General features: G+C 73.8%; 101 protein-coding genes, 1 pseudogene and 1 riboswitch (2 of these 103 cut by a window edge). Of the genes and pseudogenes, 42 read left to right on the top strand and 60 right to left on the bottom strand.

Annotated features, from left to right (window positions below; all coding sequences use genetic code 11):
* The 9 genes from miaB to ATL31_RS14920 all read right to left on the bottom strand — a co-directional run.
* On the bottom strand, positions 1–1,305 hold the 5' portion of the coding sequence (gene miaB / locus ATL31_RS14960; protein WP_101396645.1) for a tRNA (N6-isopentenyl adenosine(37)-C2)-methylthiotransferase MiaB. It extends 213 nt beyond the left edge of the window; the window shows 1,305 of its 1,518 coding nt (coding positions 1–1,305); the start codon lies at positions 1,303–1,305; the stop codon falls past the left edge of the window.
* A gap of 80 nt (positions 1,306–1,385) precedes the next feature.
* Complete coding sequence (locus tag ATL31_RS14955) at positions 1,386–2,195, bottom strand: ABC transporter permease (protein ID WP_101396643.1); 810 nt, start codon at positions 2,193–2,195, stop codon at positions 1,386–1,388.
* Positions 2,192–3,244 carry an ATP-binding cassette domain-containing protein gene (locus tag ATL31_RS14950; protein ID WP_101396641.1) on the bottom strand — a complete coding sequence of 351 codons (1,053 nt, stop codon included), beginning with the start codon at positions 3,242–3,244 and terminating at the stop codon, positions 2,192–2,194. The genes ATL31_RS14955 and ATL31_RS14950 overlap by 4 nt, the downstream gene beginning before the upstream one ends.
* 130 nt (positions 3,245–3,374) lie before the next feature.
* Positions 3,375–3,968: a regulatory protein RecX gene (locus ATL31_RS14945; RefSeq protein WP_101396639.1), complete on the bottom strand. Its 594-nt coding sequence runs from the start codon at positions 3,966–3,968 to the stop codon at positions 3,375–3,377.
* Positions 3,969–3,978: 10 nt separating this feature from the next.
* Entirely contained in the window at positions 3,979–4,980 is a 1,002-nt protein-coding gene (gene recA / locus ATL31_RS14940) for a recombinase RecA (RefSeq protein WP_245862783.1), read from the bottom strand.
* A gap of 345 nt (positions 4,981–5,325) precedes the next feature.
* Positions 5,326–6,144 (bottom strand): ABC transporter permease, encoded by an 819-nt coding sequence (locus ATL31_RS14935; protein WP_101396635.1) that lies wholly within the window; start codon positions 6,142–6,144, stop codon positions 5,326–5,328.
* The gene (locus tag ATL31_RS14930; RefSeq protein WP_101396633.1) at positions 6,141–6,992 is read right to left on the bottom strand and encodes an ABC transporter permease; all 852 of its coding nucleotides are present in this window, start codon (positions 6,990–6,992) and stop codon (positions 6,141–6,143) included. Before ATL31_RS14930 ends, ATL31_RS14935 begins: the two co-directional genes overlap by 4 nt.
* The gene (locus ATL31_RS14925) at positions 6,992–7,918 is read right to left on the bottom strand and encodes an ABC transporter ATP-binding protein (protein ID WP_101396631.1); all 927 of its coding nucleotides are present in this window, start codon (positions 7,916–7,918) and stop codon (positions 6,992–6,994) included. Before ATL31_RS14925 ends, ATL31_RS14930 begins: the two co-directional genes overlap by 1 nt.
* A gap of 85 nt (positions 7,919–8,003) precedes the next feature.
* Positions 8,004–8,228, bottom strand: coding sequence for a DUF3046 domain-containing protein (locus ATL31_RS14920; protein WP_101396629.1), 225 nt, complete (start codon positions 8,226–8,228; stop codon positions 8,004–8,006).
* A gap of 60 nt (positions 8,229–8,288) precedes the next feature.
* Here ATL31_RS14920 and ATL31_RS14915 point away from each other — a divergent pair, with 60 nt between their 5' ends.
* Positions 8,289–9,257 (top strand): nitrilase-related carbon-nitrogen hydrolase, encoded by a 969-nt coding sequence (locus tag ATL31_RS14915; protein ID WP_101396627.1) that lies wholly within the window; start codon positions 8,289–8,291, stop codon positions 9,255–9,257.
* 26 nt (positions 9,258–9,283) lie between these two features.
* Entirely contained in the window at positions 9,284–10,309 is a 1,026-nt protein-coding gene (locus tag ATL31_RS14910; protein ID WP_101396625.1) for an agmatine deiminase family protein, read from the top strand.
* Between the two features lie 21 nt (positions 10,310–10,330).
* Here the strand turns inward: ATL31_RS14910 and ATL31_RS14905 are convergent, their stop codons facing one another.
* On the bottom strand, positions 10,331–11,872 hold the full coding sequence (locus tag ATL31_RS14905) for an AMP-binding protein (RefSeq protein ID WP_101397717.1): 1,542 nt from the start codon (positions 11,870–11,872) through the stop codon (positions 10,331–10,333).
* An 86-nt stretch (positions 11,873–11,958) separates the two neighbouring features.
* On the opposite strand from ATL31_RS14905, the gene ATL31_RS14900 reads away from it, so the two are divergent.
* A complete protein-coding gene (locus ATL31_RS14900; protein ID WP_101396623.1) occupies positions 11,959–12,393 on the top strand; it encodes a PNPOx family protein in 435 nt (144 codons plus the stop codon).
* Here ATL31_RS14900 and ATL31_RS14895 read toward each other — a convergent pair.
* The gene (locus tag ATL31_RS14895; protein WP_101396621.1) at positions 12,390–13,319 is read right to left on the bottom strand and encodes a TIGR03619 family F420-dependent LLM class oxidoreductase; all 930 of its coding nucleotides are present in this window, start codon (positions 13,317–13,319) and stop codon (positions 12,390–12,392) included. The genes ATL31_RS14900 and ATL31_RS14895 overlap by 4 nt on opposite strands.
* A gap of 56 nt (positions 13,320–13,375) precedes the next feature.
* Between ATL31_RS14895 and ATL31_RS14890 the strand changes: the two genes are divergently transcribed.
* A complete protein-coding gene (locus tag ATL31_RS14890) occupies positions 13,376–18,010 on the top strand; it encodes an ATP-dependent helicase (RefSeq protein WP_101396619.1) in 4,635 nt (1,544 codons plus the stop codon).
* 3 nt (positions 18,011–18,013) lie between these two features.
* Positions 18,014–18,889, top strand: a complete 876-nt coding sequence (locus tag ATL31_RS14885) for a DNA-formamidopyrimidine glycosylase family protein (protein WP_101396617.1) — start codon at positions 18,014–18,016, stop codon at positions 18,887–18,889.
* Between the two features lie 112 nt (positions 18,890–19,001).
* Here the strand turns inward: ATL31_RS14885 and ATL31_RS14880 are convergent, their stop codons facing one another.
* The 4 genes from ATL31_RS14880 to rimO are packed head-to-tail and all read right to left on the bottom strand — an operon-like array spanning position 19,002 to position 22,025.
* Positions 19,002–19,310 (bottom strand): helix-turn-helix domain-containing protein, encoded by a 309-nt coding sequence (locus ATL31_RS14880; RefSeq protein ID WP_101396615.1) that lies wholly within the window; start codon positions 19,308–19,310, stop codon positions 19,002–19,004.
* Positions 19,307–19,846 (bottom strand): CinA family protein, encoded by a 540-nt coding sequence (locus ATL31_RS14875; RefSeq protein ID WP_101396613.1) that lies wholly within the window; start codon positions 19,844–19,846, stop codon positions 19,307–19,309. Before ATL31_RS14875 ends, ATL31_RS14880 begins: the two co-directional genes overlap by 4 nt.
* The gene (gene pgsA / locus ATL31_RS14870; RefSeq protein WP_101396611.1) at positions 19,843–20,613 is read right to left on the bottom strand and encodes a CDP-diacylglycerol--glycerol-3-phosphate 3-phosphatidyltransferase; all 771 of its coding nucleotides are present in this window, start codon (positions 20,611–20,613) and stop codon (positions 19,843–19,845) included. The genes ATL31_RS14875 and pgsA overlap by 4 nt, the downstream gene beginning before the upstream one ends.
* Complete coding sequence (gene rimO, locus ATL31_RS14865) at positions 20,610–22,025, bottom strand: 30S ribosomal protein S12 methylthiotransferase RimO (RefSeq protein ID WP_101396609.1); 1,416 nt, start codon at positions 22,023–22,025, stop codon at positions 20,610–20,612. The genes pgsA and rimO overlap by 4 nt, the downstream gene beginning before the upstream one ends.
* A gap of 57 nt (positions 22,026–22,082) precedes the next feature.
* Here rimO and ATL31_RS14860 point away from each other — a divergent pair, with 57 nt between their 5' ends.
* Complete coding sequence (locus tag ATL31_RS14860) at positions 22,083–23,276, top strand: dipeptidase (RefSeq protein WP_101396607.1); 1,194 nt, start codon at positions 22,083–22,085, stop codon at positions 23,274–23,276.
* A 4-nt stretch (positions 23,277–23,280) separates the two neighbouring features.
* Here ATL31_RS14860 and ATL31_RS14855 read toward each other — a convergent pair whose 3' ends face one another.
* Positions 23,281–23,985 carry a potassium channel family protein gene (locus ATL31_RS14855; RefSeq protein WP_101396605.1) on the bottom strand — a complete coding sequence of 235 codons (705 nt, stop codon included), beginning with the start codon at positions 23,983–23,985 and terminating at the stop codon, positions 23,281–23,283.
* A gap of 37 nt (positions 23,986–24,022) precedes the next feature.
* Between ATL31_RS14855 and ATL31_RS14850 the strand changes: the two genes are divergently transcribed.
* Positions 24,023–25,036: a MauE/DoxX family redox-associated membrane protein gene (locus ATL31_RS14850; RefSeq protein WP_101396603.1), complete on the top strand. Its 1,014-nt coding sequence runs from the start codon at positions 24,023–24,025 to the stop codon at positions 25,034–25,036.
* On the opposite strand, the gene ATL31_RS14845 is transcribed toward ATL31_RS14850, so the two are convergent.
* From ATL31_RS14845 to dapA, 3 genes are all read right to left on the bottom strand, one after another.
* Complete coding sequence (locus ATL31_RS14845; RefSeq protein WP_101396601.1) at positions 25,020–27,782, bottom strand: FtsK/SpoIIIE family DNA translocase; 2,763 nt, start codon at positions 27,780–27,782, stop codon at positions 25,020–25,022. The genes ATL31_RS14850 and ATL31_RS14845 overlap by 17 nt on opposite strands.
* Before the next feature lie 807 nt (positions 27,783–28,589).
* Positions 28,590–30,275, bottom strand: a complete 1,686-nt coding sequence (locus tag ATL31_RS14840; protein ID WP_101396599.1) for a ribonuclease J — start codon at positions 30,273–30,275, stop codon at positions 28,590–28,592.
* Positions 30,272–31,171, bottom strand: a complete 900-nt coding sequence (gene dapA / locus ATL31_RS14835; protein WP_101396597.1) for a 4-hydroxy-tetrahydrodipicolinate synthase — start codon at positions 31,169–31,171, stop codon at positions 30,272–30,274. The genes ATL31_RS14840 and dapA overlap by 4 nt, the downstream gene beginning before the upstream one ends.
* 108 nt (positions 31,172–31,279) lie before the next feature.
* On the opposite strand from dapA, the gene ATL31_RS14830 reads away from it, so the two are divergent.
* From ATL31_RS14830 to ATL31_RS14805, 6 genes are read left to right on the top strand one after another with little or no spacing between them, the layout of a single operon-like run.
* A complete protein-coding gene (locus tag ATL31_RS14830) occupies positions 31,280–32,089 on the top strand; it encodes a thymidylate synthase (RefSeq protein WP_101396595.1) in 810 nt (269 codons plus the stop codon).
* Positions 32,086–32,553, top strand: coding sequence for a dihydrofolate reductase (locus ATL31_RS14825; RefSeq protein ID WP_101396593.1), 468 nt, complete (start codon positions 32,086–32,088; stop codon positions 32,551–32,553). The genes ATL31_RS14830 and ATL31_RS14825 overlap by 4 nt, the downstream gene beginning before the upstream one ends.
* Positions 32,554–32,586: 33 nt before the next feature.
* Complete coding sequence (locus ATL31_RS14820; protein WP_101396591.1) at positions 32,587–33,318, top strand: enoyl-CoA hydratase; 732 nt, start codon at positions 32,587–32,589, stop codon at positions 33,316–33,318.
* Entirely contained in the window at positions 33,318–33,914 is a 597-nt protein-coding gene (locus ATL31_RS14815; RefSeq protein WP_101396589.1) for a GNAT family N-acetyltransferase, read from the top strand. The genes ATL31_RS14820 and ATL31_RS14815 overlap by 1 nt, the downstream gene beginning before the upstream one ends.
* A complete protein-coding gene (locus ATL31_RS14810) occupies positions 33,911–34,612 on the top strand; it encodes an AzlC family ABC transporter permease (protein WP_101396587.1) in 702 nt (233 codons plus the stop codon). Before ATL31_RS14815 ends, ATL31_RS14810 begins: the two co-directional genes overlap by 4 nt.
* Complete coding sequence (locus ATL31_RS14805) at positions 34,609–34,923, top strand: AzlD domain-containing protein (protein ID WP_101396585.1); 315 nt, start codon at positions 34,609–34,611, stop codon at positions 34,921–34,923. The genes ATL31_RS14810 and ATL31_RS14805 overlap by 4 nt, the downstream gene beginning before the upstream one ends.
* A 114-nt stretch (positions 34,924–35,037) precedes the next feature.
* On the opposite strand, the gene ATL31_RS14800 is transcribed toward ATL31_RS14805, so the two are convergent.
* Genes ATL31_RS14800 through dapB form a run of 3 tightly spaced genes read right to left on the bottom strand, consistent with a single transcriptional unit; the run spans position 35,038 to position 37,737 of the window.
* Positions 35,038–35,745 (bottom strand): sirohydrochlorin chelatase, encoded by a 708-nt coding sequence (locus ATL31_RS14800; RefSeq protein WP_101396583.1) that lies wholly within the window; start codon positions 35,743–35,745, stop codon positions 35,038–35,040.
* Positions 35,738–36,991, bottom strand: coding sequence for a uroporphyrinogen-III C-methyltransferase (cobA, locus tag ATL31_RS14795; protein WP_101396581.1), 1,254 nt, complete (start codon positions 36,989–36,991; stop codon positions 35,738–35,740). The genes ATL31_RS14800 and cobA overlap by 8 nt, the downstream gene beginning before the upstream one ends.
* Positions 36,988–37,737, bottom strand: coding sequence for a 4-hydroxy-tetrahydrodipicolinate reductase (gene dapB / locus ATL31_RS14790; RefSeq protein ID WP_101396579.1), 750 nt, complete (start codon positions 37,735–37,737; stop codon positions 36,988–36,990). Before dapB ends, cobA begins: the two co-directional genes overlap by 4 nt.
* A gap of 142 nt (positions 37,738–37,879) precedes the next feature.
* Between dapB and ATL31_RS16580 the strand changes: the two genes are divergently transcribed.
* Positions 37,880–38,017 carry a hypothetical protein gene (locus tag ATL31_RS16580; RefSeq protein ID WP_170062509.1) on the top strand — a complete coding sequence of 46 codons (138 nt, stop codon included), beginning with the start codon at positions 37,880–37,882 and terminating at the stop codon, positions 38,015–38,017.
* Between the two features lie 61 nt (positions 38,018–38,078).
* Here ATL31_RS16580 and ATL31_RS14785 read toward each other — a convergent pair whose 3' ends face one another.
* The 6 genes from ATL31_RS14785 to rpsO form a co-directional block, all read right to left on the bottom strand.
* Positions 38,079–38,516, bottom strand: a complete 438-nt coding sequence (locus tag ATL31_RS14785) for a hypothetical protein (protein WP_101396577.1) — start codon at positions 38,514–38,516, stop codon at positions 38,079–38,081.
* Positions 38,513–39,226: a hypothetical protein gene (locus ATL31_RS14780; protein ID WP_101396575.1), complete on the bottom strand. Its 714-nt coding sequence runs from the start codon at positions 39,224–39,226 to the stop codon at positions 38,513–38,515. Before ATL31_RS14780 ends, ATL31_RS14785 begins: the two co-directional genes overlap by 4 nt.
* A gap of 11 nt (positions 39,227–39,237) precedes the next feature.
* Entirely contained in the window at positions 39,238–39,552 is a 315-nt protein-coding gene (locus ATL31_RS14775; RefSeq protein ID WP_101396573.1) for a hypothetical protein, read from the bottom strand.
* A gap of 12 nt (positions 39,553–39,564) precedes the next feature.
* Positions 39,565–40,314 (bottom strand): hypothetical protein, encoded by a 750-nt coding sequence (locus ATL31_RS14770; RefSeq protein WP_101396571.1) that lies wholly within the window; start codon positions 40,312–40,314, stop codon positions 39,565–39,567.
* Between the two features lie 167 nt (positions 40,315–40,481).
* Positions 40,482–42,926, bottom strand: a complete 2,445-nt coding sequence (locus ATL31_RS14765; RefSeq protein WP_101396569.1) for a polyribonucleotide nucleotidyltransferase — start codon at positions 42,924–42,926, stop codon at positions 40,482–40,484.
* A 195-nt stretch (positions 42,927–43,121) separates the two neighbouring features.
* Positions 43,122–43,391: a 30S ribosomal protein S15 gene (gene rpsO, locus ATL31_RS14760; RefSeq protein WP_055811608.1), complete on the bottom strand. Its 270-nt coding sequence runs from the start codon at positions 43,389–43,391 to the stop codon at positions 43,122–43,124.
* A gap of 1,364 nt (positions 43,392–44,755) precedes the next feature.
* Here rpsO and asnB point away from each other — a divergent pair.
* On the top strand, positions 44,756–46,648 hold the full coding sequence (gene asnB, locus ATL31_RS14750) for an asparagine synthase (glutamine-hydrolyzing) (protein WP_101396565.1): 1,893 nt from the start codon (positions 44,756–44,758) through the stop codon (positions 46,646–46,648).
* 40 nt (positions 46,649–46,688) lie between these two features.
* Here asnB and ATL31_RS14745 read toward each other — a convergent pair whose 3' ends face one another.
* Positions 46,689–47,330 (bottom strand): TetR/AcrR family transcriptional regulator, encoded by a 642-nt coding sequence (locus ATL31_RS14745; RefSeq protein WP_101396562.1) that lies wholly within the window; start codon positions 47,328–47,330, stop codon positions 46,689–46,691.
* Between the two features lie 62 nt (positions 47,331–47,392).
* On the opposite strand from ATL31_RS14745, the gene ATL31_RS14740 reads away from it, so the two are divergent.
* Positions 47,393–47,890 carry a cupin domain-containing protein gene (locus tag ATL31_RS14740; protein ID WP_101396560.1) on the top strand — a complete coding sequence of 166 codons (498 nt, stop codon included), beginning with the start codon at positions 47,393–47,395 and terminating at the stop codon, positions 47,888–47,890.
* A gap of 24 nt (positions 47,891–47,914) precedes the next feature.
* On the opposite strand, the gene ATL31_RS14735 is transcribed toward ATL31_RS14740, so the two are convergent.
* Entirely contained in the window at positions 47,915–49,048 is a 1,134-nt protein-coding gene (locus ATL31_RS14735) for a substrate-binding domain-containing protein (RefSeq protein WP_101396558.1), read from the bottom strand.
* Between the two features lie 15 nt (positions 49,049–49,063).
* On the opposite strand from ATL31_RS14735, the gene ATL31_RS14730 reads away from it, so the two are divergent.
* From ATL31_RS14730 to ATL31_RS14690, 9 genes are all read left to right on the top strand, one after another.
* The gene (locus ATL31_RS14730; protein ID WP_245862521.1) at positions 49,064–49,456 is read left to right on the top strand and encodes a MarR family winged helix-turn-helix transcriptional regulator; all 393 of its coding nucleotides are present in this window, start codon (positions 49,064–49,066) and stop codon (positions 49,454–49,456) included.
* Between the two features lie 98 nt (positions 49,457–49,554).
* Positions 49,555–49,842 carry an FmdB family zinc ribbon protein gene (locus ATL31_RS14725; RefSeq protein WP_101396556.1) on the top strand — a complete coding sequence of 96 codons (288 nt, stop codon included), beginning with the start codon at positions 49,555–49,557 and terminating at the stop codon, positions 49,840–49,842.
* Positions 49,843–49,883: 41 nt separating this feature from the next.
* Complete coding sequence (locus ATL31_RS14720) at positions 49,884–50,504, top strand: AmiS/UreI family transporter (RefSeq protein ID WP_101396554.1); 621 nt, start codon at positions 49,884–49,886, stop codon at positions 50,502–50,504.
* A 49-nt stretch (positions 50,505–50,553) separates the two neighbouring features.
* The gene (gene fmdA / locus ATL31_RS14715; RefSeq protein ID WP_101396552.1) at positions 50,554–51,807 is read left to right on the top strand and encodes a formamidase; all 1,254 of its coding nucleotides are present in this window, start codon (positions 50,554–50,556) and stop codon (positions 51,805–51,807) included.
* Positions 51,808–51,934: 127 nt separating this feature from the next.
* Entirely contained in the window at positions 51,935–52,420 is a 486-nt protein-coding gene (locus ATL31_RS14710; protein ID WP_245862518.1) for an NAD(P)H-dependent oxidoreductase subunit E, read from the top strand.
* A complete protein-coding gene (locus ATL31_RS14705) occupies positions 52,417–53,994 on the top strand; it encodes an NADH-ubiquinone oxidoreductase-F iron-sulfur binding region domain-containing protein (RefSeq protein ID WP_101396550.1) in 1,578 nt (525 codons plus the stop codon). Before ATL31_RS14710 ends, ATL31_RS14705 begins: the two co-directional genes overlap by 4 nt.
* On the top strand, positions 53,991–56,867 hold the full coding sequence (gene fdhF / locus ATL31_RS14700) for a formate dehydrogenase subunit alpha (RefSeq protein WP_101396548.1): 2,877 nt from the start codon (positions 53,991–53,993) through the stop codon (positions 56,865–56,867). The genes ATL31_RS14705 and fdhF overlap by 4 nt, the downstream gene beginning before the upstream one ends.
* Positions 56,864–57,121: a formate dehydrogenase subunit delta gene (locus tag ATL31_RS14695; protein WP_101396546.1), complete on the top strand. Its 258-nt coding sequence runs from the start codon at positions 56,864–56,866 to the stop codon at positions 57,119–57,121. The genes fdhF and ATL31_RS14695 overlap by 4 nt, the downstream gene beginning before the upstream one ends.
* 265 nt (positions 57,122–57,386) lie before the next feature.
* Positions 57,387–58,643, top strand: coding sequence for a serine hydrolase domain-containing protein (locus ATL31_RS14690; RefSeq protein ID WP_101396544.1), 1,257 nt, complete (start codon positions 57,387–57,389; stop codon positions 58,641–58,643).
* Positions 58,644–59,117: 474 nt separating this feature from the next.
* Here the strand turns inward: ATL31_RS14690 and ATL31_RS14685 are convergent, their stop codons facing one another.
* Positions 59,118–60,365, bottom strand: a complete 1,248-nt coding sequence (locus ATL31_RS14685) for an IS256 family transposase (RefSeq protein ID WP_101396331.1) — start codon at positions 60,363–60,365, stop codon at positions 59,118–59,120.
* A 358-nt stretch (positions 60,366–60,723) separates the two neighbouring features.
* On the opposite strand from ATL31_RS14685, the gene ATL31_RS14680 reads away from it, so the two are divergent.
* The 3 genes from ATL31_RS14680 (at position 60,724) to ATL31_RS14670 (ending at position 61,684) form a co-directional block, all read left to right on the top strand.
* Positions 60,724–61,023 (top strand): DUF1905 domain-containing protein, encoded by a 300-nt coding sequence (locus ATL31_RS14680; protein ID WP_211284042.1) that lies wholly within the window; start codon positions 60,724–60,726, stop codon positions 61,021–61,023.
* Between the two features lie 154 nt (positions 61,024–61,177).
* Entirely contained in the window at positions 61,178–61,408 is a 231-nt protein-coding gene (locus ATL31_RS14675) for a hypothetical protein (protein WP_245862516.1), read from the top strand.
* A gap of 6 nt (positions 61,409–61,414) precedes the next feature.
* A complete protein-coding gene (locus tag ATL31_RS14670; RefSeq protein WP_101396540.1) occupies positions 61,415–61,684 on the top strand; it encodes a hypothetical protein in 270 nt (89 codons plus the stop codon).
* A 219-nt stretch (positions 61,685–61,903) separates the two neighbouring features.
* Here the strand turns inward: ATL31_RS14670 and ATL31_RS14665 are convergent.
* From ATL31_RS14665 to ATL31_RS14630, 8 genes and pseudogenes are all read right to left on the bottom strand, one after another.
* Positions 61,904–62,395, bottom strand: a pseudogene (locus ATL31_RS14665) (MraY family glycosyltransferase); the annotation flags it as partial.
* A 193-nt stretch (positions 62,396–62,588) separates the two neighbouring features.
* Positions 62,589–64,091 (bottom strand): CoA-acylating methylmalonate-semialdehyde dehydrogenase, encoded by a 1,503-nt coding sequence (locus ATL31_RS14660; RefSeq protein ID WP_101396537.1) that lies wholly within the window; start codon positions 64,089–64,091, stop codon positions 62,589–62,591.
* A 66-nt stretch (positions 64,092–64,157) separates the two neighbouring features.
* Entirely contained in the window at positions 64,158–65,534 is a 1,377-nt protein-coding gene (locus ATL31_RS14655) for an aspartate aminotransferase family protein (RefSeq protein WP_101396535.1), read from the bottom strand.
* A 47-nt stretch (positions 65,535–65,581) separates the two neighbouring features.
* Positions 65,582–66,469, bottom strand: a complete 888-nt coding sequence (locus tag ATL31_RS14650) for a polysaccharide deacetylase family protein (RefSeq protein WP_170062508.1) — start codon at positions 66,467–66,469, stop codon at positions 65,582–65,584.
* Positions 66,466–67,431, bottom strand: a complete 966-nt coding sequence (gene speB, locus ATL31_RS14645) for an agmatinase (RefSeq protein ID WP_101396533.1) — start codon at positions 67,429–67,431, stop codon at positions 66,466–66,468. The genes ATL31_RS14650 and speB overlap by 4 nt, the downstream gene beginning before the upstream one ends.
* 16 nt (positions 67,432–67,447) lie before the next feature.
* Positions 67,448–68,212 (bottom strand): SDR family NAD(P)-dependent oxidoreductase, encoded by a 765-nt coding sequence (locus tag ATL31_RS14640; RefSeq protein ID WP_101396531.1) that lies wholly within the window; start codon positions 68,210–68,212, stop codon positions 67,448–67,450.
* Position 68,213: 1 nt separating this feature from the next.
* Positions 68,214–68,936 carry an SDR family NAD(P)-dependent oxidoreductase gene (locus ATL31_RS14635; protein ID WP_101396529.1) on the bottom strand — a complete coding sequence of 241 codons (723 nt, stop codon included), beginning with the start codon at positions 68,934–68,936 and terminating at the stop codon, positions 68,214–68,216.
* 10 nt (positions 68,937–68,946) lie between these two features.
* Positions 68,947–70,410, bottom strand: coding sequence for an APC family permease (locus ATL31_RS14630; protein WP_101396527.1), 1,464 nt, complete (start codon positions 70,408–70,410; stop codon positions 68,947–68,949).
* Positions 70,411–70,576: 166 nt separating this feature from the next.
* Between ATL31_RS14630 and ATL31_RS14625 the strand changes: the two genes are divergently transcribed.
* Entirely contained in the window at positions 70,577–71,650 is a 1,074-nt protein-coding gene (locus tag ATL31_RS14625) for a PucR family transcriptional regulator (protein ID WP_101396525.1), read from the top strand.
* Between the two features lie 35 nt (positions 71,651–71,685).
* On the opposite strand, the gene mraY is transcribed toward ATL31_RS14625, so the two are convergent.
* Both mraY and ATL31_RS17130 read right to left on the bottom strand, forming a co-directional pair.
* Positions 71,686–72,798, bottom strand: a complete 1,113-nt coding sequence (gene mraY, locus ATL31_RS14620; RefSeq protein WP_101396523.1) for a phospho-N-acetylmuramoyl-pentapeptide-transferase — start codon at positions 72,796–72,798, stop codon at positions 71,686–71,688.
* A gap of 224 nt (positions 72,799–73,022) precedes the next feature.
* On the bottom strand, positions 73,023–73,148 hold the full coding sequence (locus tag ATL31_RS17130; protein ID WP_281256272.1) for a hypothetical protein: 126 nt from the start codon (positions 73,146–73,148) through the stop codon (positions 73,023–73,025).
* A 143-nt stretch (positions 73,149–73,291) separates the two neighbouring features.
* Between ATL31_RS17130 and ATL31_RS14615 the strand changes: the two genes are divergently transcribed.
* Entirely contained in the window at positions 73,292–73,636 is a 345-nt protein-coding gene (locus ATL31_RS14615; RefSeq protein ID WP_101396521.1) for a YciI family protein, read from the top strand.
* A gap of 52 nt (positions 73,637–73,688) precedes the next feature.
* Here the strand turns inward: ATL31_RS14615 and ATL31_RS14610 are convergent, their stop codons facing one another.
* Positions 73,689–75,305, bottom strand: a complete 1,617-nt coding sequence (locus ATL31_RS14610) for an HNH endonuclease signature motif containing protein (RefSeq protein WP_101396519.1) — start codon at positions 75,303–75,305, stop codon at positions 73,689–73,691.
* Positions 75,306–75,538: 233 nt separating this feature from the next.
* Between ATL31_RS14610 and ATL31_RS14605 the strand changes: the two genes are divergently transcribed.
* From ATL31_RS14605 to ATL31_RS14590, 4 genes are all read left to right on the top strand, one after another.
* A complete protein-coding gene (locus ATL31_RS14605; RefSeq protein ID WP_425440341.1) occupies positions 75,539–75,967 on the top strand; it encodes an ArsR/SmtB family transcription factor in 429 nt (142 codons plus the stop codon).
* A gap of 2 nt (positions 75,968–75,969) precedes the next feature.
* Complete coding sequence (locus ATL31_RS14600) at positions 75,970–76,458, top strand: SRPBCC family protein (protein WP_101396514.1); 489 nt, start codon at positions 75,970–75,972, stop codon at positions 76,456–76,458.
* A gap of 93 nt (positions 76,459–76,551) precedes the next feature.
* Entirely contained in the window at positions 76,552–77,118 is a 567-nt protein-coding gene (locus ATL31_RS14595) for a 1-acyl-sn-glycerol-3-phosphate acyltransferase (RefSeq protein WP_101396513.1), read from the top strand.
* A gap of 50 nt (positions 77,119–77,168) precedes the next feature.
* Positions 77,169–78,998: a GAF domain-containing SpoIIE family protein phosphatase gene (locus ATL31_RS14590; RefSeq protein WP_101396512.1), complete on the top strand. Its 1,830-nt coding sequence runs from the start codon at positions 77,169–77,171 to the stop codon at positions 78,996–78,998.
* 16 nt (positions 78,999–79,014) lie between these two features.
* On the opposite strand, the gene ATL31_RS14585 is transcribed toward ATL31_RS14590, so the two are convergent.
* Positions 79,015–79,458 (bottom strand): VOC family protein, encoded by a 444-nt coding sequence (locus ATL31_RS14585; RefSeq protein WP_101396511.1) that lies wholly within the window; start codon positions 79,456–79,458, stop codon positions 79,015–79,017.
* Between the two features lie 154 nt (positions 79,459–79,612).
* Between ATL31_RS14585 and ATL31_RS14580 the strand changes: the two genes are divergently transcribed.
* A complete protein-coding gene (locus ATL31_RS14580; RefSeq protein WP_101396509.1) occupies positions 79,613–81,718 on the top strand; it encodes a HelD family protein in 2,106 nt (701 codons plus the stop codon).
* Between the two features lie 13 nt (positions 81,719–81,731).
* Here the strand turns inward: ATL31_RS14580 and ATL31_RS14575 are convergent, their stop codons facing one another.
* From ATL31_RS14575 to ATL31_RS14520, 11 genes are all read right to left on the bottom strand, one after another.
* Positions 81,732–83,168: a hypothetical protein gene (locus tag ATL31_RS14575; protein ID WP_143598405.1), complete on the bottom strand. Its 1,437-nt coding sequence runs from the start codon at positions 83,166–83,168 to the stop codon at positions 81,732–81,734.
* A gap of 211 nt (positions 83,169–83,379) precedes the next feature.
* A complete protein-coding gene (locus ATL31_RS14565) occupies positions 83,380–83,610 on the bottom strand; it encodes an ABC transporter permease (protein ID WP_101396503.1) in 231 nt (76 codons plus the stop codon).
* A gap of 86 nt (positions 83,611–83,696) precedes the next feature.
* Entirely contained in the window at positions 83,697–85,118 is a 1,422-nt protein-coding gene (locus tag ATL31_RS14560; protein WP_101396501.1) for a pyridoxal phosphate-dependent decarboxylase family protein, read from the bottom strand.
* A 31-nt stretch (positions 85,119–85,149) separates the two neighbouring features.
* A complete protein-coding gene (gene lpdA, locus ATL31_RS14555) occupies positions 85,150–86,547 on the bottom strand; it encodes a dihydrolipoyl dehydrogenase (RefSeq protein ID WP_101396499.1) in 1,398 nt (465 codons plus the stop codon).
* A gap of 38 nt (positions 86,548–86,585) precedes the next feature.
* A complete protein-coding gene (locus tag ATL31_RS14550) occupies positions 86,586–88,586 on the bottom strand; it encodes a penicillin-binding transpeptidase domain-containing protein (RefSeq protein WP_101396497.1) in 2,001 nt (666 codons plus the stop codon).
* The gene (gene mreD / locus ATL31_RS14545; RefSeq protein ID WP_101396495.1) at positions 88,583–89,071 is read right to left on the bottom strand and encodes a rod shape-determining protein MreD; all 489 of its coding nucleotides are present in this window, start codon (positions 89,069–89,071) and stop codon (positions 88,583–88,585) included. Before mreD ends, ATL31_RS14550 begins: the two co-directional genes overlap by 4 nt.
* A complete protein-coding gene (gene mreC, locus ATL31_RS14540) occupies positions 89,071–89,871 on the bottom strand; it encodes a rod shape-determining protein MreC (RefSeq protein WP_101396493.1) in 801 nt (266 codons plus the stop codon). The genes mreD and mreC overlap by 1 nt, the downstream gene beginning before the upstream one ends.
* Entirely contained in the window at positions 89,868–90,902 is a 1,035-nt protein-coding gene (gene mreB / locus ATL31_RS14535; RefSeq protein ID WP_101396491.1) for a rod shape-determining protein, read from the bottom strand. Before mreB ends, mreC begins: the two co-directional genes overlap by 4 nt.
* A 124-nt stretch (positions 90,903–91,026) precedes the next feature.
* On the bottom strand, positions 91,027–91,449 hold the full coding sequence (gene ndk / locus ATL31_RS14530; protein ID WP_101396489.1) for a nucleoside-diphosphate kinase: 423 nt from the start codon (positions 91,447–91,449) through the stop codon (positions 91,027–91,029).
* Positions 91,450–91,458: 9 nt separating this feature from the next.
* Positions 91,459–91,854: a DUF4233 domain-containing protein gene (locus ATL31_RS14525; protein WP_101396487.1), complete on the bottom strand. Its 396-nt coding sequence runs from the start codon at positions 91,852–91,854 to the stop codon at positions 91,459–91,461.
* Positions 91,851–92,141 (bottom strand): ribosomal L7/L12 family protein, encoded by a 291-nt coding sequence (locus ATL31_RS14520; RefSeq protein ID WP_101396485.1) that lies wholly within the window; start codon positions 92,139–92,141, stop codon positions 91,851–91,853. Before ATL31_RS14520 ends, ATL31_RS14525 begins: the two co-directional genes overlap by 4 nt.
* 38 nt (positions 92,142–92,179) lie before the next feature.
* Between ATL31_RS14520 and ATL31_RS14515 the strand changes: the two genes are divergently transcribed.
* Positions 92,180–92,806, top strand: a complete 627-nt coding sequence (locus ATL31_RS14515; protein WP_101396483.1) for a cation efflux transmembrane domain-containing protein — start codon at positions 92,180–92,182, stop codon at positions 92,804–92,806.
* Positions 92,807–92,848: 42 nt separating this feature from the next.
* On the opposite strand, the gene ATL31_RS14510 is transcribed toward ATL31_RS14515, so the two are convergent.
* The gene (locus tag ATL31_RS14510) at positions 92,849–94,258 is read right to left on the bottom strand and encodes a bifunctional folylpolyglutamate synthase/dihydrofolate synthase (protein WP_101396481.1); all 1,410 of its coding nucleotides are present in this window, start codon (positions 94,256–94,258) and stop codon (positions 92,849–92,851) included.
* Between the two features lie 251 nt (positions 94,259–94,509).
* On the bottom strand, positions 94,510–97,845 hold the full coding sequence (gene ileS / locus ATL31_RS14505) for an isoleucine--tRNA ligase (RefSeq protein WP_101396479.1): 3,336 nt from the start codon (positions 97,843–97,845) through the stop codon (positions 94,510–94,512).
* Between the two features lie 301 nt (positions 97,846–98,146).
* Positions 98,147–98,261, top strand: a riboswitch (cobalamin riboswitch).
* A gap of 90 nt (positions 98,262–98,351) precedes the next feature.
* On the opposite strand from ileS, the gene ATL31_RS14500 reads away from it, so the two are divergent.
* Genes ATL31_RS14500 through ATL31_RS14480 form a run of 5 tightly spaced genes read left to right on the top strand, consistent with a single transcriptional unit; the run spans position 98,352 to position 104,722 of the window.
* Positions 98,352–100,520 carry a prenyltransferase/squalene oxidase repeat-containing protein gene (locus tag ATL31_RS14500; protein WP_101396476.1) on the top strand — a complete coding sequence of 723 codons (2,169 nt, stop codon included), beginning with the start codon at positions 98,352–98,354 and terminating at the stop codon, positions 100,518–100,520.
* 12 nt (positions 100,521–100,532) lie between these two features.
* Complete coding sequence (locus tag ATL31_RS14495; RefSeq protein WP_101396474.1) at positions 100,533–101,657, top strand: energy-coupling factor transporter transmembrane component T; 1,125 nt, start codon at positions 100,533–100,535, stop codon at positions 101,655–101,657.
* Positions 101,650–103,296: an ABC transporter ATP-binding protein gene (locus ATL31_RS14490; RefSeq protein ID WP_245862513.1), complete on the top strand. Its 1,647-nt coding sequence runs from the start codon at positions 101,650–101,652 to the stop codon at positions 103,294–103,296. Before ATL31_RS14495 ends, ATL31_RS14490 begins: the two co-directional genes overlap by 8 nt.
* The gene (locus tag ATL31_RS14485; RefSeq protein WP_101396472.1) at positions 103,293–104,186 is read left to right on the top strand and encodes an ECF transporter S component; all 894 of its coding nucleotides are present in this window, start codon (positions 103,293–103,295) and stop codon (positions 104,184–104,186) included. Before ATL31_RS14490 ends, ATL31_RS14485 begins: the two co-directional genes overlap by 4 nt.
* Positions 104,183–104,722: an NUDIX hydrolase family protein gene (locus ATL31_RS14480; protein WP_101396471.1), complete on the top strand. Its 540-nt coding sequence runs from the start codon at positions 104,183–104,185 to the stop codon at positions 104,720–104,722. The genes ATL31_RS14485 and ATL31_RS14480 overlap by 4 nt, the downstream gene beginning before the upstream one ends.
* A gap of 61 nt (positions 104,723–104,783) precedes the next feature.
* Here ATL31_RS14480 and ATL31_RS14475 read toward each other — a convergent pair whose 3' ends face one another.
* The 3 genes from ATL31_RS14475 to eccCa are packed head-to-tail and all read right to left on the bottom strand — an operon-like array spanning position 104,784 to position 110,256.
* Positions 104,784–105,461 carry an O-methyltransferase gene (locus ATL31_RS14475; RefSeq protein ID WP_101396470.1) on the bottom strand — a complete coding sequence of 226 codons (678 nt, stop codon included), beginning with the start codon at positions 105,459–105,461 and terminating at the stop codon, positions 104,784–104,786.
* 40 nt (positions 105,462–105,501) lie between these two features.
* Positions 105,502–106,254, bottom strand: coding sequence for a lysophospholipid acyltransferase family protein (locus tag ATL31_RS14470; RefSeq protein WP_101396467.1), 753 nt, complete (start codon positions 106,252–106,254; stop codon positions 105,502–105,504).
* A 15-nt stretch (positions 106,255–106,269) separates the two neighbouring features.
* Entirely contained in the window at positions 106,270–110,256 is a 3,987-nt protein-coding gene (gene eccCa, locus ATL31_RS14465; RefSeq protein WP_101396465.1) for a type VII secretion protein EccCa, read from the bottom strand.
* Positions 110,257–110,386: 130 nt separating this feature from the next.
* On the opposite strand from eccCa, the gene ATL31_RS14460 reads away from it, so the two are divergent.
* Entirely contained in the window at positions 110,387–111,970 is a 1,584-nt protein-coding gene (locus ATL31_RS14460) for a hypothetical protein (RefSeq protein ID WP_143598404.1), read from the top strand.
* A gap of 27 nt (positions 111,971–111,997) precedes the next feature.
* Here ATL31_RS14460 and ATL31_RS14455 read toward each other — a convergent pair whose 3' ends face one another.
* Positions 111,998–112,448, bottom strand: the final stretch of a protein-coding gene (locus ATL31_RS14455) for a WXG100 family type VII secretion target (protein ID WP_101396461.1). Its footprint extends 911 nt past the window's final position; 451 of the gene's 1,362 nt are visible here — the last part of the coding sequence; its start codon lies off the right edge, out of view — the gene reads right to left on this strand; its stop codon occupies positions 111,998–112,000.

Genomic DNA, 112,448 nt, shown 5'->3' with positions numbered 1-112,448 from the left:
CACGACGTCGCCCGGGCGTGGACGCTCGGCCCCGTCGGGCACGGCGAAGTGCACCAGCCGGTTGTCGCGGGCGCGCCCGCTCATCCGCGACGTCTCGCCGTCCTTGCGCCCCTCGCCGGGTGCGACCAGGACCTCGACCTCGCGACCCTCGACCTCGCGGTTCGCCGCCCACGACACCCGCTCCTGGAGCGCGATGAGGCGGTCGAAGCGCTCCTGCACCACGGCCTTGGGTACCTGGTGCGGCATCGTCGCAGCGGGCGTGCCGGCGCGGATGGAGTACTGGAAGGTGAAGGCGCTGGAGAACCGGGACGCCTCGACCACGCGCAGCGTCTCGGCGAAGTCTTCCTCGGTCTCGCCGGGGAACCCGACGATGAGGTCGGTGGTGATGGCGGCATCGGGGATGGCCGCGCGGACCTTGTCGATGATCCCGAGGAACTTCTCGCCGCGGTAGGAGCGCCGCATCGCCTTGAGCACGCGGTCGGAGCCGGACTGCAGCGGCATGTGCAGGCTGGGCATGACGTTCGGCGTCTCGGCCATGGCAGCGATGACGTCGTCGGTGAACGCGGCCGGGTGGGGGCTGGTGAAACGGACCCGCTCGAGCTCCTGGATGTCGCCGCAGGCCCGCAGCAGCTTGCCGAAGGCCAGCCGGTCGCCGAACTCGACGCCGTAGGCGTTGACGTTCTGCCCCAGCAGGGTGACCTCGACGACGCCCTGCGCCACGAGGGCCTCGACCTCGGCCAGGATCTCGCCGGGGCGGCGGTCCTGCTCCTTGCCGCGCAGGCTCGGCACGATGCAGAAGGTGCAGGTGTTGTTGCAGCCCACCGAGATCGACACCCAGCCCGAGAACGCGGAGTCGCGCCGCGTCGGCAGGGTCGAGGGGAAGGTCTCGAGCGGCTCGAGGATCTCGACCTCGGCGCGCTTGTTGTGGCGGGCGCGGTCGAGCAGGGCCGGGAGGCTGCCGATGTTGTGGGTGCCGAAGACGACGTCGACCCAGGGGGCCCGCTGCACGATGGTCTCGCGGTCCTTCTGGGCCATGCAGCCCCCGACGGCGATCTGCAGGTCGGGGTTGGCGGTCTTGGCCGGGCGCAGCTGCCCGAGGTTGCCGTAGAGCTTGTTGTCGGCGTTCTCGCGCACCGCGCAGGTGTTGAACACCACGACGTCGGCGACGTCGGGGCGCTCACCGGCCGGGATGCTGGCGAGGTCGACGTAGCCGGCGGTCTCGAGGAGTCCCGCCAGGCGCTCGGAGTCGTGGACGTTCATCTGGCACCCGTGGGTGCGCACGTCGTAGGTCTTGGCTGCAGTCATGGCCGCTCCAGGGTAGGCGGGCCCGGCGGCGCGGCGAAACGCACCCGCCGCCGCGGGCGCCGCCGCGACCCTCGCCAGGCTCAGCGCGAGGTGGTGCGCTGGTACTGCCGGATCGACAGGGGCACGAAGACCACGAGCACGGCCACCGACCACAGGAGCGAGTAGAGCACCGGGTGCTGCAGCGGCCACACCTGCGGCGGTGGGAAGGCCGGGTTGGTGTTGCCGAACAGCTCGCGCGCCGACTGGGTGACGCTCGAGACCGGGTTCCAGTAGGCAAAGACGCGCAGCACGGTGGGCAGCGACTCGGGGCTGACGAAGGTGTTGGCGATGAAGGTCAGCGGGAAGATCACGATGAAGCTCGCGTTGTTGACGACCTCCGGGGTGCGGACGATGAGCCCGACGTAGGCCATGATCCAGGAGATCGCGTAGGCGAAGAACAGCAGCACCAGGGCCCCGGCCAGGGCGTCGAGCGGGTTGCTGCGGATGCGCCAGCCGACCAGGAGGCCGGTCAGGCCCATGACGACGAGGCTGATGACGTTGTTGACGACGTCGGACAGGGTGCGCCCGAAGAGCATCGCCGACGGCGCCATGGGCAGGGTGCGGAAGCGGTCGATGACGCCCTTCTGCAGGTCCTCGGCCAGGCTGAAGCCGGTGAAGGTGCTGCCGAACACGACGGTCTGGGCGAAGATCCCCGCGATGAGGAACTCCTTGTAGTCGACACCGGTGTTCTGCGACCCGATGGCGCCGCCGAAGACGTAGGCGAACAGCAGGACGAACATGATCGGCGACAGCGTCGTGAAGACCAGGAGGTCGGGGACCCGCTTGATCTTGATGAGGTTGCGCCGGGTGACGGTGACGGCGTCGCCGACGGTGTGCCCGAGGGTGCTCATCGCTTGCCCCTTCCGGAGGGGGTGGGTTCGGGGTCTGCGCGGTGCCCGGCCCCGCCGCCCGGGTCGCCGGCGTCGTCGGGGTCCGCGTCGTCGGGGCTCGCGGAGGCGTGCCCGGTGAGGCTGAGGAACACGTCGTCGAGCGTCGGCCGGCGCAGCGCCAGGTCGGAGACCGGCACCGAGGCGTCGTCGAGGCGGCGGACGACCTCGACCAGCACCCCGGCTCCCCCGCTGACCGGCACCGTGATGCGCCGCCCGCGCCGCTCGAGGACGGGCGCACCGATGCCGACACCCGAGAGCACCTCCCGGGCCCGCTCGCGGTCGGCCTCGTGAGCCACCACGACCTCGACCCGCTCACCGCCCACCTGCTCCTTGAGCTCGTCGGCGGTGCCCTCGGCGATGACGCGGCCGTGGTCGATCACGGCGATGCGGTCGGCCAGCTGGTCGGCCTCCTCGAGGTACTGCGTCGTGAGCAGCAGCGTGGTGCCGCCGCGCACGAGGTCGCCGATGACCGCCCACATCCCGAGCCGTGAGCGCGGGTCGAGGCCCGTGGTGGGCTCGTCGAGGAAGAGGATCGGCGGGTGGGCCACCAGGGCGCCCGCGAGGTCGAGGCGGCGACGCATCCCCCCGGAGTACCCCTTGACCTGACGGTCGGCGGCGTCGGCGAGGTCGAACTGCTCGAGCAGCTCACGCGCCCGCACCCGCGACGCCTTCGCACCCAGGTGGTAGAGCCGCCCGACCATGTCGAGGTTCTCGAAGCCGGTGAGGTACTCGTCGACCGCGGCGTACTGGCCGCTGACGCCGATGGTGGAGCGGACCGTCGCCGGGTCGGCCAGGACGTCGGTGCCCAGCACGCGCGCCCGGCCCCCGTCGGGGACCAGCAAGGTGGTGAGGACCTTGATGGTGGTCGTCTTGCCCGCCCCGTTGGGCCCCAGCAGGCCGACCACCGTGCCCTCGGCGACGGTGAGGTCGAGCCCGTCCAGGGCGCGCACCTGCCCCTCGCCCTTGCCGTAGACCTTCGTGAGCCCTTCGGCCACGACCGCGTCGGACACGGTGCACCCCTCCCTGTGACGGCGCCGGTGGCTCGACGCCTGAGGGAACTCTAAGAGAGACCGCTGACAGGGGCCACGCCTTTGCGGGGCCGCTCCGCGACCACCGACCCGCGACCACCGACCTGGGCCGTCAGTCGCGCCGGTGCTCGGGCGCGTCGCGCACGGCGTCGCGGACCACCCGCATCGCCAGCTCGCCGTCGTAGCCCTTGCGCGCCAGCAGGCCGGCGAGGCGCCGGGTCTGCACCACCGGCTCGAGGCCGTGCAGGGTGCGCAGCTTCTTGGCCACGAGCTCGCGGGCGCGCTCCTCCTCGGCGTGCGGGTCGAGCGCGTCGAGGGCCGCTTGGGCCGTCTCGTCGTCGACCCCCTTCTTGCGCAGCTCCTGGCGCAGCGCCCGGCGGGCCAGGCCGCGGCCGGCCTGCTGGCTGCGCACGAGCATCCCGGCGTAGGCCTCGTCGTCGACCAGGCCGACCTCCTCCATCCGGTCGAGCACCGCGGTCGCGACGTCATCGGGGCACTGCTTGCGGCGGAGGGCCTGCTCGAGCTGGGCCCGGCTGCGTGGTGCGGCCGTCAGCTGGCGCAGGACGATCTGGCGGGCCCAGTCGTGCGGGTCGACGGCCTCACCGCGGGTGCGGGGGTCGCTCTCGGGGTCGGGCCCGGGTGCAGGGGACGGGGTCGGCCCCGCCGCCCAGGAGGGCGGCGGGGCCGTGCCGTCGGCGAACGCCACGCTGCTCGGCTCAGAAGTCGACGGCGACGTCCGCCGCGACCGGCTCCTCGGGGCGCGGGACCCCGATGCCGAGCTTCTCCTTGATCTTCTTCTCGAGCTCGACGCCGAGCTCGGGGTTGTCCTTGAGGAACTGGCGGGCGTTCTCCTTGCCCTGGCCCAGCTGGTCGCCCTCGTAGGTGTACCAGGCGCCGGCCTTGCGCACGAAGCCGTGGTCGACGCCCATGTCGATGAGGCCGCCCTCGCGGGAGATGCCCTGCCCGTAGAGGATGTCGAACTCGGCCTGCTTGAACGGCGGGGCCACCTTGTTCTTGACGACCTTGCAGCGGGTGCGGTTGCCGACCGCGTCGGTGCCGTCCTTGAGGGTCTCGATACGGCGGACGTCGAGGCGGACCGAGGCGTAGAACTTCAGCGCCTTGCCACCCGTGGTGGTCTCGGGCGAGCCGAACATCACGCCGATCTTCTCGCGCAGCTGGTTGATGAAGATCGCGGTGGTGCCGGTGGTGTTGAGGGCACCGGTGATCTTGCGCAGCGCCTGCGACATCAGGCGGGCCTGTAGGCCGACGTGGCTGTCGCCCATCTCGCCCTCGATCTCGGCCCGGGGCACCAGGGCCGCGACGGAGTCGATGACGATGATGTCGAGGGCGCCGGAGCGGATCAGCATGTCGGCGATCTCGAGCGCCTGCTCCCCCGTGTCGGGCTGGGAGACCAGCAGGGCGTCGGTGTCGACGCCGAGGGCCTTGGCGTACTCGGGGTCGAGCGCGTGCTCGGCGTCGATGAAGGCCGCGATGCCGCCGGCCCGCTGGGCGTTGGCCACCGCGTGCAGCGCGACGGTCGTCTTACCGGAGGACTCCGGGCCGTAGATCTCGACGACGCGGCCGCGAGGCAGGCCACCGATGCCGAGCGCGACGTCGAGGGCGATGGAGCCCGTGGGGATGACGGCGATGGGGGGGCGGACGTCGTCGCCGAGGCGCATGACCGCGCCCTTGCCGTGCTGCTTCTCGATCTGCGCCATCACCGAGGCGATGGCCTTGTCGCGCTCACCGCCACCGTTGCCCTTGGTGTTCACCGCGGGGGCGGTGAGGACGGCGCCGCGAGATCCGTTGGGTCCAGCCATGTCACACCTGTTCCTTCGTGTCGTCATCGATCGCGTCCACCGGCGACCAGCTCCCGCTGTCGGTCTCGTCGCGAGGTCTGGTCAGACGCTAGGTGGAGGCACCGACAGCCGTCACGGGCCGCCGTGAGGCCTGTGGACGGGTGCGGCCGGAACCGCCACCTGTGGACGAGCGTAGACGAACACGTGTTCGACGCGGCGGCGGCGCGCCGCGACACGCCGACGTCCTCCGCCGTGCCCGGTCGCTCAGGTGAGCAGCAGCGTGGCGATGCGCCGCGAGGTGCCGACGACCCCCACCACGCCCAGCACCAGCAGGTATGCGACGTGCCACAGCAGCCCCCAGCCGACCTCGCCGAGCATGAGCCCACGCTCGAGCGCGACCCCGTGGTAGAGCGGGGTCAGTCGGACCAGCCACTGCAGCGCGTCCGGGTAGGTGCTCAGCGGGAAGAAGGTGGCGGAGAACAGGAACATCGGCTGGATCGCCAGGGTCACGTAGTCGAAGTCCTGCCACGAGCGCAGGTAGGTGGTCGTGAACATCCCGACCGCCCCGAACGCCAGCCCGATGAGCACCCCGGCCGGCAGCGCGAGCAGCGCCCACCACGACCGGACGAGCCCGGCGACCAGCGCCACGACGAGGAACATCCCCGAGTAGAGGGAACCCCGCAGCAGCGACCACGTGATCTCGCCGACCGCGATGTCGCGCGGCCCGATCGGTGTCGCGAGCATGGCGTCGTACAGGTGCTGGTAGCGGAGCTTGAAGAAGACGTTGAAGGTGGCGTCGAAGATCGCCCCGTTCATCGCCGACGCGGCCAGCAGGCCCGGGGCGACGAAGGCCGCGTACTCGACGACCGAGCCGCCGTCGGTGGTGACCCGGCCGATCAGCGCGCCGAGCCCGACGCCCAGCGAGAACAGGTAGAACACGGGCTCGACGAAGCCGCTGAGCAGCAGCACCCAGGCCCGCCGGAAGGCGGTGGCGTTGCGGGCGACGACGAAGCGGGCCAGCCCTGCCGCCGCCGGGAACGGCAGGACGCGCGGGCCCCGGCGCGGGGGCGCGGAGGTGCTCACGACAGCAGCCGCCGGCTGAACGCACGGTGGGCCACGACCCAGCCGACGCCGATGAAGAGGGCGATGACCCCGAGGTGCACCAGCCCCATGGCCCCGGGCCACTCCCCCGCGGCGGCCGCCCGCGCCAGGACGACCCCGTGCCACAGCGGGGTGACCCACGCGACGGGCTGTAGCCACCCGGCCAGCTGCTCGAGCGGGAAGAAGGTGCCCGAGAAGAGCAGGACCGGCGTGAGCACGAAGCGGTAGAGGACGCCGAAGACGTTGTCGGTGAGGATGGTGGCGCTGACCGCGAACGTGGGCACGGCGAAGGCGAGGCCGGTGAGCATCCCCACGGGCACCGCCAGCAGCACCCACCAGGAGGCGAAGGCCCCGAAGAGCGCGGCGACCGCGACGAAGACGGCGGTCGCGACGGCCAGGTTCGCGGCGAGGACGGTGAGGTGGCCGACCAGGACGTCCGTGACCCCCAGCGGCGTCGCCAGGGTGGCCGAGTACATCCGGTTCCACTTGATGTAGCCGAGCACCGGGTAGGTGGCGTCGCCGAACCCGAGCAGCGCACCCTGGTAGGCGATGATCCCCGGCACGACGAACTGCAGGTAGGACTGCCCGACCCCGCCGCCGGCGTCGACCAGGGAGCCCAGGCCCAGGCCCATGGCGGCCAGGAAGAACAGCGGCGACAGGAACCGGCTGATGACCGATCCGCGCCAGGTGCGCCGGTAGACCAGGACGTGGTGCGCCATCGCCGCCGTGACCCGCTCGCCGCGCCCGAGGGGACGCCGCGGCCCGGCCGCCAGACGTCCGCTGCCCCCCGCGTCGGCGGCCGGGGCGGTCGGAGGCAGGACGAGCGACATCAGTCGACCAGGGTCCGGCCGGTGAGGTGGAGGAAGACGTCCTCGAGGGTCGACCGGCGCACGAGCGCCGACAGCGGCTGGATGCCGCGCCCGTGCAGGGCGGCCAGCGCGTCGTCGCCGTCGGCGGTGTAGACGAGCAGCCGGTCGGGCAGCACCTCGACCCGGTCGGCCACGGTGCGCACGGGCTCGACGTGGCGCTCCTGCTCGTCGACCGGGAAGCGCAGCTCGACCACCTCACGGGTGGAGTGCCGGTCGATGAGCTCGCGCGGGCTCCCCTCGGCGACGATGCGGCCGTGGTCCATGACGACGAGCCGGTCGCAGAGCTGCTCGGCCTCGTCCATGTAGTGGGTGGTGATGATGAGGGTGACGCCGTCGCGCTTGAGGCGGTAGAGCCGGTCCCAGAGGACGTGGCGCGCCTGCGGGTCGAGGCCGGTGGTCGGCTCGTCGAGGAGCAGGACCTCGGGGTTGTTGACCAGTGCCCGGGCGATGGTGAGCCGGCGCTTCATCCCGCCCGAGAGCGGCTCGACCCGGTCGTGGCGGCGCTCGGTGAGCTGCGCGAACTCGAGCAGCTCGTCGGCCCGGGCCCGCACCTCCCGCTTCGAGAGGCCGAAGAAGCGGCCGTAGACCCAGAGGTTCTCCTCGACCGACAGGTCCTCGTCGAGCATGTCCTGCTGCGGGCACACGCCCAGCCGGGCCCGGATGGCGGGGCCGTCGGTGGCCGGGTCGAGGCCGAGGATGCTGAGCTCGCCGCCGGAGACCGGGGAGACGCAGCCGACCATCTTCATCGTCGAGGACTTGCCGGCGCCGTTGGGGCCGAGGAACCCGAAGGCCTCGCCCCGGCGGACCTCGACGTCGATGCCGTCGACGGCGACGAAGTCACCGAAGGTCTTGCGCAGCCCCCGGGCGCGCAGCAGCACGTCATCCACGAGCAGGAACCTAGACCAGCGCGCCGACACCGGCCACGGGATTATCGGCCGCGCCCCCGACCGGCGCGCCCCCGACCGCCGCGCGTCAGGGCCGGCGCGGGGCCGGGTCGAGGCCGTGCCGCCGGCTCTCGGGGACGTCCTGGTCCTCGCACAGGGCGTCCCACACCTCGCGCGGGGACATGCCGGACCGCAGCGCCTCGTCGGGGGTGCGGCCGCCGAGGGCGGAGAGCACGTGCGAGCGCGCCAGGGTGGGCGCGTAGGCGGCGCCGAACTCGCCGGCCATGAGCTCCCAGAACCTCGAATGTCGCACGGGCCGATGGTAGACGTCGCCCCTGACGCCGCGACCCGGGCGGACGGCATACTGGCCCGCATGCGCCTCATCACCGCCGACGGGGTCCCGCCGTCGCTCGCCCGTGTCCACGAGCCCGAGGACGCGCCGGTGCGCGTCGGGCTGGTCCAGCACGCATGGGACGCAGACCCCGACCGGCTGCGCGCGAGGCTGCTCGACGGCATCCGCACCGCCGCCGACGCCGGCGCCCGGGTCGTGTTCCTGCCCGAGCTCACCCTGTCGCGCTACCCCGCCGACACCCTGCCGAGCGGCCGCCCGGACGTCACCGCCGAGTCGCTCGAGGACGGGCCCACCGTGGCGCTCGCCCGCGAGGCCGCCGCGGCCACCGGCGCCTACGTGCACGCCAGCCTCTACGAGAAGGCCGATGCCGCCGACGGCACCGACGACGGCCTGGGCTTCAACTCGGCCGTGCTGGTCGCGCCCGACGGCACGCTGGTCGGGCGCACCCGCAAGACGCACATCCCGGTGACGGCCGGCTACTACGAGGACCGCTACTTCCGCCCCGGTCCGGCCGACGACGCCTTCCCGGTGTACGCCCTCGACGACCTCGGGATGCGGCTGGGGCTGCCCACCTGCTGGGACGAGTGGTTCCCCGAGGTGGCCCGCGCCTACAGCCTCGGCGGGGCCCAGGTGCTCGCCTACCCGACGGCCATCGGCTCCGAGCCCGACCACCCCGACTTCGACACCCGCCCGCTGTGGGAGCACACCATCGTCGGGCACGCCATCGCCAGCGGCGTCTTCGTGGTCGTGCCCAACCGCTACGGCACCGAGGGCCTCATCACGTTCTACGGCTCCTCGTTCATCGCCGACCCCTACGGCCGCGTCCTGGTGCGGGCCCCACGCGACGAGAGCGCGGTGCTCGTCGCCGACCTCGACCTGGCCCAGCGCGACGACTGGCTCACCCTCTTCCCGTTCCTGGCCACCCGCCGGCCCGACGCGTACGGCGTCCTGGCCGAGCCGGTGCGGGCCGAGCACCGGCGCGGGGAGTAGCCGTGGCCGGCGCAGGGGACCGGCGGATGCCGCCCGAGTGGGCACCGCACGAACGCACCTGGATGGCATGGCCGACCGCGGGCTACGCCCTCGGCGAGACCCAGGAGGAGGCCGACGACGCGCACCGCACGTGGTCGTCGGTGGCCCGGGCGGTCGCGGGCTTCGAGGCCGTCACCGTGGTGGCCGACCCCGCCGACAGCGAGGTCGCCCGCCGGTGGCTCGACGGCGACGGCGCCCGGCCGTACGGCATCGACGTCGTCGAGGCGCCGCTCGACGACGCCTGGATGCGCGACATCGGCCCCACCTTCGTGGTCGACGCCGACGGCTCGCCGGCCGCGGTCGACTGGGTCTTCAACGGCTGGGGCGGGCAGGAGTGGGCCGTCTGGGAGCACGACTCCCGCGTCGGCGCCTTCGTCGCGGACCGGGCCGGGGTGACGCGCATCGGCTCCGAGATGGTCAACGAGGGTGGCGGCCTGCACGTCGACGGCCTCGGCACCGTGCTGCTCACCGAGACGGTGCAGCTCGACCCGGGCCGCAACCCGGGGATGGCGAAGGCCGACGTCGAGGCCGAGCTGGCCCGCACCATCGGGGCCCGCACCTGTATCTGGCTGCCGCGGGGGCTGGCCCGCGACTACGACGAGTTCGGGACGCGTGGGCACGTCGACATCGTCGCGACCTTCGCCGACCCCGGCCTGGTCCTGCTGCACTGGCAGGCCGACCCGGCCCACCCCGACCACGAGGTCAGCGTCGAGCTCGAGCAGGTCCTCCAGGCCGCCCGCGACGCGCGCGGCCGCGAGCTGGAGGTGGTCCGTGTGCCGGCGCCCACGACCCTGGAGGACGGGGACGACTGGGTCGACTGGTCCTACATCAACCACTACGTCTGCAACGGCGGCGTGGTCGCGTGCGCGTTCGAGGACCCGCAGGACGGCGCCTCCCTCTCGATCCTGGCCGCGGCGTACTCGGGGCGGCAGGTCGTCGGGGTCGACGCCCGCCCCCTGTTCGAGCGCGGCGGCGGCATCCACTGCATCACCCAGCAGCAGCCGCGGGTCTGAGGTGGCCGGCGGCCCGGGGCGCTAGGCGCTCCCGGCGTCGGCCGCCAGCTGCTGACGCAGCTCGCGCTTGAGGACCTTGCCGTAGTTGTTCGTGGGCAGGGCCGGCACGACGCGGTAGTCCTTGGGCCGCTTGTACCGGGCGATGCGCTCGAGGCAGGTGCGGTCGAGGTCCTCCGGCGTCGGGGCCGCGGCCTCGTCGTCGGGCACCACGAACGCCACCACGGTCTCGCCCCACTGCGGGTCGGGGCGGCCCACGACCGCCACCGCGCGCACGCCGGGATGGTGCAGCAGCGCCTCCTCGACCTCGCGGGGGTAGATGTTCATGCCGCCGCTGATGATGAGGTCCTTCGAGCGGTCCTTCAGGGTCAGGAAGCCGTCGTCGTCGAAGGCCCCCAGGTCGCCGGTGTGCAGCCAGCCGCCGCGCAACGTCTCGGCGGTGGCGTCGGGCTGGTCCCAGTAGCCGGCCATCACGACGTCACCGCGCACGAGCACCTCGCCGGTCTCGCCGACGGGCACCGGGCGGTCGTCGGCGTCGACCACGGCCACCTCGACGTCGGTGCGCGGGAAGCCCACGCTCTGCACGCGCTCGTGCCAGCGCGGGTGGTCGCGCTCGGCGTGGTCGGCCTTGGAGAGCCCGGTGATCGTCATCGGCGTCTCGCCCTGGCCGTAGATCTGCGCCAGCCGCGGGCCGAACACGGCGAGCGCCTCCTCGAGGTCGGCCAGGTACATCGGCGCCCCGCCGTAGACGATGGTCTTGAGATGCTCGGCGGCACCGACCACCGCGGGGTCGGCCGTGAGCCGCTTGACCATGGTGGGCGCCGCGAACATGCTCGTGCCGGGCCACCGCCGCAGGAGGGTCGCGATCTCGGCGCCGTCGACCCCGCCCGACTCGGGCAGCACGCTGACGGCTCCCTTGGCCACGTGCGGCAGCCCGTAGAGGCCCGAGCCGTGCGAGAGCGGCGCGGCGTGCAGCATCGCGTCGGTGGCGGCCACCGGGTCGATGTCGGCGAAGTAGCTGAGCGAGGCGGTGAGCAGGTTGCGGGCGGTCAGGGTGGCGCCCTTCGGCCGGCCGGTGGTGCCCGAGGTGTAGAAGAGCCACGCCGGGTCGGACGGTGCGAGGTCGGCGACCGGCACCGGCTCGGCGCCGCCCAGGCGCTGCCACCGCTCCCCCGGCGCCACCACGACGGCCTCCAGCGAGGCGACCCGTCCCAGCAGCGACTCGACGTCGTCGGCGTGGTCGTCGTCGGTGACGGCGACCCGGGTGCCGCTGTGCTCGAGGACGTAGGCGATCTCGTCGCGGTGCAGCCGGGCGTTGACCGGCACCGCCACGAGCCCCGCGTGCCAGGCGGCGTACAGCGCCTCGAGGTACTGCGGGCGGTTGCGCATCACGATGGCGAGCCGGTCGCCCGGCTTCAGGCCCAGCTCCTCGCGCAGACCCCCGGCGAGGCGGGCGGTGCGCTCGGCCCACTGCGCCCAGGTGGCGTACACCCCCTCGCCCTCGGCCAGCGCGGCATCCCCGGGTCGACGGCGCCCATGGCGCTCCACCCACACGGCCGGGTTCATCGGGCCTCCCACACGTCGACGGTGACGACGGGGCGCGCGGCCCCTCAGGACGGTGTCATCGTACGGCCGCGCCCTACGATCACGGCATGAGGCTCACTCCCGAGGACGCCCGCGCCCGGCTCGACGGCGCCGACCACGGCATCCTGTCCACCCTGCACCCCGAGCGCGGGGTCGACTCCGTGCCCTGCGCCTTCGCCCTCGACGGCGACCTGGTGGGCTTCGGCGTCGACCGGGTCAAGCCCAAGGACTCGCCGCGGCTCAACCGCAGCCGCAACCTCGACCGCGACCCGCGCGCCGCCCTCCTCGCCGAGTGCTGGGACCGCGACGACTGGTCGCGGCTGTGGTGGGTGCGCGCCACCCTGCGCCACGAGCCCGAGCCGCCCGAGGGCAGCGCCGCCCGGCTGTCGGCACTGCTGGCGCGCAAGTACCCGCAGTACGCCCACGAGCCGTTCGACGAGATCGTCGTGCTGCGCGTCGTGGGCCTCACCGGCTGGGCGGCCTCCGAGGACCAGGTCGTCTAGGGCCGGGGAGCCAGCGCCTCGAGCACCGCGACGGCCCGCTCGAGCGCGACGTCCTCCGGCACGTCGAGCGTCCCGACCTCGGCCGAGAGGTTCAGGTCGAGCAGGACGTCGGTGGCGCCCTGCTCCCCCAGGGCCGCCACGTCGGCGAGCAGCTGCTCGCGGGTCCCGCGGAACGGCCGCCGCCCCGACCCCGGGTCGCGGGCCAGCAGCTCGGGGACCACGCGCACCAGCACGGTGAGGGCGTCGGGGTCGCGCCCCGCCTCGTGGGCGCCGGCGCGGACGGTCCGGATGTCGGCCGCCAGGCGGTGGGGGTCGTGGCTGCTGCTCGCGACCCAGCCCTGGGCCAGTCGGCCGGCCCGCCGCAGCGCGGGCTCGGCAGTGCCGCCCACCAGGAGCGGCGGGTGCGGCCGCTGCACCGGCGCCGGGCCCACGTGCGAGCACGGCACCGTGTAGAACTCACCGGCGAACTCGACCGGGTCCTGGGTCCAGAGCGCGACCAGGCAGTGCAGGTACTCCTCGAACCGGGCTCCGCGGCGCTGCATCGGCACCCCGGCGGTCGCGTACTCCTCGGGCAGCCAGCCCATCCCGACCCCCACCGTGAGCCGGCCCCCAGAGACCACGTCGAGCGAGGCCGTCGTCTTGGCGAGCAGGGCCGGCGCGGTGAAGGGCGCGCAGACGGTGGCGGTGCCGAGCCGGATGCGCGACGTGTGCCCGGCGACCAGGGCCAGCGCGACCACCGGGTCGAGGACGCTGCGGTGCGACGGCCCCAGCCGGCCGTCCACCGGCCAGAGCGTGCGCTGGAAGGCCCACAGCGAGTCATACCCCAGGCTCTCGGCCCGGGTGGCGACCTCGAGCATGGTCACCGGCGTGGCCCAGCGGCCGGCCACCGGCAGCCCGAAGCCGACCCGGGGCGCGGTGCTGCTCACCCGGCCACTGTGACAGGTGCCCGGGTGTCGGTGCCGGATGGCAGGCTGGCTCCCACATGTCCGGCGACGTCCTCGACCGCTTCTCCCCCGCCACGTCCGCGTGGTTCCGGGGGAGCTTCAGCGCGCCCACCGCCGCCCAGGCGGGCGCCTGGGAGGCCGTCAGCAGCGGTCACCACGCCCTGGTCGTGGCGCCCACCGGCTCCGGCAAGACCCTGTCGGCCTTCCTCTGGGCCCTCGACCGGCTGGCGGCCGAGCCCGTCCCCGAGGAGCGGCTCCGGCGCTGCCGGGTCCTCTACGTCTCGCCGATGAAGGCCCTGGCCGTCGACGTCGAGCGCAACCTGCGCAGCCCGCTGGTCGGCATCCGGCACGCGGCGGCCCGGCTCGGGCTGCCCGAGCCCGACATCAGCGTCGCGGTGCGCTCCGGCGACACCCCGGCCGACGAGCGGCGCGCGTTCGCCCGCACCCCGTCCGACGTGCTCATCACCACGCCCGAGTCGCTCTTCCTGCTGCTCACCTCGGCCGCCCGTGAGGCGCTGGCGGGGGTCGAGACCGTCATCCTCGACGAGGTCCACGCGCTGGCCGGCACCAAGCGTGGCGCGCACCTCGCGCTCAGCCTCGAGCGGCTCGACGCCCTGCTCGACACCCCCGCCCAGCGCATCGGGCTGTCGGCCACCGTGCGCCCGGTCGAGGAGGTCGCGCGCTACCTCGCGGGGGGCCGCCCCGTCGACGTCGTGCAGCCGCCGTCCACCAAGGAGTGGGACCTCCGGGTCGTCGTGCCCGTCCCCGACATGTCCGAGCTGGGCCAGCCCACCGGTGACCTCTCGGGCGCGGCGTCGGGTCCGGAGCGGCGGGCGTCCATCTGGCCGCACGTCGAGGAGCGCATCGTCGACCTCGTGGCCGAGCACACGTCCACGCTGGTGTTCTCCAACAGCCGGCGCCTGGCCGAGCGGCTCACCACCCGCCTCAACGAGATCTGGGCGGAGCGGGGCGCGGCGGCCGAGGACGGCGCGGCGGCGACCGGCGCGGCGGCGATCGGCGGCGCGGCCGTCCTCGCCCGCGCCCACCACGGGTCGGTCAGCAAGGAGCAGCGCGCGACCATCGAGGAGGAGCTCAAGTCCGGGCGGCTGCCCGCCGTCGTGGCCACGAGCAGCCTCGAGCTCGGCATCGACATGGGCGCGGTCGACCTCGTCGTGCAGGTCGAGTCGCCGCCCTCGGTCGCCTCCGGCCTCCAGCGCGTCGGCCGAGCGGGGCACCAGGTGGGCGCGGTCAGCCGGGGGGTCCTGTTCCCCAAGTTCCGCGGCGACCTGGTGCAGACGGCCGTCGTGGTCGAGCGGATGCTGGCCGGGCAGATCGAGGCCCTGCACGTCCCCACGACCCCGCTCGACGTCCTCGCCCAGCAGGTGGTCGCCATGTGCGCCCTCGACGAGTGGACCGTCGACGACGTGCTGGCCCTGGCCCGGCGCTCGGCCCCGTACTCCACCCTCAGCCGTCCGGTCCTCGAGTCGGTGCTCGACATGCTGGCCGGCAAGTACCCCAGCGAGGACTTCGCCGAGCTACGGGCGCGCATCACCTGGGACCGCCTCTCTGACACCCTCACCGGCCGGCGCGGCGCCCAGCGGCTGGCCGTCACCTCCGGCGGCACCATCCCCGACCGCGGCCTGTACGCCGTGTTCCTGGCCACCGGCGAGGGCCCCGGTCGCCGCGTCGGCGAGCTCGACGAGGAGATGGTCTACGAGTCGCGGGTCGGCGACCTGTTCACCCTGGGCACCAGCACCTGGCGCATCGAGGACATCACCCACGACCGCGTGCTGGTCACCCCGGCGCCCGGCCTGCCGGGGCGGCTGCCGTTCTGGAAGGGCGACTCGCTCGGGCGGCCGGCCGAGCTCGGCCGCGCCGTCGGGGCCTTCGTCCGCGAGGTCGAGGCCCTCTCCCCCGCCGCGGCTCGTGAGCGGGTGATGGCCGCCGGGCTCGACGAGTGGGCTGCCGACAACCTGCTGACCTACCTGCGCGAGCAACGCGAGACCACGGGGCACGTCCCCGACGACCGCACCATCGTCGTCGAGCGCTTCCGCGACGAGCTCGGCGACTGGCGGGTGGCCGTGCACTCCCCGTTCGGCGCGCAGGTCCACGCCCCGTGGGCACTGGCGGTCAGCGCCCGGATGCGCGAGCGGTTCGGCGTCGACGTGCAGGCGATGCACGGCGACGACGGCATCGTGCTGCGGCTGCCCGACCTCGAGTTCGACGACGTCGAGGGGGTCGACCGGCGCGGGGTGGGACGCGAGCTGCTCGACCTCGTCACCCTCGACGCCGACGACGTGCGCACGCTGGTCACCGACGAGATCGGCGGCTCGGCCCTGTTCGCGAGCCGTTTCCGCGAGTGCGCCGCGCGGGCCCTGCTGCTCCCGCGCCGCCAGCCGGGGCGCCGCCAGCCGCTGTGGCAGCAGCGCCAGCGTGCCTCGCAGCTGCTCGAGGTCGCGAGCCGCTACCCCACCTTCCCGATCGTGCTCGAGGCCGTGCGTGAGTGCGTCCAGGACGTGTTCGACGTCCCGGGGCTGGTCGACCTGATGCGCGACGTCGCCGGCCGCAAGGTCACCGTCGTCGACGTCGAGTCGCGCACGCCCTCGCCCTTCGCCAAGTCGCTGCTGTTCGGCTACGTCGCGCAGTTCCTGTACGAGGGCGACACCCCGCTGGCCGAGCGCCGGGCGGCGGCGCTGGCTCTCGACCCCTCGCTGCTGGCGGAGCTGCTCGGCGGCTCCGAGGGGCTGGCCCTGCGCGACCTCCTCGACGCCGAGCAGGTGGCGCGGACCGAGGCCGAGCTGCAGCGACTCACCCCCGAGCGGGCGGCCCGCGACGCCGACGACGTCCTCGACCTGCTGCGGGTGCTCGGGCCGCTGTCGGTCGAGGCGGTGCTGGCGCGGTGCCGCGAAGGCGTCTCGGGCGACGACGTCGAGTCGTGGCTGGCCGGGCTCGGGGGCGCGCGCCAGGTCATCCCGGTCCGGGTCGCGGGCGAGGAGCGCTGGTCGGCCATCGAGGACGCCTCCCGGCTGCGCGACGCCCTCGGCGCCTCACTGCCCCCCGGCGTGCCGCAGACCTTCCTGGAGCCCGTCGACGACCCGCTCGGCGACCTCGTGGCCCGCTACGCCCGCACGCACGTGCCGTTCCATCCGGCCGAGCTGGCGCGCGCCTACGGCATCGGGGTGGCCGTGGCCGCCGGCGCCCTGGCGCGGCTGGTGTCATCAGGGCGCGTGGTCGAGGGCGAGCTGCTGCCCACCGGTGGCGGTACCACCGAGTTCTGCGACGCCGAGGTGCTGCGGATGCTGCGCCGGCGCTCGCTGGCCGCGCTGCGGGCCGAGGTCGAGCCGGTCACCCCGGTCGAGCTCGCCCGCTTCCTCCAGGAGTGGCAGGGCGTGGGCGGCCGGCTGCGCGGGCGCGACGGCGTGGTGCGCGTCGTCGAGCAGCTCAGCGGCGCCGTGCTGCCCGCCAGCGCCGTCGAGTCCCTGGTCCTGCCGGCCCGCGTCGCCGACTACACCCCGGCCCTGCTCGACGAGCTGATGGCCACGGGCGAGGTCCTGTGGTGCGGGCACGGGTCGCTGCCGGGGGACGACGGATGGGTCTCGCTGCACCTGGCCGACTCGGCCCACCTCACCCTCCCGGGGCCCGACCTCGAGCGCGTGCCGTCCGAGACCGGGCTGGCGGTGCTCGACGCGCTCGCCGGCGGGGGCGCCCACTTCTTCCGCTCGCTGTCCGACCAGGTGGGCAGCACCGACGACGAGGCGCTGGCCAGCACGCTCTGGGACCTCGCCTGGTCGGGGCGGGTCACCGGCGACACCTTCGCCCCGGTACGGGCGCTGCTCGCGGGTGGCCGTACCGCGCACAAGCGCAGCACCCCGGGCCCGCGGCGCACCCGGTACGGCTCCCGGCGCGGGCCCCTCGGGGCGCTGGGGTCGGCGCCGTCGCGCCCCGCACTGCCCGCGCGCACCGGGCCCGCCCGGGTCACCGGCCGCTGGTCGCTGCTGCCGCCGGCCGAGGGCGACCCCACGGTGCGGGCCCTGGCCACGGCCGAGCTCCTGCTCGACCGCCACGGCATCGTCACCCGCGGCTCGGTCGTCGCCGAGGACGTCGCGGGCGGCTTCGCGGGGGTGTACCGCGTGCTGGGCAAGGCCGAGGAGACGGGCCGGGTCCGGCGCGGGTACTTCGTCGAGGGCCTGGGCGCCTCGCAGTTCGGCACGGCGGGCGCCGTCGACCGGCTGCGGGCCGGCTCCGGCGGCGACCGCCGTACCGAGCCCGTCCCCGTCGTGCTGGCGGCCAGCGACCCCGCCAACCCCTACGGCGGCGCCCTCCCCTGGCCCGAGCGGGTGGTCGACCCCTCGGCCGGCGACGCCCCCGACGACAAGCGCCGCCGCCACCAGCCCGGGCGCAAGGCCGGCTCGGTGGTGGTGCTCGTCGACGGCGTGCTGGCCCTCTACGTCGAGCGCGGCGGCAAGACCCTGCTCACCTACACCGACGACCCCGGCCTGCTGGGCCTCGCGGCCCGGGCCCTGGCCGACGCCGTGCGCCGGGGCCACCTCGGCCGCATCACGGTCGAGAAGGCCGACGGCGGCCAGCTGCTCGGCAGCGACCACCCGGTCATCGCCGCCCTCGAGACCGCCGGCTTCCACCTCACCCCGCGCGGGCTGCGGATGCGGCGGTGACCCGTGCCCGAGGGTGACACCGTCCACCGCACCGCCACCCGGCTCGACGCCGCGCTGCGCGGAGCGGCCGTGACCCACGCCGAGCTCCGCTGGCCCTCGGCCCCCGACGTCGACCTGCGCGGCTCGACCACCCTCGAGGTCGTCGCCCGCGGCAAGCACCTGCTGCACCGCTTCGACACCGGCTCGACCCTGCACACCCACCTGCGGATGGAGGGCCAGTGGCGCGTCGAGCACCCGGGCCCGCGCACCGACCGAGCCCTGCGCCGCAGCGACCTACGGGCGGCGGTGCTCACCGCCACCTGGTCGGCCGTCGGGCTGCGCCTGGGGATGCTCGACCTCGTGCCCACCGCGCGCGAGGCCGACCTGGTGGGGCACCTCGGCCCCGACGTCCTCGGCCCCGACTGGGACCCCGAGCTCGCCCGCGACCGCCTGCTGGCCCACCCCGCCACCCTGGCCGAGGCCCTGCTCGACCAGCGCACCCTGGCCGGGGTGGGCACCTTCTGGGCCAGCGAGCTGATGTTCGTCGAGAGGCTGCATCCGTGGGCTGCGGCCGCGGGCCTCGACCCCGAGCGGGTCGACCGGCTGATGGCGCGCCTGCACCGGCTGATGGCCGCCGCCGAGGTCAGCGGGTGGCAGGCCAGCACCGGCATCCAGCGCACCGGTGACGAGGCCTACGTGCACGCGCGCTCGGGGCGGCCGTGCCGGCGCTGCGGCGACACCGTGCGGGTCGCGATGGCCGGGGTCGCCCCCCGCGAGCGCACCATCTTCTCGTGCCCCACCTGCCAGGGCGGCCTCGCGCCCACCGACGACGGCCGGCCGCAGCGCCCGCTGGGCAGCAGCCCGGGGCCGCGCGGTGCCTACCGCCGCCGCACCCCCTGACGCGTCGCAGCGCCCCGGCGGGGCCGTCGCGCACCGGTCACGCTGCAGCGCACCGGCCCCACGTGACCGGTGCGGCACGAGGTGAGCGGTGCAGCGCGAGGTCGGGGGTGGCTCAGGCCGCGGAGGCCGAGACCTCGTCGGACGCCCGGGCGGCACCGACGGGGAGGGTGACGGGGGCGCTCATCGTCTCGACGTGCTCGACGCGGTCGCGGACCAGGCCGAGGAGGTCGGAGAGCGTGACCCCGAGGCCGTCGCACACGGCGGCCAGCAGCTCGGAGGAGGCCTCCTTGGTGCCGCGCTCGATCTCGCTGAGGTAGCCCAGCGAGACCGCGGCGGTGCCGGCGACGTCACGCAGGGTGCGCCCCTGGGCCCGGCGCGTCTCGCGCAGGACCTCACCCAGCTCGTGGCGGAGCAGGATCATGGCGCCTCCTCTCGGGTCGTCGGCGGAGCATCCGTGGGACCACCGTACCCCGCCTCCCGGCCCGTGTCCCGGAGGTTCTCGACCTCCGCGGCCACCAGATCCAGGGCGGCGCGGACGCTCTCGCGGCGCACGGTGTCCCGTCCTCCGGAGAACAGGTGGCGCTCGGTCCGTGTTCCCGCGGACGAGCTGACCCCGACGAACACGGTGCCCACGGGCTGCCCGTCGGCGGGGTCGGGCCCGGCGACCCCCGTGGTGGAGACCCCCACGTCGGCGCCCAGCACCCGGCGCACCCCCTCGGCCATGGCCGCCGCGACCCGCGCGTCGACCGCCCCGACCCGGGCCAGCAGCGCGGCATCCACCCCGAGGACGCCGGCCTTGACGTCGGTGGCGTACGAGACGACGCCGCCGCGCACCACGGCCGAGGCGCCGGGCACGTCGGTGAGGGCCGCGCACACCAGCCCCCCGGTCAGGGACTCGGCGGTGGCCACCGTGAGCCCCCGCGCCGTCAGCACCCGCACCAGCCCGGCGGCGGTCACGACGGGCGTTCGCCCGCCCGGCGTGCCGCGCGCGCGGCGCGGGCCGCCCGCTTGCGCGCCGTCCGCTCACTCGTCTCGCGGAGCCGGACCGCCTGCACCAGGTAGTCGACCCCGGTGACGACGGTGACGACGACGGCCGCCCCGAGCAGCCCCCAGGCCAGCGCGTCCCACAGGTGGGGCAGCGGCAGCGTGCTGCGCGGCCAGAGCAGGAACCCGATGCCGAAGGTCTGCAGCGCGGTCTTGACCTTGCCGCCGCGCCCCGCCGCCATCACCCCGTGCCGGATGACCCAGAACCGCACCGCGGTGATGCCCCACTCCCGCACCAGGACGATGGCGGTGACCCACCACGGCACCTCGCCGATGCTCGACAGCCCGACCAGGGCCATCGTCACGAGGGCCTTGTCCGCGATGGGGTCGGCGACCTTGCCGAAGTTGGTGACCAGCCCCCGGCTGCGCGCGAGGTCGCCGTCGATGCGGTCGGTGACCATCGCGACCGCGAACACCGCGAAGGCCGCCCACCGGAGGGTCGGGTCACCGCCGCCGTGGGTGAGCAGCAGCCAGCCGAAGAACGGCACCAGCAGGAGGCGGAAGCCGGTGAGGTAGTTGGCGATGTTCCACGCGCTGGGCCCGGTCTCGGGCACCACCGGGCTCGCCGGGTCGATGCCGACCCGGTAGGGGTCGCTGGCCCGGCCCTCCGCGAGCGGCCCGGGGCGCACGGCCCGCTGGGGGCGCGGAGTCCGGACGGGGCGCTGCGGGCGCTCGGTCATCGGGGCTCCACGAGCAGGTCGACCCCCTCGGCCCCGACGACGACCCCCTCGAGGAAGGTCCCGACGGCCGGGAGGGCGCTGCCCTCGACCCGCACGTGGCAGACGCCGTCGACGTCGGGGCCCTGGTGGTCGGCCCGGCCGACGACGACGGCGTCGTCGTCCTCGTCGTGCTCCTCGACCAGGACGCGGACGCTCTCGCCGACCCGCTCCAGGGCCCGCTGGGCGGTGAGCTCCTCGACCAGGGCGGTGATGCGCTCGACCCGCTCGGCCACGACCTCGTCGGGCAGGTGCGCGTCGAGGGTCTCGCCCTCGGTGCCGTCCTCGTCGGAGTAGCCGAAGACGCCGACGACGTCGAGGCGCGCCTGGACGAGGAAGTGCTCGAGCTCGTCGACGTCGGCCTCGGTCTCGCCCGGGAAGCCCACGATGACGTTGCTGCGCGCCCCGGCCAGCGGCTGGCGCGAGCGGATGCCCTCGAGCAGCCCGAGGAAGGGCTCGGTGCCGCCGAAGCGTCGCATCCGGCGCAGCAGCGGGGTCGAGGCGTGCTGGAAGGAGAGGTCGTACCACGGTGACACCCCGGGGACGGAGGCCATCGCCTCGAGCAGACCGGGGCGTACCTCGGCCGGCTGGAGGTAGCTGACCCGCACCCGCTCGACGCCGTCGATGCCGGTGAGCTCGGGCAGCAGCTTCTCGAGCAGGCCGATGTCGCCGAGGTCCTTGCCGTACGACGTCGAGTTCTCGCTGACCAGGAACAGCTCGCGCACGCCCTCGCCCGCCAGCCAGCGCGCCTCGGCGATGACGTCGGTGGGCCGGCGCGACACGAACGAGCCACGGAACATCGGGATGGCGCAGAACGCGCACCGGCGGTCGCAGCCGCTGGCGATCTTCAGGGGGGCCCACGGCGCGGTGCCCAGCCGGGTGCGCACCACGCCGGCGTCGTGCCCGGGCAGCGCGACGTCGCCGGAGGCGGCCGCGCGGTCGACGGGCGAGAGCGGCAGCAGCCGGCGCCGGTCGCTCGGCACGTGCGAGGCGGGGCGGCCGCCGTCGAGGATGGAGCGCAGGTGCGAGGACATGTCGGCGTAGGAGTCGAAGCCCAGCACCGCGTCGGCGTCGGGCAGCTCGTCGGCCAGGGTCTGCCCGTAGCGCTCGGCCAGGCAGCCCACGGCCACGACGGCCTTGGTGCGCCCGGTCTCCTTGAGGTCGGCGGCCTCGAGGAGGGTGTCGATGGAGTCCTTCTTGGCCTGCTCGACGAAGCCGCACGTGTTGACCAGGGCGACGTCGGCGTCCGCGGCGTCGGCGACGAGGGTCCAGCCGTCGGCGGCCAGGCGGCCCGCGAGCTCCTCGGAGTCGACCTCGTTGCGGGTACAGCCGAGGGTCACGAGCGCGACGCTGCCACGGGTCGCACTGGTCGTCATGCGGCCACTCTAGTTGCGCGGTGGCGTCCGGCCGTCCGCCACCCGTAGGGTCTCGGCATGCGCGGCGACACCGGGGGGACCATCCGCAGCCTGCTCGACCGCCATCCGGTGCTCGACGGCCACAACGACCTGCCCTGGGAGGCGCGCGAGCGGGTCGCCTACGACTGGGACCGGCTCGACCTGGCGGCCGGGGGCCTGCCCACCCACACCGACCTGCCGCGGCTGCGCGAGGGCGGGGTGGGGGCCCAGTTCTGGTCGGTCTTCGTGCCCTCGACCCTCCAGGGCGAGCGGGCCGTCACCGCCACCCTCGAGCAGGTCGACGCCGTGCACCAGATGGTGCGCCGCTTCCCGGGCGACCTGGCGCTGGCGACCACCCGCGGTGAGGTCGAGGCGGCCTGGGCGCAGGGCCGTGTGGCCTCGCTGATGGGCGCCGAGGGCGGCCACAGCATCGACTCCTCGCTGGGCGCCCTGCGGATGCTGTTCGCCCTCGGGGTCCGTTACCTCACCCTCACCCACAACGACAACGTCCCGTGGGCCGACTCCGCCACCGACGAGCCCGTGCTCGGGGGCCTGTCGGCCTTCGGGCGCGAGGTGGTCCTCGAGATGAACCGCCTCGGGATGATGGTCGACCTCAGCCACGTGTCGGCCGACACCATGCGCGACGCCCTGGCCACCACCGAGGCGCCGGTGGTGTTCTCGCACTCCTCGGCCCGCGCGGTGTGCGACCACCCGCGCAACGTGCCGGACGACGTGCTCGAGCGTCTGGCCGGCAACGGCGGCCTCTGCATGGTCACCTTCGTGCCGAAGTTCGTCTCCCCCGCCGTGCGCGAGTGGGACCTCGAGGCCGCCGACGCCGCGGCCGCCGAGGGCATCTCGTCGGCCGACTTCCAGGCCTACACCGCCTTCACCGCGGCCCGGCGCCGCACGCACCCGTCCCCCGCCGCGACCGTCGACGACGTCGTGGCCCACTGCGAGCACGTGCGCGAGGTGGCAGGGGTCGAGCACATCGGCCTCGGCGGCGACTACGACGGCGTCGACGTCCAGCCGGAGGGGCTCCAGGACGTCAGCGGCTACCCGCGCCTGCTCGCCGCTCTCCACGAGCGGGGCTGGAGCGAGGGCGACCTGGCCGCCCTGACCAGCGGCAACGCGCTCCGGGTGCTGGGCGAGGTCGAGCGGCACGCCGCCGAGGTCGCCGCGACCCGGGGCCCGGGGCTGGCGCGCATCGAGGACCTCGACGGGACGCCCGCCTGACCCGTCACTGGCGGGCGCGCATCACCGTGAGCGCGACGAGCCGCGAGATGACCATGGCGACGTACATGACCCCGCCGAGCTGCTCGAGGGTGCCGATCGCCCGGGCCTGCGGCCTGATGGGCACGACGTCCGAGAGACCCACGCTGGTGAGGTTGGCCGCCGAGTAGTAGAGCACCTCGAGCAGGGTGCGCTGCCCCGGCCCGGTGTACGAGGTGAACGATCCCTGCCAGACCTCCTGCACCGCGAGGTAGACGTACGCGAACGCGAACACCAGCACGGTGAAGCACGCGCCGACCGCGAACAGCTCGTCCTTGGTGACCCAGTAGTCCTCGAACATGTAGGCGATGAGGGCGTAGGCCGTGTAGAAGTAGAAGAGGGCCAGGGCCGTGTGCGCCAGTGCCAGCACCGCCGGGGTGTCGGTGAAGAAGCTCGCGACCTCGAAGACCGCGGCCGGCAGCGCGAGGGTGGCCGAGAGCCAGGTCAGGGCGGGGGTGCTGCGCACCGTGAAGACCGCGATGACCAGCGCCGCCAGGCTGAGCAGCGAGATGACCGCGCGCCCGCCGTCGTTGGCCTCGAGGAAGGGCAGCAGCAGGATGACCAGCACCTGCACCGCGAGCAGGAAGGCGGACGGCTGCTTGCGCAGCGTGGCCCGCCACCGCGCGACCCGGGAGGGCGGTTCCTCGCGCAGGTCCTCCCACATGGCCGTCATGGCGTCACGGTAGCCGGTGCCCGTGGAGAATGCCGACATGCCGAGCGCGCTGCTGCTGCCCCTGCTCACCTGCTCCGTGGTGCTGTGGGTGAGCGGGGCCGCGAAGCTGCGCGACCCCGCCTCGCTCGAGCGTGCGGTCGCGTCGCTCGCGGTGCCCGCGCCCTTCGACGGGCGGGCCGCCCGGCGCCTCCTGCCGTGGGCGGAGGTGGCCCTCGGGCTCTGGCTGCTGGTGGCCACCGGGGTGTGGCTGGTGGTCGTCACCTTCGCGGTGCTGGTGCTCTTCGGGACCTACCTGGCCCTGGTCGCCCGGGCCCAGCGCGGGCCCGAGGCGGCCGAGTGCGGATGCTTCGGCGCCCTCGGCGACCAGCGGGTCACCACGGCGACCGTGGCGCGCAACGCGCTGCTCGTGGTGGCCGCGGCGTCGGGGGTGGTGGCGGCGCTGCGCGACGTGTCGGTCCTGACCGCCCTGCTCGCCGGGGCCGCCGCGTGGGGCTGGCTGGCGGCCGCGGCCCTCACCGCCGGCATCGCGGCCCTGGTGACGTGGCGCGCGCCGGACGACGCCGGCGGCGGGGTGGCCGCCCCGACCGCCGGCGACGAGGACGAGTACCTGCGCACCCCCGTGCCCGACGTGCAGCTGCTCACCGAGGAGGGTGAGCTCGTCCTGCTCGGCAGCCGCGCCCGCTTCGCCGCGCAGCTGCTGGTGTTCCTCAGCCCGGGCTGCGGCGCGTGCCTGCGGGTCGCCCCCCTGGTGCCCGGCTGGGCCGAGCGGCTGGCCCCCGTCGAGGTCCATGCCGTGCTGCTCGGCGAGGCCGCCACCGTCGGCGCCCATCCCGAGCTGCGCGGCCACGTCTGGTTCGACCCGCACCGCGTGGCCCACCGCGCGCTGGCTCCTAGCACGCCGTCGGCGGTCCTGGTCGGCACCGACGCCCTCCTCGCGGGCGGCCCGGTGCTGGGCGAGCAGGGCGTGCTGGCCTTCGTCGACGAGGTGCTGGCGCACCTCGAACAGGGGCTGACGCCTCTGGACCCGGAGGACGTCAGCGGCGTCCGGTGAGCTCCCAGGCGTCCTCGCCCGGCTCGTCGTCGTCGCCGTGGTCGACGGCCTCGCGGTAGCGGTCGAGGGCGTCGGCCACGGCATCGCCGCCGTACGCCGGCAGCTGCACCTCGGCGGTGTCGTCGCGCGAGGTCCCGGTCACCGGCGCGGCCGCGGGGGCCGCCGGGGCCACGGGCCCGTGCGGGGCCACGACGTGGCGCTGCACCGCATCGGAGTCGCCGTCGAGGGGCTGGCCGTCGAAGACGTCGTCGGCCTCGGGGACGTCGTCGCCGCGCATGAGGGCCAGGGTGGTCGGCAGGTCGTCGGCCTTGACCAGCACGTCGCGCGCCTTCGACCCCTCGGACGCCCCCACGACCCCGCGGGACTCCAGCAGGTCCATGAGCCGGCCGGCCTTCGCGAACCCGACGCGCAGCTTGCGCTGGAGCATCGAGGTCGAGCCGAACTGGGTCGTGACGACCAGCTCGGTGGCCTGCAGCAGCAGGTCGAGGTCGTCGCCGATGTCGTCGTCGACCTGCTTCTTGGGCGCCGTGACCGTGACGTCGTCGCGGTAGCGCGGCTTGAGCTGGTCGGTGACGTGCTTGACGACGCCCTGGATCTCGGACTCGGTGACCCAGGCGCCCTGCACGCGCATCGGCTTGCTCGAGCCCATCGGCAGGAACAGCGCGTCGCCCTGCCCGATGAGCTTCTCGGCGCCGGGCTGGTCGAGCACCACGCGGCTGTCGCTGAGCGAGGAGGTGGCGAACGCCATCCGCGAGGGGACGTTGGCCTTGATGAGCCCGGTGACGACGTCGACCGAGGGCCGCTGCGTCGCCAGCACCAGGTGGATGCCGGCCGCGCGCGCCAGCTGGGTGATGCGGACGATGCACTCCTCGACGTCGCGCGGGGCGACCATCATCAGGTCGGCGAGCTCGTCGACGATGACCAGCAGGTACGGGTAGGGCGTGATGACCCGCTGGGACCCGGGCAGCGGCTGCACCGTACCGGCGCGCACCGCCTTGTTGAAGTCGTCGACGTGCTTGAAGCCGTACTGGGCGAGGTCGTCGTAGCGGGTGTCCATCTCGCGCACGACCCACTGGAGGGCCTCGGCGGCCTTCTTGGGGTTGGTGATGATGGGCGTGATGAGGTGCGGGATGCCCTCGTAGGCGGTCAGCTCGACCCGCTTGGGGTCGACCAGGACCATCCGGACCTCGTCGGGGGTCGCGCGCATGAGGATCGAGGTGATCATCGAGTTCACGAAGCTCGACTTGCCGGCGCCGGTGGCCCCCGCGACCAGCAGGTGCGGCATCTTGGCCAGGTTGGCGATGACGTAGCCACCCTCGACGTCCTTGCCGACGCCCATCACCATCGGGTGGTCGGTGCCGCGCGCCACCTGGCTGCGCAGGACGTCGCCGAGGCTGACCTTCTCGCGGTCGGTGTTGGGGATCTCGATGCCGATGGCCGACTTGCCCGGGATCGGGCTCAGGATCCGCACGTCGGCCGACGCCACGGCGTAGGCGATGTTCTTGCTGAGCGCGGTGACCCGCTCGACCTTGATGGCCGGCCCGAGCTCGACCTCGTAGCGCGTGACGGTCGGGCCGCGGGTGAAGCCGGTGACCTGGGCGTCGATGTCGAACTGGTCGAGCACGGTGGTGAGCGCGTCGACCACGGCGTCGTTGGCGGCGCTGCGGGTCTTGTGCGGGCTGCCGGGCTCGAGGATGCCGGAGTCGGGCAGGGTGTACGTGATGTCGCCCGCCAGCGAGAGCTGCTCGACCCGGGCCGGGAGCTGGGAGGTGGGCGGCGGCTCGAGGGGTGCCTTCTCGGTGGCCCGCGCGGCGGCGGCCGACTGCCCGGGCGCGCCGGCGGCGGCCGCGGGGACGTCGGCCTCGGTCGGCCGCTTCTGGCCCGGGCGCAGCCGCTTGCCGGTGCGGGGGTCGACCACCGCGGCCTGCTCGAACGGCTCGTCGCCGACGAGCGGGCCCTCGGGCGCGACGTCGCGCGGGGCGCGCCGCTTGCGCGGGGTTGCGGGCTCGGCCTCCCGCTCGGCCGCCGGGGTCGCGCCGGTGAGCCGGTCGGTGACCTCGCGCAGCCGGGCGGGCACCTGGTGCAGCGGGGTGGCGGTGAGGACCAGCACGCCGAAGAGCCCCAGCATGAGCAGCAACGGCACGGTGCCGTAGACCGAGACGGCCGCGGCGAGCGGGCTGGAGGCCAGGAAGCCGATGATGCCGCCGGCCGCCCGCATCCCGTCGGCGCCCTCGGGCGGGGTGGGGATGTCGGCCGAGACGTGCACCAGCCCACAGGCGGCGAAGGCCAGGGCGGTGGTGCCGACGGCCATCCGCGAGGTGGCGCTGTCCTCCTGGGGAGTGCGCAGGACGCGCAGCCCGAACAGCAGCAGGACCAGGGGCAGCGCGTAGGCGACCTTGCCGAAGGTGCCGGCCACGACCGCGTGCACGACGACGCCGACCGCCCCGGGCATCCCCCACCACTCCCGGGCGGCGACGACCACGGCCAGCGCGAGCAGCAGGAAGCCGAGCCCGTCGCGGCGGTGCTCGGGCTCGAGGTCGCGGCCGGTGTCACCGACCTTGCGGGCGACGGCGCCGGTGGCGTGGGCCAGGCCCATCCAGGTGCTCTGGGCGGCGCGCAGCGGCAGCGGCAGCCCCCCGGCGCGGGCGCCGCCCGAGCTCTTGCGCGGGCTCGCCGTGCGGGTCCGCGTCGACGGGCGGCGGGTGCCGCTCCGGGCGCGGGTGCTGGAGGACGTACGGGTCGCCATGGTCCGCAGGCTACGCGAGAGTCACACCGGACTCACGCGTCACACGCGGCACGGCGGCGCGGGTTTCCGGGGCCCGACGCGGAGGTGACCCGCTCGACCCCTGTCGTCGAGCGGGCCACCGTCTGTGGTCCGGGGGCGTGGCCCCTGGGGTGCGTCCCGGCGGCCCGCGGGGGGCTCGGCCCTCCCGTCCGGTCCACCCGGTGCGCGTGGCACCGGCCGGGCCGAGCGGGAGGACCGCGAGAACATCGAGCCTCGCGGACCGCCGTGACGCGGAGCTGGTGGTCGTGGCCTCCTGCTGCCCGACCCTTCGCTCCCGGAGCTTCCGGGCCCTGACCCCCTGCGGTCCTGGCCTGTCGCTCCTGGTGGTGCTGGTGGTGCTGGTGCTGCTGGTGCATCTGGTGCTGCCACCGGGTCCTGACCCCCTGCGGTCCTGACCCGATCCCTGCTGCCCTGCCGGGCCCTGACCCCCTGCGGTCGTGGCCCGTCCTGCCGGCCGGTCACGGGCCCGGACCCCCTGCGGCCCTGTCCCGTTCCCTGCCCTGCGGGAGGCTCCGGGCCCTGCGCCCTTGACCTCCAACTGACGAGTACTTTACGAACTCTTTACTCAGGCTGTCTGCTGATCGAACAGGTTACTTCCGAGTAGACCCCACTATTCCGTGACGCTGAGGGGGCTCGTGGTGTCGAGAAGGACCACTGTGATGGATGTTGCTGAGAATCTCTCAGGCTCCTCCGTCCGGGGACGCCGGAGGGGGCCCGCCGGTGGCGGACCCCCTCCGTGCACTGCCGCGCCCCGGCGGGGCGCCGCGCTCAGGCCTCGATGACCGTCGGGATGATCATCGGCCGGCGGCGGATCTTGCGCCCGACCCACGGCCCGATGGTGCGGCGCACCACCTGCTGGAGCTGGTAGGAGTCGGTGACCCCCTGGGCGGTGGCCTCGTCGAGGGCCTTGAGGATCTTCGGGGCGATCTCGTCGAACACGTCGTCGTCCTCGACGAAGCCGCGGGCGGTGATCTCGGGGCCGGCGATGATCTTGCCGGTGCTCGAGTCGACGACGACGATGACCGAGACGAAGCCCTCGTCGCGCAGGATGCGCCGGTCCTTGAGCAGGGTCTCGTCCGCCTCGCCCACGGAGGAGCCGTCGACGTAGACGTAGCCGCACTCGACCGCGCCGGCCACCCGCACCCGCCCGTCGACCAGGTCGACCGCCACGCCGTCCTCGACGACCACGACGTTGCGCCGGGGCACCCCGGTCGCGATCGCGAGCTCGGCGTTGGCCACGAGGTGGCGCCACTCGCCGTGCACCGGCATCACGTTGCGCGGCTTGACGATGTTGTAGCAGTACAGGAGCTCGCCGGCGCTGGCGTGGCCCGAGACGTGCACCTTGGCGTTGCCCTTGTGCACCACGACGGCGCCGAGGCGCATCAGGCCGTTGATCACGCGGTAGACGGCGTTCTCGTTGCCGGGGATCAGCGAGGAGGCCAGCAGCACGGTGTCACCGGCCCCGACCTCGATGCGGTGGTCGCGGTTGGCCATCCGCGACAGCGCCGCCATGGGCTCGCCCTGCGAGCCGGTGCAGACCAGCACGACCTTGTCGTCGGGCAGGTCGTTGAGCTGCTTGATGTCGACCAGCACACCGTCGGGCACCTTGAGGTAGCCCAGGTCGGCGGCGATGCCCATGTTGCGCACCATCGAGCGGCCGATCATCGCGACCTTGCGCCCAGAGCTCTGGGCGGCGTCGAGCACCTGCTGCACGCGGTGCACGTGGGAGGAGAAGCAGGCCACGATGATGCGGCGCTCGGCGTCGCGGAAGACCTTGCCGATGGCGGGCCCGATCTCGCGCTCGGGGGTGGTGAAGCCGGGCACCTCGGCGTTGGTGGAGTCGGTGAGGAAGAGGTCGATGCCCTCCTCCCCCAGGCGCGCGAAGGCGCGCAGGTCGGTGAGCCGGTTGTCCAGCGGCAGCTGGTCCATCTTGAAGTCGCCGGTGTGCAGCAGCGTGCCCCCGGAGGTGCGCACACAGACGGCCAGGGCGTCGGGGATGGAGTGGTTGACCGCCACGAACTCGCAGTCGAAGACCCCGAGCCGCTCGCGGTCGCCCTCGGCCACGGTGAGCGTGTACGGGGTGATGCGGTGCTCCTTGAGCTTGGCCTCGATGAGGGCGAGGGTCAGCTGGGAGCCGATGAGCGGGATGTCGGGCTTGAGGCGCAGGAGGTACGGCACGGCGCCGATATGGTCCTCGTGGCCGTGGGTCAGCACGATGGCCTGGATGCGGTCGAGCCGGTCGGCGATCGAGCTGAAATCGGGCAGGATCAGGTCGATCCCGGGGTGGTGGTCGTCGGGGAACAGCACGCCGCAGTCGATGACCAGCAGCTGGCCCTCGTGCTCGACGACCGTCATGTTGCGGCCGACCTCGCCGAGGCCGCCGAGGGCGGTGACCCGCACACCTCCCTTCGCGAGCGGTGCGGGGGTGTCGAGGTCGGGGTGCGGGTGGCTCATGCGTCCTTCGGGATGGGGAGGGTGGCGAGCGCCGCGCGGAGCAGGGTGAGGTGCTCCGGCGGTGACTCCACGAGAGGGAGGCGGACGGTCGCGTGCTCGATGACTCCGAGCTCGACGAGCGCCGCCTTGGCCATGATGGCGCCCTGAGAGGTCGACATGACGGCGTCGACGACGGGGACGAGGGAACGGTGCAGGGTGCGGGCCTGCTCGAGGTCGCCGCGGTCGACGGCCGCCACCATCGCGGCGTACTGCGCGCCGGCGACGTGCCCGACGACCGAGACCGTGCCGGCGGCACCGAGGGCCAGCAGCGGCAGGGTCAGGGCGTCCTCACCGCTGAACCACAGCAGGCCGGTGTCGGCCATGCTCCTGGTCGAGGCCCACAGGTCGCCCTTGGCGTCCTTGACGGCCACGATGTTCGGGTGCTCGGCCAGGGCCAGCAGGGTCTCGGGGGCGAACGGGATGCCGGTGCGGCCGGGGATGTCGTAGAGCATCACCGGCAGCTCGGTGGCGTCGGCCACGGCGCGGCAGTGCGCCACCAGGCCCGCCTGGGTGGGCTTGTTGTAGTACGGCGACACCAGCAGCAGCCCGTCGGCGCCGGCCTGCGCCATCCGCCCGGCCATGTGCACGGCGTGCGCGGTGTCGTTCGAGCCGCAGCCCGCGACCACCTTCGCACGCCCGGCGGCCAGCTCGACCACCCGGTGCACGGTGTCGACGCTCTCGTCGTCGGTGAGGGTCGAGGACTCGCCGGTGGTGCCGTTGACGACCAGGCCGTCGTGGCCGGTGGCCAGCAGGTGCTCGACCAGCGAGCCCAGCCCCCGCTCGTCGACGGCGCCGCCGGGCACCATCGGGGTCACCATCGCCGTCAGGACGCGGCCGAAGGGGGAGGGCGTCGTCATGTCCCCCAGAGTAGTGGTCCCGGCGGGGGGCCGGTGCGGCCCGGATCCGGGGCTCGGCGCGGCCCCGGCGCCTCCCCCGGCGTCGGCGCCCACGAGTAGTCTCGCCGCGTGCGCCAGTACCTCGAGCTGCTCGACCACGTCATGACCCACGGGGTCGAGAAGTCCGACCGCACGGGCACCGGTACCCGCAGCGTCTTCGGGTACCAGATGCGCTTCGACCTCACCGAGGGCTTCCCGGTCCTCACGACCAAGAAGCTGCACCTGCGCTCGATCATCGGCGAGCTGCTCTGGTTCCTGCGCGGCGACACCAACGTGCGCTGGCTCCAGGAGCGGCGCATCTCCATCTGGGACGAGTGGGCCGACGAGCACGGCGACCTCGGCCCGGTGTACGGCCACCAGTGGCGCTCGTGGCCCACGCCCGACGGCCGCACCGTCGACCAGATCGCCAAGGTCGTCGAGTCGGTGCGCACCAACCCCGACTCGCGCCGCCACATCGTCTCCGCCTGGAACGTCGCCGACGTCGACCACATGGCGCTGCCGCCGTGCCACACCATGTTCCAGTTCTACGTGCGTCCGGCGGCCGACGGCGGCCCGGCGTTCCTCGACTGCCAGCTCTACCAGCGCAGCGCCGACGTCTTCCTCGGCGTGCCGTTCAACATCGCCTCGTACGCCCTGCTGACCATGATGGTCGCGCAGCAGACCGGGCTGCGGGCGGGCGAGTTCGTGCACACCCTCGGCGACGCGCACCTCTACCTGAACCACCTCGAGCAGGCGGCCCTCCAGCTCACCCGCGAGCCCCTGGCGCTGCCCACCATGCGCATCACGGCGCGCGAGAGCATCGACGCCTACGACCTCGACGACTTCGAGCTCGTCGGCTACGAGGCGCATCCGTCGATCAAGGCCCCGATCGCCGTATGACGCGGGTCTCGCTCATCGCCGCCGTCGGCCGCAACGGCGTCATCGGCGCCGACGGGGCGATGCCGTGGCACCTGCCCGAGGACTTCGCCTACTTCAAGCGCACCACCATGGGGCACCCCCTGGTGATGGGGCGGCGCACCTTCGACGCGATCGGCCGGGTGCTGCCGGGGCGGCGCAGCATCGTCATCACCCGGCAGCCGCACTGGGCCCATCCCGGGGTCGAGACCGCGCACTCGCTGGCCGAGGCGCTGGCCCTGGCCGGGCCGACCGACGAGGTCTTCGTGGTCGGCGGCGGCCAGGTCTACGCCGAGGCCATGCCCTTCGCGCACCGGCTGCTCGTCACCGAGGTCGACCAGGAGCCTTCCGGCGACGTCCAGTTCCCCCCCATCGACCCCGGCCAGTGGCACGAGAGCGGGCGCGACCCGCGCGACGGCTTCGCCTTCGTCACCTACGACCGGCGCTGAGCCGGCTGCGACCCGGTGGGTAGGGTCGGGCCCGTGCCCGTCCACGCTTCCCTCGCCGACCAGGTCGCGGTCGTCACCATCGACCGGCCCGAACGGCGCAACGCCCTGAACCCGGAGGCCCTCGAGGAGCTGCACGCGGCGGTGGTCGAGGCGGTCGACGCCGGCGCCCGCGCGCTGGTGCTCACCGGGGCCGGCGGTCACTTCTGCGCCGGCGCCGACCTGACCGAGCTCGAGGACGTCGGGTTCACCCAACGGCTGGCCGAGGTCCTGCGCCACCTCGCGGCGGTGCCGGTGGTCACCGTGGCAGCGGTCGAGGGCTCGTGCCTGGGGCTCGGGATGCAGCTCGCGCTCGCCTGCGACGTGCGGGTGGTGGCCGACACCGCGCGGTTCGCCGTGCCGGTGGCGAAGCTCGGCCTGATGGTCGACCACTGGACGCTCGACCGGCTCGCGCGCCTCTGGGGCGAGGGTGCCGCGCGGCACCTGACCCTCACCGCCGCCGTGCTCGACGCCGACGACGCGTGGCGGCTGGGGTTCGCCCAGGAGCGCGGGGGCCTCGACGACGCGGTGGCCCTCGCGGGCCGCGCCGCCCGGCTGGCCCCGCTGACCCAGGCCGGCACCAAGCAGGGGCTCGGGGTGGCACCGGGCGACGACGCCGCGGTCTCGCGCTACGAGGCCGCCTTCGCCCGGGCCTGGGCCAGCGACGACCTCACCGAGGGGCGCGCCGCGTTCACCGAGCGGCGCGAGCCGCGGTTCCGGGGGCACTGATGAGCGACCACCCGCACGACCACGACCACGAGCACGACCCGTCCCCCGGGCCGCTGGCCGACGCCAGCGTGCGGCGCGCCCGGCCCAACGACGCCCCGGCGGTCGGGCTGGTGCAGGCCGTCGTCTTCCGCGACACCTACGGCTCCCGGCTGTCGCCCGAGGTCGTCGCGGCCTTCGAGCCCGAGCCGTTCGCCCGTGCCTGGCGCGAGAGCCTGACCCACCCCCCCGAGGGCGTCTACCGGCTGATGGTCGCGTGCGCGGGCGACCAGGTCGTGGGGGCGGTCGCCACCGGCCCCTCGCAGGACCCGGACGCCGAGCCCGCCTGGGGCGAGGTGAGCCTGCTGGCGGTGCATCCCGACGCCCGCCAGCAGGGGCACGGTTCCCGGCTGGTCAACGCCGCGGTCGACCTGCTGCGCGAGGCCGGGGCCGAGGCCGTCACCGTGTGGCTGCCCGCCGACGACGAGGCCACCCGCACCTTCCTCACCGCCTCCGGCTTCGGCCCCGACGGCGCCTACCGCGACCGCGTCGTCTCCCCCGACGGCGACGCGCTGCGCGAGGTCCGGCTGGTGGCCGGCATCGGCGCCGACGAGGGATGAGCGAGGCCGCCGACGCGCCGCTCGCGGACATCCGGCGCCGCGCGGTGCGGCGGCAGGCCCTGTCCGTCGGGATCGCGACCGGCGCCTACGGCATCTCGTTCGGCGCCCTCTCGGTGGCCTCCGGCCTGAGCATCTGGCAGACCCAGGCCCTCTCGCTGCTGCTGTTCAGCGGCGGGTCGCAGTTCGCCGTCGTCGGGGTGCTCGGGGCGGGGGGAGGCGGGGCGGCGGCCGTCGCGACCTCGACCCTGCTCGGGGTGCGCAACGGCCTGTACGGCCTGCAGACCTCGCGCTTCCTGGGGGTGGCCGGATGGCGCCGGCTCGCGGCGGCCCATCTGACCATCGACGAGTCGACGGCCGTGGGCGTCGCCCAGCCCGAGCGGCCGGCCCAGCGGCTGGGGTTCTGGGTCACCGGCATCGCGGTCTTCCTGGGCTGGAACCTGATGACGCTCGTCGGGGCGGTGGTCGGCAACGCGATCGGCGACCCGCGCACCTACGGGCTCGACGCGGCGGCGGCGGCGGCCTTCGCGGCGCTGCTGTGGCCGCGGCTGCGGGGCGGGGATGCCGCGGCGACGGCGGTGCTGGCCGCCTTCGTGGCGTTGCTGACCAGCCCGGCGCTCCCGGCGGGGGTGCCGGTCATCCTCGCGGCCCTGGCGGCGGTGGCCGTGGGGCTCGTGCCGCGCCGGCGGGTGGCCCGGTGAGCACCTGGACGACGGTCCTGCTCGCGTGCGCGGCCGCGTTCGCGCTCAAGCTGGCCGGCTACCTGGTGCCGGCGGCGTGGGTCGAGGGCGAGCGCCGGTCCCGGGTCGTGGCCCTGCTGCCGGTGGCGCTGCTCACCGCCCTCGTCACGGTGCAGACCCTGGTCGGCGACGGTGGCTCGCTGGTGCTGGACGCCCGGCTGGCGGCCCTGGCCGTGGCCATGGGGCTGCTGCTGCTGCGGGCGAACTTCCTGGTCGTGGTGGTGGGGGCGGCACTGACCGCTGGGCTGCTACGCGCGGTCGGCTGGTCCTGAGCCCCCGCTCCCGGGCTCGACCCAGGACCTTCTCGACGAGACCCCGGCTGCCAACCCTTGTCCGGTGCTCTTTTCGGGGTGACCCCGAAAAGCCGAGGGGGGCGGGGGCGGGCGTCAGGCGGGCTCCAGGGCGGCGCGGTAGCGGGCCACCACCAGGTCGGCCACGCGCGGGTCGGGCAGCAGCGGGCCGGTGACGGTGGCCGCGCCGCTGGCCTCGAGCCGGCGCTGGAAGAACCCCGGCGCCAGCAGGTACGACACCACCGTCACCGGGGTCGCCCCCTCGAGGCGCGCCCGGGTGACCGCGCACGCCACCGGGGGCCGCGGGCCGGCGGCGAAGGCCAGCCGCACGTCGCGCCCCAGCCGCTCCCCCAGCCGGCGCCCCGTCTCGCGCGAGCCGGCCTGCGCCCGCTCGTCGCTGGAGCCCGCCGGGACGAGTACCACGGACCCCTCGGACGAGGCGCGCGCCGCGGCCATCCGGTCGAGGAGGACGTCGACCAGCAGGTCGTCCGGGCCCAGCGCCCCGGTCACCAGCACGTCGGGGCGCCCCTGCACGGCCGCGGCCAGGTCGACCCGAACGTGGTAGCCGGCGGCCAGCAGCAGGGGCACCACGACGCCGGCCACCGCGCCGTCGGGGCGCCGCGGCAGGTCGGCCACGACGTCGGCGACCTCGGGGGCGTGCACGTCGACGTAGGCCTCGCGTACGTCGACCCCGGGCAGCCGGGCGGCCACCGCGGCGACGCACGCCCGCACGGCCGCGCGGCCCGCCGGGTCGCGCGTGCCGTGGGCACACACGACCAGCACCGGCGGGGCCGGCTCAGTCATCGGTGTCGGCGGCGTCCGGGGACACCGGCCGTGCCAGGGTCGCGCAGACCTCGTCGTCGAGGAAGCCCTCCGCGGCGACCCGTCCCATGACCACGATGGCCGGCGGGCGCACCCCGGCGTCGGCCATCACGTCGGCGGCGGTGTCGAGGCGGGCGCGCGTGACGCGTTCGTGCGCGGTCGACCCCCGCTCGATGGCCGCCACCGGGAGGTCGGCGTCGACCCCAGCGGCCAGTGCCGCGGCGCAGATGTCGGGCAGCGACGAGACCGCCATCAGCAGCACCACGGTGGCGCCGGCCGCGAGCGCCTCGACGGTCGCGGGGTCGGCCCCCGCGTGCCCGGAGGTGACGAGCACCGAGGTGGCGACGCCGCGCTGGGTGACGGGGATGCCGGCCAGCGCCGGCACCGCGAACGCGGAGGTGATGCCCGGCACGATCTCGACCATCACCCCGGCGGCGCGACAGGCGTGCACCTCCTCCCCGCCCCGGCCGAACACGTACGGGTCGCCGCCCTTGTAGCGCACGACGGTGCGCCCCGCGAGGGCGTGCTCGACCAGGATGCGGTTGATCTCGGCCTGCGGGACGGGATGGTTGGTCGGGCTCTTCCCGACGTCGACGACCTCGACGTCGTCGGGCAACTGGTCCAGGATGCCGGTGGCGCCGAGCCGGTCGGTGACGACGACGTCGGCGGTGCGCAGGGCCTCGCGGCCCCCGGTGGTGAGCAGGTCGGGGTCGCCCGGTCCGCTGCCGACCAGCACGACGCGGCCCTGCCCGGGCCGGCGCCGGCGCAGGTCGACCTCGCCCGCTGAGACGTGGCGCACGAGCGCGTCGCGCACAGCCGCCGCGCGGCGCGGGTCGGGCTCCTCGGTGCTGACCACGCCGATGGCGAGGTCGCCGTGCCGCCCGGCGGCGGCCATCCGCGCCGACCCGGACGCTCCGTCGGAGGCGTTGACGCACCAGGTGCCGGCGCCCTCGCTCCACGCGGCCACCTGGGCGTTCGTCGCCGGGTCGGACGTCGCGGCCACGACCAGCCAGGCGCCGTCGAGATCGGCGGCCCGCACGGCGCGCTCGACCAGCGCGACGTCGCCGTGCGAGGCCATCCGGCGCGCGTCGGCCGAGGGCTCGGGGTCGACCAGCACCACGCGGGCCGCGTCCTCGAGCAGCCGCCGGGTGCGCCGCACCCCGACCGCCCCGGCCCCCACGACCACCACACGCCGGCCGGCCAGGTCGAGCCCGACGAGGGTGGTCACCCGCCGAGACCGAGGTAGTGCTCGAGGCCGACGGTGAGCCCGGGGTGCTGCGGCACCTGCCGTAAAGCCGCCAGCACGCCGGTCATGAACGAGGCGCGGTCGAAGGAGTCGTGGCGCAGGGTGAGCATCTCGCCCGGCCCGCCCAGCAGCACCTCCTGGTGCGCGACCAGGCCGCGCAGGCGCACCGAGTGCACCGGGATGCCGTGCACGCGTGCTCCGCGGGCGCCGTCCGGGTCGTGGGTGGTGGCGTCGGGGACCGGCCCGACCCCGGCGGCCTCCCGGGCCGCACCGACGAGCTCGGCGGTGCGGGCACCGGTGCCGGAGGGGGCGTCGACCTTGTCGGGGTGGTGCAGCTCGACGATCTCGACCGACTCGAAGAACGGGGCGGCCCGGCGCGCGAACTCCATCATCAGCACCGCGCCGACGGCGAAGTTGGGCGCGACGAGCACACCGACGCCCGGCGCGGCGTCCACCCGGGCGCGCAACGTGGCCAGCCGGTCGTCGGACCAGCCCGTGGTCCCCACGACGACGTGCACGCCGGCGGCGACGCAGTGGGCGACGTTTCCGGGCGAGGCGTCGGGCACGGAGAACTCGACGACCACGTCGGCCCCGGCGAGGTCACCCAGGTCGTCGCCGACGTCGAAGCGACCCACGAGCTCGAGGTCGTCGGCCGCCTCGACCGCGGCGCAGACGGTCGCGCCCATCCGCCCCGCCGCTCCGATGACGGCCACCCGTGTCGCACCCATGCCACTCACTGTAGGGCCGGGTGGGAGGACCCCGCGGAGCCGTCCGGCACTCCGATGTTCACCGTTCGTTCACCTTCCAGGCCACTGCGCGGTAGAGTAGATGAACAGCAGGTGAACGAACGACCAACGAGAGGGGGCCGACATGAAGAAGGCCACCAGCACCACGACGCCGACCGGCCTCAGCGCTCGCTGGGTCCCCGTGCGCACCGACGACGGCCGGACGCGGATGGAGATGCGCTGGAGCGCACCCAGCATCCTGCGTCGCCACTCCGCCGCCTGACCCCGGCGCGACCACGCGAGGGCCCGCACCCGACGGTGCGGGCCCTCCGTCGTGTCGCTCGTCAGCGGGCCGGCGGAGCCGCGTCGGCGGTCCCCTCCCGCAGCTCGCGCAGGCCCTGGGCCCCGAGCCAGGGAGGCCCCACCGCGACCAGCGCCGTGAGCCAGGTCGTGAGCCACACCGCCATCGCGTCGCCCCCCACCAGCAGGAGGGCCAGCAGACCCACGACGGCCAGCGCCAGGGCCACCCCCGCGGCGACCCGGACGCCGGGGCGCAGCAGCAGGGCGGCCCGCGCCAGGTCTCCGCGGGCGAACCGCAGGTGCCCCGAGACCAGGACCACGTCGGCCACGACCCCGGCGACCACGAGCAGCCCCACCGCGACCGCGTGCCAGCCGGTGTCGCTCAGGGCGACGCAGACCACCCCCACGCCGGCCGTGGTCACGAGGGCCAGCAGGGTGCCGACGACCCGGGCGCGGGCCCGGCCGGTGGCGCCGGGGGTCACAGGCCCGTGGCCTTCGGCCAGCCGCCGCCGGGGAAGGCGCTGAGGTCGTTGAGCTTGCCCGACAGGATGCCCTTGGAGCTGTTGATGTCGGCGGTCAGCTTGAGCATCGCGCCGCCGAGCGCGGCCACCAGGACCAGGACGGCACCGGCGGCGATGAACGGCCCGGCCGGGGCGCCGAAGATCGAGGCGGTCGAGGCGATGGCGCCGATGAAGCCGACGATGCAGGCGGCGACGCCGGCCGCGAAGGCCGTCCAGAAGATGATGATCGAGGTCTGCATCTTGTCGAGCGCCTGGAAGACCCCCTCGCAGAAGCTCGACTTGATCTTGTCCATGGCGGCCTTCTGCGGGGTGACGGCCTGCCGGTAGGCGTCGGCCGCGGTGCCGCTCCACCGGTCGTCGGCCATCAGCCGGCCGGCGTCGACGAGCCCCGACTGCGAGCTGACCGGCCCGCCGACCCGGTTGTTCCAGGCCTGGGCGGTCTCGCTCAAGGCGCCCGGGCTCCCCGGGTTGTTGAGGTTCTCGTCGACCCAGGCCCAGAACTCGTCGAGCCTGCCGGTGAGGTGGTTCCAGCCGTCGTGGATCCTGTCGGCGATCCAGCCCAGCCCCCAGGGGATCTTCGACAGCACCCAGTTGAGCTTGTCCTCCAGGCTCTGGATCTTCTCCTGGAGCTGCTGGATGAGCTCGCGGGCCTTCTCGATGACGGGGTCCATGTCGCGCTCCTCTACTTCGGGTCCCACGCGCCGGCGAGCCGCCGCCGGGCCGCCTCGTCGTCGGTCTGGTACTGGTGGCGGACGTCGAGCAGGGCGGCGGCGACGTCGCCGGTGCTGGTCGAGCCCTCGTCGAAGAGTGTCGCGACCGTCGATCTCACCTGCTCGTAGAGCGCGACGAGACCGTTGCGGTCGGCGACGCCGGTGAGCTCGTGGGCGCTGAGGGTCAGGCCGGCGCACTCCGCCCGGGCCGTGCCGAGCGCGTCACTCACCCCGTCCCAGAGCGTGGCGTCGTCGCGCAGGGCGTCGAGGTCCGCTTGCAGTGTCATGGCGCCTCCCGGTCAGAGCCCGAGCCGCGCGGCGACGGCGTCCGGGTCGTTGAGCATGGTCTGGAGCCGGTTCAGGCGGCTGCCCGCCACCGCGTCGGCCACGGTGCGCCCGGTGAGCGCGCGCCGAGCGGCGGTGACGGCCAGCATCGTCTCGCGGCCGATGTTGGCGGCGTGCGCCCGCTGGAGCCAGGCGTCGTCGTAGGTGAGGGTGGTGACCTCGCCGGTGGCGGTCAGCTCGACCACGACGTGGCGGTCGCGCCCGCTCTCGCCCCGGACGGTCTCGGTCAGGACGGCGTCGACCTCGGCCGTGGCCTCGTCGACGCTGCGCAGGAGCTCGTCCATCACCTCGACCAGCGCGGCCTCGACGGCCCGGATCTCGGCCGGGGTGCGGGCCGAGCGGACCCGGTCCTCGAGCTGACCGGCCAGGGTGTCGTACAGCGCCGGGGCCGGCCGCAGCGGCGCCGGAGGCCCGCTGAGTGCGGTGTCGAGGCCGTGCCCCCAGTCCTCGAGGCGGCCGGCCGAGGCTCGGGCGATCGCGTCCTGCACGGCCGCCGGCAGCGCGTCGGCCCCCAGCCGCGAGCGCCAGCCCATCCCCACCCGCACGTCGTCGAGGTGCCCCTCGGGCGTCAGCCGCACCCGCACCTCGCCGCTCTCGTCGGTGCCCTCATAGGGCCGCCCCGTGGGGACCGCGGCGGCGCCCAGCGCCTGCGCGGCGCGGTCGAACCCGTCGCGTGTGTCGTAGAGCCGGTCGACCTCGTCCATGGCCGAACCCCTTCCCCGAGTGGTGTGTCCCGCGGCCAGCCTGGCATCGGCCTCGCATCCTGTCGACGGGGAGGACTCCCCGGCCCCTCCCCCACGACCACCCTCGCACACGACGGCGGCGCGCCATCCCCGAAGGGATGACGCGCCGCCGGTGTGCCGTGCGTCGGTCAGACGTCGGCCGGGGCGTCGCCGCCCTCGGACCGCTCGCCGGACTCCGAACGCTCGCCGCGACCGCGTCCGCCGCGACGGCGACGGGTGCGGGGGCGACGCTCGCCCTGCTCCTCGCCGGAGTCGGCGCCGCCGTCCTCGACCTCGGTGTCGTCGTCCTCGTCGACGTCGGCCGCGGGGGCCGGAGCCGCCGGGGCGCTGTCGACGGGAGCCTCGGCCGGGGCGTCGGCCGCAGCCTCGGCCGGAGCGTCGCCGCCCTGGCCCTCGGCGACGACGGCCGCCAGGCTCAGCTTGCCGCGCGGGTCGATCTCCTTGAGCTCGACCTGGATCTTCTGGCCCACCGCGAGGACGTCCTCGACGGCGTCGATCCGCTTGCCGCCGACCAGCTTGCGCACCTCGGAGATGTGCAGCAGGCCGTCCTTGCCGGGCAGCAGCGAGATGAACGCCCCGAAGGTCGTCGTCTTCACGACGGTCCCGAGGAAGCGCTCGCCGATCTCCGGCATCGTCGGGTTGGCGATGGCGTTGATGGCCGCGCGGGCCGCCTCGGCCGACGGGCCGTCGGTGGCACCGATGTAGATGGTGCCGTCGTCCTCGATCGAGATCTGGGCGCCGGTGTCGTCCTGGATCTGGTTGATCATCTTGCCCTTCGGGCCGATGACCTCACCGATCTTGTCGACCGGGACCGTGACGCTGATGACGCGAGGAGCGTAGGGGCTCATCTCGTCGGGCGCGTCGATGGCCTCGTTCATGACGTCGAGGATGTGGAAGCGGGCGTCGCGGGCCTGGGTCAGCGCGCCGGCCAGCACGTCGGCGGGGATGCCGTCGAGCTTGGTGTCGAGCTGGATGGCCGTGACGAACTCGCGGGTACCCGCGACCTTGAAGTCCATGTCGCCGAACGCGTCCTCGGCACCGAGGATGTCGGTGAGCGCCGCGTACTGCGTCTGCCCGTCGACCTCGGCCGAGACCAGGCCCATGGCGATGCCGGCGACCGGGGCGCGCAGCGGCACACCGGCGTTGAGCAGCGACAGGGTGGACGCGCAGACCGAGCCCATCGAGGTCGAGCCGTTGGAGCCGAGAGCCTCGGACACCTGACGGATCGCGTAGGGGAACTCCTCGCGGGTGGGCAGGACCGGCATGAGGGCACGCTCGGCGAGCGCCCCGTGGCCGATCTCGCGGCGCTTCGGCGACCCGACGCGGCCGGTCTCACCGGTCGAGTAGGGCGGGAAGTTGTAGTTGTGCATGTAGCGCTTGCGGGTGACCGGGCTCAGGGTGTCGAGCTGCTGCTCCATCCGGAGCATGTTCAGCGTGGTGACGCCCATGATCTGGGTCTCGCCGCGCTCGAAGATGGCCGAGCCGTGCACGCGCGGCAGGACCTCGACCTCGGCGCTCAGGGCGCGGATGTCGGCGAGGCCACGGCCGTCGATGCGGATCTTGTCGCGCAGGATGCGCTCACGGATGAGCTTCTTCTGCACGGAGCGGAACGCGGCCGAGAGCTCCTTGTCGCGGCCCTCGAACTGCGCGGCGAGCGAGGACTTCATCGAGTCCTTGATCTCGTCGATGCGCTCCTCGCGCTCCTGCTTGCCGGCGATCTGGAGGGCGCCGGACAGGTCGCTGGTGGTGGCGTTCTCGACCGCGGCGAACACGTCGTCCTCGTAGTCGAGGAAGACCGGGAACTCCTGGACGGGCTTGGCCGCGGTGGCGGCGAGCTCGGCCTGGGCGTCGCAGAGGGTCTTGATGAAGCCCTTGGCGGCCTCGAGGCCCTGCGCGACGACCTCCTCGGTGGGAGCCTGCTTGCCCAGGGTCTTGACCAGGTCCCAGGTCGCGTCGGTGGCCTCGGCCTCGACCATCATGATGGCGACGTCGTCACCGGCCACGCGGCCGGCCACGACCATGTCGAACGTCGAGCGCTCGATGTCGCTGAAGTTCGGGAAGGCGACCCACTGGCCGTCGATGAGGCTGACCCGGACGGCGCCGATCGGGCCGGAGAACGGCAGACCGGAGATCTGGGTGGACGCGCTCGCGGCGTTGATCGCGAGGACGTCGTACTGGTGGTCGGGGTTGAGCGCCAGGACCGTGATGACGACCTGAACCTCGTTGCGCAGGCCCTTGGTGAAGGTCGGGCGCAGCGGGCGGTCGATGAGACGGCAGGTGAGGATCGCGTCGGTGGACGGGCGGCCCTCGCGGCGGAAGAACGAGCCGGGGATCTTGCCCGCGGCGTACATCCGCTCCTCGACGTCGACGGTCAGGGGGAAGAAGTCGAACCCCTCGCGCGGGTGCTTCCCGGCGGTGGCGGTGGAGAGGAGCATCGTGTCCTCGTCCAGGTAGGCGCTGACGGCGCCCCCGGCCTGCTTGGCCAGGCGACCGGTCTCGAACCGGACGGTGCGGGTGCCGAAGCTGCCGTTGTCGATGACGGCTTCGGTGGCGGTGATCTCGGGACCCTCCATGGGCCCTCCTTTTCTAGTGATTCTCTGCGACCGCACGCATCGTCGTTGTGCGTGGGCGTGTCGTTCGCGGCACCCCGGTCGGGGGCCGGTCGTACTGTTCTCGCTCTTCAGTTGTGGGTTCTTCCGAGCGGGCCAGGCCCGCTCATGCGAGAAGGCGGCCCTCACACGGATGTGAGGACCGCCCTCTCGGAAGTCTCAACGACGCAGGCCGAGGCGCTTGATGAGCGAGCGGTAGCGCTCCACATCGATGCTCTCGAGGTAACGCAGGAGCCGGCGGCGGCGGCCGACCAGCAGCAGCAGGCCACGCCGGCTGTGGTGGTCGTGCTTGTGCTGGCGGCTGTGCTCGGTGAGGTCCTTGATGCGCTGGGTCAGCAGCGCGACCTGCACCTCGGGGGAGCCGGTGTCGCCCTCGGCGGTGCCGTACTCGTCGATGATCTGCTTCTTGACGTCGGTGCTCAGTGGCATGGGGCGACGACTCTCCTGTTCCTGGATTCTGCTGCGCGGCGCTCCCGGGCTGGTTCACCGGGGCTCTGTGGGTCCGCGGCCGATCTCACGGCAGTTCTCGAGATTACCAGCGGCGATACCGGGCTCCTAATCGGACACGGGTGGCGCGCTGGTGCTCGACGGCGTCCATCCTCCCGCACGTGCCGGGTGGTTGCGCCCCCCGCGCCCCCCGGCCACCACAACCCGGCACGTGCCGGGCTCGCGTTCAGGCGGTGCGCCGGTGGCGCGGGCGAAGTACCGGCGCCACTCGCCGGACCGGACGCCGACGTCCTCCCCGCGGGAACGCAGCACCTCGACGATCCGCGCCAGGTGGCCTCCGGCTCCTGGTTGAGCCCCGCGGAGGTGACGACCACCATCCGCCAGCCCCATCCGTCGAACTGCTCGCGCCGCCGGATGTCCTCCGCCCACTGCTCGGCGCTCTCGGCATGCTGGCGCCCGTCGTACTCGACGCTCACCTTCGCTGCGCGGTACCCGAGGTCCGCACGCCGGATGACGCGACCCTCGGCATCCGCGAACCGGAGGTTCACCTCCGGCTCCGGCAGCCCGGCCAGCACGCACAGCATCCGCGTCCGCGATTCCGGCGGTGAGTCGACACCGGCGCGGACGAGGGCGGCAGCCCGTCGAGCGAGTCGCCGGTGCCGACCGGGCGTGGCAGCGCCGGTGCGCAGCGCATCCGTCGTCACGACGCCGGCCTTGACCAGACTGTCCCCCACGACGACGAGCTCGACGAGGTCCAGGTCCTCCGCGAGGTCGAGGAAGGTGCGGACCGGCGCCGTCAGCCGTACACCGCGGTGCTCGACCACCCCCGAGCGGTCGCTCGACACGCGAGCGTCGATCTGCTCCACGTCCATCCGGTCCCCACTCCCGCGGGCGGGCGGCCCACGGGCGTCGTCCCGCGTTCGCGGAGGGTCGGGTCGCCGCGAGCGCGGCGGCGGGAGGCCGGAAGGTCGTGACATGGGTGTGCCAGTCGGGGGGCGGCGCACGACCCCACAGCGTGGCGGCCGTGTGGCGCGAGACCGCGGAGTCGGACGGTGCGATGAGCAGGGCCGCCTGCGCTCGGACCCGGGCATCGACGGGCAGGGACGCAGCGACGTACACGCCGCGGAACGGCTGCCGGTACCCGGGGCCGCGCAGCCGGCCAGGGGTCAGCCCGCTCGCCAGCCCCATCCGCCGACTCCCGCACGTGCCGGGTCGTGGTCGTCCGCCGCCGCCCGAGACCGCCACAGCTCGACACGTGCCGGGTCGTGGTCGTCGCCGGGGTGACGCCACGCGTGTCCCGGGTCCCGATGTGACCTGGGGCGGCCGGATGCACCAAGGTAGGACCCATGTGCGGACTCCTCGGGTTCATCTCCGCCCACGGCGACGCCGGGGCACTCGCGCCGGCGTTCGGGCCGGCGCTGCACGACATGCGCCACCGCGGCCCCGACGACGACGGCGTGTGGTCCGACGACGACGTCGTGCTGGGCTTCCGGCGCCTGTCGATCATCGACATCGAGAACTCCCACCAGCCGCTGGCCTACGCCGACGAGCGCTACCACATCGTCTTCAACGGCGAGATCTACAACTACGTCGAGCTGCGCGAGCGCCTGACCAGCGAGTTCGGCGCGCGGTTCCACACCGACGGCGACACCGAGACCATCGTGGCGGGCTACCACCACCTCGGCCCGAGCATCATCGGCGAGCTGCGGGGGATGTTCGCCTTCGTCATCTGGGACAGCCACGAGAAGGTGGCCTTCGGTGGCCGCGACCCCTTCGGCATCAAGCCGCTCTTCACCCTCACCGACGAGCGGGGCACCTTCTTCGCGTCCGAGAAGAAGAGCCTGATGGACCTCGCGCCGGAGCGCCGCGCCGTCGACACGCGCGCCCTCCAGCACTACCTCGAGCTGCAGTACGTCCCGGAGCCCGCCACCCTCACCGCGGGCATCGAGCGGGTGCAGTCGGGCACCTCGTTCACCCTGCGGCCGGGCGCCGCGCCGGCCTACGACCGCTACTTCCGCCCCGACTTCCGCCCGCAGCGCTCCAGCGACCCCGAGGCCCTCTACCGGCGCATCGCCGAGGCCCTCGAGGACTCCGTCGCCAAGCACATGCGCGCCGACGTCACGGTGGGGGCCTTCCTCTCGGGGGGCATCGACTCCACGGCCATCGCGGCCCTGGCCAAGCGGCACAACCCCGACCTGCTCACCTTCACCACCGGGTTCGAGCGCGAGGGCTACTCCGAGATCGACGTGGCCGCAGAGTCGGCGCGCGCCATCGGGGTCGAGCACATCACCAAGGTCGTCACGCCGCAGGAGATGATGGACATCCTGCCGCTCATCGTCTGGTACCTCGACGACCCGGTGGCCGACCCCGCCTTGGTGCCGCTGTACTTCATCGCGCGCGAGGCCCGCAAGCACGTCAAGGTCGTGCTCTCGGGCGAGGGCGCCGACGAGCTGTTCGGCGGCTACACGATCTACCACGAGGCGATCTCGCTGGCGCCGTTCGACAAGGTGCCCGGGCCGCTGCGCCGAGGCCTCGGGAAAGCCGCCACCGTCATCCCCGAAGGCGTGCGCGGCAAGGACCTGCTGCGCCGCGGCTCCAAGACCCTCGAGCAGCGCTACTACGGCAACGCCCGCATCTTCCGCCCCGAGGAGATGGGCTTCCTGCGCTCGTTCGACCCCGCGGTCGGGCACGCCGACGTCACCGCGGAGCACTACGCGGCCACCACGCACCTCGACGGCTCGACCCGGATGCAGTACATCGACCTGTTCACCTGGCTGCGCGGCGACATCCTGGTCAAGGCCGACAAGATGACCATGGCCAACAGCCTCGAGCTGCGCGTGCCGTTCCTCGACACCGTGGTGTTCGAGGCCGCCGCCGGGCTCGCGGTCGACGAGAAGCTGACCCAGGGGACGACCAAGTTCGCGCTGCGTCGCGCGATGGAGCTCATCGTCCCCGCGCACGTGCTGAACCGGCCCAAGCTCGGCTTCCCCGTCCCCATCCGGCACTGGCTCAAGGACGAGATGTACGACTGGGCGCGCTCGATCGTCAACGAGTCGCAGGCCGACGCGCTCATCGACAAGGACGCCGTGCTGCGGATGATCGACGCGCACCGCGCCGGCCCGCACGACCACTCGCGCAAGATCTGGACCGTGCTGGTGTTCCTGCTGTGGCACGGGATCTTCGTCGAGGACCGCATCCACCCGGACGTGCCCGAGACCGTCTACCCCGTCCAGGTCTGACACGGGGCGGGATGCCGCGACCGCGCACGCCCGGCCGCCGTCACGCCAGCAGGGTGCGCGCCCACACGTCGCGCAGGTGCGCCGCGTAGTCCTGCGGGCCGCGGCCGCCCGCCGTGGCGAGCCGGTAGTACTCCGGCGCGTTGGTCATCCAGAGCCGCTGCGCGACCTCCTCGTCGTCGAGGTCGCCGCGCAGCCCTCCCCCGGCCCGCAGGTCGGCGGCCATCGCGAGCATCCCGGCCCGGCGCCGGCCCTCGAGCCCCTCCCACACGGCGCGGCACGCGGGGTCGTGGGAGGCCGCGTCGCGCAGCGCTTCGGCCAGCGGCACCGAGTGCGGCAGGCGGTCGGCCAGCGCCTCGGCGTAGAGCTCGAGCTTCTCGGCGGTGGATGCGGCGGCCCGGATCCAGGCCACGTAGTCGCGGTCGCGCGATGCCGTGCCGTCGCGGCCGCCGGCCAGGGCGCGGTCGTGCACGGCCAGGAGCAGCTCGGGCTTGCGCCCCACGCTGGCGTAGACGGTGTCGACCGAGACCCCGGCGGTGCGAGCGACGGCAGCCACGGTGGTGCCCGCGAAGCCCGAGCCGGCGAAGAGCGCGGCCGCCGCGTCAAGGATCGCGCTGCGGGTGGCGGCCGCCCGCTCGGCCCGGGCGGGTGAGCGGTAGAGGCGGGTCTTGACCGGTCGGGACACGGGTCCTACCGTAGCAACATTCGTCCGAACTATCTTCGGACCAATTTCTCGAGAGGGTCGTCATGGCCGGTCACGTCGTCGTCCACCACGCCGGGGAGGGCCCGGGCACCTGGGCCATGGGATCACTGTTCGAGCACCTCGTCGGCGCATCGGCCACCGGCGACGCCTACGGGGTCTCGCTCGTCACGCAGCCACCGGGAGTGGCCACGCCCCTGCACCGGCACACCCGCGAGGCCGAGGCGTTCTTCGTGCTCGAGGGCCGGCTCGACTACCGCGCCGACAACACGACGCACGAGCTGGCGGCGGGCTCGTTCATCCACCTGCCGCTGGGCGTCCCACACGCGTTCCGCATCAGGGGCGACTCCCCCGCGCGCATCCTGGCCATCACGGCGCCGGGCGGGCTGCTCGACCTCTACGACGAGGTCGGCGTGCCGGCGACCGCGATGCGGGTGCCGGGCGAGGGCGAGGGGCTGTCGATGCCCGACGAGATCGCCCGCTGGAACGAGGTCGGGCCGCGCTACGGCCTCGAGGTGGTGGGGCCGCCCATCCCGGTCGGCTGAGCGCGCCGGCCCCGGGTGCCCCCGCTACCGGCTCCCGGTGCTCACCCGGGCGACGACGTCCAGGTCGACGCCGTCGGCGACGGCGAGGTGCACCGGATGCCGAGCCTCCCCCGCCCGGAGCTCGACCGTGCCGTGGGGCGAGTCCCAGGCCCACGACGAGAAGGCGCGCCGGGCGTCGTGGACCGTGGGGATGCTCCGCCCCGCGATGCCGGCCAGCAGGTGCATCCCCGAGTAGGTCGTCTCGGCCATGGTGCCCGGAGACGGCGCCACCGAGGTACCCAGCGGCTCGGCTCCGCAGACGAGGTCCCAGGCGCCCCTGAACTTCCGGGCGAACTCCACCGCCGACGCCGTGCCCAGCGACGAGAACCAGCCGGCCGACACGAAGAGGTTCTTGGTGGCCTGCGCCCCGGTGGCGAGGACGACGGTCTCGTCGATGAAGGGGCTGAACCGGACGATGCTGTCCGCCAGGTCGGCCTCGGCGAAGGCCCGGTTGAACCGCACGGCATCGGAGCCGACGAGGAGGGTGATGACGCCTTCGGCCCCGGTGTGCACGATCTCGTCCAGGACGGAGCCCCACACGGTGGGGCTCTCGGTGCCCAGCGGCACGAACCGGCACCTGAGCACCCCGATGTCGAGGCCCCTCAGCCCCTCGAGGGTGCGCGCCGCCGTCTCGCGCGGCCACACGTAGTCGTTGCCGACCAGGTACCACCGACGCAGGCCGAGCTCCGTGCGCAACCAGCTCAACGAGGCCAGGATCTGGTCCCCCGGGACCTCTCCGCTGCACAGCACGCCGTCGCTGCTCTCACCACCTTCGTAGGCCGCCGCGTAGACGTACGGCGCGCGGCCCTGCACGACCCGGGCGATGGACTGCCGCAGGTTCGAGAGGTGCCAGCCGGTGATCGCGTCGATCTCGTCGGCGGCCAGGAGGGCACCGATGTGGCCCGCGACGACGTCGGGATCGCCACCGGCATCCACGTGGACGTACCGCACCGAGCGGCCGGCGACGCCTCCGGCGGCGTCGATCTCGGCGGCGGCGAGCTCCGCCGCGGCGAGGCACTCGAGCCCGAAGATGCCGGCCGGGCCGGACCGCGGCAGGACGAGGGCGACGCGGTAGTCCGAAGCACTCGGGCGGGGTCGACCCCCGTCGGGAGCAGGCATTGCCATACTGGGCATGTGAGTCCGCGTCCTTCCCACACCGTGTCGAACCGTGAAGAGCACCTGCTCTCGGTTCTGCGCGTGGCCGCCGAGGCGCAGTCGCAGCTCGAGAGTGCCTTGCGCCCGCTCGATCTTACGGTAGACGGCTGGCGCGTGCTCATGACGATTCGCGCGGCGCCCGGCGCCTCCATGGCGGAGGTCATCGAGGCGCTGGTCATCCCGGCGAGCTCGGCCACCCGCGTCGTGGACGGGCTTGTAGATCTCGGCGCCGTGTTCCGGACGCCTGCCCCCGAGGACCGTCGACGCGTCACCCTGAGGCTCTCGGCCGAGGGAGTGCGAAGGCTCCGCCGGGCACAGGACGTGATCCGCGCGATCGAGCCGCGGGACCTCGGGTCACCCCTGCCCGACTGACCCACCCGCAGGCTCTGGACAGATTCTCCGACTCCCTCTACGCTCCGGATATTCCCATTTGGGAATATCCCGTTTGGGATCGTGTCTCGGAGGTAGCCATGGCCACGTACGAGTTCCTCTGTCCGCGCGACGGCGTGATCACGGCGCGGCTGCCCGTCGGGCGGGCTCCTGCGTCGCTCACCTGCCCCGAGTGCGACGACCCCGCGAGACGGCTGTTCAGCCTCCCGCAGGTGCTGACCGGCGACTCCCGCTCCCGCCGGATCATCGCCGCCACCGAGGCCAGCGCCAGTGAGCCGGCGGTGGTCACCGCGCTGCCCGGCCGGCACCGGCCCCCCACCAGGAGGCCCTCGGCCGACCCCCGGACGGCGAAGTTGCCCGCGCCCTGACTGTGTCGGCCGGCCCAGCCTCGATCTCGGCAAGGAGAACCATGGCAAACGTAGGACTTCTGTACGTCGGCGCGATCCTGTTCATCAACGGATGCGCGCTCCTCGGTTGGGTCCGGGGTAATGGCGCCGTCCCCCTGAACATCTTCGTCGGGCTGCTCCAGGTCATCACCCCCACGTACCTGATCTTCACCGCGGGTGGAGACACCGACATCATCTTCGGGGCCTCCGGGCTCTACCTGTTCGGCTTCACGTACCTGTACGTCGCGATGAACACCATCTGGGGGTTCGAGGCGACCGGACTGGGCTTCTTCTCCCTCTTCGTCGCCGTCGCGGCCGTCGGCTACGCCGTCGTCAACGTGATCGCCTACCAGGACTACGCGTTCGGCGTGATCTGGCTGCTGTGGGCCTACCTCTGGTGGCTGTTCTTCCAGCTGCTCGGACGCGACCGCGTGGGCCTCACCGCGTGGACCGGTGCGGTCGCCGCGGTCGAGGGGTGGTTCACCGCCGCGGTCCCGGCGTTCCTCTTCCTCACCGGGTGGTGGGACGCCCTCCCGAACGCCGTCTGGGCGGTCATCGTCCTCGTCCTCAACGTAGGGGGGTTCCTCCTCGCCAGATCCCGCCTCGGCTCCCTGTCCCCGGCGACGGCTCCCGCCACCGCCTGACCCTTCGTCCGGCGGCACCAGCCGCCCAGTCACCAGAGGAGAATCCGCCATGCCAGAGCTCATCTTCCCGCTCGACTCGACCAAGAAGTTCACCGACCAGAAGTACCTGGGCCACAACCGCTGGCACCCCGAGGTACCGGCCAACGTGCACGTCAAGCCGGGCGACACCTTCCGGATGGACTGCCGGGAGTGGTTCGACGGCGCCATCGTCAACGACGACTCCGCCGACGACATCCTCAACGCTCCGCTCAACACGGTGCACGTCCTCTCCGGCCCGGTCGCCGTCGAGGGCGCCCAGCCCGGCGACCTCCTCGTCGTCGACATCCTCGACGTGGGTCCGATCCCGCAGGAGGACAGCGGCCCCCTCGCCGGCCAGGGCTGGGGGTACACGGGCATCTTCGCCAAGGAGCACGGCGGCGGCTTCCTCACCGACCAGTTCCCCGACGCCTACAAGGTGATCTGGGACTTCACCGGAGGGGTGGCCACCTCCCGCCACGTCCCCGGCGTCTCCTTCGTCGGCATCGTCCACCCCGGCCTCATGGGCACCGCTCCCTCGGCCGAGCTGCTCGCCCGCTGGAACACCCGCGAGGCGGCGCTCATCGCCACCGACCCGAACCGGGTCCCGCCGCTGGCGCTGCCGCCGGAGCCGGACTCGGCGATCCTCGGGACGCTGCCGCAGTCGGAGTACGCGAGGGTGGCGGCCGAGGCGGCCCGGACCGCCCCGCCCCGCGAGAACGGCGGCAACCAGGACATCAAGAACTTCACGAAGGGGTCCCGGGTCTTCTACCCGGTCTTCGTGGAGGGCGCGAACCTCTCGATGGGCGACCTGCACTTCTCGCAGGGCGACGGCGAGATCACCTTCTGCGGCGCCATCGAGATGGGCGGGTTCATCGACCTGCGCGTCGACATCATCAAGGGTGGGATGGAGACCTACGGCGTCTCGGAGAACGCCATCTTCATGCCCGGCACGACCGACCCGCAGTTCAGCGAGTGGCTCGCGTTCTCGGGCACCTCGGTGACCCTCGACGGCGAGCAGAGGTACCTCGACTCGCACCTGTCGTACCAGCGGGCTTGCCTCCACGCGATCGACTACCTCACGAAGTTCGGCTGGTCGCCGGAGCAGGCTTACATGATCCTCGGCGCCGCCCCCATCGAGGGCCGGCTCTCGGGCGTGGTCGACATCCCGAACTCGTGCTCGACGGTGTACCTCCCCACGTCCATCTTCGACATCGACATCCGGCCGTCGAGCTCCGGGCCGGCGCAGATCGACCCCGGGATGGGCGTCCCCCGGTCGTCCTTCTGACCCACCGACCGCGGACCGGTTCCGCACCCCCGCTGTGCTGGGGGTGCGGAACCGGCCGGGGGCTGTCCCCAGCGACGTCCCCGCCGTAGGCTCGGATGCAGGTCACAGCCACAGAGAGGTGGACGACGTGCCCCAGCGAGGCCCCAGCGCTGCTCCCGCCCCCGGACCGGCCGATCGCGCGCGCGCCGCGTCGGTCCGCGGCATCGCCGAGGAGCTCGCTCGGATGCGGGGCCCGCTGCTGCCGATCCTGCACGCGGTGGTGGCCGCGCACGGCTACGTGCACGACGACGACATCCCGGTGATCGCCGAGGTCCTGAACCTCAGCCGGGCCGACGTCCTGGGGGTCGTCAGCTTCTACCACGACTTCCGCCGCACTCCCCCGGCCGCGCACCGCGTCGCCCTGTGCCGGGCCGAGGCGTGCCAGGCCCGCGGCGCCGACGCCACCTACGCCGCCGCCACCGACCGCTGGGCGGGCTCCACCGAGATCGAGCTGGGCGAGGTCTTCTGCCTCGGCAACTGCGCTCTCGGGCCCGCCGGCACCCTCGACGGCGCGCTGCACGCCCGGCTCACCCCCGAACGGCTCGACACCCTCACCGCGGAGTGGGACCGATGACTGCCACCGTGTGGGTCCCCTGCGACGCCGCTGCCGTGTCGGTGGGGGCCGACGACGTTGCCCACGCGCTGACCGCGGCCGGAGCCACGGTGCGCCGCAACGGCTCCCGCGGGATGCTCTGGCTCGAGCCGCTGGTCGAGGTCGAGACACCGACCGGGCGCATCGGCTTCGCGAACGTCACCCCCGAGCAGGTCGGCGCCCTCCTGTCCGGCGAGCTGCACGACACCGGGCAGGACGTCGGTGTCGTCGACGAGCACCCGTGGCTGGCGCGCCAGCACCGCGTCTCGTTCGCCCGGGTCGGGGTCATCGAGCCCACCGACCTCGGGGCCTACCGCGAGCACGGCGGCCTGGCCGGGCTCGAGCGGGCGCTGGCCCTGGCCCCCACCGATGTGGTGCGCGAGGTCACCGACTCGGGGCTGCGCGGCCGTGGCGGCGCCGGCTTCCCGGCGGGCGTGAAGTGGGAGACCGTGCGCACCGCCGAGGCCGACGTGAAGTTCGTCTGCTGCAACGCCGACGAGGGCGACAGCGGCACCTTCGCCGACCGGATGCTCATCGAGGGCGACCCGTTCACGCTCATCGAAGGGATGACGATCGCCGCCGTCGCGGTCGGTGCCACCGAGGGTTTCGTCTACCTGCGCAGCGAGTACCCGCACGCGATCCGCACCCTGCGCCGGGCCGTCGACATCGCCTACGCCCACGGGGTGCTCGGGGCGTCGGTGCTCGGCAGCGGCCACCGGTTCGACCTCGAGGTGCGGGTCGGCGCGGGTGCCTACATCTGCGGCGAGGAGACCTCGATGCTCGACTCGCTCGAGGGCAGGCGCGGCGAGGTGCGGGCGAAGCCGCCCATCCCCGCCCTCCAGGGGCTGTTCGGGCGGCCGACCCTGGTCAACAACGTGCTCACCCTCGCCGCGGTGCCGACGGTGCTGGCCGACGGCGGCGAGGCCTACGCCGCGCTCGGCACCGGGCGCTCGCGGGGCACCCAGGTCTTCCAGCTCGGGGGCAACGTGGCCCGGGGCGGCATCGTCGAGGCCGACTTCGGCATCAGCCTGCGTGAGCTCGTCGACGACTTCGGCGGCGGCACGGCGTCCGGGCGCCCGGTCAAGGCGGTCCAGGTGGGCGGCCCGCTGGGTGCCTACCTCCCGCCGGCGCAGTTCGACCTGCCGATGGACTACGAGGCCTTCGCCGCTGCGAACGCGATGGTCGGGCACGGCGGCGTCGTCGTGTTCGACGAGTCGATGGACGCCGGCGCCATGGCCAGGTTCGCGATGGAGTTCTGCGCCAAGGAGTCGTGCGGCAAGTGCACGCCCTGCCGGGTGGGCTCCACGCGCGGGGTCGAGGTCATCGACCGCATCCGGGCCGGGACGCACCGCGAGGCCAACCTCGTGCTGCTCGACGACCTCTGCACGACGATGACCAAGGGCTCGCTGTGCGCGATGGGTGGCCTGACGCCGATGCCGGTGCGCAGCGCGCTCGAGCACTGGCCCGAGGACTTCGGCGCCCCGGCCACGGCGAGCGCCGTCGCCCGCGACATCCCGATGTCAGCCACGAGCACCGACGGAGGAGCCCGGCCATGACGGCGATCGACGAGAACCCCACCCTCGCGGAGACCGACTACGGCACGCCGCGCGTCGCGTCCGGCGCCCCCGCCACGGTGACCATCGACGGGCGCGAGGTCACCGTCCCGGCCGGCACGTCGGTGCTGCGGGCCGCGGCCGAGGCGGGCATCGCCATCCCCAAGCTGTGCGCCACCGACTCCCTCGCGGCGTTCGGGTCGTGCCGGTTGTGCCTCGTCGAGGTCGAGGGGGGTAAGGGCACGCCGGCCTCGTGCACCACGCCGTGCACCGACGGGATGGTCGTCAGCACCACCACCGAGCAGGTGCGCGGCCTGCGGCGCGGCGTCATGGAGCTCTACCTCAGCGACCACCCCACCGACTGCGACGGCTGCGCCCGCGGCAACTGCGAGATGCAGCGGCTGGCGCGCGACACCGGCCTGGCCGAGGTGCGCTACGGCTTCGACGGCGCGAACCACCTGGCCGACACCACAGACCACTCCAACCCCTACTTCGACTACGACCCGGCCGCGTGCATCGTGTGCTCACGCTGCGTGCGGGCGTGCTCCGAGACGCAGGGCACGTTCGCACTCACCGTCGAGGGCCGCGGGTTCGACTCGCGGGTCAGCGCCGGGGGCACCGACTTCCTGAACAGCGAGTGCGTCTCGTGCGGCGCCTGCGTGCAGGCCTGCCCCACCGACGCGCTCACCGAGAAGTCGGTGGTCTCGCTCGGGATGCCGACCCGTTCGGTCGTCACCACCTGCGCGTACTGCGGGGTCGGCTGCTCGTTCAAGGCCGAGGTGCAGGGCTCGGGCGACGACACCCGGGTCGTGCGGATGACGCCGTGGAAGGACGGCGGCGCCAACGAGGGCCACTCGTGCGTCAAGGGCCGCTTCGCCTATGGGTACGCCGCGCACACCGACCGGCAGATGGAGCCCATGGTCCGCGACTCGATCGACGACCCGTGGCGCGTCGTGTCGTGGGACGAGGCCATCGAGCGCGTCGCGTCGGGGTTCCGGGCGGTGCAGGAGCGGCACGGCGTGGGGGCGATCGGCGGCATCTCCTCCTCGCGCTGCACCAACGAGGAGGTGTACGTCGTCCAGAAGATGGTGCGGGCGGCGTTCGGCAACAACAACGTCGACACCTGCGCGCGGGTCTGCCACTCCCCCACCGGGTACGGGCTGAACCACGCCTTCGGCACCTCGGCCGGCACCCAGGACTTCGCCTCGGTCGAGCAGTGCGACGTCATGCTCGTCATCGGCGCCAACCCCACGGACGCGCACCCGGTGTTCGCGTCGCGGATGAAGCGCCGCATCCGCGAGGGCGCGAAGGTCATCGTGGCCGACCCGCGGCGCATCGACCTGGTGCGCGGCCCGCACGTGGAGGCCACCTACCACCTGCCGGTGCGGCCGGGCACCAACGTCGCGCTCGTCAACGCGATGGCGCACGTCATCGTCACCGAGGGGCTGCACGACGCGGCCTTCGTGGCGTCGCGCACCGAGGGCGCCGAGGGCTACCTCGAGTTCATCGCGCGGCCCGAGCACTCGCCCGAGGCCACCGAGGCCGAGACCGGCATCCCGGCGGCCGACCTGCGTGCGGCGGCCCGGCTGTACGCGGGGGGCCCGAACTCGGCGATCTACTACGGGCTCGGGGTCACCGAGCACAGCCAGGGCTCGACGATGGTCATGGGGATGGCGAACCTGGCGCTGCTCACCGGCAACCTCGGGCGCGAAGGCGTGGGGGTGAACCCGATGCGCGGGCAGAACAACGTGCAGGGGTCGTGCGACATGGGCTCGTTCCCGCACGAGCTGCCGGGGTACCGGCACGTGTCGCGGCCGGAGGTGCGCGCGATCTACGAGTCGCTGTGGGGCGTCACCATCCAGCCCGAGCCGGGGCTGCGCATCCCGAACATGTTCGACTCCGCGATCGGCGGCTCGTTCATGGGGCTGTACGTGCAGGGCGAGGACATCGCGCAGAGCGACCCCGACACCCATCACGTCGAGGCCGCGCTGCGCGCCATGGAGCTCGTGGTGGTGCAGGACCTGTTCCTCAACGAGACCGCCCGGTTCGCGCACGTGTTCCTGCCGGGCAGCTCGTTCCTCGAGAAGGACGGCACCTTCACCAACGCCGAGCGCCGCATCAACCGGGTGCGCCCGGTGATGCCGTCGCGCGTCGGCAAGGACGAGTGGCAGGTGGCGTGCGAGATCGCGACGGCCATGGGCTACCCGATGTCGTACGAGGCGCCGTCGCAGATCATGGACGAGATCGCCGCCACCACACCGACCTTCGCCGGGGTGTCGTTCGCGCGGCTCGACGCGGAGGGCTCGATGCAGTGGCCGGTCAACGACGCCGCGCCGCACGGGACGCCGACGATGCACGTGGGGTCGTTCGTGCGCGGGCTGGGGCAGCTGACGCCCACCGTCTACGTGCCGACCACCGAGCGCGCCAACCGCCGCTACCCGCTGGTGCTCACGACGGGGCGCATCCTGTCGCAGTACAACGTGGGGGCGCAGACGCGGCGGACGCCGAACTCGACCTGGCATCCCGAGGACGTCCTCGAGATCCACCCGTCGGACGCCGAGATGCGCGGCGTCTCGTCCGGTGACGTGGTCGAGCTGTCGTCGCGGGTGGGCACGACGCGGCTCACGGCGCTGGTGTCGGACCGGATGCCCGCCGGCGTCGTCTACACGACGTTCCACCACCCCGTCACGGGCGCCAACGTGGTGACGACCGAGAACTCCGACTGGGCCACGAACTGCCCCGAGTACAAGGTGACGGCGGTGCAGGTCCAGGTGGTCACCGAGGCGTCGCGGCGTGAGGCATCGGTCGAGGCCGATCAGGATGTCGGGTCGTCGGCGTCGATGCCGGTCGGGGCGATGGCGAGGCACCGCCGGTGAGCGGTGACCTCCCGCCCGTCGCCCGGCTCGGGCACGACCTGGTGCGCAACTTCGAGGCCCTCCCGCCCGAGAAGGCCGCCGCGGAGATCGCCACGCACATCCGCAAGTTCTGGGAGCCGCGGATGCGCCGCGAGCTGCTCGCCCACATCCGGCTCGGCGATGCCCCTGTCGATCCGCTCCTCGTGCGCGCGGCCGAGGACCTGGTCGAGGGCGACGTCGACCACGCAGAGGTCAAGGAACCGTCCGGCGGCTGAGCGCACACGCTGAGGCCCTGGCCAACAGGAGGCGGATAGGCGCATCTCGGCGCGTGATCACGTCTTTCGCGCCGGCCGCACTCAGCTGAGCCCCGGACAGTGGTGCAGCCCGATCGTTGAGTTCGTGGCTGTCACGTGTGTCGGTGCTGGACGGGGTGCGGCCACCGCGTGATCCTTCTCGTGAACCCTCACCAGCGCTGCGCACCCTGGACCAGTAGGGCGCACGCGTACGTTCAGCACCCTTCCCGATCAAAGGAGATCCACGATGGCCCAGGTCGACCCGCGGCTCACGTCCCCCGATTCGGTGGGGATGAGCGCCGACCGCCTCGAGCTGATCGCGCCCGCGCTGCAGAAGTACGTCGACCAGGGCGGCTACGCCGGCTTCACGACGTTGGTGTCGCGCCGCGGTCGGCTCGTGCACTCCGAGTGCCTCGGTTGGCAGGACCGCGAGGCCGGCGTGCCCGTGGCGGAGGACACGATCTACCGCCTCTACTCGATGACCAAGCCGATCATCTGCACCGCCCTGATGACCCTCTTCGAAGAGGGGAAGTTCCAGCTCGTCGACCCGGTCGCCAAGTGGATCCCGGCCTTCGCGGCGACGAAGATCGCCGGGCCGGGCGGGACGCTCGAGGACCAGTCGCTGCTGCGCCCGATGCAGGTCCGCGACCTGATGAGCCACACCAGTGGGCTCACCTACGACTTCCTCGAGGACTTCCCGGTCGCGGAGCAATACCGCCAGAAGCGGATCGGCAACGACCCGACGCGTACCCTTGAGCAGTTCGTCGACGAGGTCGCCACGCTTCCGCTGGCCTTCGCGCCGGGGACGCGGTGGCACTACAGCGTGGGCATCGACGTCGCAGCCCGCCTGATCGAGGTGATCTCGGGCCAGAAGCTCGGGGAGTTCCTCTCGGAGCGCCTGTTCGGCCCGCTCGGTATGACGGACACGGGTTTTGGCGTGCCGGAGTCGGAGCGTGGCCGTCTTGCCGCCATGTACGGCCTCCCGGACATCGTCGGCCAGGACATGACGTTCACCAAGCTCGCGATCGCCTTCGCCACCGGCGACCTCGGCCGCCGGGACGTGGACGCGACGTACCCGAGCGACACCCCGGATGTCTTCCAGCGCGGTGGCCACGGCCTGTTCGGCACCGGTTCGGACTACCTGCGGTTCGCGAACATGCTGCTCACGGGCAAGGCCGAGGACGGTACCCGCATCCTCGGCCGCAAGACGCTCGAGCTGATGCACACCAACCACCTCGCGCCGGCGCTGCTCCCGTACACCCTGGGCGGCGTTGCAGCGCCCGGGTACGGGTTCGGCCTCGGCTCCCGCGTCGCCATGGACATCGGCCAGACCGCACTGGCGGGCTCGGTCGGCGAGTTCGGCTGGTCCGGTGCGGCCAAGACCTACTTCTGGGTCGACCCGGTGGAGGAGATCGTCGGGGTGCTCATGACGCAGCACATGGTCGGCTTCGACCTGCCCGAGGCCGACTTCCGCGCGGTCGTCTACCAGGCCATCGAGGACTGACGCCCTGGCCGGCAGTCGGTTCGCCGGGGTGCGTGGCGACGGATTCGTGACGTCGTGAGGCGGCCGCCGCCCCGGCGGCTGCCGCCCCCGGCACCGCTGTCGACGGGGCCACGTCGGCAGAGCGTGACACCTCCGAAAGCGCGGTCCCCGGCAGTGACTCCCCGCCCCAGCAGACGAGGTCGACGCACATCCGCGGCGCCGCTAGCTTACGGTGCCGGCCAGTCCGAGGGTCCTCGCTCAGATGCTGACCCACCGTATGTCGACGACGCTTGAAGACTGGACGGTCGCGACGCCCGAGATCCCATGCCTGAGGTTCCGTGGGCATCCATCGCCGTCTACGCAACATCGTCGTGCACGAGTACTTCCGGCTGAATCCAGACGTGATCCGCGGCATCGTCGGCACGCGCTGGCGGACCTGGCTCACGCAAGGTCAAGTCCCCGGTGGTGGTGTAACGCTGCGTGATCTTCGTTGGGTTAGGCGGTCAGGGCGGACATGGGTTCTGCTCCGTTCTCGGGGTCGGTGGTGGTGAGGGGGGTCAGGCGAGAGCGGGTCAGGACTTCCAGGCCGAGGTAGCGGCGTCCTTCTGCCCATTCGTCGGTCTGCTCGGCCAGGACCGCGCCGACGAGGCGGACGATCGCTTCTCGGGTGGGGAAGATGCCGACGGAGTCGGTGCGGCGGCGGATCTCGCGGTTGAGGCGTTCGGCGGGGTTGTTGGACCAGATCTGGGTCCACACGTCCTTGGGGAACGCGGTGAAGGCCAGGATGTCCTCGCGGGCGGCGGCCAGGTGCTGCGCGACCGCGGGCAGCTTGTCGCTGACGTAGTCGATCAGCCGGTCGAACTGGGCGTGTACGGCCGCGGCGTCGGGCTGGTCGTACACCGAGTGCAGCATCGCCTTGACGGCCGGCCACATGCTTTTGGGACAGATACTCATCAGGTTCGCGGCGTAGTGCGTGCGGCAGCGCTGCCAGGACGCGCCGGGCAGGTTCGCCGCGATCGCCTCGACCAGCCCGGGGTGGGCATCGGAGGTGACCAGCTTGACCCCGGCCAGGCCGCGGGCGACCAGGTCGGCGAAGAACTCGTTCCACGCCGCCCCGGTCTCGCTGGTGGCCACCCGCATGCCCAGGACCTCACGGTGCCCGTCGCCGTTGACCCCGACCGCGACCAGGACGACCGCGTTGACCACCCGTCCTCCCTCGCGGACCTTCATCGTCAACGCGTCCGCGGCCACGAACGTGAACGGCCCGGCCGGGCCCAGCGGGCGGTGGCGGAAGTCCTCGACCTGCTGGTCGAGGTCGGCGGCCATCCGCGAGACCTGCGAACGGCTCAGCGAGTCGATCCCCAAGGTCTTGACCAGCTTGTCCATCCGCCGGGTGGACACCCCGGCCAGGTAGCAGTCGGCCACCACGGTGACCAGCGCCGACTCCGCGCGCTTACGACGCTCCAGCAGCCACTGCGGGAAGTAGCTCCCCGTGCGCAGCTTGGGCACGGCCACGTCGATCGTGCCGACCCGGGTGTCCAGCTCGCGGTGGCGATAGCCGTTGCGCTGCGCGACCCGCTCCGGGCTGGGGCGTCCCCACTCCGCGCCGACCACCGCATCCGCATCCGCGGACAGCAACGCGTTGATGATCGACTGCAGCAGCGAACGCATCAGGTCCGGCGAGGCTTCGGCCAACGCCTCGCCAAGCAGCCCAGCAGGGTCGACAATGTGTGGTGCGGTCATCGTGATGCTCCGTTCGAGAGTGCTGTGAGAGGTTCACTCGAAGGATCACGCGGTGGCCGCATCCACGTCCAGCCCCAACCCGAGGACGGCGACCGCGCTACACCACTATCCGGGACTCAACTTCACGCAATCCACAACTGCTGAGCCCAGCCGCCTGGCTCTCGTCCATCCGAGGCGCCTCCGCGCGTGAGCGCGGGGGTGGACCCTCGCACAAGAACAGCCGCGTCGCGGCGGAAGGACTCAGTTGCTCCCTTCGTCGCTAGTGCGCCCTCGGCGGGCGGGCAGCGGTCTCCGCCTTTGCTGGAAGAATCCAGCGGAGTTCTGCTGAATTGAGACTCCTCACGGCACGATGGACCTCGTGAAGGACTGGGACGTGGAGTTCGAGGGTCCAGTCGTGGAGTGGCGGGGACCGGCGCCCTTCTTCTTCGTGGACGTTCCGGACGACGTGAGCGCCGCCATCAAAGTCGCCGCCCGCGGGCTGGAGTACTGGGGCCAGGTAGCAGTGGTGGTGCGCATCATCGACATTGAGTTCACGACAGCGCTGTTCCCCAAGGAGGGGCGATACCTCCTGCCGTTGAAGAATGTGGTTCGGGACTCGGCGGGTATCACAGTGGATCAGATGCTGACGGTGGAGTTGACCGTCGAACGACACCGCTGACCCAACTGGCGATGCGTGCAGGTGTAGCCCGGCAGGCGGCGCTGTGACGCAGGCCCAAGAGGATGTCCTGACTGGGCCGGCAGGGGAGCGTCAGAACCACGCCGCCAGGAATCACGGGCTTGCCGACCGTAGGGGAGCAAGTTACCTTGGAGGGGTGCTGGAGGACCCGATCATTGCACCGTCGGCCTTCAAGCACGGTCTGGGCGCGGAGGACATCCTCCACGCTTATCGAGACCCGATCCGGGTCTGGGACCTGGGCGACGGGTTCACGATGATGCTCGGCCCGAACTCGGCCGCCATCATTCTCGAAGTCGGTTACGTCGAGGGCGACACTGCCGTGGTCATCGTCCACGCCATGCGCGCCCGTAAGAGATTCCTCGAGTGATGCCACATGCCTAGAACTGTCGAAGAGATCCTCAAGCACGCCGACGAGCTCGCTGCTCGCTTCGAGGACTACGAGCCCGCACCCGGCGACGAGCAGGATGCCCAGGCCGTGGCCCTCCTGCGCGTCGCCGTCCAAGAACGCTCCGCAGCCGAACAGCACGTCATCGACGCGATCCAGGCCGCCCGCACCGCGGGGATGTCCTGGTCGGCGATCGGGGCGTTCGTCGGCACCAGCGGAGAAGCCGCCCGTCAGCGCTACGCGGGCAAGGTCGCCTGACCGGCCGCCTGCCGCTCAACCCGCCTTCAGGTCGCCAGCCGAAGCAGGGGTAGCCCCTTCTGGGCGGAAGGACGCACCTCCCGCAGACCCGTGGGGCGGTCAGGGGCCTCGCCACCGAAGGCGTACTGGCACTGGCCGTCGCGGTGAGGGCTCACGAAAGGAGCCGACGCAGCTGACTGGTCGAGTGGCCCAGGGCGTAGCGACCATCACCTCAAGGGCGACGACCCATCCGGCGTAGAACAGCCCCAGCCCGGCGGCCACGCAGATGCCGGCGATGATCCAGAAGCGGATGACGATGGTGATCTCGGCCCAGCCCAGCAGCTCGAAGTGGTGGTGCAGCGGCGCCATCCGGAAGACCCGCGTGCCGCGCAGCCTGAAGCTCGCCACCTGGATGATCACCGACAGCGTGATGATGACGAACAGCCCACCGAGCACCACCAGCAGCAGCTCGGTGCGGGTGAGGATCGCCATCCCCGCAAGCCCGGCCCCCAGCGACAGCGACCCGATGTCGCCCATGATGATCTGCGCCGGCGACGCGTTCCACCACAGGAACCCGAAGCACGCCCCCGCCACCGAGCACGCCACCACGGCCAGGTCGAGCGCGTTCGGCACCTCATAGCAGGCGGCACCCGGCACCGCCGCGCAGCTCTGGTTGTTCTGCCACAGCGCGATCAGCGTGTACGCCGCGAACACCGTCACCGAGGCACGGGGGCCGCCGCCAGGATCGGCTGGTCGAACCCCACGCCGGGCGACGGCGGGCTCCGAGCTGGCGATGCGGCGACCCGCGGCGTTCTGCTCGATGAACGTCCCAACCGGGTCCGGGGGCGGCGCCTGCGCCGCCCACCGGGTCAGCCCCTGACCGAATCTCCTCCAGACGCGACGGCGTAAAGGGCGCTGTCGAGGATCAACCGTTCTGGGGGAAGCCCAGCTCGAGGCCGCCGTGGCTCGGGTCGAGCCAGCGCGAGGTGACCACCTTGCCGCGGGTGAAGAAGTGCACGCCCTCCATGCCGTGGGCGTGGGTGTCGCCGAACAGGCTGTTCTTCCAGCCGCCGAAGGAGTAGTAGGCCATCGGCACGGGGATCGGCACGTTGATGCCGATCATCCCGACCTCGACCTCGTTCTGGAAGCGACGGGCGGCGCCACCGTCGTTGGTGAAGATCGCGGTGCCGTTGCCGTACGGGTTGGCGTTGATCAGCGCCAACGCCTCGTCGTAGGTCTTAACCCGCAGCACCGAGAGCACGGGGCCGAAGATCTCGTCCTGGTATAGCGACATGTCCGGCGTCACGTGGTCGAACAACGTCGGCTTGAGGAAGTAGCCCTCCCCCTCGGCATCGACCTCGCCCTCGCGGCCGTCCACCACCAGCGTCGCACCCTCGGCCACCCCGGCATCGAGGTAGGAGGCCACCTTGTCGCGGTGCTGCTTGGTGACCAGCGGCCCCATGTCGCAGGCGCGCGTCCCGTCGCCGGTGACCAGCCTGCCCATCCGGTCCGTGATCCGTGCGATGAGGTCGTCGGCGATCGGCTCGACCGCGACCAGGGCCGAGATCGCCATGCAGCGCTCCCCCGCCGACCCGAACCCGGCGTTGACCGCGGCATCGGCGGCCAGGTCGAGGTCGGCGTCCGGCAGGACGATCATGTGGTTCTTGGCACCCCCGAGGGCCTGCACCCGCTTGCCGTGCGCGGTACCGGTCTCGTAGACGTACTTGGCGATCGGGGTGGACCCCACGAACGACACCGCCTTGACGTCCGGGTGGGTCAGGAGGGCGTCGACGGCCTCCTTGTCCCCGTTGACGACGTTCATGACCCCGTCCGGCAGCCCGGCCTCGGTCCACAGCTTCGCAATCGCGATCGCCGCCGAGGGGTCCTTCTCCGACGGCTTCAGCACCACCGCGTTCCCGGTGGCGATGGCGACCGGGATGAACCACATCGGCACCATGGCCGGGAAGTTGAACGGGCTGATGACCGCGACGACACCCAGGCTCTGCCGGATCGAGTACACATCCACCTTGGTCGAGGCGTTCTCGGTGAACCCGCCCTTCATCAGGTGCGGTATGCCGCAGGCGAACTCCGCCACCTCGAGGCCACGGGTCACCTCGCCGAGGGCGTCGGACAGGACCTTGCCGTGCTCGGCGGTGATCAGGGCCGCGATCTCCTCCTTGCGCTCGTCGAGCAGCTGGCGGAACTTGAACAGGACCTGGGTCCGCTTGGTGAGGGAGATGCTCCCCCACTCGTTCGACCACGCCTCCTTCGCGCCCGCCACGACCTCACCCACGAGGTCGGCCGACGCCAGGTCGAGGACACCGGTCTGCTCACCCGTCGCCGGGTTGAAGACCGGGCTCGTCCGCTCAGCGGTGCCCTCCCAGGACTTACCGGCAACGAGATGGGTGATGCGGCTGGGGGTATTCATGAGCAGGTCCTCGATCTGGGTGGAGTGGACGTGGGTTCGGTGGCAGAACGCGCTGACGGTGCGCGGTCAGCCGGTGACGTGGCGGTCGGTGACGTCGAGGGCGCGGTCGAGGATGTCGAGGCCCTCGGCCATCTCCTCGGCGGTGGTCGTGCACGGGGGGACCACGTGGGTGCGGTTGAAGTGGGTGAACGGCCAGAGCCCTTCGGCCTTGCACGCCGCGGCGAGCTCGGTCATCGGGGCCGCCGCGGGCCCGGAGGCGTTGTAGGGCACCAGCGGCTCGCGGGTCTCGGGGTCGCGCACCAGGTCCAGCGCCCAGAAGAACCCCAACCCGCGCACCTCGCCCACACTGGGGTGCTTGTCGGCGATCTCGGCCAGCCGGGGTGCGATGACGGTGTCGGCGACCTTGCGGACGTTCTCCAGGATGCCCTCCTCGTCGAAGATCCGCATCGAGGCCACCGCCGACGCGCACGCCAACGGGTGCCCCGAGTACGTCAGCCCGCCCGGGAAGACCCGCTCGTCGAACGTGGCCGCGATCTCGGCCGAGATCACCACCCCACCGAGCGGCACGTACCCGGAGTTGACGCCCTTGGCGAAGCAGATCAGGTCCGGCACCACGCCCCAGTGGTCGACCGCGAACCACTCACCACACCGCCCGAACCCGGCCATCACCTCGTCGGCGATGTACACGATGCCGTGCTCGTCACAGATCTCGCGGACCCCGGCCAGGTACCCCTCCGGCGGCACCAGGATCCCGTTGGTGCCGACCACGGTCTCGAGCATGATCGCCGCGATCGTGTGCGCGCCCTCGACCATGATCGTCTCGCGCAGGTGCTGCAACGCCCGCTCGCACTCCTGCGCCGCGTCGGCGGAGTGGAACGGCGAGCGGTACGGGTAAGGCCCCCAGAAGTGCACGATCCCCGCCACCCCCGGCTCGTTGGCCCACCGCCGCGGGTCACCCGTCGCGGCGATCGAGCCCGCGGTGGCGCCGTGGTAGCTGCGGTACGTGGTCAGCACCTTGTTCCGCCCCGTGTGCAGCTTCGCCATCCGCATCGCGTTCTCGGTGGCCTCCGCGCCACCGTTGGTGAAGAACACCTTGTCCAGGCTCCCCGGCGCGCGCTCGGCGATCATCCGCGCCGCCTCCGAACGCGACTCGTCCGCGAAGCTCGGCGCGATGGTGCACTGCCGGGCCGCGGCCTCCTGGATCGCCGCGACCAGCTTCGGATGCTGGTAGCCGATGTTGACGTTCACCAGCTGGCTCGAGAAGTCCAGGTACCGCTTCCCCTCGAAGTCCCAGAAATGACTCCCCGACGCCCCCGCGATCGGCAACGGACTGATCTGAGCCTGCGCCGACCACGAATGGAACACGTGCGCCCGGTCGTCCTGCGCCACCCGGGCGCCCTTCTCCGGGTCGGGGACGAAGTCTCGGGTGTCGAAGGTGGTCATCGGACCATCCGCCTCTCGTGGTGTCGTGCGATGGGGTGCTCTGGTGGTCAGAGCGCGGGCTTCTCGATCGATCGGGGCGTCAGGCCCAGGCCGCGGACGTGGGCGGCGATCTCGCCGAGGGGTGCGACCCACACGTCGTCGCAGGCGACGACCTCCGCCATCAGGTCGGACAGGGCCGCGGCCCTCGACGGTCGGCCGCTGAGGAAGGGGTGGTTCGTCAGCACCCAGCATCCGCCGGCGTCGCGCAGCGCCGAGAACTCGGCCCGCCACAGCTCGACGGCTTTCGCCGGGGTCTCGATGAGCCCGGAACCGGTGATGTCGGGCAGGAAGCAGTACTGCTCCCAGTCGTCGAGGGCCCACTGGATCGGGATCTCCACGAGGGAGGTGTCGCCGACGGCGAGCTCGTACGGGGTGTCGGCGTCCATGAGGGAGGAGTCGTAGAGGAACCCGCGCTCGGCGAGGAGAGCGGGGGTGCGCCAGGACAGGTCCCACATGGGGGCGCGGTAGCCGACGGGTCGCACGCCGGCGACCTCCTGTAGGGCGGCCAGGCCGCGCTCGATCGCCTCCACCTCCTCCGCTTCGGTCAGGGCGGTCGGCTGCTCGTGCAGGTAGCCGTGGTGGGCGATCTCGTGTCCCGCGTCGGCGATGCGTCGCACCGTGTCGGGGTAGCGATGGGCGGTGTACCCCGGGACGAAGAACGTCGACCGGATGCCGTGGCGCTCGAGCAGGTCGAGGAGGCGCGGCACCCCGACCAGGGGTCCGTAGGCCTGGTGGCTGACCACGCTCATCCGGTCCGCCGTGCCGGGCGATCCCCAGAGCACGGCGGACTCGGCGTCGACGTCGAAGGTGAAGGCCGCCGCCGATCGTGCGCCGCCGGGCCACGGGACCGAGTCCGCCGGCACGCCACCCGTGGCGGCGGCCGCCCGGTCGTTCATGTGCGCACCGCGAGGAGGCTGATGAGGTCGTAGGCGAGGTGCGCGGCGGCGACCGCGGTCACCTCGGCGTGGTCGTAGGCGGGAGCCACCTCGACGATGTCCGCACTGACCAGCCTCAGGTCGCCCAGGCCCCGCAGGATCGCGAGCAGCTCGCGGCTGGTCAGCCCCCCGGCCTCGGGCGTGCCCGTGCCGGGCGCGAAGGCCGGGTCGAGGACGTCGATGTCGATCGAGACGTGCACCGGGAGGTCACCGACCCGGGCCTTGATCCGCTCCACCGCGCCCGCCACCCCGATGCTGTCCAGGTCACGGGCGTGGATGCAGGTGAACCCGAGCTCGGCGTCGTCGAGCAGGTCACGCCGGTCGTAGAGCGACCCGCGGATGCCGACGTGGGCCGAGTGCCCCTTGGCGACCAGGCCCTCCTCCGAGGCCCGGCGGAAGGGCGTCCCGTGGGTGCAGGGCGCCCCGAAGTAGGTGTCCCACGTGTCGAGGTGAGCATCGAAGTGCACGAGGGCGATCGGTCCGTACGCGGTGTGCAGCGCACGCAGCAGCGGCAGCGAGATGGTGTGGTCCCCGCCGAGGGCCACCAGGGGGCGGCCGGGGCCGATGAGCTCGGTCGCGGCGGCGGAGATCGCCTCGAGGCCCTCGGTGATGTCGAACGGGTTGGCCACCACGTCCCCGGCGTCGACGACCTGGGCCACCTCGAAGGGGCTGACGTCCTGCGCGGGGTTATACGGCCGCAGCAGCCGTGACGCCGCCCGGATCGCCGACGGCCCGAAGCGCGCGCCCGGCCGGTAGGTCACCCCCGCGTCGAAGGGGACCCCCAGGACGGCGATGTCGAAGTCGGGTACGTCCTCGCGCCGGGGCAGCCGCGCGAACGTGGGGAAGCCGGCGTAGCGGGGCGAGCGCATCCCGTCGACCTGGCCCACGTTGCCGTTGCTGTGGCGTACGTACTCTTCGCTCATCTGACTCCTCTTTCCTCTAGGCCCGGGCGCGGGTGGAGCCGCCGTTGACCTGGACGACCTGACCGACCATGGACCCGAGGCGGTGGTCGGCGAGCAGCGCGACCGCCGCGGCGACTTCCTCGGCGGCACCGATGCGACCGAGGGGGATGCTCTGCGCGTAGGTCTCGTGCATCTCGCTCAGGCTCACCCCGGCGGCATCGGCGTCGACGAGGAGCTGCGGGGTGTCGATGACGCCCGGAGCGATCGCGTTGACGACGATCCCTTCGGGGGCCAGCTCGCGGCCCAGGGTCTTGGTCAGCGAGACCAGCCCGGCCTTCGAGGCCGCGTAGGCGGTCGCGTCGGGCCAGCCGATGACCCCCCACTCGCTCGCGATGATCACGATGCGCCCTCCCCCACTCGCGCGCATCCCCGGCAGGACAGCCTGGATGAGGTGGAAGGTCCCACCGAGGTTGGTGTCGACGACCCGCCACCAGTCGTCCTCGTCGTCCTGGGTCAGGGGCGACATCGACATGTAGGCGTGGTTCGCCACGAGGATCCGGATGGGGCCCACCCGACCCTCGACGTGGGCGACGACCCGGGCCACGGCCGCCGGGTCGCTGACGTCGCCGACCGCCGTCACGCCACCGAGCTCGTGGGCCAGCGAGGTCAGCTCGGGGCTCTCGGCCAGGTCGTTGAGAGCGACGACCGCCCCGTCAGCGGCCAGCCGCCGGGCGTGAGCGACGCCCATCCCGCGCGCGGCACCGGTGACCAGGGCGACGCGGCCCTCGAGGATGCCGGCCACCTCAGATCACCGCCCCGGCGTTGGGGTTGAGGATCTCGCCGACACAGAAGGTGCCCTCCTCGATGAGCCAGGCCACGCACCGGGCGACCTCCTCGGGCGAGCCCAGGCGGCGGATCGGCAGGGTCTCGAGGTACTCGGCGGCCCGCCACGGCGAGTCGGGGGCGAGCAGCGGGGTGTCCGTCGGGCCGGGGGCGACGGCGTTGACGCGGACGTCGCGGGGAGCGACCTCAGCGGCGAGCGACCGCACGAACCCGATGATGGCCCCCTTGGCCGCGGCGTAGTGCGCGTCCCCGTCGCCGCCACCGACCGCCAGCTCGCTGGTGATGGCGACGATGCTGCCCGCACCCCGGTCCACCATCGCGGGCAGGACGCTCCTGCTCAGGTTGCGCAGCCCGCCGAGATGCACCCGGAGCATCCTCGTCCACTGCTCGAGGGTGATGTCGCTGACCGGCGCCATCGCGTAGTGGCCGGCGACGCTGACCGCCGCATCGACCGGCCCGAGCTCGCCGCGGATGGCCTCGACCGCGGCCGCCACGGCCGCAGCGTCGGTGACGTCGACGGCCACGCTCATGTCGCACCCGGCACTCGCCAAAAGGTCCAGGCCACCCACCCGCCAGCCATGGGCGGCCAGCATGGCCACAACGGCGGCGCCGATGCCGCTGGCCGCACCGGAGACGACCGCGACACCGCCGGCGCGAGGGGGCTGGGGACTGTCCGGGCTCATGGTCGAGCCGTCACTGGGTGACGGCGAGGCCGGCCTCGTCGGCGGCCTCCTCGTCGTCGATGACGGAGGTCGGCACCAGGCGGGTGCGCACGCTGGCATAGATCCCGACGCCGATGATCCCGAGGACGAGAACCGCCAGCCAGACGGACCAGTCGAGGTACCGCTGGCCGGGGTAGACGGGGCGGGGCCAGGAGATGTTCAGGAACTGCAGGGCCGCCCAGACGGCCGCGACGACGGCGACGACCGGCGTGAAGCGGCCCAGGCTGAAGGGTCCGGCTCGCCACGTCCCACGGGCCCGCGCGACCAGGAGGCCGACCAGCGGGAACAGGAACGCCAGGTAGAAGCCCCCGGAGGTGAAGTTCACCATGATCGTGTAGACGTTCTCGGCGACCCGGCTGAGCAGGAGGAGGGCCATGCCGATCACGGTGGTCACGAAGATCGCGTTGGCCGGGATGCGCTGGCCCGTGCTCAGCCTGCCCAGGACCCCGGACCCGGGGAGCGCGCCGTCCCTCGCGTAGGACCAGATGACGCGCGAGGCCGAGGTCTGCAGGGCCAGGAAGCTGGCGACGAAGCCGATGAGGAAGAGGATCTCCACGGGCTTGGCGATCGACGGGCCGAGGGCGCTCGTCAGGGTCTCGTAGACGGGGTCCGCGACGTCACCGCTGGCGACGGCGCCCAGGTCGGGGATCGCGAGGATGATCGCCAGGCTGGAGTACATGACGACGATCGCGATGAGCACGATCGAGGAGATGACCGCCTTGGGCAGGTTGCGCCGCGGCTCGTGCACCTCTTCGGCGATGGCACCGGCACTCTCGAAGCCCACGAAGGACCAGCCGACGAACATCACGGCGACCAGGAAGGGCCCGGAGACCGCCAGGTAGCCGCCGGCCCCGCCGCTGCCCTGGGTCAGGACGGACAGGGGGTTGACCCGGTGGGCCAGCAGCAGCCAGGTGCCGAGCCCCAGGGAGCCGACGACCTCGGCGATGATGCTCGCCGTCATGAAGATCTTCAGCGCCTGCCGACCGACGAGGTTCAGGCCGGTGGCGAGCACGAGGATCACCGCGGCGATCAGGGCCCGCTGGGTGCCGGTGGGCGCCTCCACACCCGCGATGTTCGCGACGAAACCGGCCGCGCCCAGGCCCACTGCGACCATGGCGATCACGAGGGTCCACATGTACGTCCACCCGGCGAACCAGCCGTAGCCGTTGCCGATGAGCCGTCGGGACCACTGGTAGATCGAGCCTTCGAGCGGCCAGCGCGAGACGAGCATCGCGAAGACGAAGGCCACGATCAGCTGACCGCCGAAGACGACGAGGAACGCCCACCAGAAGCTGGGGCCGGCCGCGCCGATGGCGAGCCCGAAGATGCCGTAGAGGGCGACGATCGGGGAGATGAAGGCGAAAGCGAAGGCGAAGGACGACCAGAGCGAGAACTCCCGCTTGAGGACGTGGTCGGGGTTGACGGTCTGCGACATGTGAAACCTCCGGTGAGGGACTCCGTTGACCCTTTGCGCCCACGGTGATGGCCCACGGGGTGGGGTGGCAAGTGTTTGGGCCGTAGAAGGGTGCAACCCATAACGGCCGCCGAGGTGGTTGTGCGAATGTCCAACCGCCGGCGGTCCACTGGGCTACATTCGCACCATGCGCGAGCGCCCGCCGTCCTGCACGGTGGCCGACCTGCTCGCCGCCTCGGACCTCGGCTTGGGCCTCGCGACGCCCGCGGCCGACCTCACGCGGCCGGTCCGGTGGGTCCAGACGACCGAGCTCGTCGACCCCTCGCAGTACCTGCGGCCGGACGAGCTGGTCTGCACCGTGGGCACCTCGTTGCTCGACCGTGGGGCCGTCACCACCTTCGCCGAGGCCGTCGCGGCGCGGGCGGCGGCGCTGTGCTTCGGTCTGGGTGACGTCCACGACGACCTCCCGGACGGCCTGGCCGAGGCCTGCGAGCGACTGGGCCTGCCGCTCCTGGCACTGCCGTACGGGGTCGCCTTCCTCGCGGTCGCGGACGTGGTGGAGACGCTGCGCGGGCAGGCGTCCCAGGCAGAGTCGCTCGGGCACCTCGTCGACCTCGTCCAGTCGGGCATGGCACGACCCGAGTCGTTGGGCGACACCCTCGCCGGGCACGGGCTCGACCCGAGGTCGCTCGTCGTGGCCGCCTGGCCGCCCGGGTCCGCTCCACTGCTCCTGGGCCGGCTCGAGGGCGGCGCGGTGGCCGAGACCGACGACCAGACGGTGACCCTCTCCGGGTCGCTGAGGCCGGTGCTGGCGGCCGCGGATGCCACCCGGCTTCGCTGCGGGTACGCCGACCCGGTCGCCCTGGCCGACCTCGGCTCGGCCCTCTCGGCGGCCCGACTCGCCTTCGCGGCCGCGCCGAACGGGGGCGGCGCGTGTGGACCCGACGACGTCGCGTCGTTCAGCCTGCTCCTCGAGTCGATCCCCCGGGAGAGGCTGCAGCCCTTCCTGATCCGACTCATCGAACCCCTGGTGGCAGCAGGCGGCCACGCCTCACCGACCTACCTGGACACGCTGCGCGAGTTCCTCGACCACGACCTGTCCGTCGGCCGGACGGCGAAAGCCCAGTTCCTCCACCCCAACACGGTGCGGCACCGGCTCTCGCTCATCAAGGAGCTCACCGGGAAGGACCCGTTCGCCACGGACGGCGTGCTCGCGCTGGCCGTCGCGGTGCGGGCTCACGAGAGGAGTCGACGCGGCTGACCGGACGCGTGCGCCCGGGTAGAGCGGGCATCACCTCAGAGGGCGACGACCCATTCGGCGTAGAACAACCCCAGCCCGGCGGCCACGCAGATGCCGGCGATGATCCAGAACCGGATGACGATGGTGATCTCGGCCCAGCCGAGCAGCTCGAAGTGGTGGTGCAGCGGCGCCATCCGGAAGACCCGCGTGCCGCGCAGCCTGAAGCTCGCCACCTGGATGATCACCGACAGCGTGATGATGACGAACAGCCCACCGAGCACCGCCAGCAGCAGCTCGGTGCGGGTGAGGATCGCCATCCCCGCAAGCCCGGCCCCCAGCGACAGTGACCCGGTGTCGCCCATGATGATCTGCGCCGGCGACGCGTTCCACCACAGGAACCCGAAGCACGCCCCCGCCACCGAGCACGCCACCACGGCCAGGTCGAGCGCGTTCGGCACCTCGTAGCAGGCGGCACCCGGCACCGCCGCGCAGCTCTGGTTGTTCTGCCACAGCGCGATCAGCGTGTACGCCCCGAACACCATCACCGACGCACCAGCGGCCAGTCCGTCGAGCCCGTCGCTGATGTTGACCCCGTTCGACGCCCCGGTGATCAGCAGGTTGGCCCAGACGACGAACAGCACCACCCCCAGCACCGGCCCGGCGAACGCGAGGTCGAGGCCGGTGTCGCGGATGAACGAGATCGCCGTCGAGGCCGGCGCGCGCCCGGCGTCGTCGGTCACGAACAGGGCTCCCAGCGCGAACATCAACGTCACGACGGCCTGCCCGGCCAGCTTCTGCCGCGACGTCAGGCCCAGGCTCCGCTCGCGGCTGACTTTGGTGTAGTCGTCGAGGAGGCCGACCAGCCCCAGCCCGAGCATCAGGAACAGCACCAGCCCGGCGCTCGGCGACAGCGGGTCGTGCATGCCGGGCCGCAGCCCGCTGACGTCGGCCAGCAGCAGCAGCCCGTGCGAGACGAGGTACCCCACCACCGTCGCGCCCAGGATGACGACGCCGCCCATCGTGGGCTTGCCCCGCTTGTAGTGGTGGTGGGTCAGGTCGTCGTGGATGAACTGCCCGTACCGTCGGCGTACCAGGTACCGGGCGAACAGCGGTGTCCCCAGCAGCGCCACCACCATCGAGACACCCCCCGCCAGCAGGATGTTGACCATCAGCACTCTTCCTCGCACGTCCCCCCGGCCGCGGGCGCTCCACGGCCGGCACCACCCTGCCCGGCCGGGCTCCGTCGGTCACGAACCGACACGCGGTCGTCGTCCGCCGGGTCAACGGCCCAGGGCCATCAGGACGAGGCCGATGACGACGCAACCGATCCCACCCGCGAGACCCCAGGGCAGGTACCGGCGGACCCACTCGGCGGCGGTGAGCTCGCGCCGCCTCATCCGGCCGTGGGCGCCGACCACGAACGTCCGGGCGGGGGGTCGGAGCGGGCGACGACGGTCATGCGCACCGCCATCACCCCGTACAGCACCAGGACCGCGAGGCCCAGGACGACGAACATCACCGTTCCACGGTAGGCGCACCGGCGGCCCGGCGGAGGGACGAACCGGGCGCGCACTGGCCGGCGCGCGCCGAGGTGCGGTTGACTCGGACGCCTGGGGAGCGGGCGCGAGGCGCTCGCCGTCGTCACCACCTGGAGGAGACCCGATGACCCACTACCTGATCTCGTTCCCGAGCGGCGCCATGGACGCGACCCCCGACGAGCTGCCCGCCGTGGGCGAGGCCGCCATGGCCGTCGTGCACGCTGCGCGGGAGGCCGGCGTGCTGGTCTTCGCCGGCGGCATCGACGAGACGACCCCGCCGGTGCGGGTGGCCGGCGACGGCACGATCACCGACGACACCTACCCGCAGACTGCGCAGCTCGAGGGCGGCTACACGATCCTCGACCTGCCGACCCGCGAGGCTGCGCACGAGTGGGCCACCCGCATCGCCACCGCGTGCCGGTGCGCCCAGGAGGTGCGCGTCTTCGGGGAGGGCTCCGAGAGCCGCTGACGCCGCGGCCTTGCTTCCCCGGCCGCAGGCGGGATGAGCGGAGCCCCCGCGCTCAGAAGGGCGGGGCGTCGTCGAGCGAAAGTTGCGGAGGGGGGATGGCGGGCGCCGCGGCAGCCGCCGTGGCGCGGTGCCGCAGTGCGACCCGGTACTGCTCGATGACTCGCTCGAACGACTCCTCGAGCACGCTGGGGAGCTCCGGCACGGCGGCTGCCGGCGCCGCGGCATCGGCCTGGTCGGCGGGATCCGCGGGGTCGGCACGCAGCACCAGGAGGGCGAGGGCGTCGAGGGGCTCGGTGGTGCGCACCCGCCCGGTGGGGTCCTTCCAGGTGGCGGTGCCGTCGGGCGCGAGTCGGACCGACCATCCCGGCAGCTGTTTGATGCGGTGATGTCGCCGGCAGAGGCAGAGGAGGTTCGCGGCGTCGGTGGGTCCGCCGGGCCACGGCCGCACGTGGTCGAGGTCGCAGAAGCGGGCGGCGACCGAGCAGCCGGGGAAGCGACAGCGCCCATCGCGGGCCGTGACCATTGCGGTGAGCCGCTTCCCGGGCCGGTACCCGTCGCGGGCGAGACCACCGAGGACGTCGACCAGCGCCCCCGACCCCGGGTGGCACGGCTGGGTGACCACGGTGGTGCCGGCGGCGGCACCCACCCGCTCGAGCCAGCCGCGCTCGACGAGCATCGGCTCGCTCGGGCGGATGCCGGTCACCTGGACCAGGTCGCCGACCGCGCCGGAGGCCGCCTCCGGCGCGGCGTCGCCCGGAGTCGAGGCGGGAAACGCGGCCACGGCATCCAGGGCCCCGGCAGCCGGCGCTGCCTCGGCCGGGGTCGTGAGCACCAGCCGGACCTGGACGTCGGCCTGCTGGGTGACGAGGTCGGTGAGGGCGCGGCCCCGCGCCTGCTCGATGGTGCTGCAGACGCCGTCGGTGACGTACTGGCGGGCGAGCCGGTCGACCGCGGCCCAGGCGGCAGCGGAGTCCTCGGACGGGAAGGTGCCGTGCCACGCGTCGACCCCCGGCTCGGCGACCCAGCGGCGCAGCCCGGTCTCGCGGCGAGCCCGCTGGGCCCGCTGGCGCAGCAGGTCGGGCGAGAGGCGGGCGAGCACCCGGCGGGCCCGCCGGCGCAGGCCGGCCGCGGGCTCGGTGCCGAGGTGGGGGTCGAGGGCGGCGACGACCGCCTCGGCCACGGCCGCCGGAGCCTCGACGAGCTCGTCGGCGACGACACCCGCTCGGTAGGCGTCGAGACGACCCGCGCGCATCGCGTCGTGCAGGCCGCCGAGGCCCGTGGCGCCGGGACGTTCGTCGCACTCGGCCGGGACGGGCTCCCGGCCGGTGCGGCGGACCGCGGCCTCGACCACGTTCTGGGCCTGGTGGTGCGAGACCCCGAGGTGGGGCGCGACGAGGTCGGCGGCATCCAGCGCGACCCGGCCGGGGCCGTGCTCGTGGGTGCCCAGGGTGCCGTCGTCGAGCACGACCTGCTCGAACCGCGCGGCCCGGGCGACTGCGACGCTCTGCACCGCGGCGAGCCGGTTGACCAGCGCCTGGCAGTGGCCCGCCACCGCCAGCCACTCACCCTGACTCAGGGATGCGGGGTCGTGGACCGCGGCGTCGAGCCGGCGCAGGGCGGCATCCGCGGCGCTCATCGCGCCGTCGGCGACCTCGAACGTGTCAGCCATCGCAACCCCCTCCCCTGTGCCTCCATCGTACCGGTTCGAGCTGGGCCGGGCAAGCCCTTTGCTCTGTCAATAGCGCCTCACACCAACGTTTTTCGGGCGATCTGCAACCCCTGAGACCGGCCCCGTCCCGGAGTGTTCCACCCCCGCAGCAGCGGCCGCACGACCCCGCCACGGGCCACCTCGCCCCCTCGCCCACCCGTGCGAAGGTTGACAATGTACAACCTATCGGTTGTATATTGACAAGCGTGAACGAGACCAGCGAGGACCGGGCCGACGCCCTCTTCCACGCCCTCTCCGACCGGACGCGGCGCGACATCCTGCGCCGCGTGCTGGCCGGCGAGCACTCGGTCACGGCCCTGGCGGCGCGCTACGACATGAGCTTCGCCGCCGTGCAGAAGCACGTCGCCGTCCTCGAACGCGCCGGCCTGCTCACCAAGCGGCGCCAGGGCCGCGAGCAGCTGGCCAGCGGCGACGTGGAGGCGGTGCGATCGGTCGCCTCGATGCTCGACGAGCTCGAGGCGGTCTGGCGCGGGCGCATCGCCCGGATCGACGAGCTCCTCGCCCGCGAGCCCGCCGGCACCACGACCGACACCCCCACCCCCGCGACCGCACCCACCACCGCAAGCTCCACCACCATCCCCACCACCACCCAGGAGAAGTAGCCATGCCCGTCACCGACATCACCAAGGACTTCGACGCCCGCACCCTCGTCATCACGGCCGAGTTCGCCGCGCCCGTCGAGCGGGTCTGGGCCCTGTACGAGGACCCCCGCCAGCTCGAGCAGGTCTGGGGCCCGCCGCAGTACCCCGCCACGTTCGTCGACCACGACCTGCGCCCCGGCACCCGCTCGACCTACTACATGACCTCCCCCGAGGGCGAGAAGTTCGCCGGCTACTGGGACATCGCCGAGGTCGCTGCCCCCCAGCGTTTCACCTTCAGCGACGGCTTCGCCCACGCGGACCTCACCCCGAACTCCAGCCTCCCGGTGAGCGCGAACGTCTACGTCCTGGAGGCCACCGCGACCGGCACCCGGGCCACGTACACCAGCACCTTCGCCACCGCCGAGGGGCTGCAGACGGTGCTCGACATGGGCGTCGAGGAGGGCTCGAAGGCCGCCATCAACCAGATCGACGGCTACCTCGCCGCGCACTGACCGGGCGCCCCGGCCGGCCCGGCCGCCCCGTAGCGTGGGACCTCCACCCGCGGGGCGCCCCGGCCGGCGCGGGGCCCGTCACCGAGGAGTGCCATGAGGGTCGCCGTCGCCAAGGCCGTGCTGCGGGCCGCCCGCTGGAAGGCCGTCGGCGAGGTGCCGCGCACCGGCATCCTGGTCGGCGCCCCGCACACCTCGAACTGGGACTTCGTGATGATGCTCCTGGTCATGTGGCGCGGCGACGTCACCCCGCGGGTGCTGATCAAGCACGAGCTGTTCCGCGGCGCGCTCGGCCCGCTGCTGCACCGGCTCGGCGGCATCCCGCTCGACCGCGAGCACCCCGGCGAGGTCGTGCGCGAGCTGGTGCGCGAGGCCCGTAGCGGTGAGCCGTTCCTGCTGGTGCTGGCCGCCGAGGGCACCCGCGAGAAGGGCGAGTACTGGAAGTCGGGCTTCTGGCGCATCGCCCGCGCCGCGAACCTGCCCATCGCGCTGGCCTTCATCGACGGCCCGAGCCGCACCGCCGGGTTCGGGCCCACCCTCATCCCGACCGCCGACGTGCGGGCCGACATGGACCAGGTGCGGGCGTTCTACGCCGACAAGCGCGGCGTCCATCCCGAGCGCCGCACCGAGCCCCGCCTCCGCGAGGAGGAGCGCCCCACCTGACGGGTTCCCCCGCGGATGACGAATCGCCTCCGACCTGCGAGGATCGCCGAGTGGAGCCCCCAACCGGCGACGTCGGTCGCACCCGGATGCCTCGGCGGCTGGGCGCGACGCTGACCCGGCTGGCCCTGGTCACCAACGAGCTCACGACGGCCACGACCATCGAGACCGTCACCAAGGTCGTGACCCAGCACATGGCCGATGCCGTGGGCGCCACCATCGCGGTGCTCGGGCTGGTGCAGGGCACCGACCGGGTGCGGCTGATCGGGATGCGCGGGCTCGAGGCCGCCGAGGCCGACCGCTGGCAGGTGTTCGACCTGGCCACGCCCAACAGCATCTCCGACGTCATCCGCACCGGGGAGCGCGTGGTGCTGGCGGGCGCCGCGACCATCGCCCGGCGCTACCCCGACCTGGTCAACGCCCAGCGCGGCGAGCGCTCGACGGTGACGGTGCCCCTGCGGACGGCCGGTCGCACCATCGGCGCCATCCACCTCTCGGTGCCGGACGCGGCGCCGCCGCACCCGGTCGAGCTGGACTTCCTCGGCATCCTCGCCGACGCCTGCGCGCAGGCTCTCGAGCGGATCGAGGCCGCAGCGGTGGCGGCCGAGCAGACCGAGCGGCTGGCGTTCCTGGCGGAGGCGTCCATCCAGCTCGCGAGCAGCCTCGACCTGGAGGCCACGACCGCGCAGGTCACCCGGCTCACGGTGCCGCGCTTCGCCGACTGGTGCGCCATCGACACCGTGGTCGACGGGACACTGCGCCGGCTCGCCGCCGCGCACGCCGACCCCGAGCGCGTCGAGCAGGTCACCCGCATCATGGAGCGTTGGCCCACCCGCGTCTCGCAGCGGGCCAGCCTCGGTGACGTCGCGCGCACCGGCCAGCCCCTGCTGCTGCCCGAGGTCACAGAGGACCACCTGGCCGCGTCCGCGCTGGACGCCGAGCACCTGGAGGCCCTGCGCGGGCTGGACATGGCGAGCGTGCTGGCCGTGCCGCTGCTGGTGCGCGGCCGGGTCACGGGGGTGCTGACCTGGGCCTCCACCGACCCGGCCCGGCGCTACGACGAGGACGACGTGCAGTTCGCCGAGCACCTGGCGCGGCGCGCGGCGAGCGCCATCGACAACGCCGACCTCTACGGGCAGACCCGGGCCGTGGCCGAGCAGCTGCAACGGGCCGTCCTCCCCCTCGGCCTCGAGGGCACCGACGACTGGGACGTGGCGTGGCGCTACGAGCCGTCGGGGCGCACCGAGGTCGGCGGCGACTTCTACGACGCGTTCCCGCTCACCGACGGCCGTTACGTCGCGTTCGTCGGCGACGTGATGGGGCGCGGGGTGGCGGCCTCGGCGGCGATGGCCCAGATGCGCTCGGCCGTACGCGCGTTCGCCTCGGCCGACCCCTCCCCCGAGGCGGTGCTGGCCGCGCTCGACCGGATGGTGCTGCAGTTCGACACCGAGCAGCTGGTCACGCTCGTCTACGTGCTGGCCGACGCCGCCGCGGGCACGCTGCGCATCGCCAGTGCCGGGCACCTGCCGCCCTTCGTCGTGCGGCCCGACGGCTTGGTCGACCGGCTGCCGGATGCCGACGGCCCGCCGCTCGGGCTCGGCTGGGCGCGGACGGGGCGCGAGGTGCCGATGGGCCCCGGCGACACCCTGCTCCTCGTCACGGACGGGCTGGTCGAGCGGCGCGGCGAGGACATCGAGACCGGGCTGGGGCGCCTGCGCAGGGCGGCCGGGGCGCTGAGCGGTGACGACCTCGACGGCGGGCTGGCCCGGGTGCTGAGCCGGGTCGAGGACGGCTCGTCCGACGACGACGTGGCCGCCCTGGTGCTCCGCCGGCGGTGCCACGACGGTCTTCTGGTCAGCGGCCCGGTGCGGATCAGCGCCTGACGCTCGGCCGGGGCCCTCAGACGCAGAACTCGTTGCCCTCCGGGTCCTGCATGGTCACCCAGTGCACGCCCATCTCGGCGTGCTCGTCGCCGCGGGTGGCCCCGAGCGCCACGAGCCGCTCGACCTCGGCCGCGACCCGGGCGCGCTGCTCGTCCATCGGCACCGACGGGCCGCCGCCGCCCAGGAGGTCGAGGTGGACGCGGTTCTTGCCGGAGCGCGGCTCGGGGACGCGCTGGAAGAAGATCCGTGGCTGGCCCGGCGCCTCGAGCGCGGAGGCGTCGTTCCACCGTTCCTCGGGGATGCCCTGGGCGGCCAGGAAGGCGGGCCAGTCGGCGAAGCCGCCGGGCGGCGCCGGGACCCCGTAGCCGCGCGGCGCGAGCGCGGCGGCCCAGAACTCGACGAGGGACGCGGGGTCGAGGCAGTCGACCACCACCTGCACGGGGGCTGAGGATCGGTCCATCCCGGCAGTGTGGCGCGGGGCACCGACACCAGGCACCACACCGATGCGGGTCCCGCGGCGGCGTCCCGGACGGTGGACAGGAGCGCGCCGCCAGCGCTACCATCATCGGTTCGCCAGTATGCGACCCACACCGGCAGAGAGGGGCGGCTCCGCCATGCCCGCGACCCCCGCCCACCCGTCTCCAACCACCCTCGGCTCACCCGACGACGTCCTCGCGCGCGAGCAGGCCCACCTCGACCGCGCGCGCGACGAGCTGCGCCGGATGCGCGAGACCACCGAGAGCCTCGACGCCTCGACCGCCGCCGACGCGTTCAACGCCGCCTACCTCGACCTCGTGCTCGCACGCCGGGTCGCCTCGCTCCAGGACGACCCCCGCACCACGTTGTTCTTCGGCCGCATCGACTGCCGCACCGAGCACGGCGAGGAGACCTTCCACGTCGGGCGGCGGCACGTCAGCGACGACCACGGCGACCCCGTCGTCGTCGACTGGCGCGCCCCCATCTCGACCGCGTTCTACCGGGCCTCCCCCACCGAGCCGATGGGCGTCGAGCTGCGCCGCCGCTTCGGGGTGGACCGGGGCCGGCTCACCGCCTACGAGGACGAGCGGCTCGACGGGGGCGCCGCGGACGAGACGGACGACGCCAGCGCCGCCACCGGCGCCGCCGGCTCGACCGGCCACAGCGCGATCCTGGCCGCCGAGATCGAGCGGCCGCGCTCGGGCCCGATGCGCGACATCGTCTCGACCATCCAGCCCGAGCAGGACGAGATCGTCCGCTCCGACATCGCCACCAGCATCTGCGTCCAGGGCGCCCCCGGCACCGGCAAGACCGCCGTCGGCCTGCACCGTGCGGCCTGGCTGCTCTACTCCTTCCGCCAGCGGCTCGACCGCTCGGGGGTGCTGGTCGTCGGCCCCAACCGCGCCTTCCTCGACCACATCGGCGCCGTGCTGCCCTCGCTCGGTGAGGTCCGGGTGCGGCACGCCACCATCGACACCCTGCTCGAGCACGGCCGGGTCCGCGCCCAGGACCCCACGCCCGTCGCCGCCCTCAAGGGTGACGCCCGGATGGCGCGGGTGCTGCACCGTGCGGTGTGGGGCCGCGTCGCCCGCGCCGACGAGGCGATGGTCGTGCCCCGCGGCTCCCGGCGCTGGCGGGTGCCGGCCTACGACATCCAGGACGAGGTCGACGCCCTGGTGGCCCGGGGCGTGCGCTACTCGGCCGCGCGCGAGCTGCTGGCCCAGCGCCTGGCCCACCTGGTGATGCTGCGCCTCGAGGCCTCGGGCGACTTCCCCGGCGAGGCCGCACAGGGCGCCATCGCACGCTCGGCCCCGGTCACCGCGTACGCGAAGTCCCTCTGGCCGCCGCTCGACCCGGCCGGCGTCCTGTTCCGGCTCCTCTCGGATGCCGACGCGCTGGCGGAGGCGGCCGAGGGGGTCCTCGCCGCCGACGAGCAACGACTCCTGCTCTGGGACGCACCCCCGCGCACCAAGGGCGCCGCCCGCTGGAGCACCGCCGACATGGCGCTGCTCGACGAGCTGGCCGACCTGCTCGAGCGCACCCCGAGCCTGGGCCACGTGGTGCTCGACGAGGCCCAGGACCTCTCGCCGATGCAGCTGCGGGCCGTGGGGCGGCGCGCCTCGACCGGCAGTCTCACGGTGCTCGGCGACCTCGCGCAGGGCACCACCCCGTGGGCCACCGACGCGTGGGAGACCGCGATGGCGCACCTGGGCCGCCCCGAGCACGAGCTGGTGGTGCTCGACCGCGGCTTCCGGGTGCCCGGGCTGGTCATCGAGTTCGCCGCGCGGCTGCTGCCGGCGATGGCGCCGGGGCTGGGGGCGCCGCGCTCGGTGCGCGACAACCCCGGGCGGCTCGACGTGGTGGCGGCCGACCCGGCGCGCCGCTCGGCAGCAGTGGTCGCCGCCGTGCGGGCCGCCGTCACCGAGCCGGGGTCGGTGGGCGTCATCGCCCCCGACGCGTTCGTCACGGCGCTCAGCACGGCCCTGGCCCGGGCCGGCATCCCCCACGGCCGTCTCGACGCCGACCACGGCGACGACGACGACCGCCAGGTCGAGCTGGTGCCGGCCAGCATCGCCAAGGGCCTCGAGTTCGACCGGGTCGTGGTGGTCGAGCCCGCCGCCATCGCCGCCGCCGAGCCCGACCAACGCACCGGGCTGCGACGCCTCTACGTCGTGCTGACCCGCGCGGTGTCGGGCCTCACGGTCGTACACAGCGACCCGCTGCCGGAGGCCCTGGCCGGCTGAGGACCCGGCGGCGTCAGCCGAAGCGGGTGAAGAACGGGTGGTACGTCACGCGCGTGGGCTTGCCGGCCTGCGCCTCGAGCCAGTAGCCGAAGGCCGAGAAGCCGCCGTGGCGCTGGGCCGGGCGCGCGGTGATGTAGTCGCCGAAGCGGGTGATGGTGCGGGTCGAGGCGTCGATGAAGTAGACGACGTAGTCGCCCATCACGCCCATCGCGCAGTTGGCGTGGTCGGCCGGGCCGCCCCAGCCGAGGGTGATGCCCACGCGGTCCCCGGCGCGCGCCAGCGACGGGTAGGCGAAGGCGTAGTCGTCGTTCCAGATCGGGATCTCGCGCACCGTCGTGTGCGTCGACGGGTCCACCTCGACGTAGCGCACGTGCGGCTGCTTGAAGTCCTTGCCGGCGCCGTTCGCCTGGCCGCCGCTCGCGGTCCACGCCAGCGCGACGGTGCCGTCGGCCCGCTGCACGCCGCCGGTCACCGCGAACCCGGGGAAGTCGCGCAGCTTGGTGAGCCAGTCGTTGCCGTCCGGGCCTGAGCACATGACCGTGCCGTTGGGCCAGGCCGCGACCGGGACGTCACCCCAGGAGTACGTCCCGGAGCCGTCGGGCCAGGTGAACAGGCGCACGGTCGAGCTGTCCTCGTGGTGGGTCCACATCCCGGCGTCCGTGGTCTGCTGCACGAGGTGGTGACCCCAGGCGCGCTTGCCGTCGTCGGGGTTCGTGTACTGGTAGTCGACCGTGCCGCCGGCCCGCAGCTCCTCGAGCGGCATCCGCAGCACGACCCGCCCGGAGCCCATCACGTCGGTCGAGACGTAGAGCGAGCGGTCGGAGTAGGACAGATCGGGGTAGTCCATGTCGCTCTTCGGGAAACCGAAGTCGCCGGCGCGGAAGTCCCAGAACGTCCACGCCGTGGGGTCGGCGCCGACCGACGCGGAGTCGGCGACCGCGATCCGGAAGGCCCCCTGGCCAGCGGCGTCGGCGTAGTACTGGAGGAACCAGACGAACAGGTCGGCGTGCGGCACGTAGATCACCACCTGGTCGCACCAGAAACCACCGCCGAGGGTGTTGGGGAAGACGGTCGAGGGGTCGAGCCGCTTCCAGGTGCCGCCGCCGTCGGTGCTGACGTCGCAGCCCCAGTTGAACGACATCATCACGACGTTGCGCTCGCTGTCGGCGCCGCTCATGTCGGCGGCGCTGTCCAGGGCGCGGTCGAGGGTGTCGCTCGGGCCGTAGTCGAAGAAGTCGACGTGCGGCTCGCGGTCGTCGCCGCCCCTGCGGACCTCCGCCGGGCCCGGCAGCTCGCGCAGCGGCCTCGGGTCGGCGGCGTCGGGGACGCGCACATGGGGGCGCTCGGCCTTGCGGCGCTGCCCCAGTGCACGGCGTCTCAGGGGCGTGTACGGCGCCCCCTCGACCCGCTCGGCCTCGATGGTGCCGCGACTGCTGTGTGCTTCAGGCATGGTCCTCTCCCTGCTCCTGGTCGTTCTCGTCCTGCGGTGGCGCGTCGTCGGCCTCCGGGCGCGACGACGGCACCGGTGCCGCGGTGCGGTCCGGGCCGAAGCCCCGCGGCGGGGCCGGCGGATAGGGCGCGCCCCGGGTGCGGGACGCCTCCTTGGGGTGGGGCTCGGAAGCGGCTGCCTCCGAGGCCTCGTCGTCGGGCACGGCTGCCGCTCAGGCCGGCTGGGGGCGCCGCGCGGCCAGCCGGTGTCGCCGGGCCAGCGCCGCGAGCACCAGGCTGACGACCGCGAGCGCGACCACCAGCCCGAGCTCGAGGGCACCCGAGCCACCGTCGGGGTCGACCCCGAACAGCCACTCGACCCACTCGGCGTCGACCGCCGTGACGACCGCCAGCACCGCGGTCACCGCCGCCAGCCCGCTCTCGGTCCACATCCTCCTGCGCATGACACTCTCCTGACTCTCGACGGGGTCCGTCGAGGGTCAGGAGGCGCGGCGACCCCGGCGCGATACACGGCGCCGGGCCGGCGGCGTCAGCGGGTCGTGGCCACGACCTCGCGCAGCAGGGCCCAGAGCTCCTCGACGTCGGCGCGCTCGGTGGCCTCGGCCCCGACCGAGACCCGCACCATCCACCGCCCGTCGAGCTGGCTGGCCCCCAGGAAGACGCGCCCGGTGGCGTTCGCGGCGTCCATCCAGGCCAGGGTGTGGGCGTCGAGCGCGTCGCCGGTGAGGCCCTCGGGCTCGTGGACGAGGCACACCGTCTGCAGCGACACCGGCGCCAGCACCCGCCAGCCGCGCTCGGCCTCGACCTGCTCGGCCAGCCAGCGGGCGTTCTCGAGGTCGCGCCGCAGCCGCTCGCGGATGGCCTCGACGCCGTCGAGCCGCAGGTGGAACCACAGCTTGAGCGCGCGGAACCGGCGCCCCAGCGGGATGCCCCAGTCCTTGTACTGCACCACCTCGTCGTCGGTGCCGGCGCGCAGGTAGCTCGGCGTCGTCGACATCACCGACACCAGGTGGTCGACGTCGCGGACGTAGAGCAGCGAGGTGTCGAGGACCGTGCCCATCCACTTGTGGGGGTTCCACGAGATCGAGTCGGCGTCGTCGGCGCCGTCGAAGAGATGGCGCATCTCGGGCAGCAGCATCGCCGAGCCGGCCATCGCGGCGTCGACGTGCACCCAGGCGCCGTGCTCGCGGGCGACGTCGACGATGGCGCGCACCGGGTCCATGGCGGTGGTGCCGGTGGTGCCGACGGCCGCGACCACGACGGCCGGGACGCGCCCGGCGGCGACGTCGGCGGCCATGGCCCGGCGCAGTGCCTCGGGGTCCATCGCATAGGTCACCGGGTCGACGTCGACGTAGCGCAGGTTGTCGGCGCCGTAGCCGGCCAGCAGCACCGCCTTCGGCACCGAGCTGTGGGCGTGCGGCGAGGTGTAGGCGATGAGCGGGGCATCCAGCGCCTGCAGCCCGCCGCGGTGCTCGGAGCCGCCGCTGGCCCGCTCGCGCGCGGCCAGCATCGCGACCAGGCAGGCGGTGGAGGCGGTGTCCTGGATGGCGCCCTTCCACTCCGGCGACAGGCCGCAGAGGTCGCGGAGCCAGTCGGTGACGACCTGCTCGACCTCGGTGAGCGCCGGGGCCGACTGCCACGTGATGCCGAGCGCGCCCACTCCCCCGGACGCGATGTCGCCGAGCACGCTGGCCAGCGAGGCGTTGCTGGGGAACCAGCCGTAGAAGCCGGGGTGCTGGGTCTGGGTGACCCCGGGGACGACGACGCGGTCGAGGTCGGCCAGGACGGCCGCGAAGTCCTCGGGGCTCTCGGGGGCGGTGGAGGGAAGGGCGGCCCGCACCTCACCGGGGCGGACCTGGGCGGCGACCGGCAGCTCGGGCACGCGGGCGCGGTGGTCGGCGATCCAGTCGATCAGGGCGTGGCCGGCGACGCGGAACTCCTCGGGGGTCATGCCCCCATACTGCCGGGGAACCGGTGCCGGGTCAGAGGTTGATCATGTGGCCGGCGATGCCCTCCACGGCCTCCTTGACGGCCTCGGACAGCGTCGGGTGCGCGAAGACGTTGCGCGACACCTCGTCAGCGGTGAGGTCCCACTTCTGCGCGAGGGTGAGCACGGGCAACAGCTCGGTGACGTCGGGGCCGATCATGTGGGCGCCGATGATCTCGTTGTGCTCGGCGTCGGCGACCACCTTGACGAAGCCGACCGCGTCGCCGAGGCCCATCGCCTTGCCGTTGGCGCTGAAGGGGAACTTGGCGACCTTGACGTCGTAGCCCTTCTCCTTCGCCTGCGCCTCGGTGTAGCCGAACGAACCGATCTGCGGGTGGCAGTAGGTGGCGCGCGGCACGAAGTCGTACTCGACCGGCATCGTGTCGGCCCCGCACAGGTGCTCGGCGGCCACCACGCCCTGGGCCTCGGCCACGTGGGCGAGCATGAGCTTGGCGGTGACGTCGCCGATGGCGTAGACGTTCTCGACGTTGGTGCGGCAGTACTCGTCGATGGCGACGGCGCCGCGCTCGGTGAGCTGGACGCCGATCGCCTCCAGCCCGTACCCCTCGGTGCGCGGTGCGAAGCCGATGGCCGAGAGGAGCTTGTCGGCCTCGAGCACCTGCTGATCGCCCCCGGCCGCCGGCGAGACCGTCACCCGCACGCCCGACCCGGTGTCCTCGACGGACTCGACCTTCGTGCCGAGCATGACCTTCACGCCGAGCTTCTTGTAGTGCTTGAGGAGCTCCTTGGAGACCTCCTCGTCCTCGGTCGGGACCATCCGGTCGAGGAACTCGACGATGGTGACGTCGACGCCGAAGTTCTTCATCACGTAGGCGAACTCGACGCCGATGGCGCCGGAGCCGGCGATGATGAGCGACCCCGGCAGGTTCTCGTCGAGGATCTGCTCCTCGTAGGTGACGACGTTCTGGCTCACCTCGACGCCGGGCAGCATCCGGGTGACGGCACCGGTGGCGATGATGAGCGAGTCGAACGTCAGCTGCCTGGTGGAGCCGTCGTTGAGGGCGACGTCCATCGAGCTCGCGCCGGTGAGCGTGCCCCAGCCGTCGATCTCCTCGATCGTGTTCTTCTTCATGAGGAAGTGGACGCCCTTGACGATGCCGGCCGACACCTTGCGCGAGCGGGCGTGGGTGACGCCGTACTTCATGGTGGCCTCGCCCTCGATGCCGTAGAGCTCCTTGTCGTGCTGGAGCGTGTGGGCGAGCTCGGCGTTCTTGATGAGCGCCTTCGAGGGGATGCAGCCGACGTTGAGGCAGACCCCGCCCCAGTACTTCTTCTCGACGACCGCGACCTTCTTCCCGAGCTGGGAGGCGCGGATCGCCGCGACGTAACCACCAGGACCAGCACCGAGCACCACGAGGTCGAAGTCAGACATGCGTCCACCTTATCGGGGCGCCCGGCCCCCGTCGGCGCTCAGCCCAGGCCGCGCAGGGTGAGGTGCACCGCCCGTGCCACCGGGGCCGCGGTGTCGCTGCCATGCCCGCCCTGCCCGACCACCGCCGCCACCACCCAGCGCGGCCGGTCCGCGGGGGCGTACGAGACGAACCACGAGGTGTCGCGGCTGCCGAGGACCTCGCCGGTGCCGGTCTTGCCCGCCACGGGCCAGTCGGCCGGCATCCCGCGGAACGCGCCGGCCGCGGTGCCGGTGGTCACCACCGAGCGCAGGGCCGAGCGCAGGTAGGCCTCGGTGGAGGCGGCCACGCCGGACGCCCGTACCGGGCCGGCCGCGACCGGCGAGCGCACGCCGGTCGCGGGGTCGACGAGCGCGACCCCGAGGCGCGGGGTGCGGACGAGGCCGCCGTCGGCGATGGCGCCGTACATCACGGCCATCTGGAGCGGCGTGGCCAGCACGTCGCCCTGCCCGATGGCGAAGTTCGCCGCGTCGCCCCCGCGCAGCTGGAAGCCGGCGGTGCAGTTCTCCTTCGCGATGGCCCGCAGGTACGCGGCCCGGGTGCGGTCGGCCACCTCGGGGTAGCCGGTGCGGGCGCGGCGGCACAGCTCGCCCCGCTGCTGCTCCCACGTGGCCTGGCGCCACGCCCGGTCGGGGATGCGGCCCGCCGACTCCTGGGGCAGGTCGACCCCCGTGGGGGCACCGAGCCCGAGCCCCCGCGCGACGGCCGCGAACGGGCCGGCCACCGTGGACGGCGCCCGCAGGCCGCCCTCGCGCTGCCACTGGGTGAAGGCCAGCTCGTAGAACACGGTGTCGCAGGAGATCTCGATGCTGCGGGCGAGGCTGATGTGCCCCTGCGGGAAGCTCTCGTAGTTCTTGAAGTCGCGGTCGCCGACGCGGTACACGGCCGGGCAGTCGTACGTGGCCGAGAGCGAGCGCCCGGCACGGACCGCCGCCGCGACCGACGCCGGCTTCATCGTGCTGGCGGGCGCGAAGCCCACGTCGGTGGCGCGCGAGAGCAGCGGCGTGCGCGCCCGGGCCGAGGTCAGGGCGGCGTAGTCGGCCGACGAGATGCCGCCGGTCCAGACGTTGAGGTCGTAGGTGGGCGCGCTGGCGAGCGCCGCGACGGCGCCGCTGCGCGGGTCGAGGACGACCACCGCCCCGGTGTCGGCGGCCCAGCCCCGCTTCCTGGCGGCCCGCATCTGGGTCGCCAGCGCGCGCTCGGCCGAGGCCTGCACCGTGGCGTCGAGGGACGTGACGAGGTCGCGCCCCGGCACCGGGTCGGTGCGCGAGACCACGCCGGTGACCAGGCCGCGGGCGTCGACAGCCACCACGGTGCGGCCGGGGGTGCCGCGCAGGGCGGTGTCGTACTGCTGCTCGAGCCCGGCCCGGCCCACGAGGTCGTCGGCCACGAGCCCGGAGCCCGCGGCCACCTCGTCGGCCGTGACCGGCCCCAGGTAGCCGATCACCTGGGCCGCACTCGCCCCCTCGGGCCGCGGGTAGACCCGCACCGCCCGCGACGACACCGCGATGCCGGGGAAGCGCCCGGGCTGCTCGACCAGGGTCAGGGCCGCGGCGGCGTCGACCCCGTCGGCCAGCGGCACCGGCACCTGCGGCGATCCGCTCCAGCAGACCGGGGCCGCGGGGGCACCGCGCTCACCGCACAGCCAGGTGCGCCCGAGCAGCGGCGCGGGGTCGAGACGCAGCACCGCGGCCGCGGCACGCACCTCGGCCTCGGCGGCGGCCCGGTCGTCGGCGATGACCCGCCGCTCGAGGGTGACGACGGTGCTCATCCGGTTCTCCGCCAGGGGGCGGCCGGCGCGGTCGAGGATGCGGCCCCGCAGGGCCGGCACGACGACGGTGCGGGTGTCGAGGGAGGCGCCCGCGCCGGCCCGCTCGTCGCCGAAGCCGGCGGCCCCGGCGAGCTGCACCTGGCCGAGCCGCCCGACCAGGCCACCGAACGCGAGCAATACGACGGCCAGGACGGCCAGCATCCGGCCGTGGTGGGCGTGAACGCGGCTCATCCGTAGCGCCGGCGGACCAGGGCGCGCTCGGCGCGGACGACCACCGGCACCACGAGCGCGCCGACGGTGGCGGTGAGCAGCATCCGCAACGCCACCGCCGCGAGGTCGACCGGCGCCGACACCGCGAGCGCCCGCACGACCTCGACGCCCTCGACGACGGCCGCGGCGCCCAGGGTGACGACGGCGACCCGGGCGGCGGCCACGGGACCTTCGTGCCGCACCCGCCCGGCGAGGAGGCCGGCCAGCGCGTAGGCCAGCGCATGGGCGCCCAGGGGCTGGGCCCCCGGCGGGACGAGGTCGACGACCCAGCCCCCGGCCAGCCCGGCGACGGCCCCGGCGGTGGGCCCGCGGAACAGCGCCCAGGCGACGACGAGCACCAGGACCAGGTCCGGCACCGGCGCGAGGTGCCGCGCCCCGAGGCCCACCCCCAGCAGGACCGCCACGACGAGGGCGGCCCCGCGGCCGGTGAGCGCGACGGCACGCATCAGCGGGCCGGCGCCGGGGTCGGGGTGAGCACCGGGCGCGCGGTGCTGCGGGCCGGGGCGAGCAGGACCGCGACCAGGTCGAGGGACGTGGTGTCGACGGCCGGGACGAGCGTCCCGCTGGGCGCCAGCCGCCCGACCCCGGTGCGCACGCCGCGCACCGTCCCCACCCGGATGCCGGGGACGAACGGCCGCCCGCCCACGCTGCCGAGGGTGACGACGGGGTCGCCCGGGGCCATGGCGCCGCGCTCTACGAGGGACAGCGAGAGGGTGCCGGGGTCGGGCGCCGCCGCCCCCACGGCCGCCGCCCCCGAGGCCTCCCCCAGGACGCCGGCCGCCCCGACCCGCACACCCACCGTGACCTCCGGGCTGCCGACGAGGAGCACGTCGCAGGTCCACGGGGCCACGGAGACGACGCGCCCGACCAGTCCCTGCTCGGCGACGACGGCCCGGTCGACCTCGACCCCGTCGCGCGCGCCGACGTCGAGGGTGACCCGCTCGGGACCCGCCGGCCCGGACTGGCCCACGGCCACGACGCGGGCCAGCACCACGCGGGTGCCCCCGGTGCCGGGGGTGGCGAGGAGCCGGTCGACCTCGGCCGACGACGTGCCACCGGTGACGGCGGCCCGCAGGCGGGCGGCATCGGCCGGGTCGGTGGCCCCGGGGCCGACCAGGCGCTCCATCGGCCCGAGCGCCGCGGCGGCGGCGCGGCGCACGACCCCCAGGTCGCCGACCCCGGACAGGTCGAGCAGCAGCGCGAGCGCGGTCAGGGCCACCGCCGCGAGCAGGAGCCGGCGCCTCATGACCGGCGGGTGTCGACGAGGACGCGCTCGAGGGTGCCGAACTCCTCGACGCACCGGCCGGCCCCGCGCGCGACGGCCCGGAGCGGGTCGTCGGCGACGTGCACGGGGACGCCCAGCTCGTGCGACAGCCGCTCGTCGAGCCCGCGGATGAGGGCGCCGCCGCCGGTGAGGGCGATGCCGCGGTCGACGACGTCGCCGGCGAGCTCGGGCGGGCAGACGTCGAGCACCGAGCGGACGAGGTCGACGATCGAGGCGACCGGGGTCTCGATGGCGCGGCGCACCTCGGCCGAGCCGATGGTCACGGTCTTCGGCAGGCCGGTGACCAGGTCGCGCCCGCGCACCCGCTCGGAGATCTCCTCGCGCAGCGGGAACGCCGAGCCGGCGCCGATCTTCAGCTGCTCGGCGCTGGACTCCCCCAGGAGCAGCGAGTACTCGGCCTTCACGTGGGCCACGATGGCGTCGTCGATCTCGTCGCCGCCGATGCGCATCGTGCGCGAGGTGACGATGCCGCCGAGGCTCACGACGCCGACGTCGGTGGTGCCGCCGCCGATGTCGACGACCATCGAGGCCATCGTCTCCTCCACCGGCAGCCCGGCCCCGATGGCCGCGGCCATCGTCTCCTCGACGACGAAGACGCGACGGGCGCCCGAGCGCAGGGTGGCGTCCTCGAGGGCCCGGCGCTCGACGCTGGTGATGTCGCTCGGGACGCAGACGACCACGCGCGGGCGCACCAGGCGCGAGGGCGAGACCTGGTCGACGAACCAGCGGATCATCCGCTCGGTCACGTCGGCGTCGGAGATGACGCCGTCGCGCAGCGGGCGCACCGCGGTGACCGACTCGGGGGTGCGGCCGAGCATCTCCTTGGCGCGCCGGCCGGCGGCCACGAGCTCGCTGGTCCCGGCCCGCACGGCGACCACGGAGGGCTCGTCGAGCACCACGCCACGGCCGCGCTCGTAGACGACGGTGTTGGCGGTGCCGAGGTCGATCGCGAGGTCGCGCCCCCGGATCCAGCCCGCCGCCCAGCCGCTCATGCCCGCAGGCTAGGTGGCCCGCGCGCCGGCTCCTCGGTGCCACACCGGAGCCCGGCGGCGCGTCGTCCCGCCGGTGGGACCGGTGTGACTCACGTGACGGACGGGGCCCACGGGACCCGCCCGGTCAGAGCTCGGGGAACCAGATGCCGATCTCGCGCTCGGCCGACTCGGGGGAGTCCGAGCCGTGCACGATGTTCTTCTGGACCTTCTCGCCCCAGTCGCGGCCGAGGTCGCCGCGGATGGTGCCGGGGAGCGCCGCCGTGGGGTCGGTGGCCCCCGCGAGCGCCCGGAAGCCCTCGATGCAGCGCTCGCCCTCGATGACGACCGCGGCCACGGGCCCCGACGACATGAAGGCGACGAGCGGCTCGAAGAACGGCTTGCCCTCGTGCTCGGCGTAGTGCCGGTGCAGACGGTCGGTGTCGGGGGTGGTCACGGCCAGCGCGGCGAGGCGGTAGCCCTTGGCCTCGATGCGGCGCAGCACCTCACCGGTGAGGCCGCGGGCGAAGCCGTCGGGCTTGACGAGGACGAGCGAGCGTTCGGTGGTCACGCCGCCACCCTAGTCGGAGGCCGCCGCGAGCTCCGCCTCGTGGCGGGCCACCAGCTCGTCGGCCTTGAGCCCCTGCACGAGGAGCAGCAGCCAGAGGGCGGTGAAGACCACGGCCACGCCGAACATCGCCGGCACCACCAGGCCGCTGACCCAGGTGAGCACCTGCACCAGCCAGCCCACGGTGATCCCCACCGGGCTGCGCATCAGGCCCGCGCCGACCAGCGCCAGCACCGAGAGCCCCGCGCCGAGCCACAGCAGCCGGCCACCGTCGCGCCCGTCGGCGATCGCGACCCCACGGGCGGCGAGGGCGAAGAACGACAGCAGGATCGCCTGCCCCACGAGGGCCACGGCGAGCAGCCGGAAGGTCAGCTTGCCCTGCCGCCCGTAGACCGGCAGCCGCCTCACGAGGCCGCCCCGGCGCCGCCCTGCTTCCAGCGGTAGGTCTCGACGGCCGTCTTCGCTTCCTTCAGCCCGGCCCCCGTCGCCTCGCGGTAGAGCTTGATGGCGTGGACGGTACGGTCCTGGGCGAGCTGGGCCTCGATGGCCTGGCGCTCGTCGTCCGGCAGCTGCTCGACCGGGATGAAGCGGACCGTCGCGCCGAGGGTGGGGGCGCCGCCGGAGCGCACGGCCCGCACGACGTACCAGACCGCGACGACGACGGCCACGATGAGGACGAGCCGGAGGAGCCACATGCCCCCAGGGTAGGTGCCACCTCTGATGGGATGGGGCGGTGACCCCGGATGCGCAGCTCGCCGCCCCCTCCGCCCTGCGCCGCACGGTGCTCGTCGTGGCGGGCCTCAACGGTGCCGGCTTCGTCGTCGAGGCCGCGGTGGCGCTGGCCATCGGCTCGGTGGCGCTGGTCGCCGACTCCGTCGACTTCCTCGAGGACACGTCGGTGAACCTGCTGGTGGCGCTGGCCCTGGGCTGGCCCCTGGCCCAGCGAGCACTGGCCGGCCGCGCGATGGCGCTCGTCATCCTGGTGCCGGCCCTGGCCGCCGCGTGGACCGCGGTGCAGAAGGTGTTCGACCCGGTGCCGCCGGCTGCCGCCCCGCTGGCCGTGACGGCCCTGGGCGCGGCCCTGGTGAACGGGCTGTGCGCTCTCCTGCTGGCCCGGGTGCGCCATCACGGCGGCTCGCTCGGGCGGGCGGCCTGGCTGTCGGCGCGCAACGACGTGGCCGTCAACCTGGCCGTGGTCGCGGTGGCCGGCGTGACGGTGTGGACCGCCTCCGGGTGGCCCGACCTCGTGCTCGGCGTCGGCATCGTCGCGCTCAACGCCACCGCCGCGTGGGAGGTCTGGAGGCTGGCCGGCGAGGAGCGGCTCGCGGCGCGGGCCCTGGCCGGCGACGAGCTGGACTGAGCCGAGCGACGCGGCATCCCGGCGGCCGCTCGGCGGCGCCCGTCAGACGTCGGTGGTGCCCAGCAGCATCCGCACGTCGGCGGCGGTGACGACCGACCCGGTGGCCAGCACCCCGCCCCCGACCCCGCCGTCGTCGGCCAGGCCGGCCGCCTGGTCGAGGGCGTCCGGCAGGTCGGCGACCACCGTGACGCGGTTCTCGCCGAACACCTCGCGAGCGATCTCGCCGAGCTCGCGCGCGCTCATCGAGCGCGGCGAGGAGTTGCGGGTGACGACGACCTCGTCGAGCACCGGCTCGAGGGTCTGGAGCATCTCGGCGGCGTCCTTGTCCTTCATCACGGCCAGGACCCCGACGAGCTTGACGAAGGTGAAGGCCTCCTCGATGCCGGTGCGCAGGGCGCGCCCGCCCGCGGGGTTGTGGGCGGCGTCGACCAGCACGGTGGGGCTGCGGCGCACGACCTCGAGCCGGCCGGGTGACTCGACGGCCGCGAGCCCGGCGCGCAGCACCTCGATGTCGAGGGCCTGCTCGCCACCACCGACGAAGGCCTCGACCGCGGCCACCGCCACGGCCGCGTTCTGGGCCTGGTGCGAGCCGTGCAGCGGCAGGAACAGGTCGGGGTAGTCGGTGGCCAGGCCGCGCAGCGAGAGCTGCTGGCCGCCCACGGCAATGTCCTGGCCGGAGACGCCGAAGTCGTTGCCTTCGAACAGGATCCGCGCGCCCACCTCGGCGGCCCGGTCGATGAGGACCTCGGCGGCCTCGCGGTCGGGCTGCGTCCCGCTGACGGTGATGGCGTCGGCCTTGATGATCCCCGACTTCTCCTGCGCGATGTCGGCCGGGGTGTCGCCGAGGAAGCGCTGGTGGTCGACGTCGATCGGGGTGATGACCGAGACGGGCGCGTCGACGACGTTGGTGGCGTCCCACGCGCCGCCCATCCCGACCTCGACGACCGCGACGTCGACGGGCAGGTCGGCGAAGCAGGCGTAGGCCACCGCGACGAGCACCTCGAAGTAGGTCATCCGCGGCCCGCCCTCGGCGGCGCTGCGGCCGTCGACGATGCCGACGAACGGCGCCACGTCGTCATAGGCGGCCAGGAAGCGCTCGGCATCCACCGGTCGGCCGCCGACGGCGATCCGCTCGAGCATCGAGTGCAGGTGCGGGCTGGTGAAACGGCCGGTCTTCAGGCCCATCTCGCGCAGGACCGACTCGATGATGCGGGCGGTGCTCGTCTTGCCGTTGGTGCCCGTGACGTGGATGACCGGGAAGGTGCGCTGGGGCTCGCCCATGAGCTCCATGACGCTGCGGATGCGGTCGAGCGAGGGCTGGAGGTCGTGCTCGGGAGCGCGGGCCAGGATGGACTCCTCGACCTCGCGCATCCGCTTGCGGACCTCGAGGGCATGCGCGGCGTCGCGCTGGGCGGCATCGGGTGCGGGGCTCACCCCAGCATCCTCCCGCATCCGCGCGGGGTGCTGGCTCTCGGATGCTCCCGGTGAGGGAGCGCGCCGCGCCGAGAGGGGTCAGCCGCCGCCTCTCGGATGCTCCCGGTGAGGGAGCGCGCCGGGTCCTGCGCCGCCATCGGGAGCATCCGAGAGTCGCGCAGTCCTACGCCTCCATCCCGCGGGCGCGGGCGTGGTCGCGAGCGCCGTCCGTCCGCCCTACCGCGGTTCCGTGACCACCGAGACCTCGAGGCCGGCCGCCGGCCACCCGCTCAGCGGCGGCTGACCCGGACGTGCGCCGTCCGGCCGTCGCCGACGGTCACGACGGTGACGCCCTCGCCGTCGGGAGCGTCGAGCGTCGCGACGTCCTCGGCCAGGGTCTCGCCCGCCACCAGCGCGCGGTGCGCCTCGACGGCCGCGAGCACCTCGTCATCGCCACCGACCTCGAGCCGGATGCGGTCGGAGACCTCGAGCCCGGCGTCCTTGCGGGCCTGCTGCACCGCCCGCACCAGGTCGCGGGCCAGGCCCTCGCGCTCCAGGTCGCTGGTCACCTCGGTGTCGAGCACGACGAAGCCGCCACCCGGCAGCATCGCGGTGGCCCGCGAGCCACCGGCCGCCGCGGCGTCGACCACGGTCTCGAGGGTGTACTCCCCCTCGACCAGGGCCAGGCCACCGGCCGTCACCGTGCCATCGTCGGCCACCGACCAGTCGCCCGACTTCGAGCCCTTGATGGCGGTCTGCACCTCGCGCCCGAGCCGGGGCCCGGCCGCGCGCGCGTTGACGGTGAGGCGCTGCGAGATGCCGAAGTCGGCGCCCGAGGCGTCGGCGACGTCGAGCACCCGCACGGCCTTGACGTTGAGCTCGTCGCGCACGATGCCCGCGAAGGGCTCGAGCCCGGCCGGGTCGGCGCTGACGACGGTGAGCTCGCGCAGCGGCAGGCGCACCCGGAGCTTCTCGGCCTTGCGCAGCGACGAGCCGGTGGAGCACACGGCCCGCACCTGGTCCATCGCCGCCACCAGCGCCTCGTCGGCCGGCAGCGCATCGGCGTCCGGCCAGTCGGCCAGGTGCACCGAGCGGCCGCCGGTGAGACCGCGCCAGACCTCCTCGGTGACCAGCGGCAGCAGCGGCGCCGCCACCCGGGTCAGCACCTCGAGCGCGGTGTACAGCGTGTCGAAGGCCGCCTCGGAGCGCGAGGAGTCACCGGACCCGCTGTCCCAGAAGCGTTCCCGGGAACGGCGGATGTACCAGTTCGTCATCACGTCGACGAAGCCGCGCACCGACTCGCACGCCCCCGGCACGTCGTAGGCGTCCATCTGGCCCGAGACCGTGGTGACGAGCGTGCGCAGCTTCGCGAGCAGGTAGCGGTCGAGGGGGTCGGTGGACGCCGTCGACCAGTGCGCCTCGTAGCCCGCGCCGCCGTTCGCGGCGTTGGCGTACAGGGAGAAGAAGTACCAGCACGACCACAGCGGCAGGATGACCTGGCGGACGCCCTCGCGGATGCCCTCCTCGGTGACGACGAGGTTGCCGCCGCGCAGGATGGGCGAGGCCATCAGGAACCAGCGCATGGCGTCGGCACCGTCACGGTCGAACACCTCGCGCACGTCGGGGTAGTTGCGCAGCGACTTGCTCATCTTCTGGCCGTCGTTGCCCAGCACGATGCCGTGGCTCATGCAGTTCTCGAACGCGGGGCGGTCGAAGAGCGCGGTGGCCAGGATGTGCAGCGTGTAGAACCAGCCGCGGGTCTGGCCGATGTACTCGACGATGAAGTCGGCCGGGAAGTGCGCGTCCTGGGTGTCGGTGCCCGCGAACCACTCCGCGTTCTCGAACGGGTAGTGCACCTGGGCGTAGGACATCGAGCCCGAGTCGAACCAGACGTCGAGGACGTCCTCGACCCGGCGCATCGTGGAGCGGCCCGTCGGGTCGTCGGGGTTGGGCCGGGTCAGCTCGTCGACGAACGGGCGGTGCAGGTCGGGGTTGCCCGCGCGGTCGCGCGGCAGGTCGCCGAAGTCGCGCTCCATCTGCTCGAACGAGCCGTAGACGTCGATCCGCGGGTAGGCGGGGTCGTCGGACTTCCACACCGGGACCGGGCTGCCCCAGAACCGGTTACGCGTGATCGACCAGTCACGGGCGTTCTCGAGCCACTTGCCGAACTGGCCGTCCTTGACGTGCTCGGGCACCCAGGTGATCTCCTGGTTGAGCGCGGTCATCCGGTCCTTGATCGCGGTGACCTCGACGAACCAGGACTCGACGCCCTTGTAGATGAGGGGCTCGCGGCAGCGCCAGCAGTGCGGGTAGCTGTGGTCGTAGGACTCGCGGCGCAGCAGCACCGTGCCGGGGCTGACCGAGCCGGTCGGACCCTCGCCGCGGGTGGCGGCCTTGAGGTGCTCGATGACCAGGGCGTTGGCGTCGAAGACCTGCACGCCCTCGTAGTCGCCGACCGGGGCGGTGAAGCGCCCGTCCTTGCCCACCGGCATCACGGCCTCGATGCCCTCGCGGTCGGTGACCTCCTTGTCCACCTCACCGAAGGCGCCGGCGGTGTGGACCACGCCCGTACCGTCGGTGGTCGTCACGGCGTCGTCGGCGGCCACGACGCGGAAGGCGTTGGCGTGCCCCGCGTAGTAGGAGAACGGCGGGGTGTACGTGCGGCCCACCAGGTCGGCGCCCCGGTAGCGCCCGAGGACCCGGAACTCCCCCTCGGCGTCCGCGAGCTCGCGCCGGTAGGCCTCGAGACGCGCCTCGGCCAGCAGGTAGCGGGCGGTGCGCTCGGTGCCGGGCACGGGCGCCTCGACGACCACGTAGTCGATGTCGGAGCCGACCATCACGGCCAGGTTCGAGGGCAGCGTCCACGGCGTCGTGGTCCAGATGAGGACGTGGGCGCCGTCGAGCACCGGGTCGGTGCCGGTGTCGTCGAACCGGTAGCCGACGGTGACAGCGGGGTCCTGGCGGTTCTGGTAGACCTCGTCGTCCATCCGCAGCTCGTGGTTCGAGAGCGGGGTCTCGTCGTTCCAGCAGTACGGCAGGACGCGGAAGCCCTCGTAGACGTAGCCCTTGTCGTAGAGGGACTTGAAGGCCCAGATGACCGACTCCATGTAGTCGGCGTTCATGGTGCGGTAGTCGTGGTCGAAGTCGACCCAGCGGGCCTGGCGGGTGACGTAGTCGCGCCACTCGCCGGTGTACTTCATGACCGACTCGCGGCAGGCCTCGTTGAACTTCTCGATGCCCAGCTCGAGGATCTCGTCGGTGGTCTTGATGCCGTTGAGGCGCATCGCCTCGAGCTCGGCGGGCAGGCCGTGGGTGTCCCAGCCGAAGCGGCGCTCGACCCGGCGCCCGCGCATCGTCTGGTAGCGCGGCACGACGTCCTTGACGTAACCGGTGAGCAGGTGGCCGTAGTGCGGCAGCCCGTTGGCGAAGGGCGGGCCGTCGTAGAAGACGAACTCGTTCTCGCCGCGCTCGCCCCGGGGCCGGTTCTCGATCGAGGCCGCGAAGGTGCCGTCGGCCTCCCAGTGGGCCAGCACGGCCTCCTCGACCTGCGGCAGGCGCGGGCTCGCCGGGACGCCGAACGCGGCGCCGGCGTGCGTGCCGGTGGTGGACACCTTGGGGTAGGTCATCGCGTGCTGCTCCTGCGGGTCGTCGACTCGTGGGGACGAGGACGACGGCTCCCGACCACCGGCCGGGGCACCACCGCGGTACCACCTCGCTTGCCACCCGGGGGCAGCCGCTCTTGCACCAGGTCGTGACGTGACCCCGACGTCCGGGTCTAGTGAGGACCGGCCCGAGGACCGTTCCCGTTCTTCCGGAGGCTCGCCGCTGATGACGGCTCGAACGCCTGTGGACCCACTCTAGCGGCGGCGGCCGCCTGGTACCGACCGAGTTCCGGAGGGGGTAGCATCACCGGCGTCGCCCTCACGGGCGGCACCACACGCACTTGGTGGGGGAAGCCGGTCCAACTCCGGCACTGTCCCGCAGCCGTAGGCCGCCCCTCGGGGTGGCGAGTCGGAATGCCTGCCAGGCGCGAGCGGCTCCACACACCCGTCGAGGAATGCGGGACGGAGCCCGAGATGCCGGGTCTCCCGGTGGTTCGGGCATTCGTCACGAACCGCTGCAGGAAGGCCCCATGTCCCCCACCACGCTCCGCCCCGGCGCTCGCGCGCTCGGTGCTCTGCTCGTGTCCGCCGCCCTCGTCGGCGCCTCGTCGGCGGCGTTCGCCGACGTCGCGCCGGACGCCTCGGGCACCCCCACCACCTCCGCGTCGCCCTCGGTCAGCCCGACCGAGACCTCTCCCGGACCCAGCGCCACGGCCTCGCCGTCGCCGAGCGCGACAGCGACGCCCAGCGCGACGGCGACCCCGAGCGCCACCGCGACACCCACGCCCACCTCGTCGAGCTCGAGCGCCGACGCCGCTGCGGGCCTGGTCCCCGGCGGCACCTCCGCCCGCTACGGCATCGCCGCGGCCGCGGGCCCGGCGACCTCGACCGACCCGGTGCTGGTCGGTGCCGACTACCTCGAGCGCGAGCTGGTCACCACGAAGTACACCCTCCCGATCGTCTTCGGCGGCGTCGAGTACCCGCAGTACGGGCTCGTCGCCGACGCCGTGCTCGCCCTCGACGCGGCCGGCACCGGGCAGGACGCCGCGGCCGTGGCCACCCGGACCCTCGCCGACCACCTCGTCGACTACCTCGGCTTCGGCGACGCCACCGAGGTGCCGGCCGGCCCGTTGGCCAAGCTGCTCAACGTGGCCGTCGCGCAGGGGGTCGACCCCACCGCCTTCGGGGGCACCGACCTCGTGGCGACCCTGCAGGGCCTCGAGCAGCCCACCGGGCGCTTCTCCGACCGGTCACAGTACGGCGACAACTCCAACACCTTCGGGCAGTCGTTCGCGCTCATCGGCCTCACCCGCGCCGGCGTCGGCGTCAGCCCCCAGGCGCGCGCCTACCTCGTGGCGCAGCAGTGCCCGGGTGGCGGCTTCCAGCTGTACGAGACCGACGCGGGCTGCACGAGCGACACCGCCGCCGACCCAGACGCCACCGCGATGGCCGTGCAGGCGCTCCTGGTGGTGGGGGGTCAGGCCGCCGCGGCGTCGGCCGGGCTCGACTACCTCGCCGGTCTCCAGGACGCCTCCGGTGGTGTCCCCGGCGCCGGCCTCACGGCCACGCTGAACGCCAACAGCACCGGCCTCGCCGGCCAGGCCTTCCTCGCCGGTGGCCGCACCGCCCAGGCGCGCGCGGCCGTCCGCTACCTCACCACCCTCCAGTACGGCTGCGCCCTGCCCGCGGTGCTCCGCGGCGGCATCGCGTACGACAGCGCCGCCTACCAGACCCAGGTCACGAAGGGTGCCGGGGCGGTGACCACCGACCAGGACCGGCGCTCGACGTCGCAGGGCCTCCTCGCCCTCGCGGGTGTCCCCCTCGGGGCGGTGACGGCCGCCGGGGCCGAGGCGCAGGCGCCCAGCCTGGCCTGCGCCGCCGCGGCGGCGGGCCTGGCCACGGCCGGGCTCGTCGCCGCGGCGGTCCCGGCGGCGGCCGCCGCGTGCTCGGGCACCAGCGGGGTGACGGTCGTCGTCGACACCGGTTCGTCGGTGGTCACGGCCTGCGCGCCCGGCGACCCGTCGAGCGGGTTGCAGGCCCTGAGCCTGGCCGGGTTCGGCGTCACCCAGGTGCAGACCCAGCCGGGGTTCGTGTGCCGGATCAACGACTTCCCCGGCAGCGACCCGTGCCACAGCACTCCCCCGGCCACCGCCTACTGGGCCTACTACCACGCGGCCCGCGGAGGCTCGTGGAGCTACAGCAGCACCGGGGCGGGAAGCTACGACCCCCAGCCGGGCACTGTCCAGGGCTGGCGCTTCGGGTCGGGCCAGCAGCCGAGGATCGCCCCGCCCGCCCCCAGCGCCACCACGTCGACGCCCAGGACCACGTCGACGCCGCGCACCACCACCGCCGCGCCCAAGCCCGCGTCCAGCCCCCGCCGGACGCCCACCGCACCCCGGGCGACCAACGGCTCGACGGCGGCGGGCACCACCCCCGCCACCCCCGAAGCACGCCCCAGCACCGCCCCGTCGGGGTCGGCCACGGCCACCCCCAGCCCGTCGGCCTCCGCCTCCGGGCCCGCCTCAGGGAGCCCGTCGCCGACCGACGACGCGACACCGACCGACGGCCCCACGCCCGTGGCGTCGGCCCCCACGAGCGGCGACGCCGAGCCGGGCGGCGTCCCGCTGCTGGCGGGCGGTGCCCTCATCGCGCTGGTCGCGGGGGGCGCCGGCTGGACCGTCTGGCGACGGCGCGGCTGAGATGATGCCTCGGTGAGCCGCCTCGTGCCCCGCACCGTCCATCCGGCGGCGTGGTGGGGCTGGGCGGTCGGGCTCGCCGTGGCGGTCAGCAGCACGACCAACCCCCTGCTGCTGCTCCTCGGGCTGTCGGTGGCGGGGTTCGTCGTGGCCGCTCGGCGAGGCACGTCGCCCTGGGCGCGGGCCTTCCGGTTCTACCTCTACCTGGGGGCCGCGATCATCGTGCTCCGCCTCGTGCTGCACGTGCTGGTCGGGCTCAAGCTCGGCACCGTGCGGCTGTTCCCGCTGCCGGAGGCGACCCTGCCGTCGTGGGCGGCGGGCATCCAGCTCGGCGGTGACGTCTACCTCGAGGGGCTGCTCGGCGCGGCCACCCTCGGCCTGCGGCTGGCCGTCATCATCGCCTGCATCGGCGCCGCCAACGCCCTGGCCAACCCCAAGCGGCTGCTCCGCACCCTCCCGAGCGCGCTGCACGAGGTCGGCGCGGCCGTCGTGGTGTCGGTCTCGGTCGCGCCCGAGCTGGCCGAGTCAGTGCAGCGCGTGCACCGGGCCCGGCAGCTGCGCGGCGACACCGCGCGCGGGCTGCGGGCCCTGCCCTCGGTGGCCCTGCCGGTGCTCGAGGACACTCTCGAGCGCTCGCTGCTGCTGGCCGCCGCCATGGACTCGCGCGGCTACGGCCGCACCCCCACCGCCCCGGCCGGCCAGCGGGTCGGCACCGGCATTCTCACCCTCGGCGGCCTGCTGGCGTGCGCGGTCGGGCTCTACGGCGTGCTCGACGCCACGATCCCGGCCGTGATGGGAACCCCCACCCTGGGGCTCGGCCTGCTGCTGTCGGCGGCCGGTCTGTGGCTCGGCGGCCGGCACGTCGAGCGCACCACGTACCGCCCCGACCCGTGGCGCGGCGCCGAGTGGCTGACGCTCGGATGCGGGGCGGTGGCGGCGGCCGCCGTCGTGGTCGTGTCGCGCACCACCCCGGATGCCCTCTCGATGCCCCTCTCACCGCTGGGCGTGCCGGCGCTGCCGCTGCTCGCCGTGGGCGGGCTGCTGGTGGCGGCGCTGCCGGGGCTCCTCACCCCGGAGCCGCCCCGCCCCGCGTCCCGCCGCCCGGTGCGCGGCGCCCGGGAGGTCTTGGTCCGTGGCTGACCCCGCGATCGTCCTCACCGGCGTCGGCGTCGTGCCCACCGACGGCTCGGTCCCCTTGCTGCGCGACGTCGACCTCGTGGTCGAGGAGGGCGAGCTGGCCCTGGTCGTCGGGCGCACCGGCTCGGGCAAGTCGACCCTGCTCGGCGTGATGTGCGGGCGGGTCCCGCACTTCACCGGCGGCACCCTGCGCGGCCGGGCCGTGGTGGCCGGCCGCGACACCCGCACGCACCGGCCCCGCGACCTCGCGGACGTCGTCGGCGTCGTCGGCCAGGACCCGCTGGCGGGCTTCGTCACCGACACCGTCGAGGAGGAGCTCGCCTACGGGATGGAGCAGCTCGGCCTGCCGACCGCCACCATGCGCAAGCGGGTCGAGGAGACCCTCGACCTGCTCGGCATCCCCGAGCTGCGCGGGGTGCCGCTGCGCGAGCTCTCGGGCGGGCAGCAGCAGCGCGTGGCCATCGGGTCGGTGCTCACCGCCCACCCCAGCGTCATCCTGCTCGACGAGCCCACCTCGGCCCTGGACCCCACCGGCGCCGAGGAGGTGCTGGCCACCATCACCCGGCTGGTGCACGACCTCGGGGTCACCGTGGTCGTCGCCGAGCACCGCGTCGAGCGGGTGCTGCACCACGCCGACCGCGTCGTGCACGTCGCACCGGGCGGCACCGTGCACGACGGGCTGCCGGCCGAGGTCATGCTCACCAGCGACATCGCGCCGCCCGTGGTCGAGCTCGGCCGGTGGGCCGGGTGGTCGCCACTGCCGCTGTCGGTGCGCGACGCCCGGCGCGCCGCGGGCGACCTGCGCGAGCGCCTGCACGGCTCGCCGGCCGGAGCACCCCCGGATGCTCCGGCCCTCGGGCCGGCGGTGCTGCGCGCCGCGGGCGCCGTGGTGCGCCATCCCGGTGACGTCATCGCCGTGGCGGGCGTCGACCTCGAGCTGCGCGCCGGCGAGGTCACCGCCCTGATGGGCCGCAACGGCTCGGGCAAGTCCTCGCTGCTGTGGGCCCTCCAGGGCAGCGGGCGGCTCGCGGCCGGGCGGGTCGAGGTCATCGGGCCCGGCGGCACGGCGGTCGACCCGGCGTCGCTCTCCCCCGCCGCGCGCCGCGCCCGGGTCGGGCTGGTGCCGCAGACCGCCGGCGACCTGCTCTACCTCGACACGGTGGGCGGCGAGTGCGCCCAGTCCGACCGCGAGAGCGGCGCCCCGGCGGGCACCTGCGCCGGCCTGCTCGAACGCCTGGCCCCCGGCATCCCGGCCGACCGTCATCCCCGCGACCTGTCCGAGGGCCAGCGCCTCGCCCTGGTCCTCGCGGTCCAGCTCACCGCCGACCCGCCGGTGCTGCTGCTCGACGAGCCCACCCGCGGCCTCGACCCGACCGCCAAGGCCGTCCTCAGCACCACGCTGCGCGACCTCGCCGCCCGGGGTCGTTCGGTGGTGGTCTCGACCCACGACGTCGAGTTCGTCGCCGAGTGCGCCGACCGGGTCGTGGTCATGGCCACCGGCGAAGTCGTGGCCGACGGGCCGACGGCCGACGTCGTGGTCTCCTCCCCCGCGTTCGCCCCGCAGGTGTCCAAGGTGCTCGGCGGCCCCTGGCTCACCGTGGCCGACGTCCGCGACGCCGCACCCGCGCCGGTGCGGTCGTGAGCCCCCGGGCGGCGGCGGCCACGGCCGGCGAGCGGGTCACCGCCATCGCGCTGCGCCCGCGCTCGGCGGCGGCCGTCGCGCTCGTCAGCCTGGCCGGCGTCGTGGCCTTCGGATGGCCGCTGCTGGTGAGCCCCGGCTCCGGGCTGTCGCACTCCGCCGACGCGCCACTGGTCTTCGCGCTCGTGCTGCCGCTGCTGCTCGCCGTCGTCCTGGCCGAGATCGCCGAGGGCGGGATGGACGTCAAGGCGGTCGCCATGCTCGGCGTGCTGTCCGCGGTCGGTGCGGCGCTGCGCCCGCTCGGGGCCGGTACGGCCGGGCTCGAGACGGTGTTCTTCCTGCTGGTCCTGGGCGGGCGGGTGTTCGGGGCCGGCTTCGGGTTCGTCCAGGGCGCGGTCACTCTGTTCGCGTCGGCCCTCATCACCGGCGGGGTCGGGCCGTGGCTGCCGTTCCAGATGCTCGGGGCGGCCTGGGTCGGCTGGGGCGCCGGGCTGCTGCCACGGGCCCGAGGGCGGCGCGAGGTCGCGCTGCTCGCCGGCTACGGGGCGGTGGCCGGGCTCGCCTACGGGATGGTGATGAACCTGTCGTTCTGGCCGTTCTCCACCGGGGCGGCGACCGGTCTGTCGTTCGTGGCCGGTGCGCCGCTGCTCGAGAACCTGCACCGGTTCGTCGTGTTCAGCCTGGCGACCAGCCTCGGCTGGGACCTCGGGCGGGCGGTGACCAACGTCGTGCTCATCTCGCTCACGGCCCGCCCGGTGCTCGGGGCCCTGCGACGGGCGGCCCGGCGCGCGGCCTTCGACGCGCCGGTGGGCTTCGACGACGCCCCGGATGCCCGGGCCGCGGCGCGTCCCCCGGAGGCGGCCCCGGGGCACTTGGCACAATCGCCTCCATGAACCCCCTCGAGCTCGACCGCGACCCTGCCTGGCTGAGCCGGGAGGAGCTCGACGCGGCGCGCGAGAAGCTGCCGATCCTCTACGTCGACGCCGTGCCGGTGCGGGTCGACGACCGTGGGGAGGTCACCGCGGTCGGGGTGCTGCTGCGCCTGGACGCCGACGGGCGGGTCTGCCGCGAGCTGGTGTCGGGCCGGGTGCTGCACCACGAGCGGGTGCGCGACGCGCTGCTGCGGCACATCGAGAAGGACCTCGGGCCGGTGGCGCTGCCCCGCGTGCCGGTGGCCCCGCAGCCGTTCACCGTGGCCGAGTACTTCCCGACCCCGGGCGTCACCCCGTTCCACGACCCCCGCCAGCACGCGGTGTCGCTGGCGTTCGTCGTACCGGTGGCCGGCGACTGCGCCCCCCAGAACGACGCGCTCGACCTCACCTGGCTCACCCCGCAGCAGGCGCTCGACCCCGGCATCCAGGCCGAGATGGACCGCGGCCACGGAGTGCTGCTGCGCCAGGCGCTGGCGCACCTGGGCCACAGCGTCTGACGGCGCGCGTCCCGCCCGGGTGGGGGCGAGCCGGGTCGGCGCTCCACCCGGGACGCCCGGCTCAGGTGGTGCGCACCGCCAGCTCCAGCCCGTCGGGCATCGGCAGGGTCATCGTGGTGAACCCGTTCGCGGGGTCGTCGAGGAACCCGAACAGCGCCGCATAGTCCTCGCGCCGGGCCACCGTGTTGTCGGCGACGAGGAAGCCGCCCACCGGGATCCGCGGCGCCACGAGCGCGAGGGTCGCCGCGACCATCGGCACCCAGATGTCGAGCAACAGCAGGTCGACCGGCCCGTCGTCGGGTCGCAGCGTCTCGCGCAGGTCGCCCTCGCGCAGGTCGACCACGTCGGCCAGGCCCGCCTCCTCGAGGTTGGCCCGGGCCTGCGCCACCTTGCCCGGCTCACGCTCGGTGCCGACGACCACCCCGCCGCCGTTGTCGCGCACGGCGGCCGCCAGGTACAGCGTCGACACCCCGTACGACGTCCCGGCCTCGACCACCCGGCGGGCGCCCCGCATCCGGCAGAGCAGGTAGCAGAGCTCGGCCTTCTCGCGGTCCAGCGCCACGTACTTGTCGGCCCAGAACGCGCGCCCGGCCTCGAGCCGCGCCTCGCTGCCGGTCGTGGTCCCCCGACCCTCGCCCGCCAGCCAGCGCCGGTTCTCGTCCTCCTGGGCCGCGCTCGCGGCGTGCAGCCGGTCGAGCGTCGCGCGCAGCCGGGCGTCCTCGCGCAGCGAGTTGGTCACCGCACACCCCCCGCCGGGCCGGCCCCGCCGCGCACCGCGCTCAGCCGGTGAACTTGTCGCGGGTGCGGCGCATGTCGGCCTGGTCCTGGGCCTCGGCCTCCTCGAGCGTGGGCGCGGTGCCGCCGAGCCGGGCCGGCAGCCAGCGCCGGTCGTCGCCGGTGAGCGGCGGGTAGGCCGCCTGCTGCACGTCGAGCTGGGCCTGCATCGCCGCCTTGACCCGCTCGGTGGCCGCGGCCACGTCGTCGCGCCGGCCCACCACGATGGGCTCGCCGACGGTGATGAACACCGGGATGCGCCCGAAACCGCGGTTCTTCGGCAGGTCCTTGGTCCACACCCGGTGCCCGCCCCAGATCGTCGTCGGCAGGATGGGCACGCCGGCGACCTGGGCCATCTTGACGGCGCCGGGCTTGAAGTCGCGCAGCTCGAACGAGCGCGACATGGTGGCCTCGGGGAAGACCCCGACGATCTCGCCGTCCTTCAGGGCCCGGATGGCGTCCTTGAACGCCTGCCCGCCGCTGGCCCGGTCGACCGGGATGTGCCGCATGCCGCGCATCATCGGGCCCGACACCGGGTGCACGAAGATGGACTTCTTGGCCATGAACCGCACATAGCGCCCGTGCTTGCGCGGGGGCAGCCCGGCGTACATGAAGTCGAGGTAGGAGGTGTGGTTGATCGCCATCACCGCTCCCCCGACCCGCGGCACGTTCTCCTCGCCGACGATCGTGAACTTCGTGCCCTGCGCGAAGAACAGCGTGCGCGCGGCCCCGATGACGCTCCGGTAGAACGGCTCCATGGCGCCAGCCTAGGGTCAGCCGAGGCGCGGCGGCTGCCAGGCCGTCTGGAACACCTGGTCGCCGAGGTCGCGCGAGATGATCCGGGCCCGGCCGGGCGGCTGCTGCGAGGGCTTGACCCGCCCGATGAGCATCCCCTCGTCGGGGTTGCCCGACAGCAGGATGCCCGGCGCCCCGAGGTCGCGGATCGACTGCATCACCGGCTCGAACATCCCGCGGGAGGCGCCACCGGCGCGCCGTGTGATGACCAGGTGCAGGCCCACGTCGCCGGCCTGGGCGAGCAGCGGCACCAGCGGGCGCAGCGGCGACCCGGACGAGGTGACCACCAGGTCGTAGTCGTCGACCAGGAAGAACACCTCGGCGCCGGACCACCACGAGCGGGCGCGCAGCTGCTCGGGCGTGACGTCGGGCCCGGGCAGTCGGGTCCGCAGGAACTCGGTGATGCCCTCGACCGCCGCGACCGTCTGCTCCTGGGTCGTGAGGTACTCGCCGACGTGGCCCTCGGGCAGCTCGCCGAGCAGGCCGCGGCGGTAGTCGACGACGAAGAGCTTGGCCTCCTGCGGCGTGTGCAGGCGGGCGATCTCGTGGGCCACCGTGCGCAGGAACCCGGTCTTGCCGCTGTCGCCGTCGCCGAGCAGGTACAGGTGCGGGTCCTCGGCGAGGTCGATGGCCAGCGGCGCCAGGGCCGCCTCGTCGATGCCGAGCAGGAGGCGGCGCTCGTCGGGGCCGGCCAGCTCGCGGACGGCGTCGAGGGTGATCTCCTCGGGCAGCAGCCGCAGCTTCGGGCCTCGCGGGCCGGTCCAGGCGGCGTTGACCCGGGCGACCAGGTCCTCGACCCCGTCGCCGAGGTCGTCGACCGCGCCACTGTCGTCGATGCGCGGGACGGCACCCAGGAAGTGGTGCCTGGCCATGGTCAGGCCCCGCCCGGGCCGGCCCTTCGGGACGTTGGCCGCGACCTTGCGGTCGACCTCGGAGTCGGTGGGGTCGCCGAGCCGCAGCTCGACGCGGGTGCCGAGCACGTCGCGGATCTGGTTGCGGAAGTCCATCCAGCGCGAGGTCGTGACGACCACGTGCACGCCGAAGGTCAGGCCGCGGCCGGCGAGCTCCATGATCTGCTGCTCGAGCTCGTCGAACTCGGCACGCAGCGTGGGCCAGCCGTCGACCACGAGGAACACGTCGCCGTAGCCGTCGTCGACCAGGCCCTGGGCCCGGCGGCGCCGGTAGGTCTCGATGGAGTCGACGCCCTGGGCGCGGAAGTAGCTCTCACGGGCGTCGACGATGCCGCGGATCTCGGCGACCAGACGGCGCACGACCTCGGGCTCGCTGCGGTTGGCCACCCCGGCCACGTGGGCGAGCTTCGCCAGCGGCGTGAAGGTCCCGCCGCCGAAGTCGAGCACGTAGACCTGGCTCTCCTTCGGGGTCGTCGTCAGCGCGATGGCCGCGACGACGGTCCGCGCGAAGGTGCTGCGCCCGGCGCGCGGGCCGCCGACGACGGCGACGTGGCCGGCCGCGCCGCCGAGCGAGAGCACGAACAGCTCGCGGCGCTGCTCGAGCGGGCGGTCGACGATGCCGACCGGCAGCACGTAGTCGCCGCGGGCCCGCCAGGCCTTGCTGACCAGCCCCAGCTCGGGGTCGGGCGCGAGGTCGCGCAGTAGCTGGTCCATCGAGTTGGGGACGTCGAGCGGCGGCAGCCACACCTGGTGCGCGGGGCGCCCCTTGCCCCGCATCCGCTCGACGGCGATGTCGAAGACCGCGCGCTCGTCGCCCCTCTCGGGCCGCTCCTGGGGGGTGGGCTCGGGGGCGGCGGTGCGCCGCCCGGCCGTGACCGGGGCGAGCGTGAAGGGCAGGATCTCGGCCGAGCCGGTGGCCCCGCCCTCGACCACGCCGCCGCGGCGGCGCCGGCCCTTCGGGGGCCCGGACACGTAGGCGGCCTTGAACTTGGTGAGCGTGGTCTGGTCGGGCTTGAGGTAGCCCAGGCCCGGCACCGGCGGCAGCTCGTAGGCGTCGGGGACGCCGATGACGGTGCGCGACTCGCCGGCCGAGAAGGTCCGCAGGCCGATCCGGTAGGACAGGTGCGACTCGAGCCCGCGCAGTCGCCCCTCCTCCAGGCGCTGCGACGACAGCAGCAGGTGCATCGAGAGCGAGCGGCCCAGGCGCCCGATGGCCACGAACAGGTCGGCGAACTCGGGCTTGGCGGCGAGCAGCTCGGAGAACTCGTCGGCCACGATGAGCAGCGCCGGCAGCGGCTCGAGGTCGGCGCCGGCCGCCCGCGCCCGCTCGTAGTCGGTGACGTTGGCGAAGTTGCCGGCCGCGCGCAGGAGCTCCTGGCGGCGGGTCATCTCGCCCTGGAGGGCGTCCTGCATGCGCTCGACGAGCGTGAGCTCCTGGCCGAGGTTGGTGATGACGGCCGAGACGTGCGGCAGGTCGGCCATCCCCGCGAAGGTGGCCCCGCCCTTGAAGTCGACCAGCACGAAGTTCAGCGCCTCGGACGAGTGCGTCATCGCGAGCGCCAGCACCAGGGTGCGCAGCAGCTCCGACTTGCCCGAGCCCGTGGCGCCGATGACCAGCCCGTGCGGGCCCATCCCCTGCTGGGCCGACTCCTTGATGTCGAGGGCGACCGGCTGGCCCGACTCGTCGACCCCGATGGGCACCCGGAGCCGGTCACGCTGGAGGCGCGGGCGCCACGCGGTCTCGACGTCGAAGTCGCGCACGTCGCCGGTGCCGAGCAGGTCGACGAGCTCGGTGGCGGCCGACAGCGCGTCGCGGGCCTCCGGCTCGTCGGCGGTGTAGCGCGGGGCCAGGCGGCGGGCGGCCGCCTCGGCGCGGATGGTCGACACCTGGTCGGCCACGCCGTGCGCCACCCCCCGCGCGAGGCTGATGATCTCGAGCGGTGCGGTGCCGGCCCGCGGCCCCGACGCGGTCACCGCCCCCACGGCCAGGCGCAGCGTGGTGGGCGTTGCGAGCTCGCCCCACTGCTCGGGCAGGTCGATGACGGTGACGCCGAGGACGCCGTCGTCGGTGACGACCGGGTTGCCGGGCGGCACGTGGCCGCCGTCGACGACCAGCAGGACGTGCGGCAGGGCCGGGCGGTCGGACGGGCCGAAGCGCGGGCGTTCGACGATCTCGTGGGGCAGCAGCGGCAGCAGGTCGTGCACCGACTCGCCGACCAGGCGCACCGGCCCGACGGCGTCGCGCTCGCGGGGGCTGAGGGCGTGCGGGAGCCACTTGAGCCACTCCCACTCGGCGCGGGCCTCGCGCGAGACGAGCGCGGCGATGACGAGGTCCTCGGGGGCGTGCTGCATCGCGGCCGAGAGCACGACCGAGCGGGCCAGCGAACGCGCGGGGTCGGCGTCGCCGGTGACCTCGATGCGCGGCCAGGCGCGCAGGGCGGCCGAGGCCGGCAGGCCGGGCTGGACGCTGTGGGTCGACAGCAGGCGGTGCAGCCCCGAGGCGGCCACCGGGTCGAGCTGGGCCAGGGGCGCGGTCTCGGGCGGCTCGAGCTCGAGGCAGAGCGGCTGGGCGGTGGTGCCCATCCGGACCTGGAGGAAGTCGGCGTCGGAGGGCTGGCGCTCCCACACCCGGCTGCCCTCGGCCGCGATGACGGGCAGGGCCGCGGGGTCGGGGAAGTCCCAGAGGGCGGCCTCGCGCTGGCGGGAGGCCGCGTCCCGGATGGTCTCGCGGACCTCGGCCAGGTAGGCGAGGTACTCGCGGCGGGCGGCCAGCACCCCGGCCGCGTGCTGCTGGCGCTGGCGCAGACCGCTGGCGAGGACGAAGCCGACGGAGGCGACGAGGAACATCCCGGCCGTGAAGTAGGCGCGCGGCCCGCTCTGCGAGAGGGCTACGAAGCCGATCGAGCCCAGCGAGCCCAGCATCGGGACGGCCTGCATCAGCATGCCGCTGGCCCCCTCGGACGGGGTGATCTCGGGCGGGGGCTGGAGGACCAGCCGCCCGGTCGGCACCTCCGGCGCCTTCTCGCGGCCGCCGGCGCGCGCAGCCACCGTCATCGTCGGATCCTCCCCATTGTCCTGTGTGTCGACCTCCAGGTGGGCCCCACGCTACCCGTGGATACTGTTCCTCGCGGGCGATGCCCGACACCGGCCGGTACGCAGGAGGGGGGAGGACGGGATGGACGGGATGGACGGACCGACCCAACAGCTGACCCTCGTCGCCGACGAGCGTCGCTACGACCTCGTCGTGCCCGTGGGGACCCGCGTCACCGAGGTCCTGGCCGTCCTCGGCATCTCCTCCAGCGCCACGCCCAGCTCGGTGGCGACGGCCGCGGGCCACGTCTACGGCCCCCAGGACCGCATCGGCGAGGACCTGCCCACCGGCGCCGTGCTCACCGTCGTGCGCACCACCACCCACCGGCTGCACCGCGGCGTCGTGAGCCTCGACCGCTCCTCCTCGGCCCCCGGGGCGCGGACGTCGGCCCCGGCGTGGGCCGGCGGCTCGCGCTCCCCGCGACCCGCCGACGACGAGCCCGGGGTGTCGCTCGTCGACGAGTCCACCCGGCGCCGTGACGACACCGACGACGACGCCACGGTCAGCCGGGCCGCGCTGCACGCCGGACGACGGCGGGGCCGCGGCCCGCGCCCCGGGCGCTCGCGCCCGGCCCGCGCCCTCGGCGGCGACACCGTGCCCGCGGTGGTGGCCGGCACGTCGCTGGTCAGCCTGGTCGCGGGGGTCCTGGCCGCGGCCGAGCCGGCCGGCGCGAGCGGGGCCCTGCTCGACTCGGTGCCCGTGCGCTGGGGGGCCGCCGCGGTGCTCCTCGTCGCCGCCGTGGTCGCCGCCCTCCTCACCACGGCGCGCCGCCCGGGCACCGGGGTGGTGCGGCTCGTCGGGGTCCCCGCCCTGGCGGTCTCGGCCGGCCTGGTCGCGCCGCTGCACGACTCCCCCGCCCGCGTCGGCGTCACCATCGCCCTGGCCGCGGCTCTCGGCGCCGTGGTGATGGCCCTGGCCTCCTCCGACGGCTCCACCGCCGACCGCGCCGAGCGCACCGCCATGGCCTGCCTCGGCGGCGTGGCCGTCGTCGTGGCCGCCTCGGTGATGTGGGGGCGCCCGCTCGCGGCCGCCGCCGCCGTCCTGCTGGGCCTGGCCCCGGTCGTCATCCGCGCCCTGCCCAGCGCCAGCCTCGACGTCGACCCCACCCAGCTCGTCGACACCGACCGGCTCTCGACCACCGTCTGGTCGGTGCGCGAGCGGCACGCCGGTCGGCGGCGCCGGGTCACCGGGCTCGACGTGCGCGGCCGGGTCGCGGCGGCCCGCTCGGTCGTGTCGGTGGGGACGGCCTACCTGGCGCTGCTCGCCGCCGGGGCCGGCTGGGTCCTGGCGCTCACGCCGCCCCTGTCGACCATCGCGCCCTGGGCGCGCTGGCTGGCACCGGTCGTCGGGGCGCTGGCCTTCGGCTACCAGGCCCGCCACGTGCGCGACCGGCTCGCGCGCTTCGCGATGCTGGCCGCCGCGGCCTCGCTCACGGCGAGCGCCAGCGTGGCGGTGGTGGGCTGGGACGGCGGCTGGTTGTGGCCGGTCGTGGCGGCCGCCCTCGTGCTGGGGGTGGTCGCCGTGGTGGCCGCCGTCGCGCTGGCCGGCGGCTGGGCCTCGCCCCGGATGTCGCGGCTGGCCGACCGGCTCGAGGCCCTGGCCGTGGTCCTGGTGCTGCCGTGCGCGGTGCTGGCCGCCGGGACGGTCGAAGCACTGCGGCGCCTCACCTCGGGGTGAGACGCCGCGGCCGACGACGGGTGAGGCTCATCGCCACACGGGCGGCGTCGCGTCGTCCCCGCCCTCGAACCAGGTCTCCTCGTCCTCGTGGGTGAGGGAGTCGACGTCCTCGGGGCGCTGCTCGTCCTTGCCCTTGCCGCGACCGCCGGCTCCCCCGCCGGCTCCGACGCCGCGGCCGCCGCGCCCGGCCTCGCCGAGCTTGGGGACGCCGTAGCGCCCACCGGTCTTCGCTCCGCGGATGCCGCCGCTGCGACCGCCACGCCCGGCGCCCTGGCCGCCGGCCCCCACGGCCCCGCGGCCGCCCGTGCCCACCGCACCCCGGGCCCCGCTGCCCGTCGCGCCGCGCCCGGCGGCGCCGGTGCTACCGGCCACGACCGGGCCCGAGCGACCGGCGGCCCCCAGGCCGCCTCGGCCCAGGGCGCGCCCCAGCATCCCGACGCCGCCGGTGAGCAGGCCGCCGGCGGTCATCGCGCCCGCG

The sequence above is a fragment of the Phycicoccus duodecadis genome (assembly GCF_002846495.1).
Taxonomy (GTDB): domain Bacteria; phylum Actinomycetota; class Actinomycetes; order Actinomycetales; family Dermatophilaceae; genus Phycicoccus; species Phycicoccus duodecadis.
Note: the sequence above shows the minus strand (reverse complement) of the source record. Positions and strands in the feature narration are given on the sequence as shown.

What these genes read in the sequence shown, in the direction of transcription:
- ATL31_RS14955 (WP_101396643.1), bottom strand. Translation starts at nt 2,195, where the DNA reads ATGAGCACCCTCGGGCACACCGTCGGCGACGCCGTCACCGTCACCCGG.
- recA (WP_245862783.1), bottom strand. Translation starts at nt 4,980, where the DNA reads ATGGCGCAGATCGAGAAGCAGCACGGCAAGGGCGCGGTCATGCGCCTC.
- ATL31_RS14930 (WP_101396633.1), bottom strand. Translation starts at nt 6,992, where the DNA reads ATGTCGCTCGTCCTGCCTCCGACCGCCCCGGCCGCCGACGCGGGGGGC.
- ATL31_RS14915 (WP_101396627.1), top strand. Translation starts at nt 8,289, where the DNA reads ATGCGCCTCATCACCGCCGACGGGGTCCCGCCGTCGCTCGCCCGTGTC.
- ATL31_RS14910 (WP_101396625.1), top strand. Translation starts at nt 9,284, where the DNA reads ATGCCGCCCGAGTGGGCACCGCACGAACGCACCTGGATGGCATGGCCG.
- ATL31_RS14905 (WP_101397717.1), bottom strand. Translation starts at nt 11,872, where the DNA reads ATGAACCCGGCCGTGTGGGTGGAGCGCCATGGGCGCCGTCGACCCGGG.
- ATL31_RS14900 (WP_101396623.1), top strand. Translation starts at nt 11,959, where the DNA reads ATGAGGCTCACTCCCGAGGACGCCCGCGCCCGGCTCGACGGCGCCGAC.
- ATL31_RS14890 (WP_101396619.1), top strand. Translation starts at nt 13,376, where the DNA reads ATGTCCGGCGACGTCCTCGACCGCTTCTCCCCCGCCACGTCCGCGTGG.
- ATL31_RS14880 (WP_101396615.1), bottom strand. Translation starts at nt 19,310, where the DNA reads ATGATCCTGCTCCGCCACGAGCTGGGTGAGGTCCTGCGCGAGACGCGC.
- pgsA (WP_101396611.1), bottom strand. Translation starts at nt 20,613, where the DNA reads ATGACCGAGCGCCCGCAGCGCCCCGTCCGGACTCCGCGCCCCCAGCGG.
- rimO (WP_101396609.1), bottom strand. Translation starts at nt 22,025, where the DNA reads ATGACGACCAGTGCGACCCGTGGCAGCGTCGCGCTCGTGACCCTCGGC.
- ATL31_RS14860 (WP_101396607.1), top strand. Translation starts at nt 22,083, where the DNA reads ATGCGCGGCGACACCGGGGGGACCATCCGCAGCCTGCTCGACCGCCAT.
- ATL31_RS14855 (WP_101396605.1), bottom strand. Translation starts at nt 23,985, where the DNA reads ATGACGGCCATGTGGGAGGACCTGCGCGAGGAACCGCCCTCCCGGGTC.
- ATL31_RS14850 (WP_101396603.1), top strand. Translation starts at nt 24,023, where the DNA reads ATGCCGAGCGCGCTGCTGCTGCCCCTGCTCACCTGCTCCGTGGTGCTG.
- ATL31_RS14845 (WP_101396601.1), bottom strand. Translation starts at nt 27,782, where the DNA reads ATGGCGACCCGTACGTCCTCCAGCACCCGCGCCCGGAGCGGCACCCGC.
- ATL31_RS14840 (WP_101396599.1), bottom strand. Translation starts at nt 30,275, where the DNA reads ATGAGCCACCCGCACCCCGACCTCGACACCCCCGCACCGCTCGCGAAG.
- dapA (WP_101396597.1), bottom strand. Translation starts at nt 31,171, where the DNA reads ATGACGACGCCCTCCCCCTTCGGCCGCGTCCTGACGGCGATGGTGACC.
- ATL31_RS14825 (WP_101396593.1), top strand. Translation starts at nt 32,086, where the DNA reads ATGACGCGGGTCTCGCTCATCGCCGCCGTCGGCCGCAACGGCGTCATC.
- ATL31_RS14815 (WP_101396589.1), top strand. Translation starts at nt 33,318, where the DNA reads ATGAGCGACCACCCGCACGACCACGACCACGAGCACGACCCGTCCCCC.
- ATL31_RS14810 (WP_101396587.1), top strand. Translation starts at nt 33,911, where the DNA reads ATGAGCGAGGCCGCCGACGCGCCGCTCGCGGACATCCGGCGCCGCGCG.
- ATL31_RS14800 (WP_101396583.1), bottom strand. Translation starts at nt 35,745, where the DNA reads ATGACTGAGCCGGCCCCGCCGGTGCTGGTCGTGTGTGCCCACGGCACG.
- dapB (WP_101396579.1), bottom strand. Translation starts at nt 37,737, where the DNA reads ATGGGTGCGACACGGGTGGCCGTCATCGGAGCGGCGGGGCGGATGGGC.
- ATL31_RS16580 (WP_170062509.1), top strand. Translation starts at nt 37,880, where the DNA reads ATGAAGAAGGCCACCAGCACCACGACGCCGACCGGCCTCAGCGCTCGC.
- ATL31_RS14780 (WP_101396575.1), bottom strand. Translation starts at nt 39,226, where the DNA reads ATGGACCCCGTCATCGAGAAGGCCCGCGAGCTCATCCAGCAGCTCCAG.
- ATL31_RS14775 (WP_101396573.1), bottom strand. Translation starts at nt 39,552, where the DNA reads ATGACACTGCAAGCGGACCTCGACGCCCTGCGCGACGACGCCACGCTC.
- ATL31_RS14770 (WP_101396571.1), bottom strand. Translation starts at nt 40,314, where the DNA reads ATGGACGAGGTCGACCGGCTCTACGACACACGCGACGGGTTCGACCGC.
- ATL31_RS14765 (WP_101396569.1), bottom strand. Translation starts at nt 42,926, where the DNA reads ATGGAGGGTCCCGAGATCACCGCCACCGAAGCCGTCATCGACAACGGC.
- rpsO (WP_055811608.1), bottom strand. Translation starts at nt 43,391, where the DNA reads ATGCCACTGAGCACCGACGTCAAGAAGCAGATCATCGACGAGTACGGC.
- asnB (WP_101396565.1), top strand. Translation starts at nt 44,756, where the DNA reads ATGTGCGGACTCCTCGGGTTCATCTCCGCCCACGGCGACGCCGGGGCA.
- ATL31_RS14740 (WP_101396560.1), top strand. Translation starts at nt 47,393, where the DNA reads ATGGCCGGTCACGTCGTCGTCCACCACGCCGGGGAGGGCCCGGGCACC.
- ATL31_RS14735 (WP_101396558.1), bottom strand. Translation starts at nt 49,048, where the DNA reads ATGCCTGCTCCCGACGGGGGTCGACCCCGCCCGAGTGCTTCGGACTAC.
- ATL31_RS14725 (WP_101396556.1), top strand. Translation starts at nt 49,555, where the DNA reads ATGGCCACGTACGAGTTCCTCTGTCCGCGCGACGGCGTGATCACGGCG.
- ATL31_RS14720 (WP_101396554.1), top strand. Translation starts at nt 49,884, where the DNA reads ATGGCAAACGTAGGACTTCTGTACGTCGGCGCGATCCTGTTCATCAAC.
- fmdA (WP_101396552.1), top strand. Translation starts at nt 50,554, where the DNA reads ATGCCAGAGCTCATCTTCCCGCTCGACTCGACCAAGAAGTTCACCGAC.
- ATL31_RS14705 (WP_101396550.1), top strand. Translation starts at nt 52,417, where the DNA reads ATGACTGCCACCGTGTGGGTCCCCTGCGACGCCGCTGCCGTGTCGGTG.
- fdhF (WP_101396548.1), top strand. Translation starts at nt 53,991, where the DNA reads ATGACGGCGATCGACGAGAACCCCACCCTCGCGGAGACCGACTACGGC.
- ATL31_RS14690 (WP_101396544.1), top strand. Translation starts at nt 57,387, where the DNA reads ATGGCCCAGGTCGACCCGCGGCTCACGTCCCCCGATTCGGTGGGGATG.
- ATL31_RS14685 (WP_101396331.1), bottom strand. Translation starts at nt 60,365, where the DNA reads ATGACCGCACCACACATTGTCGACCCTGCTGGGCTGCTTGGCGAGGCG.
- ATL31_RS14670 (WP_101396540.1), top strand. Translation starts at nt 61,415, where the DNA reads ATGCCTAGAACTGTCGAAGAGATCCTCAAGCACGCCGACGAGCTCGCT.
- ATL31_RS14660 (WP_101396537.1), bottom strand. Translation starts at nt 64,091, where the DNA reads ATGAATACCCCCAGCCGCATCACCCATCTCGTTGCCGGTAAGTCCTGG.
- ATL31_RS14655 (WP_101396535.1), bottom strand. Translation starts at nt 65,534, where the DNA reads ATGACCACCTTCGACACCCGAGACTTCGTCCCCGACCCGGAGAAGGGC.
- ATL31_RS14650 (WP_170062508.1), bottom strand. Translation starts at nt 66,469, where the DNA reads ATGAACGACCGGGCGGCCGCCGCCACGGGTGGCGTGCCGGCGGACTCG.
- speB (WP_101396533.1), bottom strand. Translation starts at nt 67,431, where the DNA reads ATGAGCGAAGAGTACGTACGCCACAGCAACGGCAACGTGGGCCAGGTC.
- ATL31_RS14635 (WP_101396529.1), bottom strand. Translation starts at nt 68,936, where the DNA reads ATGAGCCCGGACAGTCCCCAGCCCCCTCGCGCCGGCGGTGTCGCGGTC.
- ATL31_RS14630 (WP_101396527.1), bottom strand. Translation starts at nt 70,410, where the DNA reads ATGTCGCAGACCGTCAACCCCGACCACGTCCTCAAGCGGGAGTTCTCG.
- ATL31_RS14625 (WP_101396525.1), top strand. Translation starts at nt 70,577, where the DNA reads ATGCGCGAGCGCCCGCCGTCCTGCACGGTGGCCGACCTGCTCGCCGCC.
- mraY (WP_101396523.1), bottom strand. Translation starts at nt 72,798, where the DNA reads ATGGTCAACATCCTGCTGGCGGGGGGTGTCTCGATGGTGGTGGCGCTG.
- ATL31_RS14615 (WP_101396521.1), top strand. Translation starts at nt 73,292, where the DNA reads ATGACCCACTACCTGATCTCGTTCCCGAGCGGCGCCATGGACGCGACC.
- ATL31_RS14610 (WP_101396519.1), bottom strand. Translation starts at nt 75,305, where the DNA reads ATGGCTGACACGTTCGAGGTCGCCGACGGCGCGATGAGCGCCGCGGAT.
- ATL31_RS14600 (WP_101396514.1), top strand. Translation starts at nt 75,970, where the DNA reads ATGCCCGTCACCGACATCACCAAGGACTTCGACGCCCGCACCCTCGTC.
- ATL31_RS14595 (WP_101396513.1), top strand. Translation starts at nt 76,552, where the DNA reads ATGAGGGTCGCCGTCGCCAAGGCCGTGCTGCGGGCCGCCCGCTGGAAG.
- ATL31_RS14585 (WP_101396511.1), bottom strand. Translation starts at nt 79,458, where the DNA reads ATGGACCGATCCTCAGCCCCCGTGCAGGTGGTGGTCGACTGCCTCGAC.
- ATL31_RS14580 (WP_101396509.1), top strand. Translation starts at nt 79,613, where the DNA reads ATGCCCGCGACCCCCGCCCACCCGTCTCCAACCACCCTCGGCTCACCC.
- ATL31_RS14575 (WP_143598405.1), bottom strand. Translation starts at nt 83,168, where the DNA reads ATGCCTGAAGCACACAGCAGTCGCGGCACCATCGAGGCCGAGCGGGTC.
- ATL31_RS14565 (WP_101396503.1), bottom strand. Translation starts at nt 83,610, where the DNA reads ATGCGCAGGAGGATGTGGACCGAGAGCGGGCTGGCGGCGGTGACCGCG.
- ATL31_RS14560 (WP_101396501.1), bottom strand. Translation starts at nt 85,118, where the DNA reads ATGACCCCCGAGGAGTTCCGCGTCGCCGGCCACGCCCTGATCGACTGG.
- lpdA (WP_101396499.1), bottom strand. Translation starts at nt 86,547, where the DNA reads ATGTCTGACTTCGACCTCGTGGTGCTCGGTGCTGGTCCTGGTGGTTAC.
- ATL31_RS14550 (WP_101396497.1), bottom strand. Translation starts at nt 88,586, where the DNA reads ATGAGCCGCGTTCACGCCCACCACGGCCGGATGCTGGCCGTCCTGGCC.
- mreD (WP_101396495.1), bottom strand. Translation starts at nt 89,071, where the DNA reads ATGCGTGCCGTCGCGCTCACCGGCCGCGGGGCCGCCCTCGTCGTGGCG.
- mreC (WP_101396493.1), bottom strand. Translation starts at nt 89,871, where the DNA reads ATGAGGCGCCGGCTCCTGCTCGCGGCGGTGGCCCTGACCGCGCTCGCG.
- mreB (WP_101396491.1), bottom strand. Translation starts at nt 90,902, where the DNA reads ATGAGCGGCTGGGCGGCGGGCTGGATCCGGGGGCGCGACCTCGCGATC.
- ATL31_RS14520 (WP_101396485.1), bottom strand. Translation starts at nt 92,141, where the DNA reads ATGTGGCTCCTCCGGCTCGTCCTCATCGTGGCCGTCGTCGTCGCGGTC.
- ATL31_RS14510 (WP_101396481.1), bottom strand. Translation starts at nt 94,258, where the DNA reads ATGCGGGAGGATGCTGGGGTGAGCCCCGCACCCGATGCCGCCCAGCGC.
- ileS (WP_101396479.1), bottom strand. Translation starts at nt 97,845, where the DNA reads ATGACCTACCCCAAGGTGTCCACCACCGGCACGCACGCCGGCGCCGCG.
- ATL31_RS14500 (WP_101396476.1), top strand. Translation starts at nt 98,352, where the DNA reads ATGTCCCCCACCACGCTCCGCCCCGGCGCTCGCGCGCTCGGTGCTCTG.
- ATL31_RS14480 (WP_101396471.1), top strand. Translation starts at nt 104,183, where the DNA reads ATGAACCCCCTCGAGCTCGACCGCGACCCTGCCTGGCTGAGCCGGGAG.
- ATL31_RS14470 (WP_101396467.1), bottom strand. Translation starts at nt 106,254, where the DNA reads ATGGAGCCGTTCTACCGGAGCGTCATCGGGGCCGCGCGCACGCTGTTC.
- eccCa (WP_101396465.1), bottom strand. Translation starts at nt 110,256, where the DNA reads ATGACGGTGGCTGCGCGCGCCGGCGGCCGCGAGAAGGCGCCGGAGGTG.
- ATL31_RS14460 (WP_143598404.1), top strand. Translation starts at nt 110,387, where the DNA reads ATGGACGGACCGACCCAACAGCTGACCCTCGTCGCCGACGAGCGTCGC.